92 protein-coding genes and 1 pseudogene are annotated in these 109,080 nt (G+C 43.5%); 46 read left to right on the forward strand and 47 right to left on the reverse strand.

Annotated elements, in window-relative coordinates:
• Nucleotides 1–127 precede the first annotated feature (127 nt).
• Entirely contained in the window at nucleotides 128–655 is a 528-nt protein-coding gene (locus GVO62_RS15960; protein ID WP_159120087.1) for a galactosyltransferase-related protein, read from the forward strand.
• A gap of 243 nt (nucleotides 656–898) precedes the next feature.
• On the opposite strand, the gene GVO62_RS15965 is transcribed toward GVO62_RS15960, so the two are convergent.
• The 6 genes from GVO62_RS15965 to GVO62_RS15990 all read right to left on the reverse strand — a co-directional run bounded on the left by GVO62_RS15965 (nucleotide 899) and on the right by GVO62_RS15990 (nucleotide 8,312).
• Nucleotides 899–2,005, reverse strand: a complete 1,107-nt coding sequence (locus GVO62_RS15965; RefSeq protein WP_159120088.1) for a glycosyltransferase — start codon at nucleotides 2,003–2,005, stop codon at nucleotides 899–901.
• Complete coding sequence (locus tag GVO62_RS15970) at nucleotides 2,002–3,156, reverse strand: glycosyltransferase family 4 protein (protein WP_159120089.1); 1,155 nt, start codon at nucleotides 3,154–3,156, stop codon at nucleotides 2,002–2,004. Before GVO62_RS15970 ends, GVO62_RS15965 begins: the two co-directional genes overlap by 4 nt.
• 8 nt (nucleotides 3,157–3,164) lie before the next feature.
• Nucleotides 3,165–4,448 carry a right-handed parallel beta-helix repeat-containing protein gene (locus GVO62_RS15975; protein ID WP_159120090.1) on the reverse strand — a complete coding sequence of 428 codons (1,284 nt, stop codon included), beginning with the start codon at nucleotides 4,446–4,448 and terminating at the stop codon, nucleotides 3,165–3,167.
• Between the two features lie 68 nt (nucleotides 4,449–4,516).
• Nucleotides 4,517–6,004 carry an exosortase A gene (gene xrtA, locus GVO62_RS15980; RefSeq protein WP_159120091.1) on the reverse strand — a complete coding sequence of 496 codons (1,488 nt, stop codon included), beginning with the start codon at nucleotides 6,002–6,004 and terminating at the stop codon, nucleotides 4,517–4,519.
• Nucleotides 6,005–6,057: 53 nt separating this feature from the next.
• On the reverse strand, nucleotides 6,058–6,897 hold the full coding sequence (locus tag GVO62_RS15985) for an XrtA system polysaccharide deacetylase (RefSeq protein ID WP_159120092.1): 840 nt from the start codon (nucleotides 6,895–6,897) through the stop codon (nucleotides 6,058–6,060).
• Nucleotides 6,898–6,899: 2 nt separating this feature from the next.
• Complete coding sequence (locus tag GVO62_RS15990; protein WP_159120093.1) at nucleotides 6,900–8,312, reverse strand: TIGR03013 family XrtA/PEP-CTERM system glycosyltransferase; 1,413 nt, start codon at nucleotides 8,310–8,312, stop codon at nucleotides 6,900–6,902.
• Between the two features lie 149 nt (nucleotides 8,313–8,461).
• On the opposite strand from GVO62_RS15990, the gene GVO62_RS15995 reads away from it, so the two are divergent.
• Genes GVO62_RS15995 through GVO62_RS16010 form a run of 4 tightly spaced genes read left to right on the forward strand, consistent with a single transcriptional unit; the run spans nucleotide 8,462 to nucleotide 13,286 of the window.
• Nucleotides 8,462–9,094: an XrtA/PEP-CTERM system exopolysaccharide export protein gene (locus GVO62_RS15995; protein ID WP_159120094.1), complete on the forward strand. Its 633-nt coding sequence runs from the start codon at nucleotides 8,462–8,464 to the stop codon at nucleotides 9,092–9,094.
• Between the two features lie 31 nt (nucleotides 9,095–9,125).
• Nucleotides 9,126–10,694, forward strand: coding sequence for an XrtA system polysaccharide chain length determinant (locus tag GVO62_RS16000; protein ID WP_159120095.1), 1,569 nt, complete (start codon nucleotides 9,126–9,128; stop codon nucleotides 10,692–10,694).
• Complete coding sequence (locus tag GVO62_RS16005) at nucleotides 10,694–11,644, forward strand: XrtA-associated tyrosine autokinase (protein WP_159120096.1); 951 nt, start codon at nucleotides 10,694–10,696, stop codon at nucleotides 11,642–11,644. The genes GVO62_RS16000 and GVO62_RS16005 overlap by 1 nt, the downstream gene beginning before the upstream one ends.
• 10 nt (nucleotides 11,645–11,654) lie before the next feature.
• Nucleotides 11,655–13,286, forward strand: coding sequence for a TIGR03016 family PEP-CTERM system-associated outer membrane protein (locus tag GVO62_RS16010; protein WP_236547205.1), 1,632 nt, complete (start codon nucleotides 11,655–11,657; stop codon nucleotides 13,284–13,286).
• A gap of 199 nt (nucleotides 13,287–13,485) precedes the next feature.
• Here the strand turns inward: GVO62_RS16010 and GVO62_RS16015 are convergent, their stop codons facing one another.
• Entirely contained in the window at nucleotides 13,486–14,550 is a 1,065-nt protein-coding gene (locus tag GVO62_RS16015) for an XrtA/PEP-CTERM system-associated ATPase (RefSeq protein ID WP_159120098.1), read from the reverse strand.
• A gap of 149 nt (nucleotides 14,551–14,699) precedes the next feature.
• Entirely contained in the window at nucleotides 14,700–16,130 is a 1,431-nt protein-coding gene (gene hldE, locus GVO62_RS16020) for a bifunctional D-glycero-beta-D-manno-heptose-7-phosphate kinase/D-glycero-beta-D-manno-heptose 1-phosphate adenylyltransferase HldE (RefSeq protein WP_159120099.1), read from the reverse strand.
• Nucleotides 16,131–16,161: 31 nt separating this feature from the next.
• Between hldE and GVO62_RS16025 the strand changes: the two genes are divergently transcribed.
• Nucleotides 16,162–16,509, forward strand: a complete 348-nt coding sequence (locus GVO62_RS16025) for a GIY-YIG nuclease family protein (RefSeq protein ID WP_105931577.1) — start codon at nucleotides 16,162–16,164, stop codon at nucleotides 16,507–16,509.
• A gap of 88 nt (nucleotides 16,510–16,597) precedes the next feature.
• Here GVO62_RS16025 and GVO62_RS16030 read toward each other — a convergent pair whose 3' ends face one another.
• A complete protein-coding gene (locus GVO62_RS16030; RefSeq protein ID WP_159120100.1) occupies nucleotides 16,598–17,503 on the reverse strand; it encodes a DUF350 domain-containing protein in 906 nt (301 codons plus the stop codon).
• Nucleotides 17,504–17,791: 288 nt separating this feature from the next.
• On the opposite strand from GVO62_RS16030, the gene glnE reads away from it, so the two are divergent.
• On the forward strand, nucleotides 17,792–20,815 hold the full coding sequence (gene glnE, locus GVO62_RS16035; protein ID WP_159120101.1) for a bifunctional [glutamate--ammonia ligase]-adenylyl-L-tyrosine phosphorylase/[glutamate--ammonia-ligase] adenylyltransferase: 3,024 nt from the start codon (nucleotides 17,792–17,794) through the stop codon (nucleotides 20,813–20,815).
• Nucleotides 20,816–20,984: 169 nt separating this feature from the next.
• Here glnE and GVO62_RS16040 read toward each other — a convergent pair whose 3' ends face one another.
• From GVO62_RS16040 to GVO62_RS16055, 4 genes are all read right to left on the reverse strand, one after another.
• On the reverse strand, nucleotides 20,985–21,602 hold the full coding sequence (locus GVO62_RS16040) for a TcpQ domain-containing protein (protein WP_105931574.1): 618 nt from the start codon (nucleotides 21,600–21,602) through the stop codon (nucleotides 20,985–20,987).
• Between the two features lie 183 nt (nucleotides 21,603–21,785).
• Nucleotides 21,786–22,721, reverse strand: a complete 936-nt coding sequence (gene lpxL, locus GVO62_RS16045; RefSeq protein WP_159120102.1) for an LpxL/LpxP family Kdo(2)-lipid IV(A) lauroyl/palmitoleoyl acyltransferase — start codon at nucleotides 22,719–22,721, stop codon at nucleotides 21,786–21,788.
• A gap of 161 nt (nucleotides 22,722–22,882) precedes the next feature.
• Complete coding sequence (locus tag GVO62_RS16050; protein WP_105931572.1) at nucleotides 22,883–23,140, reverse strand: DUF3081 family protein; 258 nt, start codon at nucleotides 23,138–23,140, stop codon at nucleotides 22,883–22,885.
• Nucleotides 23,141–23,360: 220 nt separating this feature from the next.
• Nucleotides 23,361–23,921: an outer membrane beta-barrel protein gene (locus GVO62_RS16055; protein WP_159120103.1), complete on the reverse strand. Its 561-nt coding sequence runs from the start codon at nucleotides 23,919–23,921 to the stop codon at nucleotides 23,361–23,363.
• A 315-nt stretch (nucleotides 23,922–24,236) separates the two neighbouring features.
• Between GVO62_RS16055 and GVO62_RS16060 the strand changes: the two genes are divergently transcribed.
• Nucleotides 24,237–26,486 (forward strand): acyl-CoA dehydrogenase, encoded by a 2,250-nt coding sequence (locus GVO62_RS16060; RefSeq protein ID WP_159120104.1) that lies wholly within the window; start codon nucleotides 24,237–24,239, stop codon nucleotides 26,484–26,486.
• Between the two features lie 137 nt (nucleotides 26,487–26,623).
• On the forward strand, nucleotides 26,624–27,352 hold the full coding sequence (locus tag GVO62_RS16065) for a hypothetical protein (RefSeq protein WP_236547206.1): 729 nt from the start codon (nucleotides 26,624–26,626) through the stop codon (nucleotides 27,350–27,352).
• Between the two features lie 78 nt (nucleotides 27,353–27,430).
• On the opposite strand, the gene GVO62_RS16070 is transcribed toward GVO62_RS16065, so the two are convergent.
• A complete protein-coding gene (locus GVO62_RS16070) occupies nucleotides 27,431–29,941 on the reverse strand; it encodes a TonB-dependent receptor domain-containing protein (RefSeq protein WP_159120105.1) in 2,511 nt (836 codons plus the stop codon).
• A 458-nt stretch (nucleotides 29,942–30,399) separates the two neighbouring features.
• On the opposite strand from GVO62_RS16070, the gene GVO62_RS16075 reads away from it, so the two are divergent.
• Together GVO62_RS16075 and GVO62_RS16080 are read left to right on the forward strand one after the other, a co-directional pair.
• Nucleotides 30,400–32,418 carry a putative bifunctional diguanylate cyclase/phosphodiesterase gene (locus tag GVO62_RS16075; protein WP_159120106.1) on the forward strand — a complete coding sequence of 673 codons (2,019 nt, stop codon included), beginning with the start codon at nucleotides 30,400–30,402 and terminating at the stop codon, nucleotides 32,416–32,418.
• 5 nt (nucleotides 32,419–32,423) lie between these two features.
• Nucleotides 32,424–33,011, forward strand: coding sequence for a thymidine kinase (locus tag GVO62_RS16080; protein WP_105931565.1), 588 nt, complete (start codon nucleotides 32,424–32,426; stop codon nucleotides 33,009–33,011).
• A gap of 404 nt (nucleotides 33,012–33,415) precedes the next feature.
• Here the strand turns inward: GVO62_RS16080 and GVO62_RS16085 are convergent, their stop codons facing one another.
• Both GVO62_RS16085 and upp read right to left on the reverse strand, forming a co-directional pair.
• Nucleotides 33,416–34,441 carry a LacI family DNA-binding transcriptional regulator gene (locus GVO62_RS16085; RefSeq protein ID WP_159120107.1) on the reverse strand — a complete coding sequence of 342 codons (1,026 nt, stop codon included), beginning with the start codon at nucleotides 34,439–34,441 and terminating at the stop codon, nucleotides 33,416–33,418.
• 185 nt (nucleotides 34,442–34,626) lie between these two features.
• Nucleotides 34,627–35,256, reverse strand: a complete 630-nt coding sequence (gene upp / locus GVO62_RS16090; RefSeq protein WP_105931563.1) for a uracil phosphoribosyltransferase — start codon at nucleotides 35,254–35,256, stop codon at nucleotides 34,627–34,629.
• Between the two features lie 347 nt (nucleotides 35,257–35,603).
• On the opposite strand from upp, the gene GVO62_RS16095 reads away from it, so the two are divergent.
• Complete coding sequence (locus GVO62_RS16095; protein WP_159120108.1) at nucleotides 35,604–36,887, forward strand: pectin acetylesterase-family hydrolase; 1,284 nt, start codon at nucleotides 35,604–35,606, stop codon at nucleotides 36,885–36,887.
• 82 nt (nucleotides 36,888–36,969) lie between these two features.
• On the opposite strand, the gene GVO62_RS16100 is transcribed toward GVO62_RS16095, so the two are convergent.
• From GVO62_RS16100 to GVO62_RS16140, 9 genes are all read right to left on the reverse strand, one after another.
• Nucleotides 36,970–37,191: an XRE family transcriptional regulator gene (locus GVO62_RS16100; protein WP_159120109.1), complete on the reverse strand. Its 222-nt coding sequence runs from the start codon at nucleotides 37,189–37,191 to the stop codon at nucleotides 36,970–36,972.
• Nucleotides 37,192–37,575: 384 nt separating this feature from the next.
• Entirely contained in the window at nucleotides 37,576–38,106 is a 531-nt protein-coding gene (locus tag GVO62_RS16105; protein ID WP_159120167.1) for a WbuC family cupin fold metalloprotein, read from the reverse strand.
• A gap of 124 nt (nucleotides 38,107–38,230) precedes the next feature.
• Nucleotides 38,231–39,136, reverse strand: coding sequence for a hypothetical protein (locus GVO62_RS16110; protein WP_159120110.1), 906 nt, complete (start codon nucleotides 39,134–39,136; stop codon nucleotides 38,231–38,233).
• Nucleotides 39,137–39,147: 11 nt separating this feature from the next.
• Nucleotides 39,148–41,421 carry a galactose oxidase early set domain-containing protein gene (locus tag GVO62_RS16115; RefSeq protein ID WP_159120111.1) on the reverse strand — a complete coding sequence of 758 codons (2,274 nt, stop codon included), beginning with the start codon at nucleotides 41,419–41,421 and terminating at the stop codon, nucleotides 39,148–39,150.
• Between the two features lie 145 nt (nucleotides 41,422–41,566).
• Nucleotides 41,567–42,574 (reverse strand): ribosome biogenesis GTPase YlqF, encoded by a 1,008-nt coding sequence (gene ylqF / locus GVO62_RS16120; RefSeq protein WP_159120112.1) that lies wholly within the window; start codon nucleotides 42,572–42,574, stop codon nucleotides 41,567–41,569.
• Between the two features lie 32 nt (nucleotides 42,575–42,606).
• Nucleotides 42,607–43,395, reverse strand: coding sequence for a TrmH family RNA methyltransferase (locus tag GVO62_RS16125; RefSeq protein WP_159120113.1), 789 nt, complete (start codon nucleotides 43,393–43,395; stop codon nucleotides 42,607–42,609).
• A 173-nt stretch (nucleotides 43,396–43,568) separates the two neighbouring features.
• Nucleotides 43,569–43,886 (reverse strand): hypothetical protein, encoded by a 318-nt coding sequence (locus tag GVO62_RS16130; protein ID WP_236547207.1) that lies wholly within the window; start codon nucleotides 43,884–43,886, stop codon nucleotides 43,569–43,571.
• Nucleotides 43,879–44,160 (reverse strand): hypothetical protein, encoded by a 282-nt coding sequence (locus GVO62_RS16135; RefSeq protein ID WP_159120114.1) that lies wholly within the window; start codon nucleotides 44,158–44,160, stop codon nucleotides 43,879–43,881. Before GVO62_RS16135 ends, GVO62_RS16130 begins: the two co-directional genes overlap by 8 nt.
• Before the next feature lie 143 nt (nucleotides 44,161–44,303).
• On the reverse strand, nucleotides 44,304–46,337 hold the full coding sequence (locus tag GVO62_RS16140) for an aminotransferase class I/II-fold pyridoxal phosphate-dependent enzyme (RefSeq protein WP_159120115.1): 2,034 nt from the start codon (nucleotides 46,335–46,337) through the stop codon (nucleotides 44,304–44,306).
• A gap of 195 nt (nucleotides 46,338–46,532) precedes the next feature.
• On the opposite strand from GVO62_RS16140, the gene GVO62_RS16145 reads away from it, so the two are divergent.
• From GVO62_RS16145 to GVO62_RS16155, 3 genes are all read left to right on the forward strand, one after another.
• Nucleotides 46,533–46,874 (forward strand): hypothetical protein, encoded by a 342-nt coding sequence (locus tag GVO62_RS16145; protein WP_159120116.1) that lies wholly within the window; start codon nucleotides 46,533–46,535, stop codon nucleotides 46,872–46,874.
• Between the two features lies 1 nt (nucleotide 46,875).
• Nucleotides 46,876–47,082 carry a hypothetical protein gene (locus GVO62_RS16150; protein WP_120961544.1) on the forward strand — a complete coding sequence of 69 codons (207 nt, stop codon included), beginning with the start codon at nucleotides 46,876–46,878 and terminating at the stop codon, nucleotides 47,080–47,082.
• 106 nt (nucleotides 47,083–47,188) lie between these two features.
• The gene (locus GVO62_RS16155) at nucleotides 47,189–47,845 is read left to right on the forward strand and encodes a crotonase/enoyl-CoA hydratase family protein (RefSeq protein ID WP_159120117.1); all 657 of its coding nucleotides are present in this window, start codon (nucleotides 47,189–47,191) and stop codon (nucleotides 47,843–47,845) included.
• 72 nt (nucleotides 47,846–47,917) lie between these two features.
• Here GVO62_RS16155 and GVO62_RS16160 read toward each other — a convergent pair whose 3' ends face one another.
• Nucleotides 47,918–48,082, reverse strand: coding sequence for a hypothetical protein (locus GVO62_RS16160; protein WP_373996026.1), 165 nt, complete (start codon nucleotides 48,080–48,082; stop codon nucleotides 47,918–47,920).
• A 97-nt stretch (nucleotides 48,083–48,179) separates the two neighbouring features.
• On the opposite strand from GVO62_RS16160, the gene GVO62_RS16165 reads away from it, so the two are divergent.
• From GVO62_RS16165 to GVO62_RS16185, 5 genes are all read left to right on the forward strand, one after another.
• A complete protein-coding gene (locus GVO62_RS16165) occupies nucleotides 48,180–49,001 on the forward strand; it encodes an META domain-containing protein (protein WP_159120118.1) in 822 nt (273 codons plus the stop codon).
• A gap of 640 nt (nucleotides 49,002–49,641) precedes the next feature.
• Nucleotides 49,642–51,108, forward strand: a complete 1,467-nt coding sequence (gene betB / locus GVO62_RS16170) for a betaine-aldehyde dehydrogenase (RefSeq protein WP_159120119.1) — start codon at nucleotides 49,642–49,644, stop codon at nucleotides 51,106–51,108.
• A 21-nt stretch (nucleotides 51,109–51,129) separates the two neighbouring features.
• On the forward strand, nucleotides 51,130–52,782 hold the full coding sequence (gene betA, locus GVO62_RS16175) for a choline dehydrogenase (RefSeq protein ID WP_159120120.1): 1,653 nt from the start codon (nucleotides 51,130–51,132) through the stop codon (nucleotides 52,780–52,782).
• 158 nt (nucleotides 52,783–52,940) lie between these two features.
• Nucleotides 52,941–54,158 carry a choline transporter gene (locus GVO62_RS16180; RefSeq protein ID WP_105931547.1) on the forward strand — a complete coding sequence of 406 codons (1,218 nt, stop codon included), beginning with the start codon at nucleotides 52,941–52,943 and terminating at the stop codon, nucleotides 54,156–54,158.
• 193 nt (nucleotides 54,159–54,351) lie between these two features.
• Nucleotides 54,352–55,074, forward strand: a complete 723-nt coding sequence (locus GVO62_RS16185) for a TorF family putative porin (RefSeq protein WP_159120121.1) — start codon at nucleotides 54,352–54,354, stop codon at nucleotides 55,072–55,074.
• Between the two features lie 25 nt (nucleotides 55,075–55,099).
• Here the strand turns inward: GVO62_RS16185 and GVO62_RS16190 are convergent, their stop codons facing one another.
• From GVO62_RS16190 to soxR, 3 genes are all read right to left on the reverse strand, one after another.
• The gene (locus GVO62_RS16190; RefSeq protein WP_159120122.1) at nucleotides 55,100–58,045 is read right to left on the reverse strand and encodes a ligand-binding sensor domain-containing diguanylate cyclase; all 2,946 of its coding nucleotides are present in this window, start codon (nucleotides 58,043–58,045) and stop codon (nucleotides 55,100–55,102) included.
• A 232-nt stretch (nucleotides 58,046–58,277) separates the two neighbouring features.
• Nucleotides 58,278–59,243, reverse strand: coding sequence for a 23S rRNA (adenine(1618)-N(6))-methyltransferase RlmF (gene rlmF, locus GVO62_RS16195; protein WP_159120123.1), 966 nt, complete (start codon nucleotides 59,241–59,243; stop codon nucleotides 58,278–58,280).
• 6 nt (nucleotides 59,244–59,249) lie between these two features.
• Nucleotides 59,250–59,726, reverse strand: coding sequence for a redox-sensitive transcriptional activator SoxR (gene soxR / locus GVO62_RS16200; RefSeq protein WP_159120124.1), 477 nt, complete (start codon nucleotides 59,724–59,726; stop codon nucleotides 59,250–59,252).
• A gap of 117 nt (nucleotides 59,727–59,843) precedes the next feature.
• On the opposite strand from soxR, the gene GVO62_RS16205 reads away from it, so the two are divergent.
• Nucleotides 59,844–60,224 (forward strand): VOC family protein, encoded by a 381-nt coding sequence (locus tag GVO62_RS16205; protein WP_159120125.1) that lies wholly within the window; start codon nucleotides 59,844–59,846, stop codon nucleotides 60,222–60,224.
• A gap of 33 nt (nucleotides 60,225–60,257) precedes the next feature.
• On the opposite strand, the gene GVO62_RS16210 is transcribed toward GVO62_RS16205, so the two are convergent.
• Complete coding sequence (locus GVO62_RS16210; protein WP_159120126.1) at nucleotides 60,258–60,971, reverse strand: substrate-binding periplasmic protein; 714 nt, start codon at nucleotides 60,969–60,971, stop codon at nucleotides 60,258–60,260.
• A 107-nt stretch (nucleotides 60,972–61,078) separates the two neighbouring features.
• Between GVO62_RS16210 and GVO62_RS16215 the strand changes: the two genes are divergently transcribed.
• On the forward strand, nucleotides 61,079–62,410 hold the full coding sequence (locus GVO62_RS16215; protein WP_159120127.1) for a M24 family metallopeptidase: 1,332 nt from the start codon (nucleotides 61,079–61,081) through the stop codon (nucleotides 62,408–62,410).
• A 204-nt stretch (nucleotides 62,411–62,614) separates the two neighbouring features.
• Here the strand turns inward: GVO62_RS16215 and GVO62_RS16220 are convergent, their stop codons facing one another.
• The 3 genes from GVO62_RS16220 to GVO62_RS16230 form a co-directional block, all read right to left on the reverse strand.
• Nucleotides 62,615–63,082 (reverse strand): DUF3718 domain-containing protein, encoded by a 468-nt coding sequence (locus GVO62_RS16220; protein WP_159120128.1) that lies wholly within the window; start codon nucleotides 63,080–63,082, stop codon nucleotides 62,615–62,617.
• Nucleotides 63,083–63,402: 320 nt separating this feature from the next.
• Nucleotides 63,403–64,515, reverse strand: a complete 1,113-nt coding sequence (locus GVO62_RS16225; protein WP_159120129.1) for a hypothetical protein — start codon at nucleotides 64,513–64,515, stop codon at nucleotides 63,403–63,405.
• A gap of 48 nt (nucleotides 64,516–64,563) precedes the next feature.
• Complete coding sequence (locus tag GVO62_RS16230; RefSeq protein WP_159120130.1) at nucleotides 64,564–65,364, reverse strand: PaaX family transcriptional regulator; 801 nt, start codon at nucleotides 65,362–65,364, stop codon at nucleotides 64,564–64,566.
• A gap of 235 nt (nucleotides 65,365–65,599) precedes the next feature.
• Here GVO62_RS16230 and GVO62_RS16235 point away from each other — a divergent pair, with 235 nt between their 5' ends.
• The 3 genes from GVO62_RS16235 to GVO62_RS16245 all read left to right on the forward strand — a co-directional run bounded on the left by GVO62_RS16235 (nucleotide 65,600) and on the right by GVO62_RS16245 (nucleotide 68,078).
• Nucleotides 65,600–67,276 carry an acyl-CoA dehydrogenase family protein gene (locus GVO62_RS16235; protein ID WP_159120131.1) on the forward strand — a complete coding sequence of 559 codons (1,677 nt, stop codon included), beginning with the start codon at nucleotides 65,600–65,602 and terminating at the stop codon, nucleotides 67,274–67,276.
• A 278-nt stretch (nucleotides 67,277–67,554) separates the two neighbouring features.
• Nucleotides 67,555–67,785 (forward strand): type II toxin-antitoxin system ParD family antitoxin, encoded by a 231-nt coding sequence (locus GVO62_RS16240; protein ID WP_159120132.1) that lies wholly within the window; start codon nucleotides 67,555–67,557, stop codon nucleotides 67,783–67,785.
• On the forward strand, nucleotides 67,782–68,078 hold the full coding sequence (locus tag GVO62_RS16245; RefSeq protein ID WP_159120133.1) for a type II toxin-antitoxin system RelE/ParE family toxin: 297 nt from the start codon (nucleotides 67,782–67,784) through the stop codon (nucleotides 68,076–68,078). Before GVO62_RS16240 ends, GVO62_RS16245 begins: the two co-directional genes overlap by 4 nt.
• 146 nt (nucleotides 68,079–68,224) lie before the next feature.
• On the opposite strand, the gene GVO62_RS16250 is transcribed toward GVO62_RS16245, so the two are convergent.
• Together GVO62_RS16250 and GVO62_RS16255 are read right to left on the reverse strand one after the other, a co-directional pair.
• The gene (locus tag GVO62_RS16250) at nucleotides 68,225–68,776 is read right to left on the reverse strand and encodes a DsrE family protein (RefSeq protein WP_159120134.1); all 552 of its coding nucleotides are present in this window, start codon (nucleotides 68,774–68,776) and stop codon (nucleotides 68,225–68,227) included.
• A 28-nt stretch (nucleotides 68,777–68,804) separates the two neighbouring features.
• Complete coding sequence (locus GVO62_RS16255; RefSeq protein WP_159120135.1) at nucleotides 68,805–69,866, reverse strand: L-dopachrome tautomerase-related protein; 1,062 nt, start codon at nucleotides 69,864–69,866, stop codon at nucleotides 68,805–68,807.
• 423 nt (nucleotides 69,867–70,289) lie between these two features.
• Here GVO62_RS16255 and GVO62_RS16260 point away from each other — a divergent pair, with 423 nt between their 5' ends.
• The 6 genes from GVO62_RS16260 to GVO62_RS16285 all read left to right on the forward strand — a co-directional run bounded on the left by GVO62_RS16260 (nucleotide 70,290) and on the right by GVO62_RS16285 (nucleotide 79,596).
• Nucleotides 70,290–70,880, forward strand: coding sequence for a DUF4136 domain-containing protein (locus tag GVO62_RS16260; protein WP_159120136.1), 591 nt, complete (start codon nucleotides 70,290–70,292; stop codon nucleotides 70,878–70,880).
• Between the two features lie 213 nt (nucleotides 70,881–71,093).
• The gene (locus tag GVO62_RS16265; RefSeq protein ID WP_159120137.1) at nucleotides 71,094–73,079 is read left to right on the forward strand and encodes a class I adenylate cyclase; all 1,986 of its coding nucleotides are present in this window, start codon (nucleotides 71,094–71,096) and stop codon (nucleotides 73,077–73,079) included.
• 258 nt (nucleotides 73,080–73,337) lie between these two features.
• Entirely contained in the window at nucleotides 73,338–73,730 is a 393-nt protein-coding gene (locus tag GVO62_RS16270) for a BlaI/MecI/CopY family transcriptional regulator (RefSeq protein WP_159120138.1), read from the forward strand.
• Entirely contained in the window at nucleotides 73,723–74,964 is a 1,242-nt protein-coding gene (locus GVO62_RS16275) for a M56 family metallopeptidase (protein WP_159120139.1), read from the forward strand. The genes GVO62_RS16270 and GVO62_RS16275 overlap by 8 nt, the downstream gene beginning before the upstream one ends.
• Before the next feature lie 314 nt (nucleotides 74,965–75,278).
• A complete protein-coding gene (locus GVO62_RS16280; protein WP_159120140.1) occupies nucleotides 75,279–75,869 on the forward strand; it encodes a DUF2780 domain-containing protein in 591 nt (196 codons plus the stop codon).
• A 130-nt stretch (nucleotides 75,870–75,999) separates the two neighbouring features.
• Nucleotides 76,000–79,596: a DUF748 domain-containing protein gene (locus tag GVO62_RS16285; protein WP_159120141.1), complete on the forward strand. Its 3,597-nt coding sequence runs from the start codon at nucleotides 76,000–76,002 to the stop codon at nucleotides 79,594–79,596.
• A 115-nt stretch (nucleotides 79,597–79,711) separates the two neighbouring features.
• Here the strand turns inward: GVO62_RS16285 and gloA are convergent, their stop codons facing one another.
• On the reverse strand, nucleotides 79,712–80,260 hold the full coding sequence (gene gloA / locus GVO62_RS16290; RefSeq protein WP_159120142.1) for a lactoylglutathione lyase: 549 nt from the start codon (nucleotides 80,258–80,260) through the stop codon (nucleotides 79,712–79,714).
• A 266-nt stretch (nucleotides 80,261–80,526) separates the two neighbouring features.
• Complete coding sequence (locus GVO62_RS16295) at nucleotides 80,527–81,273, reverse strand: DUF1456 family protein (RefSeq protein WP_159120143.1); 747 nt, start codon at nucleotides 81,271–81,273, stop codon at nucleotides 80,527–80,529.
• 258 nt (nucleotides 81,274–81,531) lie between these two features.
• Here GVO62_RS16295 and GVO62_RS16300 point away from each other — a divergent pair, with 258 nt between their 5' ends.
• Genes GVO62_RS16300 through GVO62_RS16310 form a run of 3 tightly spaced genes read left to right on the forward strand, consistent with a single transcriptional unit; the run spans nucleotide 81,532 to nucleotide 85,239 of the window.
• Entirely contained in the window at nucleotides 81,532–82,029 is a 498-nt protein-coding gene (locus tag GVO62_RS16300; RefSeq protein ID WP_159120144.1) for a (2Fe-2S)-binding protein, read from the forward strand.
• Nucleotides 82,029–83,054: an FAD binding domain-containing protein gene (locus GVO62_RS16305; RefSeq protein WP_159120145.1), complete on the forward strand. Its 1,026-nt coding sequence runs from the start codon at nucleotides 82,029–82,031 to the stop codon at nucleotides 83,052–83,054. The genes GVO62_RS16300 and GVO62_RS16305 overlap by 1 nt, the downstream gene beginning before the upstream one ends.
• Nucleotides 83,041–85,239, forward strand: a complete 2,199-nt coding sequence (locus GVO62_RS16310) for a xanthine dehydrogenase family protein molybdopterin-binding subunit (protein ID WP_159120146.1) — start codon at nucleotides 83,041–83,043, stop codon at nucleotides 85,237–85,239. Before GVO62_RS16305 ends, GVO62_RS16310 begins: the two co-directional genes overlap by 14 nt.
• Before the next feature lie 105 nt (nucleotides 85,240–85,344).
• Here the strand turns inward: GVO62_RS16310 and GVO62_RS16315 are convergent.
• Nucleotides 85,345–85,458 (reverse strand): annotated as a pseudogene (locus tag GVO62_RS16315) (dienelactone hydrolase family protein); the annotation flags it as partial.
• A 114-nt stretch (nucleotides 85,459–85,572) separates the two neighbouring features.
• Between GVO62_RS16315 and GVO62_RS16320 the strand changes: the two are divergent.
• Entirely contained in the window at nucleotides 85,573–86,130 is a 558-nt protein-coding gene (locus GVO62_RS16320; RefSeq protein ID WP_159120147.1) for a PepSY domain-containing protein, read from the forward strand.
• Here GVO62_RS16320 and GVO62_RS16325 read toward each other — a convergent pair.
• The 5 genes from GVO62_RS16325 to GVO62_RS16345 all read right to left on the reverse strand — a co-directional run bounded on the left by GVO62_RS16325 (nucleotide 86,125) and on the right by GVO62_RS16345 (nucleotide 94,455).
• Nucleotides 86,125–88,014: a TonB-dependent receptor gene (locus tag GVO62_RS16325; protein WP_236547208.1), complete on the reverse strand. Its 1,890-nt coding sequence runs from the start codon at nucleotides 88,012–88,014 to the stop codon at nucleotides 86,125–86,127. The two genes, GVO62_RS16320 and GVO62_RS16325, sit on opposite strands and share 6 nt — an antisense overlap.
• 295 nt (nucleotides 88,015–88,309) lie before the next feature.
• Complete coding sequence (locus GVO62_RS16330; protein ID WP_159120149.1) at nucleotides 88,310–91,564, reverse strand: VPS10 domain-containing protein; 3,255 nt, start codon at nucleotides 91,562–91,564, stop codon at nucleotides 88,310–88,312.
• Nucleotides 91,565–91,814: 250 nt separating this feature from the next.
• Nucleotides 91,815–92,702, reverse strand: coding sequence for an SDR family NAD(P)-dependent oxidoreductase (locus tag GVO62_RS16335; protein WP_159120150.1), 888 nt, complete (start codon nucleotides 92,700–92,702; stop codon nucleotides 91,815–91,817).
• A 343-nt stretch (nucleotides 92,703–93,045) separates the two neighbouring features.
• Nucleotides 93,046–93,738, reverse strand: coding sequence for an SDR family oxidoreductase (locus GVO62_RS16340; protein WP_159120151.1), 693 nt, complete (start codon nucleotides 93,736–93,738; stop codon nucleotides 93,046–93,048).
• A gap of 162 nt (nucleotides 93,739–93,900) precedes the next feature.
• Complete coding sequence (locus GVO62_RS16345) at nucleotides 93,901–94,455, reverse strand: type 1 glutamine amidotransferase domain-containing protein (RefSeq protein WP_159120152.1); 555 nt, start codon at nucleotides 94,453–94,455, stop codon at nucleotides 93,901–93,903.
• A 441-nt stretch (nucleotides 94,456–94,896) separates the two neighbouring features.
• Between GVO62_RS16345 and GVO62_RS16350 the strand changes: the two genes are divergently transcribed.
• From GVO62_RS16350 to GVO62_RS16365, 4 genes are all read left to right on the forward strand, one after another.
• Nucleotides 94,897–95,847, forward strand: a complete 951-nt coding sequence (locus tag GVO62_RS16350) for a YihY/virulence factor BrkB family protein (protein WP_159120153.1) — start codon at nucleotides 94,897–94,899, stop codon at nucleotides 95,845–95,847.
• Nucleotides 95,848–96,011: 164 nt separating this feature from the next.
• Entirely contained in the window at nucleotides 96,012–97,172 is a 1,161-nt protein-coding gene (locus tag GVO62_RS16355) for an MFS transporter (RefSeq protein WP_159120154.1), read from the forward strand.
• 132 nt (nucleotides 97,173–97,304) lie between these two features.
• The gene (locus tag GVO62_RS16360; protein WP_159120155.1) at nucleotides 97,305–99,743 is read left to right on the forward strand and encodes a marine proteobacterial sortase target protein; all 2,439 of its coding nucleotides are present in this window, start codon (nucleotides 97,305–97,307) and stop codon (nucleotides 99,741–99,743) included.
• Nucleotides 99,736–100,299 carry a class GN sortase gene (locus tag GVO62_RS16365; protein ID WP_159120156.1) on the forward strand — a complete coding sequence of 188 codons (564 nt, stop codon included), beginning with the start codon at nucleotides 99,736–99,738 and terminating at the stop codon, nucleotides 100,297–100,299. The genes GVO62_RS16360 and GVO62_RS16365 overlap by 8 nt, the downstream gene beginning before the upstream one ends.
• Nucleotides 100,300–100,425: 126 nt before the next feature.
• Here the strand turns inward: GVO62_RS16365 and add are convergent, their stop codons facing one another.
• Complete coding sequence (gene add / locus GVO62_RS16370) at nucleotides 100,426–101,430, reverse strand: adenosine deaminase (RefSeq protein ID WP_159120157.1); 1,005 nt, start codon at nucleotides 101,428–101,430, stop codon at nucleotides 100,426–100,428.
• A 103-nt stretch (nucleotides 101,431–101,533) separates the two neighbouring features.
• Here add and GVO62_RS16375 point away from each other — a divergent pair, with 103 nt between their 5' ends.
• The 4 genes from GVO62_RS16375 to GVO62_RS16390 all read left to right on the forward strand — a co-directional run bounded on the left by GVO62_RS16375 (nucleotide 101,534) and on the right by GVO62_RS16390 (nucleotide 103,355).
• Nucleotides 101,534–101,761: a hypothetical protein gene (locus tag GVO62_RS16375; protein ID WP_159120158.1), complete on the forward strand. Its 228-nt coding sequence runs from the start codon at nucleotides 101,534–101,536 to the stop codon at nucleotides 101,759–101,761.
• 141 nt (nucleotides 101,762–101,902) lie between these two features.
• Nucleotides 101,903–102,451, forward strand: a complete 549-nt coding sequence (locus tag GVO62_RS16380) for a YaeQ family protein (protein ID WP_159120159.1) — start codon at nucleotides 101,903–101,905, stop codon at nucleotides 102,449–102,451.
• Nucleotides 102,451–102,759 carry a hypothetical protein gene (locus GVO62_RS16385; protein WP_159120160.1) on the forward strand — a complete coding sequence of 103 codons (309 nt, stop codon included), beginning with the start codon at nucleotides 102,451–102,453 and terminating at the stop codon, nucleotides 102,757–102,759. Before GVO62_RS16380 ends, GVO62_RS16385 begins: the two co-directional genes overlap by 1 nt.
• Nucleotides 102,760–102,944: 185 nt before the next feature.
• Nucleotides 102,945–103,355, forward strand: a complete 411-nt coding sequence (locus GVO62_RS16390) for a hypothetical protein (RefSeq protein WP_159120161.1) — start codon at nucleotides 102,945–102,947, stop codon at nucleotides 103,353–103,355.
• Between the two features lie 80 nt (nucleotides 103,356–103,435).
• Here GVO62_RS16390 and GVO62_RS16395 read toward each other — a convergent pair whose 3' ends face one another.
• A complete protein-coding gene (locus tag GVO62_RS16395; protein WP_236547209.1) occupies nucleotides 103,436–103,906 on the reverse strand; it encodes a retropepsin-like aspartic protease in 471 nt (156 codons plus the stop codon).
• A gap of 326 nt (nucleotides 103,907–104,232) precedes the next feature.
• Here GVO62_RS16395 and GVO62_RS16400 point away from each other — a divergent pair, with 326 nt between their 5' ends.
• The 3 genes from GVO62_RS16400 (at nucleotide 104,233) to GVO62_RS16410 (ending at nucleotide 106,778) form a co-directional block, all read left to right on the forward strand.
• On the forward strand, nucleotides 104,233–104,592 hold the full coding sequence (locus tag GVO62_RS16400) for a hypothetical protein (protein WP_105931507.1): 360 nt from the start codon (nucleotides 104,233–104,235) through the stop codon (nucleotides 104,590–104,592).
• Nucleotides 104,593–104,729: 137 nt separating this feature from the next.
• Nucleotides 104,730–105,404 (forward strand): nitroreductase family protein, encoded by a 675-nt coding sequence (locus tag GVO62_RS16405; RefSeq protein WP_159120162.1) that lies wholly within the window; start codon nucleotides 104,730–104,732, stop codon nucleotides 105,402–105,404.
• A gap of 201 nt (nucleotides 105,405–105,605) precedes the next feature.
• Nucleotides 105,606–106,778: a sugar efflux transporter gene (locus tag GVO62_RS16410; protein WP_159120163.1), complete on the forward strand. Its 1,173-nt coding sequence runs from the start codon at nucleotides 105,606–105,608 to the stop codon at nucleotides 106,776–106,778.
• Between the two features lie 9 nt (nucleotides 106,779–106,787).
• Here the strand turns inward: GVO62_RS16410 and nei are convergent, their stop codons facing one another.
• Together nei and GVO62_RS16420 are read right to left on the reverse strand one after the other, a co-directional pair.
• Nucleotides 106,788–107,609, reverse strand: a complete 822-nt coding sequence (gene nei / locus GVO62_RS16415; protein ID WP_159120164.1) for an endonuclease VIII — start codon at nucleotides 107,607–107,609, stop codon at nucleotides 106,788–106,790.
• Between the two features lie 210 nt (nucleotides 107,610–107,819).
• Nucleotides 107,820–108,941, reverse strand: a complete 1,122-nt coding sequence (locus GVO62_RS16420; protein WP_159120165.1) for a zinc-binding dehydrogenase — start codon at nucleotides 108,939–108,941, stop codon at nucleotides 107,820–107,822.
• Nucleotides 108,942–109,080: the final 139 nt, after the last annotated feature.

Consider the following 109,080-nt stretch of genomic DNA (forward strand, 5'->3'; position numbering starts at 1 on the left):
AAAAACCTAAAGACAGTTTGAAGTTATTGTCGTATCCAATAGTGGAGCAATAGCTTCTGAAGCAATACTACGAACTTGCCAAGTATTATATTGTGACGTGAATTGTGGATACGCTCGGGCATGTAACTTGGGCGCAAAAAGTGCACAATCTGAAATGTTAGTCTTTTGCAATCCAGACATACATTCTACCTTTGAGCAAATCAAATATTTAGTTGACGTAACTAAAAGTTCTGAAACCATAGGGTTATTGTTTATTGACACTTCCAATAACCTAGGAAACTCACAAGACATAACTATTTTAGATGTATCGAATAAAGCTATTAGTTGTCTCTACATAATTAGAAAAAGAATATTTGAGCGCCTATCTGGCTGGGATGAGAATTTTTTCCTTTGGGGTGAAGACACTGACTTATGTTTGAGGGTTAGACAATTAGGGTTGACTACCTCTTTTGCACGTAACTTGGGAATAAAACACGATGCGGGAGTAACGTGGAGAAGTAATGACCTCGAAAAAAACATCTTTTACACGAAAGTATGGTTGAGCAGTCAGACCTATTTACACTTAAAACAAACTGGTATATTCGCAGCACGGAAATACTTAGCTAAGCAAATAATCATTGAATTAATGCGGATTGTATCACGAAAAAAACCCTAGGTCGGTCCCACAATTCCCTAACCCAACCTCAAATTTTGCACATTTTTACTCACGAAAGGAAACACAGTAGAGGACTGGGTTAAGTTTGATGGAAATTATTTTAAGTGGCAATCCATTTAGTACCATTTATCAATACTCGTTACGCAGCTTTATGATTGATGACCCAGAACTTATCGGTCTAACGTCTTCCTAACGGCGAAATAACTCTCTATCCCGCATCTAAATTTAGATGAAATATATTATTTATATACTTTCATAAACGCTTAAAACAAGTCCTTTGAAGTTATCACTGGAGAATTCTCTTTTTACTTTTTCTCGGGCGTTTTTCTCAAACTGTACTTTTTCACTTTCATTTTCCAATAAGAATCGAACACCATCGGCTAAGCCATTGGCGTTGTGAGCTTCGGTAAGAATACCGCAGTGCTGATCGACCGCTTCAGTGATGCCATTTACATTGGTTGTAACTATAGCTTTTCCCGCTGCCATGGCTTCCAATAGTGTGACGGGAAATGCTTCTTGATGACTTGCACATACGACGATATCCAAATCACTTAAGAGATCAAAAACGTTGTCTACTTGGCCATGAAACGTTGTGCAGTGGTGTACTTCTAACCTTGCAGCCTCTTTTTCAAGAAAAGGTTGCCTCGGCTCTTGAAGAATATCTCCACCTATCACATCAAACTGCGCTTTCACGCCGCTCTTCGTGAGTATTCTAGCCATTTGCAAAAATTCTTCATGCCCTTTTCTTTTCTGCAGATTTCCTATGATTCCGATTCGTGGCACAAAGTTGCTAAGCGGTTTATCCTTGGGTTTAAACTTTTGAATATCAACGCCATTATGAATAACAATGTGATTGGCTAGGGGCACCTTCCCCCTTAATTTAGGACTTAGATTTGTCTTTAGTTCATGACTACAGTATATGAAGGTGTGCACCAGAGGGCGTTTGGAAAAAACCCAATCAATAAAGCTAGTTTCGTATGGAAAATGCACGTGACAAATAATAGGAATATTTAGCACTTTACACGCGGGCGCGAGGCTTCTGAGAGCTAATATATCACCAGTATGAATAAGCTTGGGTGCTAATCTTTTGAGTAAAAGTAAGGAGTTGTACAGATACTTTAAAGATGAAAAGGGTTTGCGAAAACTATACTGAAAAAAAGTCCACTCTATGTGTGTCGTTTTACTCTCTTCTGCAAAGCGAGGTAAATCCCCTTCGGGACAAACTAAACTGACAGTATACTTTTCCTTTATGGAATCTATTACTGACAACGTGACTCTTTCTGCACCGCCCATCGCAGAGCTACTGTGTGCAAAAAGCACTTGGTTTTTTTTACTATCAATAGCTGTCATTTATTTGTGTCCATTAGCTCAATAAAGGCTTCAGCATGCTTGTCCCAATTAAACAATTGTGCCGCACTTCCAGAAATATTTTCACGATCCAGCGTTTTGCATTTTTTTAAAATACTAGGCAACGCTGTCTCAATAGCATGTGGTGATGAGCAGTCGACAATAAACCCTGTCTCACCTTCTTTGAATGTTTCGGAAGTCCCTCCTGAGTTTCCAGCGATCACTGGCTTACCGCAAGCTTGAGCCTCAACTAGAACCATACCAAAGCCCTCAATGTCATTCTGAATAGTTCGATTGGGAAGAATAAATACATCGCATTGTTGGTAAGCACTTATTAAGTCGTTATCGTCGAAGTTTGTATGGATGAATACATTATCTTGCAACTTATGTTTGTATATGAGGTTGCGTAGATTTTCTAGCTCTTCGCCCCTTCCGACAATAGCATACTGCAGGTTTGGCACCTGTTGAAGCAGCCGAGGCATGGCTTCAATGAGAAAATCTTGCCCTTTTCTTTTTTGCAAGCGACCTACCGTCAACAGCAACAGTGAATCTTTGGCCCAACCGAAGCGTTTCCTTATTTCTTGATTTTCTGAAGCTGGTTGAAACGTACTAATATCTACACCAGGATGAAGTACCTCGCACTTATTTACATTAGAAAACCCTAATGATTCAACAAGTTTTTGAGAGTTGTGGCTATTGCATATTAATGAAAAGGCATGCTTACAAACTTGTTTAACTAATATACTCTGCTCTCTGCTTGTTGCAGCTGTTTCAACATCTTCTCCATGTACAAAGCAGCTATATCGAGTGCCAGTTAACATGCTAACAATCCATGCCGTCACGCCTTCATGAATAACTCTGCCGCAATGAATTTCCTCTATTTCATGTTCTTTTATGATTTTTAAAAGCTTTTTTACGCAGGAGAAGTAAAACTGCAAACCAAAAATGCTTTTCACTCCCCACTCAGGAGAGTGAAGTGGTATACGGATAATCGGAATGTTGTGTGTTTTATCGAACGTAAAACCTTTTTCAAAGTGATGAGTACAAACGAGCACTTTGTCTCTAGGGAGTCTAGAGTATAACTCCCAAAACCAGCGCCCACTACCTCCCTCAATAGGAGGAAAGTTTTCTGTCAGCAACAAAACTTTCTTCATTCTAATTACTACTGCCCCTGAATAACTTTTTTATAATCGACGACATTTAATAGAGTAGATTGTTTTTGAAACTTAATAAGAAAATCATCGAGTTCCAGTTCATCATTTAGTTCTAAAGAAGCCTCTGCGCCATCTCTTGATTGGATTTTTTTGTTGGTACTGTTTCTTTTAATAAGTACGCCTGTAGAGTCTTCCCAGCGATACTCTATGGCGTTATCGTAAGGGTGCATTTGGTAGATTAGGTTGTCTTCGATTAGTACTCCTAAGTTACCTTCTGCGACTATACCTACGTCCGCAAAGGGGTCTCCATTATCCGTATGATAAATGACATTACCCTTTGCTACACCATTTCGGTGCGCGAAACGCACTCCCCTGTCTCGCAGTCTCATACCAAAACCTATGGCTCGGTCGTTATCAACGAAAATATTACTAATTACAGAGTTATTTTCAGCATTATCCCAAAGGTGCACCGCATGTTGAGCGATTCTCCCTTTTGGGCTTGCAATGTCTCGAAAGATACTATTTTTGATAGTCCAGTTGACTGCGCCTAAAGCATCAACACCACCAATATAGTAGTTAGGACCAATACCTTTTGTGTATTGAAATATGCAACCTTCTACAACCCCACCGAAAGATCTATTATTCTGTGATTCTTCAGTTTTATAGTTGTACGAAACTTTAAGCATCTGTTCATAAGAATCCTGAAAAATAACGTTTCGAAAGTGTGGATAACTAGCATTTATTTCACCAGCAACTTGAACTAAGTGATTTGGCACATCTGTAAGTGTCACGCCATCCAGCGTGAAGTAGTTTTTATTTACTCGAAATATTCCTTTAACGCGGCCGCCCTTAGCCATGCCCGTTCCTTTAAGAACAACATCATACGGGTTTCCAGTTGCAGACTTCACCATGACATGATCTGCTGTTACGTATATCGTATTGTTTATTTCATACAAGCCCTGTTCAAGAATTACTGCAGTGTGCCCCTGTTCATTAGCCCTTTTCATAGCTCTCCCGAATTCTTCGGTACTACTTACCCAGATCTCCTCGTATCCCTTTGGAGTATCGATAGGGCGCGACAAATAAACTCTTTCCACTGTAGAACGCACGCTATCAGGCTCTTGCACTACTTCCTCGATAAACCCTTTATCTTCAAGCTTTGCTCGAATACTCGCTTTCGTTTTGAAGTCAGCGAAAAAATAAAAGATAACTCCACCGACAACCAAACAAAATATAGTGAAGCCCAGGCCCATGACCATTCCGTCCAACAACTTCTTTATAAACTTTTTCATATCTAACAAGGTTCTCTAGTGCAGAGCGAGGTTTAAGAGTTTTTCTAAAAAAGAAATACAGACCTAATTTAATGATAAAGGGTACTAATAGCTTCAGGTACATACTCCTGATTTTCGCTTGAAACAAAAATCAGACTTCCGGATACAGGTTGACCTAAGAACACCAAATAAATTTGATACAGTTTCGCTTTTAAATCACTACTGAAAATCTTTTCATTTATAACAAACCACTTAGTTACAAATCGCGTTTTACCAGACGGTGATGCCAATTTAGTAACTTCAATGGATGTGTTAGCAATTTTTATATGGTTAAAAGAGTTTACGCTTTCACGCGACCACATGTCAGGTGAGTAAGAGCGATTTAGTGAACTAACTAGTTCATTATCAATACCGTCATACCAAGCGTAAACAACTGTAACGCACTCATCACTAGTTTGAATCCCTTTGGTAGCTTGATATGTTGGTTCGTTTAAGATGGGTTGCCATTCTTTGCTGGGCGCACATAAGTGCTCATTCGATAGATGAGAAAATATAGGGTCGCCCTGCTGAGATTCTTTCATAGTGTTGTGCATCAACCAATTAGTCCAAATTATTGACGCGACCAATATAAAAAATACAGTCAATAGAACACTATTTCGGTTTTCTACTTTTTTATAAAACGCTGTATCATCATTAACTTTGGACTGCGCATTTCTCATAAACTCACCAATGCAAAGCAAACAAATAATCACAAACGCAAAAAAGAACCACCCATATATAAGGTGATCGGCACCAGCTGCGTACTCCATATCAGTTGAGTAAGCAATAAGAATAATCCCGTATACACGAACCACATTTGCCACTATAGGAAAAATTAAAGAAATGAAAACAAAGATAATCTTTCTTTTAAATGAGTGTAGGTTCAGATAAGCGTAAAGGCTTCCTATAACGAAACTCGCTATGAAAAAGCTTACGCCCGAGCAAGCTTCTGCTACTAAAAAACGCCCTTGCGGTATTTCAATGTACAAACCGCTTCTAAACAAAGGAATACCAGTTAAATTTAGCAATGCTACTGAACCTGTCGCAGCAATTTCTTGAAGATACGGTATAAGTTGCTCACCAACAGGGATGCTAAATAGCATGAAGCATAGAGGAAAAAAGATTTTTTTTGCAGCAACATCACCGATTAGCAACCAGATAAGCGCGGGAAGAAGAGTGAACGTCGCAGTATGAGTAAAGAGCTGTACATCACCTGCTATACCGATCGCGTATAACAGAATTGCAGGTATAATAAGAGCTAAAGACATACTTGATGTCAACTTTGGAGACGCTAGTAACGCCTCTTTCTTTAAGTAAATAAGGTAGAGTGCGCCGGGAACAATAAAGAATCCATGATTGAATATTTCGTTTCCGTACCAGATATCAATTACGGATACTAATCCTTCCCAACACAGCCAAATCCATAAAAAAAGAAAGCATGCACTCGATAAATAAAATTGCTTATCGAACGCTAAAGAAAGTGACTGTTCTTGGCTTCCTGTTTTTTCTTCTTGTGTCACTTTATCACCTTTGTCCATGTTACAGCATCCTATCTCACTAGCTTCCTAAGTTCATTTAGAAGGTGTCGGGTTTACTCAATGCCGTAGGCTTTAGCCATAGTCACCCAATTAAAGTCACCAAGTAGTTTTTCTACCTTCCCTTCCATTCTAGAAAGGTTGATATAATGACGAGCCTTAGACTTCCATGGTGCAGAATTAAATTTTGGTTGATCAGCATCTATCTCCCAAGGATGAAAATAGAAACTGTATGGCGCACTTTCAGATTGCATGAACTCAGTAATACGACGTTTAGATAACCAATAAGGATAAAGACGAAAATAACCACCACCGCCAATTCCCACATTGTTTCCTTTTTTACGAACTGTAGGAATAGGTATTTCAATAAGGCCATTATCACGCTCGTACTTAAAGCGAGGCCATTCTGGCACACCATAAAGGTCATGATTAATTGGGTAAGTACTGGATGAATAAACAAACCCAAGGTCTTTGAGAATGTCGTACGCCCAAGTATTAGAATCGTTGATAGAAAAACTCGGCGCTCTATATCCTTTTAACGCCACACCGCCTATATCTTCGAGGATATCTTTACTTTGCTTAATATCATTGAAAAGTTCCTGCTCGCTCATAGTGGTAGCGCGCTGGTGTGCTAGGCCATGACTGGCTAGCTCGTGCCCTTCGCTCACTATTCGTTTTATTACATCAGGACAGCGCTGTGCTACCCAGCCAAGCGTGAAAAATGTGGATTTAACATTATTCTCTGAGAATAAATCCAATAGCCTATGGGTGTTGTCACCCACTCGAAGGCTGATGTTATCCCAATCTTTTTTATCGATTACGCCTTCAAAAGCAGAAACTTGAAAGTAGTCTTCCACATCTACCGTCATTGCATTAAGACGATTATCTAATTTCATAATTATCGCCCTTTACCAAACAGCACAACTTCAACGGTACGAATTAAAATAAGAATGTCTAACAATAGACTCTGGTGCTTAACGTAATAAAGGTCGAACTTTAGCTTTTCCATGGAATCTTCAACACTTGCGCCATAGGGGTAATTTAGCTGCGCCCAACCAGCCAAACCTGGCTTAACATTGTGGCGCTGATTGTAATAAGGCACCTCACGAACAAGCTGCTCTACAAATTGTGGCCTTTCTGGGCGAGGGCCGATAAATGCCATTTCGCCTTTAAATACATTTAAAAGCTGGGGTAATTCATCTACTCGGTATTTTCGAATGAAGTGACCTATGCGGGTGACACGATCATCGTTTTTACTTGCCCACTTTGCACCGTCTTTCTCTGCATCAGGTCGCATGCTCCTAAACTTAATGATTTTGAAAAGCTTACCGTTTAAACCCACGCGCTCCTGTTTGTAAAACACAGAGACACCTGTTTTGCGACCATCATCAAGATAGATTATTAATGCTGTTGTCAGCATGATTGGCCAAACAAAGAGAAATATGAAAAATGCTAATATCGCATTAAGCGTGTAATCTAACGCATCTCTTAAATAGTTCTGACTTTGGAAACCGTTCGAATAGATGACCCAACTTGGATACATCAGATTAACTACAATTTGCCCTGTCTCGCGCTCCATGAAATCTAAAAGTTCTGTTACTTCTATACCACGCAATCTGCAATCAAACAGAACTTCTACCGGTAACGTTCCTCGCCTTTGGTCACAAGCAATAACTATTTCTTCAATTTCATTGTCTACAATAAACTGCTGGAAGCTCTCATCAACTTTTAGATGGATTATTTTTTCTTTTTTAATGCCATCTTCGCGATTGTCACCTGGAATAGGGATAAAACCCACTAACTCAAACCCTATTCGGTCAACATCTCTTCGCATCCGTTTTTCAATAATTGATGCCCTTTCTCCGGCACCAAGCACTAAAATACGCACTTTACCTAGGCCCAACAGCCCTAGTCGATTAGTGAAGTATCTAAATACAACCAAAGTAATAATTATTGAACACACCGAAGCAGGTAAAAAATACGAATCCATGACCAAGTCGTCGAAAAACGCACGACTCAATACTTCTACTAAAAAATAGCTAAGGCCAACACTTACAAAAATACGGCGAATTATGCCTCGAAACGTTTCTCTAAGTTTGGCTTCATACAAGCCGACAGATAACGAGCAAAGTAATATGGAAACGGTAAGCATTCCCACATTTATAACAAGTTTTTCAACCGAAACATTTGGCGACATTCCGATTTGCGTGAGTATAAAATGAGAAATATAGCCCATGTAAGCTATGAGCAACGCTTCTGTTATTACTAGTATGTTTGAGCGTTTATTTTGATTGCGCTTGTTTACTGCCACCCCTGGCCCCCTAAAACTGCGGCGTTTTTCCCATCATAAAGGGATTTATTCCAATAGACTACAATTGTTATTGGCATTATAGTGGCATTTACCGTAGGGTAAACGACAAAAGCCATATATTAACCATAATGAGTGTAGGATGATCTCTTATGTTCCGCTTTAGAACGCTAATTACATGCTGTGCCCCTATTTTATTTATTGGTCTTAACGGTTGTAGTAATACCGCGGCATTGCCCGAAGCGACCACGCGACCTTCGCTGACCACCGACGTGAACGATTACCAGTACCTGATAGGCCCAGGCGACTCGTTAACTATTTTTGTTTGGCGTAACCCAGAAGTGTCAGGAAACTTCATTGTTCGTCCCGATGGCAAGGTTACTACCTCATTAGTCGAAGATATCGATGTGGCCGGCCGCACGCCAACAATGCTAGCCAGAGAAATTGAAGAGCAACTCTCGACTTATATCAACAATCCTAGAGTTACTGTAAGTGTAAATAACTTCACAGGCCCATTGAGTGAGCAAGTTAGAGTAATTGGCGAGGCCACGAACCCCAGCGCAGTCAGTTATTCGGAACACATGACCCTTCTTGATTTAATGATAGCCGTTGGCGGTCTTACTGAATTTGCTGACGGAAACAACGCAAAACTTGTAAGGGTTATTGAAGGAAGACAAAAGACCTTCGAAATCGATATCGACGACCTGATACGAGATGGCGACATCTCTAAAAATGTCGATATGCTACCTGGCGATATCGTAATTATTCCAGAAGCTTGGTTCTAGTTGTTAAGTAGTAAACGGAACAAATAATAAAATGCAGGACTTACAACAAACGCTAACCCAGATCCTTGATTATGTAAAAGGAGTTTGGATTAAAAAGCGTTACGTTATTATCTTTTCATGGTTAATCTGCCCTGTTGGCTTTTTGTATGTAGCCAGCCTTCCTGATGTCTATTCGTCGAAAGCCCAAGTGTTCGTAGACACGCGTTCTGTATTACAGCCGTTATTACGTGGGCTCGCTATACAGACAAATCCTGACCAAGAAATTCAAATGATGGCCAAAACATTACTTAGTAGAAGTAACGTAGAGAAAATAGCCAGAGAAAGCGATCTTGATATTACCACGACTACAGAAAACGAATTTGAATCTCTTGTAACGTCACTTACGAAGGAAATTAAACTATCGTCGACTGGACGAGATAACATTTACAATATTTCGTTTTCTAATAAAGAGCCTTTGGTTGCTCAAAGAGTAGTTCAAGAAACATTAGATCTGTTCGTTGAGGGTGCTTTAGGCAATAACCGCAAAGATACAGATACTGCCGGACGCTTTTTAGACGAGCAGATTGCCGAATATGAATCACGCCTTACAGAAGCAGAGCAACGTTTGGCTAACTTCAAACGTCAGTACAACGACATTCTGCCGCTGGCGGGCTCGTATTATTCTAGCTTGCAAAGCTTGAATGATGAGCTAGAAGCTACGCGCCTTCAGATAAAGCAAACACAGCAGCAAGCTGAAACGCTTACTAAACAAATAAGCGGTGTGAAACGCAACGATAGTTTTGGTGTAACAAACCAAGACGAACCGGTCCTTCGCACCCGCTACGATGAACGTATACGTGCGTTAGAAGAAGAGCTCGACAGACTTACGCTTCGCTTTACGGATTTGCACCCTGATGTGGTAGAAACTAAAGCACTACTAGAAAGTTTAGAAGACTCTAGAGACAAAGAAATTGAGGCTTTCCTAAGCGCTGACGAAGGCGATAACAATCAACCCCTGTCTGAACTTAACCGCGAAATTAAACTAGAAGCAAGCCGTTTAGAGAGTCAGATTGCCTCACTTCAAGTTAAGGAAACAGATTTATTACGCAAAATTTCTGAACTCGAAAGTAAAGTTGATTTAATCCCTCAAATTGAAGCTGAGTCATCTTCTTTAAACCGAGAATACGGTGTCACCAAACAGAAATACGAAGAGCTACTTTCTCGCCGTGAATCAGCGGACCTATCTCGAAGAGCAGATGTATCAGCGGAAGACCTTCAATTTAGAATAATAGAACCACCTTTATTACCTAAACGCCCTTCGGGCCCTAACCGTCTTATTTTTTATACCGCAGTTTTGGTGGTAGGTTTTGGCGCGGGAATAGCTGTCGCATTTCTAATTAGTCAGCTTAATCCAATTTTAATACGACCTAAGCAGTTACTAAATGTGTCAGATTACCCTATCTGGGGTACGGTCACGCACTTGAACATTGAGCAGATTAACAAAACCAATAGAACTCGACTTATCGTGTTTTTACTCTCTAGTGGTACTATTTTGGCTATGTATGGAGCGCTAGTCGCGGCTGAAATTATGAATATAGATTTATTTGGGGGGCTTCTTTAATGAAAAACACCATTGAAAAAGCGCTTCAAAAGCAAAAAGAAGCTAAAGCTGCAAAGCAGAATAATTTACCAGAAGACAAACTTGAAGAAGCCAGCTCTTCAAGCAAAGTAAAAGAATCGGAAGTTTCCATTGAAACCTCATCTACTAAAGAGCTGCCTGCTGTAGAGATAGTAGCGGAAGAGAAAGAGTTCGTTAATCAGCGGCCGCCGCTTGATGAGTTCACCATAAATTTTGATAGGCTCGATAAGAACGGGCATATCTCTTTGAATGGTGAGCGCAAGCAAATAAACGAAGAGTATCGAGAAATTAAGCGTAAGCTTTTAGCTAACGCTTTCGGCTCACTTTCAAAAACGTTACATAACCCTAATATTATCATGGTTACAAGTAGTCGACCTTCTGAAGGGAAAACCTTCACGGCGACGAATTTGGCAATGAGTATAGCCTCAGAGCAGGATAAAACGGTGCTTCTTGTTGACGCCGATGTGCTTAAACCAAATGTTTTGAATACCTTAGGACTAGAGCGTCGTAAAGGGCTAATGGAATATTTAACTGGTGATGTTGACGACATTTCAGATGTGCTGTACCCCACGAACATCGACAAACTAAAAATAATTCCTGCCGGAAAGTCGCACCACTTATCTACAGAGTTGCTTGCTAGCCAAAAGATGCACGAAACCGTAGATGAATTTGCTAACCGATATCCTGATCGAATAGTAATTTTCGACACTCCACCACTCATTGGTATCAATGAAAGTGCGATACTCGCAAATTTCGCCGGTCAAGCGGTGGTTGTAGTGGAAGAAGGTAAGGCAAAAATAAGCGATATAAAGATGTCTGTAGAACGTCTAAACCCAGACATGGCCATAGGATTTGTGGTTAACAAATCTGTTCATAATGACACCGATGGAAGCGGATATTATGGGTACTACTACTCAGAGCGTAACGATTAGGCGTTATTTGATGCCCAAAAATAGAATTATGAAGCTTTCGCTTGTTGCTATGTCTGTAGCAACAAGCTTCGTTGCACAAGCCAAGCTCGAAGTTAATGCTCTGGCTACTGCCGACACCATTCACCAGAACGTGAAAACTGAGGAAAACGGTACCCGTTCTCTGACTACGTTGACAGTTGCCCCAAAAGTTAATGCCACCTATCAAACTAGAACATTTCAAGGATTGTGGTCTGGCACTTATACCCACCTTGAACGGGACAATGACGATGCAAATCAGCGGCAGGATTATGCAGAGTACAGCTATTCAGCGCAGTGGGTACCATTTGAAAACCTGTTATCTTTTCAAGCCGCTGGCGCTTTAAATTATCAAAACACTAATTCTGCGAACTTTTTAGTTAGCGACTTTATTGCTAATTCTGACAGTCTCGCGAAAACAAGGTCCAATCGCCTTTCATCAACGCTCACCCTTGATCAAGGTGACTGGGTCAGAGGCCAAGGCACAGCGGCATATTCAGACACAGCGTCTGAACGGTCGATAACAAACAATAATGCTCTTAACAATGACAGTTACCAACTTACTGGTAACTTAATTAATGGTGATGAAGCCAAATATTTTCTCTGGTCAGTGACCGGTACTTATCAGAATACCGAGCGCGGACAAGCAAATACGGGCGACTTTGAATCGAGAACTGGTGACGGCTTTATAGACACGCGAGTTTATGGCGACTGGGCCATCCGCCTAACAGCGCGCCATGAAGCGAACCAAATATCAGATAGAGACGATACAAACAGCTTAGTAAGAGAGTTTAATTCGTACGGTGTAGGTTTAACTTATCGTCGGGCTGAAAATCGTTATATATCAATTACGGCAAATAAGAGCGATTCTGATCTCGAAGAAGACGATGGCGAAACCTTTATTGGTTTAGACATGCAATGGGCATTAAGCACCCGCACTCGCATAGCTGCGACTTATGGACGTCGTTTTTATGGTGAATCTGCTTCAGCAAGTATCGGCTATAACTCTAAATATTTGCGAACATCGTTCAGTTATACGGAGGACGTGACTAATACCTCAAGGCTTCTTGCCGACCCAGAGAATTTAGGCGTATTCGTTTGCCCTACGGCAACAACATCTATCGCCGATTGTTTTCAGCCCAATAGCTTAAACTACACACCCAGTGCCGGTGAGCAGTTAGTACAGATTACGTCTCAAAACGTAGAGTTCGACGACAATATTATTTTGCGTAAAAGTGCCAATTTTCAAGCTGGCTATGACTTTTCTCGCGTAACTCTCGCTTTTTCATGGCGCTACTCTGAAGATGATTACTTAGATGAAGATAGACTAAGGCGCACCTATTCTTTTGGTACCAACCTAGCCTATAAAATTGGTAGTTATACCAACTTAACGAGCAGTATTAATTACGCCAACATTACGGGTCTGGGAGCAGAAGAAACTTTCAGTGGAGAAAGTGATAATTGGAATGCATCTATCGGTCTAGAAAGAGAGTTCGGTCGCCGATTAAAGGCAAGTATTGACGCACGGTATCTTGAGCAAGAAGGTGATTTGAACGCCGGTGGTCAATTCGGAAATAACTATACCGATCGACGTATTAGCGCATCTATCACCTATACATACGACTAAGTTTCGAAGCGTCGCTCAACGCTAAAACAACTTCAATTTTGTATGCATAGGGGAGCCCTAGAGGGCATTGGCTGATAGAATGTGCTGCAAGAAACGCCCTACTTAGGGCGTTTGTTAAATGGCTTGGCTGAACATGATTAGCGTTTGAAATCATTTACGAAGGTTTGTAACAAATACTCTTTAGTAACTATGCTAACCCTCACTCTCGCTTATCATCACTCTTCAACCGCACATAGGTCTTAAACTTTTTCTTCATAAGTTTATCAACGTATTGCGTCATTTTCACTTTCTGTGAAATAGCGTCATCTAATGCGTCTACTAGCTCTGCCAGCATATCCAAATAGTACTTGGTATCGCGTATAACATTTCCCTTAGGGGTCATGATAGTTTGACTTTCTGGGTGGTCAGCAAAGCCCATATGTTCGGTCACTTCCGCGCCCGTTTTATCAGGCTCAAACATCTCAGCTTTTACTTCTTCAATTACTTCGTTTACCGCATTAGCATCAAAGCTTTCAAGCTCTTCCAGAAAACCGTAGAGCATTACCCTATCCATAAGGGTGTTAATTTTACGTGGAATACCGCGAGAGAACATGTGAATGCGCTCTAACGCTTCATCGCTAAATAATGCAGAGCCGTTCCAACCGGCATGGTGTAGGCGATACTCGATATACTCTTTGCACTCTTCTAACGATAGCGGTGCCAAATGACAAGATGCCACTATACGCTGCCTAAACTGTTCCATGTTCGGCGCACGCAAAATTGGCTGCAACTCTTCCTGACCGAGTAAGAAACTTTGAATTAGCGGCTTGCCGTTTAGCTGGAAGTTACTCAGCATTCTTAGTTCTTCAATGCTTTCCAGAGGAAGGTTCTGCGCTTCATCCACTAAAAGCAAAGCGCGACGTCCCGCTCTATTTAGGTCATACAAGAATATTTCAAGAGCCTTGAGAATGTCCGCTTTCGAACGCCCTTCCGTAGGAACATCAAATTTAGACGCTACCATCTTTACCAGCTCATCTGGCGACAGCTTTGGCGTTACAATTTGGGCCGCGGCTATATCGTCTTCAATTTCTTCAAGCAGACTGTTGGCAACGGTCGTTTTTCCCGTGCCTATTCCACCGGTAATCACAATAAACCCTTCAGCTTGAGACAGGCCATACTGCAAATAAGACATAGCTCGCTTGTGCCATTTACTCGCGAAGAAAAATTGAGGGTCGGGGGTTAACTGAAACGGTTTCGAGTTAAGTCCGTAGTAACTTTCGTACATGCAATTTACCGTTATTCCATTAAAGAATGTGCGTTCAAAAAAAACGTAATAGTTTTGGTGCTAGACGCGGCGCGTAACTTTTGATTATATGGTAACCAACAACGCGCCATTCTCGAAGTGTTATCTCTTTATTTGTTAAACCTTGAATGCTATCGCAGCTTATTTTGCGTGATGCGTTCTATAATACCCGTGGTAGACACACCATCTTCAAAGGTAAGCACCTTAACTTCACCGCCATTAGCCACAACTTCTTTGCCACCCGCAATGTCTTCAACCTTGTAGTCACCGCCTTTAACGAGCACATCGGGTAACAATCGGGCGATAACGCGCTGTGGCGTATCTTCTTCAAAAGGTACAACCCAGTCGACAGCGCTTAGGCCTGCTAGTACTGCCATACGTCGGCTTACGTTATTTACCGGGCGGCCAGGTCCCTTTAATTTAGTGACAGACGCATCGGTATTGACCGCTACAATTAATCGGTCGCCAAGCTGCGCAGCCTCTTCTAAATAGGCAACGTGGCCAGAGTGCAGAATATCAAAACAGCCGTTTGTCATTACCACTTTCTCGCCTCGTGATTTCGCTGCTTTTAGCGCAATCTCCAGCTGGTCTTCTGTCATTACACCGCCGTCCAGATGAACTGACTGTTCGCCTAACGCTAATGCTAGCTCGGTGTTAGTGACGGTAGAGGTACCTAACTTTCCAACCACGACACTTGCGGCTAAGTTAGCAAGCACACAAGCAGCTTGAAGTGGCAAGTTACAAGCCAAGGCAACAGCGAGCGTTGAGACAACTGTATCCCCTGCCCCAGTTACGTCGTACACCTCTTTCGCTTTTGCCGGTAAATGAAACTCGGTGTTGTCGCCGTCAAACAACGTCATACCATCTTCCGAGCGAGTTACCAAAAGCGCGCTTAAATTCAATGTTTCTTTTAATGATTGTGCTTTTTCCACTAGCACCTGTTCACTGCCTATCTCGCCGACAATGCCGCGAAGCTCGTCCATATTTGGGGTAACTAGCGCAGCACCAGCGTATTTTCCAAAGTCACTGCCTTTAGGGTCGACTACCACACGTTTATTTTTGCTGCGTGCCTTTTCAATAAGCTTGGCGGGGTTGCTCAAACACCCTTTAGCATAATCGCTCAAAATGACGATATCAGCTTCGTCTAGCGCTTTATCAAAAGCCAATTCCAATTCTGATTTATCAGCGTGTTCAAAGCTTTTTTCAAAATCCAAACGCAGAAGCTGTTGATTTCTGCTCATAACGCGAAGCTTGGTGATGGTATCGAAACCCTCTACCTCAAAAAACTGACACTGTATGTTGTGAGTTTCTAAACGCTCTCTGAGAATATTCGCATTTTCGTCTTTACCGCACATGCCCAGCAAAGTTACTTCAGCCCCAAGAGTTGCCACGTTTACTGCAACGTTTGCAGCACCACCAGCTCGGTCTTCAGAACTATTAACGTTCACCACTGGCACTGGTGCTTCGGGAGATATACGCCCTGTACCACCGCTCCAATAGCGGTCTAACATTAGGTCGCCAACAATAAGCACTTTCGCTTTGCTAAAATCTGGTAATATCATGCTGAGAATAACTTTGTAGATTTTAAAAACATTGGCACAGAGTATAACAGCCAAGAACGGCAATACCCACCAAGGATGTACAAATAACCCGTGGTATCTTTACCTTATAGAGAACAAGCTAGGGCAAATTTATACGGGGATCACGACCGACCCCAAGCGACGCATCGCACAACACAGGGGCGAACTTAAAGGTGGCGCCAAGGCGCTTAAAGGTAAGTCGCCGCTGAGCTTTAAAGCGGTATTTGAAGTAGCAGATAAAATACATGCAGCCCAGCTTGAATATGCCGTGAAGCAAATGAGCCGCCCACAAAAAGACGGCATTATCAAAAAAGGGCAGCTCAACGATTTAGCGTGCGTAAAGGCAAAGTTCGAAGATTGAAATGTGCCGTCAAGTTGAGCCCTACACGTTCTGAGTTGTTTAAAAACGATACGCGCACAACTCTGGCCGATGAGAACTTAAAAGCCTTCTACCCGCCTAAAACACCGTTTATGATCATGGCGTTACCAATACTTAGCGTGAAACCAAGCGCAGCCACACCCACATTGTGCTGATGGTCCACCTCTTGCCGGATATTCATGCCAAAAAGAATTATTTTCTTACTCGCCAGTACCAGCAAATGAAGTGCTATCGCTAGCCCTACACTTACAATCAACCAGCCTGTTACATTGCTCACATAACCCGATGGATTGTAAATAAGCAGGTTCTTTGCTGCCGACACTATCATAGCAGTACCAAGAAGGTTGCCGCTATGCTCGATAGCGAGTGCTAACTGCCCTTTTTCAAGCGCGCCTTGAAACGAGTCATTTTGATTATCGCGGGCATACCTGAATTCTAAAATTCGCGTCATCACCAGCAGCATGGTAAGCACCACGGTAAAACCAGTAACAATCGCAATCAGTGCATTCATATCACTGCCATCAACCCAAATCATAATATTGCGCAACACAATGGCACTTGCCACCAAGCTCGCCGCATCAACGAGTGCTACACTTACACTTCGTTCGGCAATCATTGCATGGGTGTCTACCTTATTAAGCACCAGCTTGTCGTGAGCAAAGCGCCCGAATTTTACGAGTATGATCCCCACTATACCGAACGTAACCATACCTATTGCAGCTTCCTGGTATCCCATACCAATATGACGCCCAACCACTGAACTTAACACAATACATAAAGACAGCATGCCACCCGCGATACTGATACCGAAAGCAAAGTTATCTTTAACGCCTAACTCTTCTGTGACTGAATATTTTCTAAATGCACCAGTTAACCACTTCATGATCATTAGAAGTACTAACGCTATCGCCACATCCATGGCCAAATAAATGAGTAGCTCTTGTGTCAGGGGTACTAGTTTTACTAAGGCTTCCACGTTATCTTTGCTCCTTGTACATAGAAGGTTCTATATTTATGTATTCAATTAGTGTTGTAAAAACAATAACATCTAAATGAGCCACTTCCATCTATTACAAACTTGTACAATGATGGGAAAGAACTTGTTCAGATTTATTTTAATGGGGACTTGGTTGAATCAGGTGTTGACGCTAGCAACTTCAATTACGCCCAAGCCTTTAATACTTGCGCTATCGAATGAGTTTCAACACCAAAACGCGAGCTTTTTTCTAAAGACCGGAATATTATCAATAAAGATGCGAGCATTATGCCAACAGATAAAGAAAATAGCATGACAAACGTAGAACAAGCAGAGAAATTCTGGCAGCAATTGTTAACAGCACCATCGTTAACGGCAGATGATAAAAAACTTGCAGCACAATACAGTGAATTATTAAAACTCGCGTTTTCTCGCTCTGCATTTTTGGCAGAAACGCTTATCCAGAAACCAAGCTTCTTATCACATGTCATTGGTTTCCAATCCCTAAAACCCAAAACACCTCAAAAAAACCAAACACAAAATACAAGTGAACAAGATGACGCGCTGCCAGTAGACCTTAATGAAGTGCAGCAAAACGCTCCGCCAAAACCTTATGTAGATAGCGATGCACAACATATCTCATCTGAATATGAATCGGTGTTGAAAGGCAAACTCTCCGATGTTTCAAACGAAGACGATTTGCTCAACGTGCTTCGCGAGTATCGCAACCAAGAAATGGCGCGTATTACGTTTCTCGATACGTTAAATAAACAGACTATTGAAAGTTCGCTAATACAAGTCTCAGCATTGGCTGATGTGTTGATCACCCAAGCATACCTGTGGATTTATCACCATTTAGCCATTCGCTATGGAAAGCCACAAAGCGGTAACCAAGATATGCACATGTATATCTTGGGCATGGGTAAATTAGGCGGGAAGGAGCTGAACTTTTCTTCTGATATCGACCTAATTTTTGCTTATCCTGAGAAAGGTGAAACGCAAGGCGGCCGTAAGAGCTTAGAGAACCAGCAATTTTTTACCAAGGTTGCGCAGAAACTTATCCAGGCGCTCAATAAGGTAACCAACGACGGTCAAGTATACCGTGTGGACATGCGCCTTCGCCCCTTTGGTGATTCCGGCCCGCTGGTTATGCACTTTGCTGCTTTTGAAGATTACTATCAAGATCAAGGCCGTCACTGGGAACGTTTTGCCATGGTGAAAGCACGAATTATCAACGATGACAATTCACAAAACGCAGTGTGGCTGCAAAGTATTCTTCACCCTTTCACTTTCAGACGCTACCTTGATTTCACTACGCTTGACGCGCTTCGCAACATGAAGAAGTTGATTGCCACCGAAATTCGTCGCCGCCGTTTAAATAACAACATTAAGCTAGGTGCAGGTGGTATCAGAGAAGTTGAGTTTTTCGCGCAAAGCTTTCAGCTTATTCACGGTGGAAGAGAACCTGCCCTACAGAGTAAATCACTGCTTCGCACTTTAACTGCCTTAAGTGAACTCGGCATTGTAGAAAGTAACGTTACCGAACAGTTGAAACACGATTATCTTTTTTTGAGAAAAGTGGAGCATACACTTCAGCAAAGCCAGGACCGTCAAACTCAAACCTTACCAGAAGCACCATGGCAGCAGAGCGCCCTTACCGAGGTAATGGGATATAATACATACGCTGAATTTCTTAAGCAGCTCGACGCTACTATGGCACGTATACATGGCCACTTTAATGAGCTGGTGGAAGAATCTCACGAAACCCACTCAGATGAAGACCAGTTATTTACCGCCTGCCAAGACGCCTGGCGCCTTCCTCTACAAGAAGACGAGTTTGCAGAGACGTTTAGCGATTATTTATCGGCGGCGGACAGCAGCGGTATTTACATCGCGCTTAAGACCTTTAAAGACAAGCAGCGAAACTATCGTATAGGTCAAAAAGGGGAAGATACGTTAAACAAATTGCTTCCTGAGATTCTATACGTACTTATTAATCAACACCCGAATCATGCAGCGCAAGTTCTCAACCGGTTACTGGGCGTTATTGAAGCTATCACTGGGCGCACAACCTACCTCGACCTTCTTCTCGAAAATCCTGATGTGCTTAAACAACTGGTTAAACTATGTGAGCGCAGTGACTGGATTGCGCAAGAAATTAAACGTTTTCCGCTGCTGCTAGATGAATTACTTACCCCTCTATATTTAGGGCAACAGAATACCGACATTCATACCAGTAAGAAGGAATATCAGCTTGAGCTTCGAGAGACCATGCTCCGCATAGAGCAAGACGATGTGGAAATGCTAATGGACGGTCTTCGCCAGTTTAAGCTCTGTCAACAGCTTCGCATTGCAGCCAGCGACATTAGCGACTCGCTCCCTATAAATAATGTAAGTGATAAGCTTACCGTTTTAGCCGAAGTTATCCTTGAGCACGCCGTAAATGCAGCTTGGATGCAGATGCGTGAGCGCTACGGCGTTCCTTCACATTTGGAAGGTAACGAGAAAGGCTTTGCTGTTATAGGATATGGCAAGCTCGGCGGTTATGAATTGGGCTATGGTTCTGACTTAGACTTGGTGTTTTTGCATAACGCACCTCGTGGTATCAGTACCGACGGTAAAAAATCTCTGGAAGCTCAGCAGTTTTATATAAAGCTAGCTCAACGCATTATGCACCTGCTCAACACAAAGACATTATTTGGGCAGCTTTATGAAACCGATTTACGCTTGCGACCATCTGGAAATGCAGGGCTGCTTTGCTGTCATGTTGACGGATTTGAAAAATATCAGACAGAAGAAGCATGGACTTGGGAGCACCAAGCATTGGTTCGCGCTCGCGCTATTTGCGGTGACGTTGAACTATTAGAAGATTTCAATCGCGTAAGAAGCACGATATTAACCCAAAAAAGAGACAAACAAGCGCTGGCGACAGATGTGTGTAAGATGCGCCTAAAAATGCGTGAACATTTACTTGCTAAAAACAACGAAAAAGTTGACTTAAAACAGTGCGTAGGCGGAATTACTGACATCGAATTTATGGCGCAATACTTCGTACTTGCGAATGCGCAGTCGGTGGAAAGTATGACAACGTATCCAGATAATCTGCGTATTTTTGATAGCGCAGTCCAAGGCAATATTATTTCTGCTGAGACTGCTACGAAGCTGCAACGGGCGTACTTAAAACTGCGGGAGCAATATCATCACCTCACGCTTGCAGATACAAAATATGCAGACCAAAGCGAAGAGTTAGACGCAATACGCGAGGAAGTAACACGCCATTGGGACAACCTTTTCGGCAAATGCAGTGAGTAAGTCAGTGAATAAAAGGTTTGGCGACTAACCGGTATTGTAAGAGCGGCGTTTATTAAGCTACGTTATAAACGCCGAATCAATTGACCCTAGATCACTTCTACAGGTCCTAGCTCAAGAGCGGTTAAGGTTAGAGTAACTATACGTCGTATTAACCTCTTACCCTAGAATCTTAGGCCCTCAGCAGTCGACAATTCTTAGAAAGAAAATCCGTTTCTTCTGCAGTAACAACCAGAGAGCGCTGTTCAGCACATAAGTAAGCTTTCACTTCGCCTTCAAAGCTACTGTCGATAGCACTAGCGATTTTTGCTAACGAGCCGGAAACCGTATTATCGAGCTGAAACTGATATTTAATAACAAAATCTTGCTCTAAATTCCAAATTACCTGCATGCCTTCAGCCTGGGCATATTGGGAAATAGCTTCGCGTAGAGTATTGCCTTCTCTAAACGCACGATTTTTGTATTCGCCTGTCCAGTTTTTCTCCACCGGACGGGTTTGACTAGACATTTTGGCTAACTTGCTATCTAAATTCGCATCCACACCGGCGATATCAATAACGAAATCGCCCTGCTCTTCTTCTTTAGGATCGGTGGCAGACATACGAAAATCGCGATAGAACTCGCTTAGCCCTTTTGACACAGATTTCTCTTCTTTCTGCGAAGCGGGCGCCGGCGCTTGTTCATTCGTTTGTAAAATGTATATAAGAACACCTGCAGCAATAACGAGGACCACCGCAATACCGATTTGTTTAGCCCAAAATGACGAGCTTGAATAACTTGTTTGTCCCATAACCTACCAATCTGTTCCCGCAAAGCCCTCTAGCGCATTAGAACATGCGCATAAACTCACACCTTCTTATTATTAGTTTAGTCTACCAACAACGAGTAATCCCATTATCCTATTTATCTATTTTTACCAGCTTTTGTTAACCTTTGAGCGCTCGGGGCGCGTCAACGTTCGCTTTCAAACAATCTACAGTGATTTATACAGAGATTCAGGATTATTTTCGGGCCTAGTTTTAAAACGCTTATGCATCCAAAGGTAACTCTCTGGCTGCTCTTTTACTGCGGCGTCAACGTGCTGGTTAAGCAAGGTTAATGCTTCTGTATCATTCATCTCACCCAGTTGAGATAGCGGTGGATAAATTTTTATTTTATAGCCGCGCTTGGTGTATTGAGACGTTATGATCATAGGCTCTGAATGACTGCGCCTAATAAACATAAGCGTTGCTGTGGTGGTTGCCGTGTCTTTTACCCCACCAAAAGGCACAAAAATGCTTTGTTTTGGGCCGTAGTCTTGGTCCGGCAGGTATAAACACAGTTCTTTATCGTCCAGTGCTGCAAGCAGAGCTTTCGCATTGCGTTTATCAATCATGTATTTGTTCGAACGGTTCCGCCCGTGATACTGAAGATAATCAACCAGAGGATTATTGTGTTTACGATAAAACGCGATACTCGGGTGAAAAAAACCAATGCCCCGACAAGCAAACTCCAAGTTCATGTTGTGAAGCGCCATGCCAAAAACCCCTTTCCCATTGGCAAAGGCAGCTTCTACGTGTTCGGTTCCTTCTATTTCGATTGCGCGCTTTACGCGCCAGCTCGGCCACCACCATCCCATGGCCGTTTCGAATAAAGCCATACCGGTACGACGAATATTTTCTCTGTATAGCTTTTCAACTTCACGTTCAGACAATGACGGGTTCCAAAGGGCAAGATTTCGTTTCGCAACTTTGGCGCGTTTAGGCACGATTAACGCAATAAGCCTACCCGTAACACCGCCAATAACGCGGATGACAGGAAGCGGTAACCACGTTATCGCATATAAAATGAATACGCCTAGCCACACAGGCCAAAACTTTGGACCTAAAAATGCCAGTTTGAACTTAGGTGCTTTGATTGCCGCCGCCAATGTTTATTTTCCTTGAAATGAATTGGTCGGCATTGTAGCAGAAGGTTTTTTCCGGGGCTAATAACGGTATACAGCCAGTGAAGGCAATATGAAAGGGCAGTCTGAGAATATAATGGCGATGCACTGGTCATCGCCTTTATTTACTGTTCGGCTGTATGCACTTAATACTCTTTATCGATTTCTTTCAGCTTTTTCTCAAATGACTCATATTGGTCTTTTGAGTCATAGTCGAAGTGATACTGGTTATGAAAACCAAACTGCAACTTAACATGCACGTCTTCGATATAAAGCGTGTAGCCATCGTGGTCTGTAAAAGCAGTAATACCGTTGAGCTTATACTGCTCATTTTCTTTAGCGCCGTGTTGACGAATTTTATCGAAAACCTGAAGTAAGAACTTGCTGTCTAATTCGTTTTTCATTGTAAATCCATAGTGGTGAATTTACTTGTTTTTACACGAGCTAGCGGTTTTTGGATTTGTCTGATTATTACAGTCACCGAAACAGCAATCACTCTCTGGGAGAGTAAACGTTAATTTAACGGTTATTTATCCCTCAATTTACCTTAGAGGTCGTGTTGAAACACAGACGACAGCAAGTTCTTATTAAGCATGTATTCTAGAATAGTAGATGTGACAGTATTTAAAAATTATATCTAAATCCTAGGTTTACTATGTGCGCTGAGAAATCATCTTTTCCGCCAAAATAGGTATACTCGACGCGAACCATAGATTGAAGTCCAACATAATAATCAAACCCTAACCCAGCCAGACCAGCAACAATACTGTCGTCGTACCCACAAATAACGTCGTCTGCACCACAGGCCGAACCATTTATCGAAACATGTTCTATATCTATGTTTGCCACACCTAACTTGTAATAAAGTTCACCCTTTTGGCTACTAGCTTTGCCTAACAAAGCAACGTAAGGGCCTCTGCTAGATATCGATTGCTCGTCGTTATCAGCATCAATTAAAGAGATATACCCACCTTCTATATACCATTGACGGTGGAAGCGATAGCCTATAGCAGCTGAATAGCTAATGTCTGCTTCATTGTCTATTTCTGTATCAACGTTTCCGTACCCAATGTTCGCCACAGCGTAACCCGTAACGTCTGCACTCGCTAAATTCGAATACATTAAGGCTGCAATTGCTGCGCTTCCAAAAAAGAGTTTAACGAATGGTTGTGAAAATCTGCGCATTTTTATGACATCTCCTTGTTAAAGTGGGCTAACTATAAAAGACAATGCACTGAAATAAAATGCGCAACAGCAACTAAAATAGGCGTGCAAGGCTACCGACGTTAGTGAAAACACAGATGCCAACATTGCCATGCGCTCATTTTTTAAACATTAAAAACACGCAATGTTAATAGATTTTACATCTCATTCGTAAAAAAGACGTCTCAAAATTACGCCAAAACATTGAAATTTAGATGTTTTTAACAATATTTGATCTTTTTCAAATAAGGTGTAGTATAAAATCATACAACTGGTCAGATGAGCGGATGAGTTACTATGAGTATCAGAACTAGCTTAAAAAAAGTTTTACCCCCAATTTCAGTTACAGAACAAGAAGCCCTAGATGCGGGTGATGTTTGGATTGAATCGTCTATCTATCAAGGCAAGCCTGACATGCAGGCATTGCGCGACATTCCTCAGGCTAAACTGAGTGCTGAAGAGCAAGCGTTTATGGATGGGCCAGTAGCAGAGCTATTGGCTATGATTGACGACTTCGACTTAGGCAACGGTAAGCACATCCCTCAGGAAATGTTAGATTTCTTGGGCAAAAACCGTTTCTTCTCTATGATCATTCCAAAGAAATTTGGTGGTCTTGAATTTAGCCCATATGCAAACTCGACTATTGTTGCAACAATTGCAGCGAAAAGTGGTGCGATTGCTGTAACTGTTATGGTTCCTAACTCGTTAGGCCCTGGCGAGTTACTCATGCATTACGGTACTAGCGAGCAACAAGATTATTGGCTACCTCGCTTGGCTGACGGCCGCGATATCCCTTGTTTCGCGCTTACTAGCCCAGAGGCAGGTTCAGATGCAGGTGCAATCCCTGACGCAGCGATCGTTACCAAAGGCGAGTACAACGGTGAAGAAGTGCTTGGTCTACGCGTAAGCTGGGACAAGCGTTACATTACACTTGCACCAATTGCGACAGTACTTGGTCTTGCATTTAAAGTATTCGATCCAGACCAACTACTTGGCGACAAGTTAGAACTAGGTATTACTTGTGCCTTGTTACCTAAGTCACACCCTGGCGTTGAGCTTGGAAATCGTCACGACCCAATGGGCGTGCGTTTCTATAACGGTACTACCCGTGGCCAAGACGTATTTATCCCAATGGACTTCATCATTGGTGGCCAAAAGAACATCGGTCGCGGCTGGCAGATGCTTGTTAGCTGTCTAGGTGCGGGACGTGGTATCTCACTTCCAGCTATGGGTGTTGCGACAGCACAATCTGCGTTTAAAGGTACGGTTGAGTATTCATTTGTTCGGGAGCAATTTGGTCTTCCAATTGGTCGCTTCGAAGGTATTCAAGAGAAAATGGCAGACATCGCTGGAAAGACGTTCTTACTAGAAGCGATGCGCGTATTAACTACCGAAGGTTTAGGTTTAGGTGTTAAGCCATCAGTAGTAACAGCTATTGCTAAGTATCACATGACCGAGCTAGGCCGTGATGTAATGAACTCTGCTATGGATATCCAAGCGGGTAAAGCAATTCAGCGCGGACCTCAGAATACACTTGCGGGTGGTTATGCTGCACTTCCTATTGCAATTACGGTAGAAGGTGCAAACATCCTTACTCGTAACCTGATGATTTTCGGTCAAGGTGCAATGCGTTGCCACCCTTACCTTAAAGATATGGTTGACTTAATTCACAGCAACGAAAGTTCAGCGGATGCAGAATTCAACAAAGTTCTTCGTAAGACTGTGGGCTTCAGCGTTAAAAATGCATTCCGCAGCTTGGGTAAAGGCTACCTTCCTTTCCTACGTGAAAGTGAGTCTGCACTACCTGAAGTACGTAAATATGAGAAGCGTGTTAACAGCATCTCTGCAAAACTAGCGCCGCTTGCCGACCTTTCACTTGCGGTTCTGGGTGGAGACCTGAAGAAGGCCGAACTTCTTTCAGCGCGCCTTGGCGACGTAATGAGCTACCTATATGGCGCAATGGCAGCAATTCGTTTCTACGAGCAGCGCATTGAAGACAGAAAACTAGCTCTACCGTATTTCGAGTACGCGATGCAGTGGTCTTTACAGCAAGCGGATCAGGCAATTGTCAACTTTATTAACAATTTCCCGAACACTGCTACACGCGGTCTGATGCGCCTGCTTACTAATACCTACACAAACAGTGTCGCAGGTATTAGTGACGACTTGGTGCGCGAGCTTTCAATTGCGTCAATGCAGGATAATAGCGTTAAAGAGCAGCTTACCCATCTTGTACGTGTTATCCCTGGTGATGGCAACGACATCAACGAGCAAGCATTTAAAGCTAAGCACGCTGTTGCACACCTGTTAGGCAAAGTGCAAAAAGCACTGCGCAAGGAGCCTGTAGTGCCGTTTATTTCTTTTGAGCATGCACTTAACAAGCTACAAGAAAAAGGCGTAGTAACAGCTGACGAAGCAGCGAAGCTTCATGATTACAATGAGAAGCGCAAGTTAGCAGTTCGTGTAGACGAATACACATTCGATTTAGAATTGCTACCAGCTTCACAAACGCTAAAAGCGATTGACGGTGGTCAAAACGCCGCATAAGTATTGAGTTTTTTAGCTTACTAAATTAAAGCCCTGTCAGTCGATGGGGCTTTTTTGTGTTATTTGCCATTTCTTTTCATTGTTCATTTTGTGCTCTACCATTAAGGGATTAGGGTAATCGCTGAAAGGATCGCGCAGTGAAAAGAACGTGTAAGTTTCTCGCTTCAAGCGCTAAGAAGATCTTTCCTATTTTTATTACACTTCTAGTTATTACGCTTCTAGTCTCACCATTAAAAGTCGTTGCGGAACACGATGATTCGCATTTTGTAATTGGTGAATTAAATCATCCGCGCGTAAACAATTTTTATAAACCTCTTATTGAGCGCGCATATCGCAGTATTGGAATTGAAGTGACCTTCGAAAAGGTTGGAGGGGAGCGCGGCCTGCGGCTTTTAAATCAAGGTATGACGGATGCAGACGTCGTTCGTTTTGACGTTGTTGCTCAGCCTGATAACAATATCGTGATTGTTCCTCCCGCGCTTTCTCATGGCGCATCTTTTCTGCTGTGCATCAGGGGAGCGAAATGTAGTAAGGATGTTATTGAAGATCCTGACAACGCCATAGCAGCTACTACACGTTTTTTCTTTAATATGGGTAAGCAATCCCGTGCGTTAAAAGCCAATATCTTTGAATTTGACGACTTTCATCATGTTATTGATCTGCTGCTCGGCGGACGCTTTGATTACGCGATTATGCCAAGCGATCATACTGAGGAAGACTTTTTCAGACGTTCAGGAATAGAGTTTATTCCCCTCGTCGAACATGATGTCGTGCATGTAATACACAAAAAGCATAGTCACTTAGTTGACGATTTATCAGAAGCTATTGCAAAGCAGCTCGCACTTTTAGACCAGCAACAAAACTAAAAAAAACGCCCACTTCGAAAAGTGGGCGTTTCAATACTGTGTATACTCTAACGTGCTTCCACGTTAAAACACTCGTTATTAGTCAAACATATACTTTAGAGAAAGTACTGTTGTACGACCGTTCAGAGGACGTGCACGTACATAGCTACCTACTGCAGCAGAACCTTCTTCTGATTCAGTAATGATAAACTCATCAGTCGCATTGTTCATGTTAAGTGACACTGAGAACTGGTCGTTTACCCAATAGGTAGCAAATAAGTTTACAAGCGTGTAGCCATCTTGCTTCAGGTCATTATTGTCTTGTACGAAGTACTCAGTAGAGCCTTGTAGTGAAGCACCAACAGACCATGTGTCGGTAACGTACTCTGGGGTAATAGTCCAGATCCAATCCGCTTGACGGCGAGGCGTGTTACCAACCAATGCAGCGTTGTTAACGTCATCGCTAATTTCGGCATCTGTCCACGTTAAGTTACCAGACATGACGAAGTTATCCGTTGCATTCCAGCGACCTTCAAGTTCAAGACCTGTCGCTTCGTACTCACGCATAAACGTAAGACCGCTAGTTACCTCTGCTTGTGTATCTTCAGTAACGGTGTCGAACAAAGTTGCGTTAACCATTAGGTCTTTTGTACCGTACTTATAACCGATTTCAAACTGCTTAGTAGTGTCATAACCTGAGGTAGTGCTTGTTAAGCTACCGTCAGCATTCAACGTACCACCGATCTGAAGTAGACGGTCAGCAATGGCACGGCCACCTTTTGAGTAGCGGGCAAAAAACGTTTGGCTATCAGTAAGCAGGTATGAACCACCGATAGAGTAAGACGTGTTGTTAGCGCTGTAATCTACGATTTGAGACGCTGCACCGGCACGGTTTAGATTAATCACACCACCTCTGATGAAACCACTGTTTGTAGCAGACGCATCTTCGATTTGCTCGATAACGCCGTTACCGTTTAAGTCAAAATCAGTATTACCGCCACAGCAAGAGCTGATTAGTTCACCAGACGCTTCAGTAGTGTCATGACGTACAGACGCATCAATAAGAATGTTGTCAGACAGTTCAAAACCGATGTTCATGTATGGCGCTTTAGTAACGTAGTTAAGATCCCATTCCCAAGAAAGGAAGCTTGGAGAAAGCAAGCCATTCGACACTAGCTCAACACCGTCACCATCTGTGATAGTTAATAGCTGAGAGTTGTCGCCATCAAGCGTTTGAATAAATGTCTGCCAGCTAGACCAGCTTGTTGCGATGTCTTGGTTTGAGTAGTAGTAACCTACTGTTAGGTCGATACCGTTATCAAACTCTTTACGCAAGCTGAAATCGTTGATCATGTTGCCAAGGTCATTGATTCGCGTATCAAATTGTAAGTTAGTGAACGCTTGACCTGTATAAACTTCACCAGCACCTGGACCATTGGCTAAAGTAACCGTTGTACTGTCACAGTTTAGTGCATTGCCATCACCGTCTGTTGCGCCAGCGCAAAGTGCTGAAGCAAAGTTTGAAACATCACCTGGGCCTGCTGGGAAACCATCCGTGAATGGTGCGATAAAACCGCCAGAAATGTCTGAGATCCGGAACTTGTTAAGTAAAAACAGGTTTTCTGCTACTTCTAAATCAACTTCTACACCGAAAGAGCTAACTTTAGACTCGATACCGTCACGTACGTCGCGGTTTTCAGGGTTTCCGAAGCTGTCAAAAGTAGAAATGTTTGTGTTATACGCAGAATTCAGCGCTTGTGAACTTGCATCATAGCCAGGTACCGGGCCGTACTCACCATCACCTTTTACAAGCACTGGTGAAGGAAGATATGTTGATACCTTGTCATCCAAATTTTTGTAGTGGAAACGGATGTGGCCGTTATCTAGCATTTTAGTAATGTTAAATTTAACCTGACCGCCTTGATCGCCATTGTAACCAGTTTCACGAGGACCTTCACCGCCACGAGCGAAACCTGCAATGTGATAAAAAAGGTCATCAGTGATTTCGCCACCGTAGCGGAAATCTAAACGGAACTCTTCATAGTCAACACCGAATGATGTACCGATAGCACCACCACCCACTTCACCCGTGTTGCTGATCATGTTGATAACACCGCCAGGCGAGTTACTTGCAAACGTTGATGCTGAACCACCACGTACTGCTTCTACATTCGCCACTGACCAATCGTAACGTAGGAAGTTATCTGCGTTACCAAAGTTAATGTCACCATATTCTAGTACTGGTAAACCGTCTTCATGAAGCTGAAGAAACTTAGAGCCGCCTGTCGCTAGCGGAATACCACGAATTGTAATGTTTGCGTTACCGCCACCACCTGATGATTCAGCACGAATACCCGGCAAAGCTCGGAATACTTCAGCTGTTGAGCGAGGCGCTAGCTTAAGAATATCTTCTTCATCAAAAGCGCTAACTGAAACACTCGCTTCCTGCATTGTTGCGCCACCTGGCGCTGCAGTAACAACGATTTGCTCAAACTTCTCTTTAGATTTTGCTTCAGTCTCTGGTGTCGCAGATTCTTGAGCGAAAGCCGTGCCAGAAAGTGCTGTACAAACGGCTAGTGTTAGTGCGTTGAGTGTGTGATGTTTTTTCATATTTTCTCCGGTAATGTGTTGGAGTTGTTAAATCCTAAGTAGCCGCTACCCTAACTACTAGGGTTGGTGGCAACACAAACATACTTAATCGATTAAGAATGTATAACAAAAAATCAACATTGTAAACAACCTGTGAAAAAAATTACTTCGAAAGTATTACCTGACCTTTCAAAAGTGTTAATACTTAGGTTCCTTGTCGTTAAACACAAAGGACAAATACGACTGTAAAAAACTAAATATCGATTAAGAAAGGCAAAGCAATTTGAACAGCAAGAAAAGCAAATTGATTAATGATTTCATTCAAAATCTACCAAACCGATAGCATGATTATTGTTCTTTGCTAAATTAAAATGTAGTGTAAAAATTCGAAAAACACCCAGGAAGAAACAATATAGTTTGTTAGTTTGGGTTTCATCGGACGCGCTTAACGGCATCAAATTATTAGAAGGTTTTTCTCGTTGAATATAGATCAAGAGTCAATATCGCAAATTGAGATAGAGCGAGATACAACTGATATGCTCATTGGCAACAGTTTCATTGGTTTTCTGATGACTATGTTTGCTTTTTCTGGTTTATTGTTTTTCTTCGAAAATGACTCTCCTTCAATATTTGCTCAGAAATTTCAGGTTTGGATGGTAATGATGGGCGTGTTGATAGCACGTCTTTTGGATGCCATTTACTGGCGTATTAAACTTGTAAGCACTAACTACAACCCTAGACCAGTTTTGATAAGGTTCTCAATTGGCTTGTTTACAACAGGGAGTATTTGGGGGCTTTACTCTATTTTGTTCTATCCAACCATGGCAACCGTTGAGCTTGCAGCAACCATGGTGGTGCTTTCAGCCATGTCTGGAGGAGCTGGAACCGTTCTATCACCCAATAAATACCTTGTTGGCTTTTACACGACTGCGCTTCTTATTCCTATGTCTTTATGCGCTATCTTAGATGAAAGTGGCGAGTTTTTTGTTTTAGGTGTGCTCGGGGTTGTATTTTGGTTTGGTATGTTTACTAGTGCATTTCGCTACCACAAGTTTTTTATCAACACCTTATACATCAAGGCTAAAAATAATAAGCTAGTGGAGCAAATGAAAATAGAGAGAAATGAAACAGAGAAAGTAAACCAACTGCTTATCGCTTCAAACCAAAAGCTAGATGCTTCTAATTTAAATCTGGAAGCAGAGGTCGAGCGAAGAACCGCTGAATTATATCGTCTTTCGAACAGAGATCCTCTTACAGATCTGCCCAACAGAAATGGCTTCTTAAAGCATTTAAACAATCTTTTAGATACAACGCGCGCCCTTGATAACTCCCTTGCGGTTCTGTTTATCGACTTGGACGGCTTCAAACAAGTGAATGACAGCCTTGGACATAAGATTGGCGATATTGTACTGGCCGAAATTGCTAAAAGACTTCGTAACTACACAGAAGATAATCACTTGGGCCGCTGGGGGGGAGATGAGTTCGTCGCTGTCATACCCTACGCGAATATTGATACGGCCAAAGCCGTCGCGCACGCCATGCGAAGTGGGGTCACTATTCCTATCCTTGCGGATGACAACCAAATTACCCTAGATGCCACCATAGGTATTGCAATGTTTCCTTCGCACGGTGATGCTGCTCTTGACCTAATTCAACACGCCGATCTAACCATGTACGACCAGAAGCGTAAACAGCGTGGGTCAGTCAGCGTCTTCAATGAAGCCCTCCATGCTGAAATAAAGATTGAGCAAAAACAATGTGAAAGGCTTCGCACAGCCATCGAAAACGGTGAATTGAGCGTTTTCTATCAGCCAATTATTGATGTGAATACGAATACCGTGTTCACTGTTGAAGCGCTGTTAAGGTGGAAGTGTGAAGACGACTATATTTCCCCCGCCGTGTTTATTCCACTTGCAGAAAGAAGTGGCTTAATGCCTGAAATCGGAGCATGGGTATTAAACAGAGCCCTAATTGACCTGTCTCACTGGTCGTTTGGTAACGAAATATCCATGTCAGTAAACGTGTCAGTAGCGCAAATGTTAGACGACGGTTTCTCCAAAATTTTAGACAGTGCGCTTAAATCGACACAAATAGCCCCAACGCAACTGCACCTAGAAATTACTGAAAGTGTATTTGCGATAGATAAAAAACTTATAGGCGAAAGAGTAAGTGAACTGGTTGATAGAAACGTGAAAATATCTATTGATGACTTCGGAACCGGCTACTCCTCACTAAGCAGACTCCAGTCGATCCCGTTCGACTTTATCAAGATTGACCGCTCTTTTATACAGAATAGAACTGAGGAGAGTGATACCATAATAAGGGCAACCATATTAATGGCAAAAGAGTTTGGCTGTAAAACTATTGCAGAAGGCATTGAAACTGCAGAACAAAAAGCACATGTTTCAGCGCTCGGTGCAGACTACTTGCAAGGTTTTTATTATGCGAAACCTATGGATGCTAATAACCTTATTTCTTGGTACAACGAAAATTATTAATCACCATGGCTCAACTTTATTTTTACTATTCTGCGATGAATGCAGGAAAATCAACCTCTCTTCTTCAATCAGCCTATAATTATCGCGAGCGAGGCATGCACTCTATTATTTACACTGCGGCCCTTGATGACCGCTATGGTGTGGGTAAAGTTACCTCAAGAATTGGATTGCAAGCAGACGCTAAGCTCTACAACAAAGAAGATGATTTATTCTTATCAATACGCCAAGACTGCGAAGAACGAAAGCCTGACTGTGTATTCATCGACGAAGCCCAATTTCTTACTAAAACGCAGGCTCGGCAGCTGGTTGAAGTGGTAGACGAATTGGACGTTCCGGTGCTTGCCTATGGCTTACGAACGGACTTTCTGGGAGAAACCTTTGAAGGCAGTCACTATCTGCTCGCATGGGCCGACAAGCTTTTCGAGCTTAAAACAGTGTGCCACTGCGGCAGGAAAGCTAACTTCGTAGTTAGGCTCGATGAAAATGGAAACGCGGTTAAAAATGGAGACCAGGTACAGATTGGCGGAAATGACCGTTATGAATCAATGTGCCGAAAACACTTCAAAGCGCTTGTTTGGGATGAACAGGCTTAATTGGCCTAATGGGTTCTTAAAGTAAATTCACTGCAATTCAGGATCCGTCCATTAGCTCATTTAATAGCCTTTACACTCTCAATCTAAACCGTTTTGGTAATAGCAGCTTACCACTAGGTTTCTTGCGATACTGTTAACATTTTTTTTGAAACTCTATATCTTGATGTTTCTAAACACAGCTAAAAAAGAAGCATCTTAAATAATTAAGATGCTTTTACTTCTGAATTCACCCGCATCAATGTTGCATAGTTGTAAACAGAAAACCTTTAGCGATAAAAGGCAGGGAGCCTAGTCGACACAAATACTTATTTAAATTGTAATCGCTGTCTGGTCCTTCGTTTACTCAACACATTTGAAAATGCAGGCCCTTTCAAAGCACATTTTTTCACAGGCAAAGCGTTTTTCTAGACCGTTTCACCCAAACGTACTTCAAACGGCAGCGTATTTTTAGATTTAACATGGTCTAAAAGCGATTTTGCAGCTTCTACGCCCTTTTGAGAGCTAGATTGACATACCGTTGTTAAGCTTGGACGCGCCCTCTCGGCTTCTTCAATGCCGTCGAAACCGGTAATTTTTAATTCTTGTGGAACCTTGATGTCCATTTCAAGTGCCATATGCAACAGCTCTAACGCTATGATGTCACTCATGCAAAGGACAACGTTAGGTCTAGGAGAGCTAGTAAGCACTTCTTTTGCAGCTTGCCGCGCGAAGTGTCTATCACTTTCTGGTAGATGCCAAATGGCTTCGTTCGTTACGACCACATTTTTATCTTCAGCAGCCCTTAAATAGCCATCTAAACGTCGGTGAGCAATAGAGGTTTCAACATCAATAAGAGGGCTATCATAAATACGGCAGGTTGCAGGAGAGTCAATAAGTCGTAACCCTAGAATTGCGACTGCGTCGCCTTTACTTAAAGCATGACTCGCCACCTGATAAGCTGCTTCCTCATTATCAATATTGATTGAGGGCTTATTATCAATATCAAAATCGACCGTAACTACAGGCTTAGGTGAGGCAGCCAGTTCTCTAATAAGATTTACATTACGAGGTTGACCATAGCAGATAAATCCATCAACAAAGTCTACAACGTCAGCAATACTATTCGAGTCGCCTGCATAGAGAAGCAAGTGTTTACCACTTTCCTGTAACGCAGAGGAGGCACCCTTTATAAAGGTACTTGCTACAGGATCACTAACCATATAGGAAATGCTGTCTGCCAGTACTAAAGCCACAATATTTGAAGTACCTTTTCTAAGAATTTGGGCGGCTTTGTTTGGTCCGCTGTATCCAATTTTTTTGCATTGCGCCAGGATTTCTTCGCGCTTTGACTTAGATAATTGATCGGGACGATTGAAAGCATTTGAAATTGTCGCTGTCGAGACACCTATTTGCTCAGCAACGTCTTTAAGGGTTAGTTTTGTTTTGTTCATTAATTTTTAACTCATTTAACGAAGCTGAGTGCCCTACGCTAAAACAATGAAGGGCAGTCAGCGCGCACTTTGACTACCCTTCGATTGTAACACCTTCTTAAACGTTTAACTCAATAATTTTAACGTTTAAAAGATACCTGATTTAACAAACCTTTGAACAACTTAATGTTAAGTTCTTAATAATGTTATCGAGTTCCGAAGATTTTATCACCCGCGTCGCCTAGTCCCGGCAATATATAGCCCTTTTCATTTAATCGCTCATCGATAGCAGCGGTAAAAATATCAACGTCAGGGTGTGCTTCAACAACAGCCTTTATGCCCTCAGGAGCTGCAACAAGAAAAAGCCCCATAATTTTAGTGCAGCCTTTTTCCTTCAGCAGGTCAATAGTGGCAATGAGGGTTCCGCCGGTGGCAAGCATGGGATCAACAATAAGTGCAGTGCGCTCATCAATGTTTTTTACTACCTTGTCAAAATAAGCCACCGGTTGCAGCGTTTCTTCATCACGATAAAGCCCTACTACACTAATCTTGGCGTTCGGAATAAGTTTGAGTACACCTTCAAGCATTCCCAGACCTGCGCGAAGAATTGGCACAACCGTTATTTTCTTGCCTTTAATCTGTCTTACTTCAACATCGTCACCGGACCAACTCTTTATCGTTGCTCTTTCAGTAGGTAAGGTTCGTGTCGCTTCATAGGTCAGCAAGTTGCCTACTTCTGAAGCTAATTCGCGAAAATCTTTGCTGCTTATTTTAGCGTATCGCATAAGCCCGATTTTATGTGCGATAAGCGGGTGAGTAATTTCGTGAACGGCCATGTAAGACTCCTTGTAATCGATTTAACTATATTTTACCCCATGCGTATTTTAGTTAAAGCGATTGGTCATAAAAATATAGTGATTCTATACGTTAAAACGCCTTATGAAAGCTGGACAGCGACTGCAAATGCTTTAATCTTAGACTTCCCCAAAGGCCATTGTGCGACACCCAGCACTGTGCAAATGGTATTCTTGTATAACTTGCGCCGATTTATTTTGTTTATCACGGTGCGAATTGCCCCAACAAGAACTAGTGGAAGAGTTTAAGGAAGTTCATAACTCTTATCATGGCCTTGGGTAAGTTCTTTACTTTCACTCATATATTTTAATCACAAAAGGAATTGTTTATGCATTTTTACGCTAAACGTATTCGTTACTTTGCCGCACTTGCACTATGTTTCTTTGCGCATAATGCGCTTGCTCAATGGGAAAAAATTACGCCTGATAACGAGGTAGCTGTATCAATACCCGGTGGAGGTGAAAAAATTGCCTACCCATCATGCTCCCTTCCCGCTTTACCTGGGCCTGAAGGATTAGCGCCAAACCCATTTTCCTTTTACTTTGAGCAAGGTGAGAGCGAAAATATACTTATTTACTTTAATGGCGGGGGTGCCTGTTGGGATGATGCGACCTGTCTTGCTTCCATGCAGCTAGAATTTGACGATAATCCCATGTCGCGAGCGGCATACAATCCGTCTGCTGTAATTGAAAATACACCGTTTATTTCCGGCGGTATATTTGAAGATACCGAAGAAAATCCATTTCAATCGTGGTCAAAAGTTTTCATTCCATACTGCACCGGCGACTTACACCTAGGTTCTAAAGATACGCAATATGTTGACGAGCTTGGTATTGTTACTGGTGTACCTGGCGCTGAAGTCACTTTAAAACACCGTGGTCACGACAACGCTTTAGTTGTTATGCAGTGGATCAAAGATAAAATACGTAGTGCTGACCTTAAACCGAACAAGGTATTGCTCAGCGGTAGCAGCGCCGGTGGCTATGGTGCAATCTTCAATTTTCCTTACTTCCAATCATTGTTTGGCCGCACCAAAGTTGCACTCTTTGCGGATGCATCTCTTGGAGTCATTTCAAAGGGCTTTACGCAAACCGTATTAAATTATCAGGGTCCTTGGGGAATTGAAGATACGCTGCCAAGAAACTTTCAGTCGTTAATCGGAAACTTCAACCACCTAACCCTTAATAAGCAGGTGATGTTGCGTTTAGCGTATCAATATCCGTGGAATCGTTTCGCACAGTACTCTACAGGAACTGATATTGTTCAAATTCAGTTTTCTAAGATCTCCGATCAAGTATCACGAGGCAACTTAGATCCAACTACTTGGGGCGTAACAGAATCGGATTTAGGTTATATTCTTGGGTGGCAGATTCAAGCAAACGCTTCGATACACGCGCTGTCGGCACTTACTTGGAACTATCAGTTTTACCTAGGAGAAGGTACGTGTCATATGGTGCTTAACGATTTCTGTGAAGACAATGCTTTCCCAGTGTCCTCACCAAGCCCATTTTACAATGAACAAAGTGCGCGAGGTATTTCATTTAAGGAATGGCTCCACACGTTCGCCATGTCACGCCGCTTTAGAGAAAACAGCGTAGCCTATTACCAGTAGCTTTTTAACTGAAAATTTGCACTTAAATAAAAATGGCGGCTTCAACCAAACACAGGTAAACAGCGTCACTAATGAACTATCGCTACCCTACATGTAGGGTAGCGCCATCTGGCATAGTCACTTCAATCTTCATAGTACCGCCAACCGCTGCTAAATAAGCCGCAGCCCTCTGCAATGACACGTCTTGAATTCTCTTCGATTCTAATTTGCTTACGCCCGAAGCGGTCACTGATAACGCCATAGCTACCACCTCTTGTTTAACTCTATGTTGCTTTCTAATGTCACCTAATGTGATTTCTTTCATTGTTTTTTACCGAGAATTACGGGCATTAAAAAAGCCCAGATGGTGATACCTTCTGGGCTTTTGCAAAACGTTCTACCTGCAGTGCCCAGAAGCCAATACTTGCCCCTGAACACCGACGGTCAGGTGCAATCAGTAATTAAAATTATAAAAATAACCAGTTGAAACGTTTTGCATAATAATTCTCTTGTACAATGTGCTTATAACTGCGGTCTTTTGCCGCAACTATACGAAAACTGAGGCGTAGGTGTTTTTAACAAAAACAGTAGCCGCCCCTTGTGACTTATCCTTAACCATACCATGTCGTTAAGCAATAGCAACGACTTTCCAAAAAGGAAAGTATTTGTGTGCGTCGTTCACGCCTTTCATATTAATCTTAAAAAACATCTAAAGAACACCGACAAAGTCCCCTTCCTCGGCACGCTTTAGCGCATTCAAAAACTGTGGAACTAAATGACTTCCTTCCTCGGGCGACCAGGGTGCAAACCCCTTATCGTCTGTAGCCTTATAGGGGCCTTGTTTTACTTCCATAAAAACGACCGGGCTATGGCAGACTGTTGCATGCCAAACATTTGGAGGTATTTCCACACCGCTAGTTTCTCCGCCTGCTTTTAAGGTAATTCTTTCAACCAACTGTCCTTCACTCTCGTCATCAAAAAAGAGAATATCCAGCTCACCTTCAAGCACCATGAAAAACTCCCATTTGTGTGGTTGTATGTGCCGGTGAGGACGTACATAAGAGTCAGGCATCATGGCAATAAAAAGACGCTGGACGACATCTTGATATGTTTTGTGAACATTAAAGTGGGCACGGCGGCGTTCGTTAGTCTCAGCTTGGAATTTTAGCGTTTCAAACAGTGTTTTATCAAAGCGGGTTGCATTTGCATGGTGAGCATTGCTCTGATTTTTATTACTCATGATTATGTCTGACAATATCTTCCCCTTTGACTGCTTAAAAAAGCGAAAAGTGTTTGCGCAAAACCACTGCGCAAACACCAAAAACTATCGCCTAAGTTACTTTTGCAAAAAGAAAGTTGCAAGCTTAAAGGCGAGCTATCTCTACCCACCCTCCCTGAATAAACTTCACTTTTTTATCTTGGTGACAGAACACAGGAATTTTCCATTTTTCTTGTTCATCGTTGTCTAAACGACTATCTGGCCATGTATAAGCTGCTTGTGTAGAAAGCTTCACCCATTTAGCGTTAGAATCCACTGGCGAGCGACCAAGTTGTTTCCAGCCTTTACTTTGCGTGTTTGCCTCTACGCCCTTTGGACTAAATCTCAACATGGGCTCGTCGTATTCATCAAGCACTACCATGTGATGGTCGCCCTGATAACTTACCCTTATCGCTCGTTCAGGACCAGGAATTACCATAGCTGTCAGGTCTGCAATAGGCGCCGCGTTATTGTCTACCGTAACTAATGTGCGCTTACTCGGTGGCGTCAGTGATTTGAAATACCCAGAAAGGTCTTGGCGCTGGCCGTTTACCGCTAGCGCGATACTCCAGCGTTCTGCGTGTTCATCAGTTTTTTCCAACCGTTTGTCATACCAACCATAGTAATTTCGCTCACTAACTTGGGTCCATTTTGATTCGAGCTTTTGATCTGTTACCCACTCTGGCAAAGGTCTGGGCCCTGCGGTTTGCACTTTAAACCACATAGGGTGATCCCAGTTGGCATAAACTCCGCTTTTTGTGATGCGAATGAAAGGCTCATTGTCATCGCCAAGCACTTCTAATTTTCCCTCGCCCTCATATTGCACAAGTATTTCGTTTCCCAAAGGCGAACTTTGTATTTGAGACAAAATAGCGGCTTCGCTTTTACCCCGCTCATCAATAACAGGGAGCCACTCTCCGGCGACAACTGATGCTCCATGCGCGTAAACGTTTGAGGATATAACACAAGATGCTAGAAAAAATGCTAACACGGTAGTTAATGTCTTAATCATGATCACTTCCCCTAGTTACACATTGCAGAAAGTTCGCCCGTCACCGTGATGGTCTTTGACGCCGATGGAACTAATTCACCATTTTCATCGCGAGCGTTAACAAAAAGCATGTAATCGCCAGGTGGCACTACTGCTTGCTGCGATGGCATTTGCACGACAATCCTATCTGTATTGTGACGCACTATGGGAAGCACTACACTGCGCTGGTCACCATCAATAAGATGGGTAATGTTTGTTCTTCGTATCAGCACCACTGACTCGATATTGGCATTCATTTTGGCGGTTGCTGCATCTGTGTTTTTCAAGCCAATTCTAAGACGTTCGCCCACACCAACAGCCTTGTTTTGTCTTCCTATAGCGGGTCTATCGCCAAACATATAGGCAGGTTTATAGATTTCAAAAGAAGGATCTCTGCCATCGTTTGGTGAAAAGCCCGGTAACGTAACGCTGTATGCATAAGCGGTGTTAATGGGGGCATGTCCACCTATTAAGACACTACCATCTGGCAACAATGCAGCAGAGTTGTGATATGTACGCGGTCGATTTTGCTCGGCAACCTGCCTAAATGTTTCTGTTTCAGGGTCGAAAATTTCGGCTTTCAGAATAGGTTTCCCAGCGCCAGGTAGCACCACCTCATCCCTGTCAGCCCCTGATACGACTAAAACTTCTCCGGTGGGGAGCAATACACCTGTACCGTACCAACGACCTTGTTGAAGGCTTCCCGTTGAACGTGAGTCATAAAGCATTTTTTCCCCATCAATGGTCACCGAATCAATACGGGCCAAGTTTGTACCAACATACAAACCAGGGCTTGTTGCAGCAACACCTGTTAATACACCACCGGCTGTGAGAAACTCAGCTTTACTGTAAACCCCATTATCGTCTGGCGTTAGTGGCATCATCATAGAGAATGTGGAACCTCTAAAACCGGCCCCTAACAGAGCCTGCACATCAGCAAGTCTGTAAGGGTCGTCAATGATAGGGGCTAGCGCGTCAAATGGATTAGCAATAAATTCTTCCGTTAAACCGGTAAGCAACCCATTTAACGATGTGCTTGATTCGGTATTGGTTATACTAAGAAAACTTGTAAGATCTCCTATCCCAGCTTCGCTTAGGTGAAGCGGTAGCCCCGCAAACCCAAGGTCAGCCCACGTTTTAGATTGAGGATCGTAAGCCGCTACTATATTCCAAAGCGCTTGGTCGTAACTCTGCCCAAATGGATTAAACGCCTGCCCGCCCCCGTTGTAGAAGACGTGGCCATTAGGTAGCAAGTGTAATCTTGGATACAAGGGTAATGAACGTTCTGCTAAAGGTCCGTTGTCCTTCCACTCGCCGCAAGATGTGTCGTAGGTTTCGGTAACCGTAACATTTCGACCTGAGGTTTCTGGTCGGGTTAAATAAACTGGCTTCACGAGCTTAGTGACACCGCTAGCAACTAAGACGTTACCGTTAGCCAACGATAAAGCGCTTGGATACCAGCGCCCAAAGTTCATATCTCCTGTTTTTCGCCAGCTATTATCTTCAGGGTTAAAAATACGACTGTTTTTCAACCCTTCTAATTCAGACAGTCCAAAATTAATGGGCTCGCCAAGCAAGCTCGTACTGACTCCTGGTTCATGATAGTAATCAGTGCCGCCTACCGCCATAAGTTCCCCGTTGGGCAAGCCCACTAAATCAGCACAGAAAAGTGCGCCGTCGTTATTGGTTCTCTCATCATCTGTGTTTAAATCAAGTGGCAGGGATGTACCTAAAAAACCGGTGATGTCGCCAATGATGGTTTCAGAATCATTTCCGTCAGGGTTGGCGCCAGCGTCTACGGGAGAAGGTGCAATCCAGCTCGCACTGTCATTTTTCATGGTCAATACGCGAGTTTGATCGTTTATAATGGCAGAGCCTATTTCTAGTAACGCGTTGTACTCAACGTTCTCAGTGCCTTCCAATGCATTAAAATAAAGAATACGGCCATCGTTCAATAGTGCCAAGCTGCCTGCTGCAGGTTTGCATTTAAGCACACCATCTTCATTCTCTTCGCACTTACCGTTATCTGGGTAATTGTTGAGAGGATTAGTTATGTTGGTGTTGTCTTGATCGGGAAACTCACCCGTAACCAGCGGCTCTTCGAATGGGTCAGTGAAGATACCCTGCTGTTTACACACAGCAATATTTGAGCATTCTGGAGTGACTATTGGCACTTTACCTTTGTTGCGATCAGCAAGAGCAAAGTGAGGAGTGATACTAAGAGTAAGTAGTGTAAGTGTGGGTACTAACAGTGGACGTTTGTGCATTGTGGCATCCTATTATCGTTGAGTTCACATGCCGTTTAATTTGAACGCACCCTGTTCAGGAAACGCTCAAATGTAAACAACATGTAAACCAAACGACTAAGACGAATGCTTGGATGCAGTTTTTTTAAAATTAGTTTTTAATTTTTTATTTTTTGTTACCCGCGCGCATTCTACGGCTCTGTTCTTGGCGCTTCTCTTCTCGCTTCTCTTTTCGGTCCTTTTTATCTGGCGTCAGCGAGCCTGTTTTAAATTTTGCTTTACGTTTAGCTTTTGCTTCAGCCTTCTTAATCGCTTCCAACTCCATTTCTTTTTTCTCAACTTCAAGCATTTCAGGGGTTTCTAAAGTAATTCGCCCTAGCTTGCCTGACTGCAGTTCTTTAAGCAGAATTTCACAAATTTTATGTAGGTTTACACGGCCGCCTGCCTGTATTGCTCCGCGGTTTCTCGCGGCGGCCTCTAAAAACTCAATCTCTGTATCCGGCAGCTCTTCAAGCTTATAACGCTCTTTCATAACGTCGGGATACGCTTTAATGAGATAATCAGCAGCAAAAAAACCAACATCATCGTATTCCATTGCTGTATTTTTTACGGCTCCCGATGAAGCCAAGCGGTAAATAGAATGCGGATTTTCTAATTTCGGCCATAGCACCCCTGGCGTATCAAATAAGATAATGCCACTGCCCAAATTGATACGCTGCTGACTTTTAGTAACAGCAGGCTCATTGCCGGTTTTTGCGATGATACGCTCTGCCAATATATTGATGAGCGTTGACTTACCCACATTAGGAATACCGGTAATCATTGCTTTTATCGCTTTGGGTTGGCCCTCTTTATAAGCACAAATACTCTTAACAAGCTGCATTATCTGCTTACTGTTACCAGGGTTGTCACTTGATGTGGTAATCGTTTTTACGCCGCGCTCTTTTTCCAAGCTTTCCTGCCAGCGGGCAGTTATCTCAGGGTCGGCTAAGTCATATTTATTCAGAATTTTAATACAGGGTTTATCACCGCGTATTTTTGCAATTTCTGGGTTTTCACTAGAATACGGAATACGTGCATCAAGTACTTCAATAAGAATGTCCACTTGACTAAGCGACTCTTTAATTTCTTTCAGGGCCTTGTGCATGTGCCCAGGGAACCATTGTAATGCCATGGTTAATTCCTATCGTGATCGAGTTGTAAACGCTAAGCTGAACGGGTTAGTTCATATGCGCAGACATTGACAGCGCTAGCTAAATTTAATGAGTCTATTTTGCCACTTCCGGCAATGGTATATGCCGTTGCGTTAAGCGCTGAAAGCGCATTCGACGGCACTCCACGCGCTTCGTTGCCAAAAAGATAGCACTGATAATTGCCGAAGGTCTCTGAGGTGATACTTCTACCATCCATGTCTAAAAAAGCGAAGCGTTCAAACCGTTCTGCCAAACTTTCAAGCGGTACATTTAATTCCATTTTGACGTGGAAAATAGCCCCCATGCTAGAGCGCACGACTTTTGAATTGTATGGGTCTACGCTGTTTGGGCTAAGCAGTAACGTGAAATTACCAAACCAAGCTAGGGTTCTTAGTATGGTGCCTAAATTGCCCGGGTCTTGAACCTCATAAAGGTAGATGTACTTTTCGGTGCTGAAACTGTGCGCATTATTGCTAGTTGTTGACTGCTCTGTAATTAACGTAGCGTTGGGAAGCGGAACACGAGCAATAATACCTTGTGGTGACTTCGTATCGCTTAGTTGCTGCATTTGTTGCGACGATACCGTTTCAACGTTCATCTGAACATTAGATGGAATTACGTATTCTTTCACCCACGGCTCATACTCAGCCGTAATATAAAGCGTGATATTGCCTGTACTTTGCGCCTTGTTTCGAGCAACGTTAATTAACTCTAGAACTAAGTGCTCCCCTTCAACTAAATAAAATCCAAACTGCGTTCTAAATTTCTTTTGATGAAGCTTTTTCACGTCACTTAGTTTCATTTGCATCGCCTTTTTATAACTTTCGGCGCAAGTGTAAGGTATGAAACCAAAAACGCAAAGCTGCAAGTCTTAATAGTGAAACAAATAATGACAGTAAAAGATTGTAGTGGTCAGATACTAGACAAAGGAGATTATTGAAAAGGCGTTTCAAATAACTTGTAAACGCCTTTTAATTACCGAGGTACCAATAGACCTGCAGCATTCCAACGCTTGCGCTTCTCTCCAATTGGAATACAAAAGCAGGCCTCTTTTTTATCACTTGGTGAGATCTGACACACAACATTTGCACTTTCAAACTCTTGTGCAAGCTCTGCTGCAAATTCATATGTAACACCTTCTACAAGTACATACTCGTTTTGCTTTTCCAATGCTGCTGCCAATTTCTCTACCGCTTTTAATGAAAGCGGCCATAGAGTACGCAAGACCCGTAGAGATGCGATTGAGGTGATGTCACCACCGCGGATTTGTACCCCGTACATTGGTCTATTCATCTAATGTTGTTGATTCTTTCTTGTCATCACTCGTTGACGTTAGCGACGAGCCAGCAGCAAAACCACCTGCGCCAGCCAAACCAACACCAACAGCACCAATGCCAATTTCACCAAGTGTTGCAGCGCCCGCGAGTGCTATAGGCACAGTTGCTAGCCCTGCCGTCCCGACAATTGCAATTCCCAAACCAATCATGGCAATCCCAATGCCTAGTTGCTCCCAACCATCAAAGCCGCCGGACACCATTTCGATTTCTTTCGTATCTAATTCTTTCATTTTCATATCCTTGTTTCGATTAGCTTCCATTCGAAGCCCTAACAAAATAAGAAATAAACGTTTAGATAGAAACTGTTCAACGGACGAGTTTTGTAACACTTGAGAGCTTTAGCATCGTTCAGACTATTTTGGCTAGCCCTTTTCTATTCTTGGTCATCAACAACATAAATTTCACCGTCATAAATTCCTTGCACGGTAAGCTTCTGACTTGCCAATGCCTGAAGATAATCAATGTGCGCCTGCTCTACTTTCTGCCCTGGAACAATAAGTGGAATGCCCGGCGGGTAAGGTGTAATTAAGCCAGCTGCCGTGCGACCGATACTGTTCTGCCATGCGATAGCCTCTCGCTTACTAAAAAACGCTTTTGATGGTAGATCATCTAACTGAATGGGTGGAATATCTGCTGGCAGCGGGCTTTTATTTTTGCGCTTGCTTAAATTAACCGCACCATCGTCCAGACGCTTTAAAGCGTTATATAGTCTAACGATTTTAGAACGCATTCCGCCGAGTGTGAGTAAAACTAGTATCGTGCTATGAGTAAACTTCTCTATTTCTAACCCGACCTCATCCATCAGAAATCGATGTATTTCTTGATTTGAATACTCAAGCGCAGACACATCGATAAGTATTTTAAGCGGGTCGTGTCCTATGTTGTCACTTTCAAAATGAGAAAACATTTTTGCGAAGTCGTCCGGTGACAATACTTTCAGGCGCTTGAACTTAGCCATTTGGGATTTAAGTTCGGCTACATTACTTAATAACTCATTCAGTATTTTGTAGCCTTCCATTTCCAGCTGCTGACGGCACACATCAAGAGACGCAATTAACTGATATTTAGGTGACGTACTGGTGTGAATGGCAAACACTTCTTTAAAGAAGTCCTTATCAAAATCAGGATCGTTAACGTGGATAAACGATGCTTGAGAAAACGCCGACACCACCTTGTGAGCGGAATGCGTAATATAGTCTGCGCCAGCGGCAATTGCTGAGTAGTTTCGTAGCGCAGGATGAAATAGCGAGTAGGCAAACCAGGCTTCGTCAATGAAGACTTTGATATCATGTTCATGGGCAAGTTTAACCACTTGCTTCAAATCGGTTAGCAAGCCGTCATAGGTACAACCGGTCAGCACGATTAGCTTAGCGTCGGTATTCTCTTCAATTAACGCCTTAATTTGTGACATTTTAGGCGGTGAAAAAATCCCATATTCTGGGTTGAACACACTATCTAAATAAACTGGCATGGCGCGCGCTTGAATAATGCCGTAGTGCACTGATTTATGGCAATTTCTATCGGCAATGACTTTGTCGCCCTCACGTAACAGCGTTTGCAGAATAATCTTGTTAGAGGTCGACGAACCGTTCGTTACGAAATAAGAATGCCGTACTTCAAATGTATTCGCGACAGCAGCTTGCGCCTTGCCGATAGCGTGAGTGCCATCAGATAACGACCCCAAAGAATCAACGCTTACCGATAAATCGCTTACGAATACATTGCGTCCGAAGAAGCGGTAAAAGTCGCTGATATAAGGTGAATTTCTGAAGCTTGCACCGCCGCTATGCCCTGGTGTGTGCCACGAATCATTCGCTTCTACAACGTAATCTTTGTATTCCGTCCAAAATGGTGTCTCGTTTCTGTCATCAAAATCGTTAATGATGTAACCGAGGATTGATTCCGGATCTGAAATTATATCGTTGCGATAGAAAAACGACTCAATACCGTTAGCTTGGTTTACGATATCCAAGCCCTTAACCGCATCGCCTAACACATAAACGGGCAGTTCTGGTCTAATACGTTTGATAGCATCAATGACTTTGGCGTTATTTTCAACGGTAGCGCCAGTGCTTGATTGCAGATCTTCACCTGGTTTCTGACCATCAACCGTATCGTTTGCCTTACTACCTTCAGATTGCTGACTTCCTTGCGTTGCAAGGTTGAGTTGGCTAGTTTCTGAAAGTTCACTGACTCTTGCGACTACATCCCAACTAAAAACTACCGCCTGAATATCACCGTCTTCACGAACAAGCTGCAGCGCCTTTGCTACTGAGCTTGCCTCTAACAAACTTATTTCAACATCGCTCCTATCAAAGTAGTTGATAGTATTACCTATGCTTGAGGTAATTTGTTCGAGCAGGTCAACAGCATCTTCTATAACGAGTATTTTCAAATGAGGGCGCATTAAACAACCATGTAGTAAAAAAGAGCAAATAGCTCTGAAACCAAAAAACTAAAATTAGTGTAACGCTGAAATTCCCCGTTGTCGTGTAAACTCTTAATAAAGCTAACGGTATATTTTACCGACTCTTTTAATTAGAGCCGCAAACGACACACTTTTTAATTAAACGGTGTTTTACAGAACCTACTTTCAAACGCTATGAAAACAACCCCCAGGCCTTTTGAATCTAAAGAACATGAGGTAAGCCTCAATCAGTTTTTGCATTACGCAAAAAATGTGTTGCCTTCTATTGCGGCTACGAAGAAAAATACCTGGCCAATACACAATGACCACTGCTTCATGCGGATCATTTTGGACAATGTTTGCGGATGCGCGTGGTACGACGTTATTCCCTCCCCCGCTTATCAAAACCTATCAGAGGAACATGCAATTGCTGCGGCGCAGCTTGCTAAGCGCATAGCTTGTGAAAGTGTATCACTTCACACGCTAAACGAACGCTCTAAACTTTGGCGGAAAAAGCAATACCGTTTGGATTTTTGATATGCCAAGAAGAACGTCTCTTTTTGATGCAAGTAGAATTGAAGATGCGCAAGACTTAGAGGATGTTGTGCAAGATAAGCGCGCTTCCTGGCGAGCTAATAATGCAAAGGCACGTCGCAGGCAGCGCCGATATAAAAAGAAGCTTATTGCAGAACTTCCCCGAATAATCTCCGATAATCAGGGCACGTACCTCGAAGATGATACATAAAGCACTATCATAATAGATATCAATTACCTACAATCACTGTTAGAAAGTTGCGCTTAAAAAAGTGTAACGTACATTTATCCCTACCTTGAAAGTTACAGGACATACCATGGCGTTTAATTTAGCTATTAATAACGATATTGCAGTGATCACCTTTGACGACGGAAAAGTTAACGCCGTGGACTTTACACTTATTCAACAGTTCAACGACGCGCTTGATGAAGCCGAGAAAAATGCAAAGGCAGTTGTGCTTCATGGGGGTGAAGGTAAATTTTGCGGTGGATTCGATTTATCGGTTATGAAAGCCGACGACAAAGAAAAGCAGCATGAGTTAGTCTCAAAAGGGGCTGAACTTATTGTCAGACTCTACAGTTTTCCTCTGCCGGTTATCGTTGCGGCTGAAGGTCATAGCATTGCAATGGGTGCAATTATGCTGATGGCGGCCGATTTACGTATCGGTAAAGATGCAGATACTAAATATGGACTAAACGAAACTGCAATTGGCATGGTACTTCCGCCGTTTGGCATGGAGTTGGCAAAAGCAAGGCTAGCGAATACGAGCCAAACAGAAGCGTTGCTTTTCTCTCGAATTTATCAAGGTGCTGAAGCTGTTAAAGCAGGGTTTCTCGATGCAGCCGTACCACAGGATAAGGTTTTGGCAACGGCAATGGGTTATGCGGAAAAGCTTAAAATGTTGCCCAGGCAGTCGTTCGCTGAGTCAAAGCTACAGCTGCGCAACGAGACTATAGAAAGAATGAAAGCCTAGGGCTAATGATTGGGTGTTCGAAGCAACGCGTTAACGTTTAAAGGGTTAACGCGCTTTTTCCGAAATACGCCACTAATTTACTGGGCCAGAGCGGCGCTCTATTTCTTCTTTGAGTGCCTTTCTCAAACCTAAATCAAAGCTCAGTTCCGCAAGAACAAACAACGGCCCTATCGCTAGCCCCATAATGTCGTCGACAAAGGCCGGTTTTTTGCCCTCAAAATGATGGCCGACGTTCATGGTCTTCTTTAGTCCCTTAAAGATATAAATGGATACTAAGGAACTAAGAGGCATAACGAGACTCATATCGCTAGTAGAACAACTAAATGGAGTCTTGATGACTAATAAGATGTACTTTGGGGCACTGTTTTGCACAGGTTTACTATCGCTGGCTGGGTGTAGCTCAAGCTCTTTTTCTGACTCGGTAGCGCCTTCAAGTTCCGAAAAACCTTCACACGCCGCCTCTGTTATTACAATGAACGACAGCTATTGGCAGGTAGAGAGCATTCAACAAGGCGGAACAATAGACTATAGCTATGTAACCATGAGCATTGACGATGGTCAGATAAGCGGAAGCACGGGTTGTAACCGTTACACGGGGGCGGTTACCTTAGATGCAGTAAACGAAGGGCTCTCAGCATTTACCGTCGACAATATTGCGTTGACCAGAAAGATGTGTGCACCAGCCCTTATGAAGCAAGAGCAAAAATTCGTTGAAGCACTTAACGAAACACAATTGTATTCCATAGACAGCGGTACGTGGCTAGTTCTTCTCAACGGCGATAAATCAGAAACCATCAAAGCAATTTCAACGTCTAACAGCACAAAAACTACTGCTCCTCGAGCTTCACATAGTGAAAAGCAACCAACGGCACCTGTTAGCCAAAAGCAAGACGTTATCGATACAAAGCAGACAAACAATACGAAACGCTATACATGCGAGACCCCTAGCGCGAACATTACCCCCCTTGAAGTAAGTTCACTTGGCCCGGATACGTTAGGGCTATCGCTAAACAATAGTCTTCACATTGTTCAATTATCCCGTTCTGCTTCTGGGGCGAAATACACAAATAACAAGAATGTTGTGTTTTGGAACAAAGGTGATGACGCGATCCTTTCAATAAACTCTGGACGCTATCACTGTAATCTTCTTAAGTAATCAAACCCATCCTGTAATAAGCAATATCGATTACGTATGAAGGTGCTTTTTAAAACGCGCCTTCGTTTATTTTTGCGTTGCAATTCGCGTTCATATACTCAGTACAATCTTTTGTATTAACACATTTCATTATACTACTTCGTTACTATCAGCTTTCTCTTTATTTAGTTTCAGCTAAACATTTCTATCAAGGTATCGACTACTGCCTTACCACTCCTCATATAATCGTTAATATTCTATATTTTTTAATGTTTACAATTTTATGCATATAAATCTGCAACTTATAAACCAAACCCCACTACCAAACATGCTCTAAAACACGATATTTACCTGAACCCAAGTTGAAATAATAGTTAGAGCACTATACAATTTATTTTTATTGAACAACCAATTAAAATAAATTCACTGTCGACAAGCGTTAATCTTAACGTCGGAAATGGCCGTCAAGGGCTCGAAAAGACGTTAAAAGTAATGGTGATTTTAATATTGCGTGAACCGTTTGATACTAGTTAAGCGTCTTTCGTATAAAGAAATAGTTTCAACACTATTCATTGTTTTGAAACGAAGTTCGTGTGTCAGTTTTTTCTCGCAATCTATTGGTGAGTATATTCAGCACCTTTTTTAAAGTAGGAGTTTATGCATGTCATTACCGACTTATCAGAATTTCATTCACGGCAAGCCGATGGCAAACAAAAGCAAAGAAACCTTTGCAGTAACCAACCCCGCAACCGGTGAAGTAATTTACCACGTAGAAGTGGCTGATGAGTTCATTCAACAAGAAGCAATCAAGAGCGCTAAAGAGGGATTTGCGGTGTGGTCGGCAATGATGCCGATAGAGAGAACCCGCATTCTGAATAAAGCGGTTGCTCTGCTTCGTGAGCGTAATGACGAGTTAGCTGAACTTGAAGTCCTCGATACAGGGAAACCCATTCAAGAAGCGGACTGTGTTGACATTGAAACTGGCGCTGATGTTATTGAGTATTATGCAGGACTTGCCCCTACTCAGTTAGGAACTCAGCAGCCTGTGGGCGGCGACTTTTTCTATACCCGTAAAGAAGCCTTAGGTATTTGCGCTGGCATTGGCGCATGGAACTACCCTATTCAAATCGCCTGTTGGAAGTCAGGTCCAGCACTTGCTGCTGGTAATGCCTTTATTTTTAAGCCGTCTGAAGAAACCCCAATGGGTGCTCTTAAGTTGGCGGAAGTCTTTATTGATGCAGGCGTACCTGCTGGCGTATTCAATGTAGTACAAGGCGCCGCAGAGGTTGGTCAGTGGCTGACAACAAGCCCGGACATTGAAAAAGTGTCGTTCACCGGCGAAGTAGGCACAGGCAAAAAGGTAATGCAAAGCGCAGCTGCATCTAATTTGAAAGACGTTACGATGGAGCTTGGTGGTAAATCACCGCTACTAGTGTTTGAAGACGCTGATATAAGCCAGGCTGTAAGTGCAGCTATGTTAGGAAACTTCTATACACAGGGTGAGATTTGTACAAATTGCACCCGTGTTTTTGTTCAGCGTTCTGTGTATCAAGCCTTCATTGATGAGCTTAAGACACGTACTGAAAACAACATCATCATGGGCGATCCATTAGATCCTAATGTAAACCTTGGCGCTCTTATCTCTAAGAAACATCAAGAGTTAGTGCTTGGCTATATAGCTAAAGGTAAAGAAGAAGGTGCAACACTGCTAACCGGTGGTAACGCGGCGTCTCCTGAATCCGCATCCAATGGTTTCTTTGTAGAGCCCACCATTTTCACAGACTGCACTGACGATATGACCATTGTTAAAGAAGAGATCTTTGGCCCGGTAATGAGTGTGTTGGTTTTCGATGATGAAGATGAGGTGATAGAACGCGCCAACGGCACCGAGCTAGGTTTAGCCGCCGGTGTGTTTAGCAAAGACATTCAGCGCGCGCACCGCGTAATCCACCAGCTACAAGCTGGTATTTGCTGGATTAATGCATATGGTAACTCTCCTGCTGAAATGCCCGTAGGCGGTTATAAACAGTCTGGTATTGGGCGGGAAAATGGCGTCGAAACGCTTAATAGCTACACACAAACCAAGTCGGTTTACGTGGGTATGAGCCAAATCGAAAGCCCGTTTTAAGAAGCCACTGTAGGAGTATATATGCAGACATTTGATTACATTATCGTAGGTGCAGGTTCAGCTGGCTGTGTGCTGGCTAATCGCCTGTCAGAAAATCCGAAACACAAGGTGTTGCTACTGGAAACCGGTGGCTCAGATAAAAGCATTTTCATTAAGATGCCAACAGCGCTGTCTATTCCTATGAATACCGACAAGTACGCGTGGCAATTTAACACTGAAAAAGAGCCGTATTTAAACAATCGTGAAATGCACTGTCCACGTGGAAAAGTGCTGGGCGGTTCATCATCAATTAATGGAATGGTATACGTTCGCGGCCACGCGAAAGACTTTGATGAATGGGAAGCTCACGGCGCAGAGGGCTGGAATTATCAGGCCTGCCTACCTTATTTTCAAAAAGCGGAAACCTGGTATAAGGGCAACGACGCTTATCGTGGTGGCAATGGTGAACTCGGCGTTAACAACGGCAACGAAATGAAGAATCCGCTTTACACGGCCTTCATTAAAGCTGGCGAACAGGCCGGATACGACATCACTAGCGATTATAACGGCAAGCAGCAAGAAGGCTTTGGGCCGATGCATATGACCGTGAAAGACGGCGTGCGCAGTTCAGCAAGCCGTGAGTATCTTGACCCGGTTAAATCGCGCAAGAATTTAACGATAGTTACCGGCGCGCTAGTTACTAAGGTAGTGCTAGAAGATAAGGTCGCGAAAGGTGTTGAGTATGTGGTTAATGGTAAAACCGAAACTGCAGCTACATCGAATGAAGTGATCTTGAGCGCAGGCTCTATCGGCTCGCCGCACATCCTGCAACTTTCCGGTATCGGCGATAAAGATATTCTAGAAAAAGCAGGGATTGAGGTTATGCATCATCTGCCGGGTGTGGGCCAAAACCTGCAGGATCACTTGGAATTCTATTTCCAGTACAAGTGCAAGCAACGTATTACGTTAAATCGCAAGCTGGGCCTAATCTCAAAAGGGCTTATCGGCGCGCGCTGGCTATTAAACCGTTCTGGTTTAGGTGCAACGAATCATTTTGAATCTTGCGCGTTTATTCGCTCGAAAGCAGACGTGGAATGGCCTGATATCCAGTACCACTTTTTACCCGCGGCTATCCGTTATGACGGGAAATCAGCATTCGACGGTGATGGCTTTCAAGTGCACGTAGGTCATAACAAACCCAAAAGTAGAGGTAGCGTCACCATCCAGTCGGCCGACCCGACGGTTCCGCCTAAAATCCTGTTTAACTACTTGCAGCATCAAGATGATATTGAAGGGTTTAGAGCATGCGTAAGACTTACAAGAGAAATCATCGCACAGTCAGCATTCGACGACTTCAGAGACGGCGAAATTCAGCCTGGCGAGCACATTCAGACGGATGAAGAAATAGACTCCTTCGTGCGTGAAGCCGTTGAAAGTGCTTACCATCCATCATGTTCATGCAAAATGGGCGAAGATGACATGGCGGTAGTAGATTCTAAAACCAATGTGCATGGCATTGAAGGTTTGCGCGTAGTGGATTCATCTATTTTTCCGACGATCCCTAATGGAAATCTAAATGCGCCAACCATCATGGTAGCGGAAAAGGCCGCGGATATGATTTTAGGCAAACCTGCTTTGCCACCACAGAATGTAGCGGTTGATATTCACCCAAAGAGGCAAACCGAGCAACGCTAGGATTTAAATAATTTTGCACCAGTGTGTTTGATTGCACACCTTCCACAGTGCTTTTACGCTGCTGCCTTAAGGCAGTAACGTTTAATTGGGTGGACAGTTTAATAACGAAAAAAAAGGAAAAAACATGTTTTATTTTTATCAATACTGGGAGGGTGATAATGACAGTATGGCTTAGTGCAGGCATTATTTTCACTCTGCTTTCTGTAGCTTACATTTTATATAAATGGGGCAATATGAAAGTGGTTGGCGTAACGCCAGTCAGAACCTTTACCTTTATCGCTATCCTTTTTACCTCGGGTTTAGACGTGGGCCTTATCATGTTCCCGCTTACTGAATTTGCGGGTTATGCTGACATAAGCGCAAGTCCTGAATACGCATTCACCAATCCACTGGCTATCGAGTTTGGTTTCTGGGGTTTCTTAATTTGGGGGTTTTACTTTCTTACTTGTTTTTATTTCTGCGTAATCGAGCCAAAAGTTAAGTTTTTTGAGCTACCGCTAGTTAAATTCGTCAACAATGTGGTGATCATCGGAACCTGTGCGTTCACAGCGTTCTTACTCCTGTCAAATCTACCGTGGTATTTACCATCGATGGGAGACGGAGAATCAGTAGTCCCCGCGTTTTATTTGATTGTATTTGCAGCTATCGCCTTTGCCGTTTATTCAAGTACCAGCATTAAATATGTTCGTATTTTAAGCCTTACCACCACATGGGTATTTATCGCCTTAATTGTCGGCATGTGGGCGGCGGCCTTTGTATTTGGTGAAAGTGAGATGTCGGCGTACTTTGCTAATCTAGGTTTGATTGGCGGTTATTTTGCCAACATCGACAACTTTGTATTACCTATTAACGAATACCACGAGTTTTACTTATTCTGGTGGTTTAGTTGGAGCATTATGATAGGCCAATTTACGTCGCGCTTTGTGGGTGGTCTCAAAACCTATCAAGTCATGTTAGCAATGATGGTCATTCCATCTATACCAATCGCAGCGTGGTTCTCGGTCCTTTACCACTACCATAGTGCAGGTATCCCAACTGAAGGAATAACGAACATGGCGATGGTATTTGTCGGTATTGTCTTTGTGATCAACTCTCTCGATTCACTCATAAGGCTCTACACTGATAATCTCAATATGACCGTTGAGCGCATAGGTAAAGGTAACTACATTGCGTTAAATATTGTCGCACTTTCGCTGCTTACTCTTTTATTTAAGCTAGACTTCTTACAAATACAATGGGTAGGTGCGCTGGTTATCGCCGTCTTCTTTAGCTGCTTTGGTTTTATTTTGAGTCAGAAGTTTAAATCAGTGACGACTATCAAAACCTCGCCAAAAGAAAACAAAATCGACTTCACAAAAATAGAAAACTTAAATTAGTGAAATAGCGTCTACTGACCTTTGCAATGCGGTAAAGGTCAGTTACGCGAAAGAACAGCACGGTTCCTTATCTTATATTGAGTAGTTTACCTTCTAGATAAACGAGCGTAGTTGCGCCTATAGCTTGGGTATAAGCGCAATTGAAATAAGGGATCGTGGACAACACAATAACGAAAAAAACAGGTGTTTAATAATGAAAAAACGCAATGCTTTTCAAGCATCTATCCGCATCGTTACTACTGCTATTGTTGCAGTGCTATACTCATCAGCGTCGCTCGCTGACTGGAGCGCAAATATTTCTGCTGTCTCTGATTACACCTTTAATGGCTTAAGCCAAACTCAAAATGATCCTGCACTTCAAGGTGGTATCGATAAGGCTTTTGAAAACGGCATGTATGCTGGCACATGGGCATCTAACGTAGATTTTGGTGGCGACACCAACCTTGAGTGGGATGCCTACGTGGGGCGCTATCAAATGCTTACTGACGCTATCAGCATTGACTATGGTATCGCTTATTATTCTTACCACGGTGGTGACGACTCAAGCGACGGTAATTATCCAGAAGTTTATACTAAGTTTGGCTATGCAAGCGACTACGGTAATACAGAGCTTAATGTCTGGTACACGTGGGATTACTTTGGGACAGGCTCAAGACATACCGTTGCCATGGTTGCCCATACGTTCGAACTTGCGCCAAACCATAACTTACGCGCAAGCTTTGATGTGTCTAACTCGCTAGATAGCGACACTTGGGTATGGCGTGATGACAATACATCGTTTTATCACTACCGTTTAGCGTACCAAACAAGCTATAAAGGTTTAGATTTCGAAATTGCCGCAGAAAATACGAACCTTGATATAGATACCGCTGACGAACGAATTGTGTTCGGCGTAACCAAAACGTTTAGCTTCTAGAACAAAGTAAGCAGTCTAAGGTCATTTAAAAACGGCTATTACCACCTAACAAGGTCAACTGTAATAGCCCTCTTTCTTTTGCTGTGGAGAGCCCCTCCACACCCCAGTCAGGCCACAAAACCATTTCTTGAGATGCAGTCACTAAAGACGTTCCATCTCTACCGTTGTTCTTGACTTGGTATAAAGCCCAATCAGCAATTAATACTGCATGTTCCCATAATCTTGCATCGACAGCACTGTCATCCCAAGGAAGCGTTGTTACCCCTATCGACATAGTAATTGAAGTCGGTAATTCGAGCGCAATATGAAGGTTTTCAATTGACTCATGCAAACGCTTATTGAATTTGCTTATATCACCTTTATTTATTGATGGGACTACCAATAAGAACTCTTCACCGCCCCACCTAACGAGCTTATCACTGCTTCGGCACACCAGTTGTAATGCTTTAGACACGTTGTATAGAACCGCGTCTCCTTTATCGTGACCAAAAGTATCATTAAGCTGTTTAAAATTATCTAGGTCGATGAGAAAAATGGCGCAGGTTTCACTATTTTCGTTAGTGTGAGCATGCTGTTCGGCCCTTTCATTGACTATGCTTAAAAGGTTTGGCAAGAAGCTATTGACCGCTCTACGGTTGTATAAACCAGTGAGTGGATCAGTTAACGCCGCTTCTTCAAGCGCTTTATTTTTTATCTTCAGTTCACTATTGACTCGCTCGAAAGCAAGGGTTCGCTCTTTTACCCGGGCTTCCAACAATTCGTTTCGGCGCCTAAATCTGGCTATTCTGTGAAGATATAACGCATACAACATTGCAACAGTAGCAAGCAAACCAAGCGCTTTTGCCAACGACGATTCCCACCAATGAGGCTCTACGTAAAAAATAACGCTGTCTGGTGTTGACCAGCCTGCCCCGTTAATTTTTGATGACACTTCGAAGCGCGTCTCACCCGCGGGTAGTTTTGCTAAAAAAGCCTCTTCTCGATGCCCAGCATAGACCCAATCGCTGCTATCTAATCTGTATCGGTATTCTGGGATTGTCTCGCTTGAAAATGTCGCTACAGAGAAATCAACCTCAGCGTTTTGCTTTCTTCCTAGATTGAGTTTTTCATATTTTTGATTAAGCCTCACGCCCTCGACATAAACACCAGTGATGGTCGTTTGACCGTTGTGCATAGGGGCTATTGTATCCCCCACTGAAAGAACGCCTTCGAGGGTAGGTAAATATAACTTATCTTTAAATACGATTGTTCTGTGGTTTCCTGCTCCATTGCAGCACCGGAGATCCGAACGGGCGCTAAATGTCCCGTCATCACGCAAGATTACATCGCTAGTCAATTGCTTGTTGCCAAGTTCACTAAGCGGTATAGAAGCAATACCGCTCGCGCCGCTAAGCCACAGTTTGTTATCGCGTATTTGTATAGCAAAGAGGTCTTGAAAAGGCAGACCGTTTTTAACGTTAAATGCCTGCCAACTATTATTATCAAGCAAAAATAATCCTTTGCCATAGGTGGCGACTAACAGCTGCCCATCGCCATATTCAAGCAGTGACGACACGAAGATATTTCCGCTATTTAGAACATCAACTTCTGCCCAAACGCCATTCTCTTTTTTAAATAACCCCGCTTCTGTGCCTACCCATAAAACCTCGTTTTTAGTTTTAAGAATACTGCGCACAGATTGACTTTCAAACGTTGGTATCGAACTTACATCCATGCCATCAAAAGAGAAAAGCCCTTTCGTTGTAGCGACATAAACTACGTTTTCATCTGCATAGAGCGTATTAATTTGCAACCCTTCCAGCTGAACATCTGAACGAGAAAAGGCATCCTCCGTTGACCTTATATAAAGGCCATTTCGAGTACCAACCCAGTAATCATTACTATCAGTAAAGAAACTATATGCACTGTTTCCCTCTAACTCATCTGCTGAAATCAATAAACGCCACTGTTCTCCGTCATTAGTGACGAAAACGCCACTATCTGTAGCCGCATACAAATTGCCTTCAGTTGCGAAAAAAGACCACACACGAGATTGAGATATGTCTTGGCTTTGGCCCACCCGCTTTACACTGGTAGGCCAATACAGGTGAAGACCTTTTGTTTTGCTTCCTAAAAACCACGTTCCATTATCATCAAAAAGTACGCCGTCATCCATCAGCGCTGCTTTATCTAAATAATCCGTCAACGCTTTGCGAACGCCGCTGCCACTTGTATCTACGTCAAACAATGCACCCTTGTTGGTAACAGCAACGATGCCATCCGAGTGACTGTTATGAATACTTGCGATTTCTAAGTCATCTAAACGCTCGATTTTTTCGATACCGCAGTTTGCTGATGAAACTTCATAACGGTGTAGCGACGTTTTACTTAAAATAAATGCTGCATTCTGTTTTACGATAAGTCCATCAACGGGTGTTTTCAGCCCGAGTTGATATCGGCAATCAATATCTATTGACGCGCCGACTGACGCTTGTAACAAATTATTTGCTTCATCAATAAACCAAAGATGTCGATTATGATAAACAGGATGATAGATTTGCTCTGCAATAGCTTTAGTTTTCTGAAGTGTGTTTTTTTGTATTTTCCACAAAGATGTCGTTATCGCCCACGCTCTGTCTTTCTTGCTTGAAACAATTAGCTGAACAGGCTCGCCATTCAAATCACTAGCAATAGCGGAAAATTCGCCGTTAGAGTAACGGACAAGTCCAATGCGGGTAGCGATCCAAACATCACCTATATCGTCAAGGAAAAGACCCTCTATCCAATTTGAGCCAAGCTCAGGCGTGTTAACCGTATTAAAAAATTCAAAATTTCGCCCATCAAAACGCGCCAGACCATTTTCGGTCCCAATCCATATGAAATTCTGGCTATCACGGACGATGGTTTTAACAGAAATTTGCGGCAAACCTTTGGCGCTAACACGTTGCCCAATATCATAAGTTGGCGCGCCAGACACAGACCATTGCTCCACCCGATAACTTTCACTGGCCGAAACAGTAGATGCAAAAAAAACACAGAGGCAAAAAGCGAATCGAATAAAATAAAAAGACAATTTCCTAGTGCCTTTTATTCTGAAGGTATAAAACGAAGCGTAGAATTAAGAATACAACAACAGAATTCATGAACACCGGTAAGTAAGTATTTAAAATATTATAAAGCTTTGACCATTCATACTTATCTGTCAAACATACAATAGTATAACCTTAGTTAGAATACGACCAGGCTATAAACCTACTAATTTTACTACCCTGCTCCATTTCTATAACCTCACACGAAGTGGCGCCATAGTAATTTATACTCGTTCTAATTGGCTTTACGTGTGCACTTTTAGACACTAAACAAGTGAACCACTCCACATTAGCTTTTACCGAAACGCTTTCTTGCACCATTCGCTGAATGAAGGCAAGCTCTCCACCTTCGCACCACAATTCATTGGCCTGACCCGCAAAATTTAAGTTAACGGCCTGTCCTCTGGCAGCATTATTCTTGAGTTCTGCTGATGACAAGCGACGTTCAACACTTTGCGCCTGACTACCAGCAAACTTGGCTCCGCTTCGCTTTTCTTTATTTCGGCTCAAATTAGATGTTTTTCGACGGGTGCCAGACAGCGCCTCTTGCGGGGATTTATGAAACGGCGGGTTACACATGGTAAAGGTAAAGCGATCAGATTCTTCGATCACGCCCTTAAAAATATGCGCACTGTTAGTTTGTTGGCGAACGCTGAATTTACTGGCTAACACACTATTTTTACCGGCAATGGCTTTCGCACTTTTGATTGCGGCATCGTCCACGTCACTTCCTACGAACGACCAATTATAAGATGAGGCACCAATAATTGGATAGATAGCATTAGCTCCAACGCCAATATCCAATCCAAAAACCGGTTGTTGGTCTCTGCCTGATGTTTTTAGTAAGTCTGCAATGCCGTGGATGTAATCTGCTCTGCCAGGTACAGGCGGACACAAGTAACCATCGGGGATATCCCAATATTCTAGATTGTAATAGTGGTGAAGCAAGGCAGCATTGAGCTTTTTCACCGCTTCGGGGTTAGTAAAATCGATACTTATATTGCCGCTTTTGGCACGCACGAGAAACGGCTTAAGCGCCGGATATGAATGGCACAGCGCATCCATAGGATAGCCGTTCTTATGAAGGTTTTTTGGGTGCATGACGCGCTACTTTTTATGAGAAACTAAAAACTGAGATTGCACGTTTTCATCGAGCAACTGGGCGCCACTACCTTGGGCTGCCACTTTATCGTCGGTATTGTAAAGCCTACAGCGTTCTAATGACAAACACCCACATCCAATACATCCTTCTAATGACGTTTTCAGACTGTTCAGTGCTGTAATTTTTTCCTCAATATGCTGATTAAACACCCTGCTTAATTGCGCCCAATCAGATTGGGTCGGCGTCCTGTTGTCAGGAAGTGTAGACAACAGGTTCTTTATTTGAGCAAGGGAGTACCCCAGGTTTTGCGCAATTAAAATAAAAGACACCCTGCGAATGACAGAACGAGGGAATACTCTATTTCCTCCACTAGTGCGAACAGAAGGAATTAACTCTTCATTAGCATAGTAGCGGATCAATGAAACGGCATTGCCAGTGCGCTTCGCAATAAATCCAATGCTCACCATGGGTTCTGTTGCCATAGCGCCCTCTTTTTTGACAAAAACTAATTACAAAGCACCAATCAAAAAATGCTTGATCTAAAGTTAGCTTTAGATATTAAGCTGTTTTTCGTTGATAATCTACTCAAGGAAAAACACATGACTACCGCATACTTAGAACACGCGAATATCACCGTTCAAGACCCAGATAAATTAGCTAACTTGCTTTGTACACTATTTGATTGGAAAGTACGATGGAGCGGCGGCGCGAAAAATGATGGCTACACCGTGCACGTAGGAAACTATAAGGACTATCTAGCGCTGTACAGACCAAAAACTATCAATGAGATAGAAAGCGATTATAAAACGCTGGCCAATATCAATCATATTGGTATTGTAGTGCAGAATTTAGACGAAACAGAACAACGAGTTCTGGCACTAAATTTTAAAACCTACAGCCATGGTGATTATGAGCCAGGTAGGCGCTTCTATTTCATGGCTCAGCAAAATATAGAAGTTGAGGTCGTTTCATACAGCTAATTGATGAGGCTAATTTACCCCTCAGTGGGCTAGTCAGAAAGGCATGATCAGACCATATTTTCGATAAAGCGCCGCGAGCACACCTTGCTCGCGCAAAGTGTCCAATCGTTCATCAAATGCGGTTTTGAGCGCCAAACCATGTTTATTGAGAGCGAAAGACCAATATAATTTAAAACTGCCTAATTTCGAGATCTCATATTCTGAGCGATCGTCTCGCTCATTTAAAGCGAGCCGCACCAAACTCTCAGCTCCAACGTAAAAGTCGATTTTGTTCATTGCCAACAAAGTTAACCCCTTATATGAATCTTCAACTTCCATTCCCATCGTCGCTTCTTTTAAATAGGGATAAAACACCATATCTTCATAACCTGAACGGTAAGCGCCGAGTTTATTATCAAGAGAATCTAGCGTTAAAGCATCGTCTACGCGGCTTACCATAACTACGGTGTCAATAAGCACAGGCCGCTCAGAATGGTAAAGCCTTTCGGTCTTGTGCATAGCGCCTGTCATATCAATACTACCTTGCAACACGTTCTTTACACTACGCTTCCAGGGATAATAGTGAACCTCTACTATGTACTCTGGCTCTGAAAAAATTTTGTGTATTAGCTCGTTATAAAAGCCGCTTCCGTCATAGTTTGTATAGTCCTGCCAATAGTCAGTGCCCCACTTAATCGACGTTTGCGCAACCGAGTGAAAACTTATGCACGCAAAAAATAGCAAACAAGAACAAAAAGAAAATTTCATCAAGATATCCTTTAAGCTGATATATATGTACAAACCGTAATTTACATGTTAACGGTATAAAGAGTAGCCAATAATACAAAAATAACTGCCAAAACAACGGAATGCATATGAAAAAAACGTTATTTCTTCTACTCACCCTTGTTGGTTTCAGTGTACAAGCCAGTTCGGTGCTGTCGATGAAAGAAAGAAGTGTCTTAATTGATAATATTCTTGAACAGCGCTTTAGTGATGTACTGCCCCACATTATGGAACGCGAGGGCATCGATATGTGGGTGTTAATGTCTCGCGAGTACAACGAAGATCCCGTCTTAAAAACTATGCTGCCCTCTACTTGGATTTCCGCAAGGCGTCACACCATGTTAGTTATTTACAATCCCGGAAATGGCCAACCGCTTGAACGTTTGGCTGTTGCAAGGTATGCGGTAGGATCGCTATTTAAAAAAGCGTGGGATAAGGAAGCGCAACCCGACCAGTGGGAAGCATTGAAGCACATTATCGAAGCGGGAAACCCTTCAAAAATTGCAATTAATACATCTGATTCATTTGCACTCGCTGATGGCATGACCTCTACCGAACACGACAAATTTATGGCCGTACTTCCTGAAGCGCTGAAAAGCCGCGTCGTAAGTGGAGAAAGACTCTCAATCGGTTGGCTGGAAACGCGCAGTGACCTTGAAATGCAATATTATCCGGTACTTACTCAAATTGGTCATTCACTGATAGCAACGGCATTTTCAAATGAAGTTATAACCCCTAACGTGACAACTACAGACGATGTGGTGTGGTGGCTGCGAGATCAAACGCGCGCTTTAGGGCTGACCAACTGGTTTCATCCTACTGTCTCAATTCAACGCCAAGACAATGAAGTGTTCGATCAAATCAGCGCATTTAGCAAACGCCCTGGCGAAAATATAATTCGACCGGGTGATCTCATTCATGTCGATTTCGGCATTACTTACCTTCGACTTAATACTGATCAACAGCAGCATGCTTACGTGTTAAAGCCTGGTGAAAAAGACGCGCCAGCTTCACTTAAGGAAGCACTTAAATCTGGAAACCAGTTGCAGGACATTCTGACCGGTAATTTTAAAGTAGGCAGAACAGGTAACACTATTTTGAGTATGTCGCGACAGCAGGCTATCGAACAAGGCATTACGCCCGCTATTTACACCCACCCGCTTGGTTTTCATGGGCACGCGGCTGGTCCAACGATAGGAATGTGGGATGCACAGGAAGGAGTACCAGTTCAAGGTGACTATCCAGTGTTTGCACAGACGGCTTATTCGATAGAACTCAATGCAGCAAGCTTTATTAAAGAGTGGAACAAAGAAATTAGAATTATGCTGGAAGAAGATGCATTTTTTGACGGTCAGACAGTAACCTATTTAGATGGTAGGCAAACTGAGTTTCATTTGATTCATTCAGACAAAAACCAATAACTATAGGTGGAGCGCTACGCCTATTTTAAGGCCTAAACTTAATGAAAAAACTGAACGGTGCGGCTAAAGGTTGGCCGATGCGAGAAGACTTACGTAGAATTAAATCAAGCGAAGCGTAAAGTGTCAGGCCTTTCGCCCTTTCAAGCGAAAGGCCATGAAACTGTACTAAATATAAGCAGTAGGTTGCTATCCTAAAACGCAGTCTTATTCAGCAGCAGTGCGAACAACTACGTTCTCTACACTGTATTCGCGAACAAAATCAGACATTGTTTTGTTGTTACAAATAATGTTCTCACCTTCCAAACCAAACTTCGCTAGTGCCGCTTCTTTACCTACTGAAAGCGCTTCTAGACAAGCCTGTGACGCAACATCTTGGTTCTTAGCAACAAGTGCTACAGTTTTCGCGTTCTCAGTCGCCTTGTTGTTTTTGTACATGTAAGCAAAAGTGCGAAGTGATTCGCCGTTGCAACGTACAGATGCACTGAACTCTTCTGCATTAAAACCTTTTGAACGGATAAGACGCAATGCAGGACCAAAACCATCTTCAGCAGCAGTTAAACATGCTTGTGTTTCGATGTTGTCGTTAATTGGCTTTAGTACGACATCTTTTGCGAAAGATTGAGTGGCAGCAACAGATAATGTTAGAGCAATAGCGAAAGTAGACAGTTTCATTTTTGAATTCCTATTTTGTAACTAAATTAGATATCACCTGAGTGATGAATACATTATGAACAATACTTTCAAAAAATAAAGCATTTTTCGTAATTTAATTACAGAAATAACAAAATAAACAGACAGATCACGATAAAAATGAAAGTTATTTACAAAAACCAACATATTTTATATAAAATTTTACATATAAGTCTTTTTAGTTACAGAATGACTTCAGAAGGAATATAAAAAAGCGCGCATGAAATTGCTCTCAGCGCGCTTGGTTCAAAAAATCACAACGGGGTAATAGCCGTTTCCAGCGTAACCTTTACAGTCTCGACCTATAAAATGAGATCGTGCATCCAGTTAAGTGATGGCAACTGCTGTTCTGGCTGGTAGAAGAGTCGATTTAGCCTACCCAACAAGTTAACCGAGCGACTTGGATCGTGCGCTTTAACCCTATGCTCACTCTCGGTAAGCATGAATTCCCATGGCTGAAGATTGAGGTCGTCTACTTCTTCTTGCCTAACGCCCAGTGACTGCAGCGTTGACAGAATTCGTTCGGTTTTGCTTTCAGCAATAGGAATAATCTCGTTGCCGTATAAATTATCAAGCGGCTCGTTTATAGCTTCTAACGTGTGATTTATTGCTGCCCACACCTCGTCGTGATCAAACGCCCATCCTCTAGGTGCATAGTACCCTTCAATCTCCCATTCAAATTCAGCATTGCTAACAGCAATAGAACTTTCCGCTTCAGGAGAATAGGCTAAGTCGGGTTTCGCCCCAATATTGTAGGCATCTACGCTCATAGCAACGCAAATAATCAAATCACCACAATGTTGTTTGTTTGTGTAAAGGGCTTCAAATGCCGCTCGCTTAACACCCATCCAACCGTGAACTTTAGATGGTTGTTCAACAAAGTGCCTTACATCATTAGGCAAATCCTCGCCATAGGCATTGATAAGAAGAGGTAACGGATTTTGATCTGGCGCTTCATCAGGCATCCACACTTCGTATTCTTGTCTGTTATCGGCTTTACCACGACTTTTAATGCCGTAGGACAAATTCACAGGGCGGCAAATACTTCTGTCTTCATCTATTTTGTGAAAATATTCAGAACGCATTCGCTTTATGAATGGCGCGTCTAGACCAGCCAACGCTGCCGTTGGGTAGCGATAGCCTATTTCACTATGCTCAACCATGTGTAACGTGGGAATAGCCTGTGTCAGCTTATTTTTCAAGCCCGATAACGCATTAACTCTGGGTAGAACAATACTTCTCTCTGGCTCTATAGTGAGCCTGCTTCCATCTTCGGTTACGAACTTAGGTGTTTTGTGAAACTCATAACCTGCGAACCCTAAGGTGCTCACCGCGGCGTTTCGGTATTGAGACAACTCACTGAAAAGCGCGGTGTGATTGCGTATATGCTTAAACAAAGGTCTCGATGCGGTCATATTTACTTCCATTTCGGCTACTTCCGTTTTAATTCCAAGGCTACTAACCTATTTTAGGTTCAAAAAGCGATGCCATATCTCTGCGCCCATATCATCATAATGCTTTACCAAATTACGATAACGCTCGCGCATCGTCACATCAACTAGCGGCGCAGGCAATAGAGGGTCAAACACCAAGTGATATAACGCTCTATCTCCTATCACATAGGATTCTTTGGTTGCATCTTCAAGGGATAAAGACGGTAATCGAGCAAGAGATTCCTCTATTTCACGGCATCCGTCTTTATACAGCGACGCTAGGTTTAGTTGGCGCCATAGTCCCATCGCCTTAGTTTGTGTTTTATTGTCAAAGTCGCTGGCCCTAAACACTAGCGCTTTACCCGACAAGCCAAGCGTGTGAAGCCTTTCTCGAACTTCGCCAACGCCGCCTGAAAAGTTGTTCGGTCTAAGATAAACGTCGTTTGCCAGCTTTTTCATTCCCAAAAGCTTGAGTGCACGTTCATTATTTCTGTACTGCTTTTTATCACTTTTAGGAAGGGGGCTGGTTTGAGCAACAACCCAATCGTTTTGCCAAGGTACCAGGCCGTTCTCATCTTCTCGCCACTGATGTATTTCTTTAGCAAAACGAATGCCTTTGTCGCCCAGTCTGTAATAGCCTCGCTCAACCAAGGTGATGAGCTGCGCAGACTGTAAACGCGTGAGCGTAACGCGAATATTGTTTTCAGAAATCCCAAACAGCGCCCCCACGCGAACCGCTGCACTGGCATTCATCTGAATATTGTCACGGGATCCCAATAGCTTTAGCAAAAGCTTTCGTGCTACGGGCTTTCTCTCATTTTCTACTATCAAATTCTTATTACTTCTTTATCTCAGATAGGGACAAGGTTTTTTCGCAAAATCTCAGGTGGCATCAGGCCAAATACATATTCATTCATCATCATACAAACATGCGTCAGGCACAAACATTACATTAATTGTTATTTCGTAAATATTAATGTAATGTTTTGGCGGAGTGTTTTAAGATTGCGCTCTAAAGTAAAAGCACAAAAAAGATGCACCCTTTCTATTTATAAGTGGAAATGCCATGACCTCATCAAATCGATTTGTAACGCACGTTGTAGAAAACCAGCCCACCATACCCGCCCCCTACAATTTGTGGCGCAATGATGCGTTGTTACGTCTATTGGTAAACCACCATTTACCTTCATCACACCAGCACGACGAAGGTTTATTAGATCAATATGGCCAACTTGCGGGTGATACACTTATGGGTCACGGGGAGCTTGCTAATAAGAACAAGCCAACGCTTCATACATTCGATCGTTATGGCCGCCGCACAGATAATGTAGAGTTTCACCCGAGCTATCACGCACTAATGGAAAGTGCGATGCAGCACAATGTTCACAACTATTCGTGGACACACGAGGGAGTTAAAGGAGCCCATACTGTTCGCGCAGCGCTGATGTATATGCATTATCAAGCTGAGTCTGGTACATCTTGCCCGCTAACCATGACCCACGCTGCAATCCCAGCTATGCGTTATGGAGCAAACTTACCGCCCTACTACCTGGATAAAACCATTAACGGCGTATACGATCCTCGTTCTCTTCCCGCAAGTCAGAAACACGGGCTCACCATAGGCATGGGTATGACCGAGAAACAAGGCGGGTCGGACGTTAGACGAAACACCACGACAGCAGTGAAACAGGCTGATGGCAGTTACCATATTGTAGGGCATAAATTCTTTTTCTCAGCCCCCATGTGCGACGCCCATCTTATACTTGCACAGGCAGAAGGCGGACTAAGCTGTTTTTTACTACCAAGAATGCTTGAAAACGGTGAACTTAATAACGTGCGCATTCAGCGTTTGAAAGACAAGTTAGGCGACTGGAGCAATGCGTCATCTGAAGTTGAATTCCAGGAAGCCACCGCATATTTGATTGGCGAAGAAGGCCGCGGCGTGCCAGTTATCATAGATATGGTTTCGCTTACCCGATTAGACTGCATGATTGGATCATCTGCTCTTATGCGGCAGTCACTGGTTCACGCATTACATCACGTGAGTCATCGCGACGCCTTCGGCAAAACGTTAGTCAATCAGCCCCTAATGCAAAACGTTCTGGCAGACCTTACCATTGAATGCGCAGCCGCCACCGCACTAACTATGCGAGTAGCAAAAGCAGTTGATAGTGCATCGAGTAACAACCATGAAGCCGCATTAGCAAGGCTTGCCACGGCAATTGGAAAATACTGGATTTGTAAACGCACGCCTATGTTTGTTAACGAAGCCCAAGAATGTTTAGGCGGCATTGGTTACGTTGAAGAAAACCCCATGCCCCGTTACTACCGTCAGGCCCCACTTAACTCTATTTGGGAAGGCAGTGGAAACGTGCAATGCTTAGATGTGCTGCGCGCACTTGCCAAAGAGCCCAATGTGAAAGAGGCCTTATTTTCCGAGCTTAAGACCCAAACTGGCAAAAATAAGCACTACGATATTCATCTTAGTAAGCTATTTGAAGAGCTATCAAATACGCAGAACATGGAAATGCGAAGCCGCTATTTAACAGAGCAGATGGCGCTAGCGCTTCAGGCTTGTACTTTACTTGCTACGGCACTCGACAACAATGATGCCATTATCGATATTGCTCATACTTTTTGTGAATCTAGGCTTGGCAACGCTAGTGGTTTTGCCTTAGGTACGTTGCCCGACACCACACCATTTGAGAAGATTGTTTCGCTTGGGCAGGTTTCAACTAGCTAGTCGATTTTAGGAAATTACGCCAAAGGCTCTGTGCACTAGGGGGAATTAACTTAAAGCTGCAGCTATGTACCTTAAGGTGCCTATGGACTCGTAGGTCTTCTGTTTACTTAAAGCAAAAGGTCGAATTTTGATTAAGCGCAGTGTTTCGAGTGACGCTAAACTGGACGTTTAACACAGTGCTCCGGGACTATCAGTTAAACCAAACATCCATCACTCAATTGGCAATCTTTGTCAATATTTGCCATAATTTGCGAATGGTGGACATTCGGAATTAGACAATGGCAACTTTAAATGTATCACTTCCTGACGAAATGCGTTCGTGGATTGATGAACAAGTAAAAACTGGCAAATTTGCTAATGCTAGTGATTATATTCGCGATTTAGTACGTCGCAATCAGAGTGAGCGAGAGGCAATTAGCTTAGCTCTCATAGAAGGTGAATTGAGTGGAAAAAGTGAAAAGAATGTTTTGGATATTATTCAAGCTAAGAAAGTTCGAGCCTTAAAATGAATAAATACACCCTCTCTAATAAAGCAGAGGAAGATATCTCCGGGATTTACGATTATTCAGCCAATATTCATGGCGTAACTCAAGCTGAAGCCTATCTTGTTGCCCTACACGAAGCTCTAGTTATTCTGGCGGAAACCCCTAATGTAGGTACTTCAGCGGAGGACATTAGAAAGAATTACCTACAATTCCCAGTTCATAGACACATGGTCTTCTATAAAAAAGTCGATGACGGCATTTTCGTCATTAGGGTGCTTCATCAACAAATGAAATACGCTATGCATCTATCGGATTGAAACACACAGGAAAGATCCAGTAATGTGGCGAAAGTGCCAAGTCAAATAGAGAAACAAACTACTCATTAAATGTCTGCTTTTTGTCTTAGGTGTCCGCATAAGTACATATACACTTCACAGCACGAACCTCGTACATTTCAACCAACCTAAAAAGGATTCACCGAATACCCTTTTTGCGCTAAGCGCGCATGCGCTGTCATGGCTGACAAGTCCATTTTCACTCCGTCTATCAATGCACTTTTTTCAACGCCATGGGCAACAGCAGACTGTCCGCATACTATTACTTCAACACCTTGTTCCATAAGTGCTGAAAGCAGTGTTTCATTGCCATTAGGCTGGTCTTTGCGCTGTTTGAAGTTTGCCGTCTTGAGCATTTCTTCGGTAGCAGAGCCGTGCACCACAAGCGCGAGCGAGAGGTTTTCCTGTTTTACGCCGTTAGCTACGTGCATGTTAATAAACCGCGCCAGCGACTCAAACTTGCGGTTAACCTCACCGGGGTTTGCCGCTTTGGCAACATCAAATGCAATCTTGAATGTTTGATTTTCAGGAAAGCTTACGCCCTCGACTGACGCATGTTTCCCAAAAGTGCTAAACACTGGGCCATATTCAAAATCTGATTTTGCTGAGGCCGGCCCTGCGAAGAAGAGTAAAGCCGACAAACCGAGTGATGCCTTACCTCTTTTTTTAATCATGCTCATGTTCTGTTCCTTAACTATTACCCGAACTTTAACGGGCAGGTAGCGCTGTTTTGTACACTTCAAACGTCATATTGCTTACATCACTACCCGCATCTTGTATTTTGCTGTTCGTATAGTAAAGCGAACCGTTATAAATGCTAAAAGTGTCGGCCCAGTTAACCACATCGCCTTTCACGAGGGTACGAAGGTCTAGACTTGGCGTAAGGTATTGCACTTCTTGCTTTTCTAAATCAGCTAAATAAACGTTACCTTGATGATAAATCATGCCATCTGGCGCACCTGTTGTTGCGACTTTTCGCACTTTTTTAGCCAGTACATCACTTGAAGCCCTCTTGATATCAGCGGTATTAACGGCATATAACGAATAGCCAGATAATGCATGAAAATATACGGTGTCATTAAGCGTATCTAGCGCTAAACCGTCTGACTGAACCGTCATTTTGAAAGGTTTACCCTGAATACTTAAGGCGTCAACCTCAGCTTTTGTAGTTTCATGATTATCTAAAATACGGTAGCTGCTATCATCTTCAAGGTTATACACGACTAATCCAGCATGTGCTGAGTCTGTCATGTAGATACGATTCATTTTCTCGTCTAGGCGCAAGTCATTGATATATGAGTCAGGGTGATAGGCTTCTTCACTGAGAATTAATGCGCCCTCTACTTTGTTTGTCGCCAAATTAACAACAAACACACGAGGAGCATCTATCACACCCTGAAACTTTGGATTTCGGGTATCCAATACGTAAAGTTTGTCTTTGTGTGCAACTACCGACTGCACGGCTAAAAAACAATCTTTACGCACTTTACTTTGCGCCACGCACGCGTTTGTCGCTGCATTAGGGTAAGCAGTGAAATCCCCATTGTCGGAAACTAGCGCAACCGAGAAAGGCACGCCATCACGCCAATTTGGCGCGCTGACAAATACTCGCCCGTTATTACTAACGGTAACACCAGTTATCTGAGTCCCTTTAATTTTACCAACTAGCTCAACTTGGGCCTCTTCTGAACTGTGTGCAGTTGCGCTGAATGAAAAAAATGAGGCCACTACCGCTGCTAGTGCACCGTGTTTTAGTAACGTTGGTTTCATGTTCACTTTTCCTTGATTGATTGCCGCAATCTTTCAGTCTGAGTAAAAATACAGACGTAAAAGATTATATAGAAACGAGTTATAAGTTACTGCATACGGCTCATCGTTCTATGTGGAGCACCTAGCTGCAATGAACTTAAGTTGACTGGCTAGCAAGTGAAAAAGTCAACCAAGGTTTATGGCCAAAAAAACGATAAGTCTATGATAATGCCGAGCTCTCAAACTTGTAGGATTATACAGCGAGTAAAGACAGAACGTCTTTTTCTTGAACATTAGAGACAGCAACGATTTTGCCAAGTTTTGCTAAAACAGTCTGTTTTATGCGATCCAAAGTAAGTAATAGCGACGTTTAAGATATTTATAGTCGAACTTTGCTTTACAGCAGATGTCTTTAAAAAAGCAATACTTTACAGTGAGTAGGTTATGTATAGCGGTACCTTAACAGGTTTTATCAATGAGACAGCACTTTCAGTGAATAAAATAAAGGCGGTTTTATTAGTAGCAATGTGTGTGCTTGTTTTAAGTGCCTGCAGTAGCAATAAGCCGCAGGTAAGTGTCGATGAGACACAGAATTTTGCTGATATCAAAACCTTTCACATTCCCGCCCCGGTTAAACCAATAAATGCAACGCTGGCCAATCATCTATCCTCTAACATTACACAGCATTTAATAGCGAAAGGGCTGGCACCTGCCTCAGAGGATAACGCTGATATTACGGTAGTATACTTACCATCTAACTCGACAAAAGAAGATGGCACCACGTTAAATCTTGGGTTGGGAACCGGGAGCTTCGGGCGCTCGGGTGGTATCTCTCTCGGCAGTATTTTCAGTATTCCCGTTGGAGAGCAAACCACATTACAGCAAGGCCTTCAGATTGATATGGTTAAAGACGGCAAATTCATATACAGCGCATCTGGTGCGGTAGAACTTGAATCAAAAGACAGTCTAAGCATTCAAAATAAATTGGATGAGCTTGTAATTAGATTACTTGAGCAGTATCCGCCGAAAAAATAAATCGCGTTATTTTACAATTGAAAATAGTGCCACACGTAAAATATTTAAACGTTATGGTGATTTCTCTCGAACGTCTTCAAAACCGATTACTTTTGCCTGTATTGCCCTTTTCACTCGCTGTTGGGAAAGATGCTCACTTTGCGATGAAAATTTGAGGAAGTTGGAGCAAAATAGCGTTATGCTTGGCACCATGATGAAGTGTAGATTGACATAATGGCAGCGCCACAGACGCTCTCAGTTAAGCAAAACCTTACAATACGGTTGTTGCGAGTTCTCAGGTATAATAAGTCGCGTATCGAACGTGCACTTACCCTTATGCCTGAAAAGCACAAGCCACTTTTTCACGTTTTACCTTTTCTAGTGCACGTTAATCACGAAGCGCTTCCTGGCTATGTAGCGCCGCTTCCATCAGGTGAGAGTGTTCCTTTCGGGATAAATAATTACTCGTTCCGAAATGATATAGAAAAAGCTTTATTACGTTGTTTTCCCGCGCAAAGCCACTTGTTTACCGAAGTAAAACAGATTTGGCCACGGCAACGCGCTATCGATGCACTGTTATTGATGGGCAGTGTGGGAACCATTGCACAAACCGACGACTCAGACTTTGACTTTTGGGTCTGCATTGATGGTAAGCAATTCACGGCAACGGAACTCTCGTTATTACAGCAAAAACTTACCGCAATTGAAGAATGGGCAGATGAACGCTTCGGTATCGAAGTACACTTCTTTTTGTCTGAAATTGATAAAGTAAAAGAAAATGATTTTGGAATTGCAGAGGGTGAAAGTGCCGGTTCAGCCCAAGCATTATTATTAAAGTCTGAGTTTTACAGCACAAGCATTGTGGTAGCTGGTCGAGCGCCTTTCTGGTGGCTAACCCCGGATAAAACGTCTGACAAGCAGTATGGAGCGATTTATAGCAGTTTAGAAAAAGGGGGTTCGCCCGACCTAGACTGGTTTATGGATTTAGGTAACGTAGAAAAGTTAGACGCCAGCGAGCTATTCGGTGCTGCGATTTGGCAGCTTGGAAAAGCCATGGACTCCCCTTTTAAATCCGTTCTCAAAATGGCGAAGCTTGAGGTTTATCTGGCCAATATTAACGAAGGTCAGCCCTTATGCAACATCTTAAAAAGGCACGTTCACAGGGCTAGTGAAGCACCAGGGCATGTCTCTGAAATTGATCCCTACTCATTGATGTTTGACGAGCTCATCGCTCACTACAAAGCTCATGGGCAAGCCGAAGACGTTGCCGTTTTACAGCAGTGTTTATACTTAAAGTGTGGCTGTGCACTAAGCGAGCCGCTTTTTGAAGACGAAAAACCTAATTTTAAGCGCAAAATTATGGCGTCTTACGCCAGGCAGTGGGGCTGGAGTCGCAAGGATCTTGCACATTTTGATAATCAGCAAACGTGGAATTTCAGTGAGCGAGTACAGCTAAGCCGACGAATTCATCGGTTTTTGTTGAAGTGTTATCGCCGTATTTCAAAAGAATTAGGCCACTATCAACAGGTCATGGACGAAAAAGACATGACGGTTTTGGGTAGACGGCTGAGCACATACTACGCTAAAAGGCCCGACAAAATTGAGTTTTTAAGGCGAGCTTTTGACGAAAGCTTGTATTGCGATACCGTGACGATTGCCATGCGTCAGCTCAAAAACGGTGACGAGGTGTGGTCGGCCTATGCAGGAGACCTTCTTAGCAAATCAGGCATTATCGACGAGTCGCAGAAAATTTATCAAGCGCCCAGCGCTATCGCGCTAATGGTGTGGTGCGTTTCAAGTAAGATTATCGACACAAATACGAAGGTGTTGCTCGACTATAATTATGGCGAAGTCAGTGAGCTAGATTTAAACGACCTACTTAAACATTTGTGTAAGTACTTGCCACCTGTCAAAGTGGCCTCATTACCTCGAAATGACTTACTCGCTCCCGAAAGGATTACGGCATGTTTTGCCGTGGTTAACTTTCCTACGCTTAGACAAAAGGCAACAGTCGAGGACGTGTCTATTCTTTACGCTACGTCTTGGGGCGAAACCTTCCTTAAAAACGGTCAAGATGTACTTGATACCCTGTGGTACGAGTTACAGGAGGTCACCCCAACTCCGCCCTGCTATGTCATGGTCCCACGAGGAAACCAACAAGCCCGAATTTTGGGTGAGTTTCTGGAAGCCAATGAACTTAGCTTTACCGTTCTGTACTGAAAAATTAAAGGTACCTTAGGCTTCAACTGCCTCTATTTACTTCTGGTCTTGCTTGTTACTCTCATTCATTTTGTCTAACTACTTTCTTATTTGCACCATTGTGTAATTTAAAGGCCCCAAGTCTATACGAAAAGGCAAGGTGCCCCACTCTTTGAGACAGCTCTAAAAACACGCAAAAAATTCTTGCACTTTAAAATTACAAGTGTAATCTAAACATATCGACTACAAATGTAATCAAACAAAAAAGATGTTACTACTATGAGCAACATGCAGGAAAAACCTGAAATTTCGAACGCTGAATTTGAAGTGTTAGACGTACTGTGGGACGACCATCCTGCAACCTCAAATGACGTTGTAGTACGGCTTAACGATAAAAAAGATTGGCATGAAAAAACAGTAAAGACGCTGCTTGGCCGGCTGGTAAAAAAAGGCGTGTTAGGGTTTGAAAAGCAGCAACGCCAATATCTCTATTACCCGCTCATTGCGCGCGAGGATTATACAAGGAAAGAAACGACAAACTTTGTTAGTCGCTTATTTAAGGGCAAAATCGCCCCTATGGTTGCCGGTTTTGCCAATCAAAACGCGCTTTCTAAACAAGATGTGAGTGAACTGAAAGCCCTTATAAAGGAATGGGAACAGAAAAATGATTGATTGGCTCATTGCTCAACAAGGCGTTTTATCGCTAGCGCTTGGCTTACTGATTATATGCGAGCACTTTTTTACTAATAAGATTGGCGTTTCTCTTTCATATAAATTGTGGGCGTTAGTGCCTGCGTGCTTGATTGTTAACAACCTTCCCATGTCGTTAGTGAGTATTCCATCGAGTGCCTTCACTCGATATGTGGTTGGTGTAAAGCCCACGCTTGGCGCTGACAACTTTGCAACCTGGTTTACTCTTTGGGCGATAGGTGTGACCATTATTACTACCTATGTGTTGGTCCATCACATCGCAACGTGGACTTCTATTTCAAAGCGCCACGCATTACACACCAATGCGTACTATTCTAGCAAAGCGCCCATGCCCATGTTGTTTGGTTTTATCAAACCCAAAGTACTTATCCCCTTCTCATTTAAAAGCACGTTTTCAGTAAAGCAACAAGCCTTGGTGTTAGAACATGAAAACGTACATCGCAAACACTATGACCATCTTTGGAATACCTTAGCGCTTATTCTCGCCATTCTATTTTGGTTTAATCCCCTCGTTTGGCTAGCACTGAAATCCTTCAGAATAAATCAAGAGCTGGCATGCGATAACGCGGTACTGAAACACAAAACAGACAAAGAAAAACTCACCTATGCAAAAGCACTTGTGCAGTGTGCTGAGCATTGTTCAAACGCCCTGCACCGTACTATGGGGCTATACCCAACCTTTGGAGAAAAAAGGACTATGATCAAACGATTAAACGCCATCAAACAACCTATTCAGAGCAGTAAAGTACTGGCAGCAGGGATGCTTTCCATTGCCGCGCTACTGACTGTAAATACAGCATTGGCAAATTCACCTGTACCGTCAGCTAAAGCTGAAAATAACATTAACATGGCGTCACCTGTAAAACGTGTTCCACCCGCTTACCCGGAAAAAGCGGCACAAAACAATGTAGAAGGCTTGGTTGTGCTTTCTTTCGATATCACTGAAACCGGCGCGACCGATAACATAAACGTGGTCAAATCGAAGCCAGCAGGTGTATTTGATGAGAGCGCTAAAGTTGCCCTCAAACAATGGGAATACAAACCGCGTATTCAGGGCGGAAAAGGAGTAAGGCAAACGGGGCTTCTCGTTCAGTTAGACTACCAACTTAGCGCCAGCCTTGATACCGCGAGTATTGAGAAGAATGCCCTCCCAGACGCAGAGCGCATAATTATTCCACCCAAACAAAGCAAGTAAGCACGAGACTTGTCAGAATACTAAAAGGAGCGCACCGCTCCTTTTAGTGTTTTGTCTAATTAACTTAATTGCTGTCTGATTTACACTTATTTTAGTATCACTACTTTCTAGCTATGCGAGGTTTAGTGAAAGCGTAAAGTGCCTTTACATTTCATCTAAAGAAAATACCTCTGCACTACGGTAGAATACGAGTACTCATTTATCTTCTTTATTCTAATTTATGGACGGCTTAGATAATCGATAGCTAATTATCGGCCATCACATTGCGCTAAGAGGGGCTTTTACTCCCTCGGTGTACAACAAGGAAATTTATTATGAACCGCTTCACTCTAGCTCCCGCAATTCTTGCCCTTGCGTTTGTTACACCAAACGCAAATGCCAACATCGAGCAGCTCAAAGGTCTTTTAGGCGACAAGAAAGCTGACTCGACTGTTACTTCTAGTAGCCTGACTGAAATGGCGACAAGTGCTGCGTCTGCTATCGACTTATCCAGCCTAGTAGACACAGTCTCTAACACTCTAAATGTATCTGAAACGCAATCAGAAGGCGGTATTGCATCTATCATGAACTATGTTCAAAGTAACCTTTCTAGTGGTGACTACGCGCAGCTGGCGAACAGTATTCCTGGTATTGATGGGCTTCTTGAGAACGTGCCTTCACTTAGCAGCGATACGGCAGCAAGTTCTAGCTCGTCATTATCAGGCTTACTTAATAAGGCATCTGAATATAGCTCTACACTTAAATCTGTAAATGATTTGAAGCAACAGTTTGAGGCGCTAGGCCTATCAACGGATATGATTGCCAGTTTTGCCACGCAAATCAGCTCATACTTAAATGTAAATGCCGATGAAGAAACACAAGCGCTCTTTAAATCTGGCCTAGATAATTTGCTAACGGCTCTGTAATCTGTTGAAAGCGTATTGAGATGTGCTGTGTGGCATAAATCAATACGCTCTAAATTTTTTGCAAGGTTGTACTTTTGCTAATAGCGACTTTGCTCATCTTTTCATACTCAATTACGCAGCCTAATCGTCTATGCAAAACGCAATATCTTGGTTTTCAGCGAAACCAAAGTGGTTTCGAGTTTCTACCTACCTTGTCCTTTTCTATCTTACCTATGCCCTTTTTTTAGGTGTAGTGGCTCCTGCGGTGTTAGAGGCAAAGTTACCTTATCTAGTAAAAGAAAATACAGGGCGAAGTGCTGCTGTAGAAGATATTGCTATAAACCCCTTTCTGTTGAAATTAGACATTACTGACTTTGTCGTCTATCCAGAATCTAAGCCATCAGCGCCCAGTATTAGTAACAAGGAGAGTAAAAAGAGCAATGAAAGTGATACCAATAATACAGCGGTAAACAATCGTTTTTTTAGTGTAAATAGTATTTCGCTAGATATTGGCTTTTGGAAAACACTGTTTACTCTCACACCTGCGATTGAGTCATTAAGCATCAATGCGCCATACGCAAAAGTAGCACGTTTAAGTACCGATAAAGACACGCAGACGTTCAACTTTTCTGACATCCTTGCTCACCTTGAGAAGCGCAGTACGCAAGATAAAAATGATAAGGAAGACGTATCTCAACGACAGGTCCCTCGAATAACACTAGGTCAGTTTTTACTAAGCGACGGACATATTGTTTTAGAAGACAAAGTTACCGATACCTTGCTGGATTACCCAGAATTGAACGTGGCACTGCAAGACCTAGATACGCATGCTGTGATCAGCGTTAACGATAGCGGATCAATCGACATCAACGAGCAGGATGTAAGCACAGCTTCTTCGGGTAAAAACGCAAATACCGAGAAAAACAACTCGCGAGACAAAAGCCAAGCCGCGTTTAATCAATATCAGTTTGATTTGCTCACCACCGATAGAGGCAAAATTTCCATCAAGGGTGAGTTCCAACTATCTCCGTTTAAAGTTACCACCGACGTTGCAATAAGTGACGTAGCGCTTACACCGCTTTGGTCGCTATCAAAACATTTGATAGAAGCGACACTGGTAGACGGTAGGGTTAGTCTAAGCCTTCAGGCAAAAGCCTTTGAAGAGGGAGATGCGTTTCAGTTTTTACTAGAACGGGGTGAATTTGCCGTCAACGACTTGGTGTTTAATGCAACCACATCATCGAGTGCGCCAGATAGCGCTAGTACCTCGAAAGAGATCCTCGCCATACCTGCATTTGCTATTCACGACATAAGCGTCAACGGTGCAGAGCAGCAAGTAAATATTGCTGAAGTTTCGCTGAACGATATAAGGGTGTCTGGTTTATTTAATGAAACCGGGCTAGATCTACAACGCCTGTTTTCACCTAAAGGCCTCGCTTCCTCTACATCGCAAACGAGCACCAATACAAACACCGATGTCCCTTCTGGGTCTCAAATAGAGGGAGAAAGTGCTGAGCAAGTAGGTGTAAGTGAATCACCTGAGGCAAACAACAGCATTCATGCAGAGACCGTCTTACCTGCACCAACAGGCGAGGGAATGCATACAAAAACACAAACTAACAATAGCTCTACGGCGTTGACCAAAGAGTCCACGTGGCAGGTTGCGTTACAAAAGTTCGCGTTCAATAACGGCACCATTGATATGCTAGAACGAAGTGTAAGTGATGGCACCTATTACAGAGTTAGTCACTTCAATATTGAAAGCGGTGAAATCACCACTGACTACTCTAAGCCCATTTCTTATACCACAAGCCTGGAAGTTTCTGCCGATACCCAGTCCTTTAGCAATACGTCAAAAGGCACTATAACAAGTAGCGGAAGCCTAGTTATTGCAGAACAAGCGGTGACAGGCAAAGCTGACATTGAGCAACTTGTGCTTAATCAATTCCAACAATATGTTTTCCCCTACGCCAATGTCACCCTTGAAAAAGGACTACTTAATCTGAATGTTGAATTTGACGCTGTAATGGGTGATGAGGGAACTGATACATTAAACGTTAAGGCTAGTACGAAGGTGACCGACTTAAGCATTCTGGATGATGCGAAAGAGCCGTTGTTGCAATGGCAGTCGTTAATGGTGGACGATATCAATTTTAACCACGCTTTAAACCAGCTAAGCGTAGACAATATTCAGTTACAGTCCCCCTTCGCTCGACTCATTATCGATGAGGCTAAGCAGACCAATGTGAGCAAGCTAGTTGTTACTTCGAAAGACAGCAGCAATGCAAAAAAGCCTAAAGGTAATAACACTGATAGAAAACCTGCCGACGTACACTCAACAAATTTACGAGCACCCGCACCTAGTGAAGAAGTGCCTTCAAACGCAGAAAAGCTCGCTATTGCCGTTAATGCAATATCAATTGAGAACGGTAAAGCCTATTTTGCTGACCACTCACTAACACCAAAATTCGCGTCGGCCATAGAAAGCCTAAATGGGAAAGTATCGGGCATCGACTCCCGCTCAGACACGCCAGCTAATGTGGATATCACTGGAAAAATAGATAACTACGCACCAGTAAAACTAGCGGGTACCATTCACCCGTTAAAAAGTGACCTAGACCTAGATTTAAACTTCTCAGTAAAAGGCGCTGAACTTACTTCTGTTAACCCCTATTCTGGCACTTACATGGGCTATTACATTGACAAAGGCTTGTTGTCATTAGCCGTGCAATACAAGCTTAACGGGAAAGCACTGGAAGGTAAGAATCAAGTAGTTATCGACCAGCTAACCCTAGGCAAAAAATCTAATTCTGACCAAGCGCTAAGTTTGCCACTTGGGCTCGCTATCGCGCTTTTAGAAGATAGTAACGGCGTTATAGATTTAGGTTTAGATGTATCTGGAAACGTAGACAGCCCAGATTTTAGCTTTGGTTCTATTATCCTCAATGCTATAGGCAATATTATTACCAAGGCTGTAACCGCACCGTTTTCGCTACTAGCAAATCTGGTTGGCAGTGACGATGAGCTTGACAGTGTTGCATTTACGTTTGGGGAACACAAGCTAGATGCCCAAGCTAAGGAAAAGCTTAACACTCTAGCTGAGGCCTTAAAAAAACGCCCTGGGCTTAGAGTAAACATCGAAGGTACGGTTAATGCGGTATCAGATGCAAGTGCGCTGGCACAACGTCAGCTAAACACCACGCTTTTAACAAAAAGCGGACATATTGAACCATCTGCTATTTCAGACAATGAGAGTATGACCGCGAATACTTCTGCTGGCGGAAAAAATGAAAGTCTCAGCAAAAGTGCTGGCTCTCAGGATGAACTATTAACTGGCAGTCGCATTCCACTGGAAGGCCCATTAGCCGACGCCCTTTTATCACACTATGTTGAGGTGTTTACACCTGACCTTAATCAAGAATTTGAAAACATGATGGTGCAGCTTTACCCTGAACTCGCAAATTCAGGTGATAAAGATAGCCCAAAAAGTGCTGATGACATCAAGGAAATTGTCAACGAAGATAGTGTAAATCGCGCATTAAGCATTGCGCGATACAACAAACTACGCAACAGCATCGATATTTCAGAAAGTGAATTAATTCAACTGGCTGATGCGCGGAGCAAAGCAGTAAAGCGTTATTTAGCTAACGAAGCTAACGTTGAAGCGAACCGTTTATTCTTATTAAATACTCAGCACGACTTACATACTGAATTTAGCGGTGTAGAGTTAACCCTTGAGGCGAATTGATAAACAAAAAGGGTAGCCGACTTCCATGGGCTACCCTCGTCTAGTGATGCTTTATTGAAATTTTCGACTAGCTAAGCTCTGCGAGCAGCACGCGAGAACCTTCGAAATCTCTAAGCTACTTTTTCAAATGCGGCGCACAAGATTCAGCAACTTTTGATGCGTCGAAAATCTCAATCCAGTAGCCGTCCGGGTCTTTAATAAACGCTATACCTTTCATAGAGCCATCATTAAGGCCTTTTTGAAAAGGAACGTCTAGAGATTCGAATCTGGCGCAGGCTGATTCAGCATCGGGTACATGAAAACCAATGTGACCAAAGCCCTTAGGTTCAGTATTGCCATTGTGGTAGCTAACCGTTTCTGGCGTATCGCCCCAGTTATGGGTTAATTCAAGCATTGCTGGGCGACCAAAAGTTTGCTGGGTACGCTCATCGGTATCGTCGGAAATATCAGAAAAATCGTCACCTGCAGCCAAAAAATAAAGGCTAAACTTCATTTCTTCAAAATCCAACCGCTTAATGAGTGTCATCCCCATTACGCGAGTGTAAAAGTCCAGCGAGCGCTTAGGGTCTGCAATGCGCAGCATAGTTTGATTGAACACAAAGCCTTGGGTAGCAGCATCTTTCTCTTCATACAGGCCTTCGGCTTTATCGAAATGTCGGCTCATAATTTTTCCCTTTTACTCTATTGAAATGAAATTAGTTATTTTCGTTTTTGACTTCTTTTGCAAAGCTAATTACTTTCAACACAAACTCGTCGGTATCAAATACCGGATCGCCGTGGCGCTTACCTTTAACGAGGAACAACGCGTTTGGCACGCCAAATTGGTCTAAATGGCGACTTAATAATTCGCTTTGCGAAGCGGGTACTACACCATCATCAAGTCCGTGGAAAATAATAAAAGAATGAAGATCATCTAACGGTTAACTTTATTCACCGCTTTTTAGCAGGTAGCTCGCCCCACACAGATGTATTGGTTTGCTTTTTGCCTTTCTGAGACTCATCGTTAACACTTCGGCTAACTGCGCTCTCAACCTTTTTAGGAGGTGATGCCACAACGCCTTGTTTATTTGTATGAGGTTTGCTGTCGTTTGGTTTACCGTTTTTTGGCGTAATCTCTTTCGGTTTGATCTCTTTAGGCTTATTAGCACCCGGCGCACTAGTGGTTGGCTTTTTAAGGCTTGTTTGCGCGCTGCGACCAGCGCCAGTTGAGTCAGGTCGATATTTTTTCACCATGCCCTGCAGCAGGTTGCGAACGACTTGGTCGCCGGCAGGTTTGAAATTTCGGTGGTCAGGCTTTCTGAAAAACGCAGATAGCTCACCCTTGCTCATCCTAAAGTCTGCGAGTTTAAGCACGGCAATCATATCTTCATCTTTATAACTCATTGCAATGCGAATTTTGCGCAGTACTTCATTATTGCTCAGACGCTCTTTAGGCCCCAATTCTTGAGGATCCTGTCCTTCTTGTCGACCGCGATTTTTAATTATTAGCCCGTCAAGAAATAAGGAGATAATTTTATCGCGACACGGAAGGTACCCTTCTTCGCCCTCTCGCTTCATCACAGCATGTAAATAACCTATCTCCATGTCGTAATTAACCAGTTTAAAAATACTAATAGCGGCAGTGTCATTTATGGCTAAAGCGTAACGAAGGCGACGTAAAACATCGTTGTGGATCATGTATATAGGCCTGATGTGAAATTGTGAAAAAGGGATGTGGCAGTAATAAAGCGCAGAACAAAATGCTTTGAGTACTTATTTTACACCACTTAGCGCGAAGCATCTATCGCCGCTTTCTTCGTTTTGAAGGTAAAAACAAAGATTAAATTACGTTCGAACTTAAAACTAAATTAATGTTCGCGGCGTAACGATTGGTAATTTCTTCTCGCTTAATTCACTGGAGTACCGAATTGAGCTCATTGGTAAAAGGACACATCCATGGCAACACTGAACTTAAACGGGAACGATGTTAGTCTTCCCGACGACCCTCGAACAACGCTTCTCGACTTTCTTCATCAACATCTTTCTCTATTTGGTACAAAAAAAGGATGCGATCATGGCCAGTGTGGTGCATGCACTGTTCTTGTCGATGGAGAGCGCGTCAATGCATGCTTAGTTTTCGCTTTTCAACTAGAAGACTGTGAAGTTACAACTATTGAAGGTATTGGACAAAACGATAACCTTCACCCTCTTCAGCAAGCGTTTATTGAAAGAGATGCTTTCCAATGTGGATACTGTACTTCTGGGCAAATCTGCTCGGGCGTCTCTTTGCTGCAAGAATTAAGAAATGGCGATCCGAGCGCCGTGTCTTATAGCAGTAAAGTTTCATTAAAAGAAGACATCAGCGAGCGTATGAGTGGCAATCTATGCCGATGCGGCGCTTATCCCAATATTGTCGACGCTATAACAGACGTGATTGCACTGGAGAGACAATAATGCAGCCCTTCGATGTCCATCATTTTAACGACAGCACCCCACTAAATACGTTTCCAACAGCAAAAACATCACGTTTTTTAGCCGGAGGCACAAACTTAATCGACCTTATGAAGCTGCAGGTAGAAACACCTAAAACGCTTATTAGCTTGGCTAAATGGAAAAGTGCGAACGCTATTTCCCAAGATGATGCGCACTACCATATTGGTGCCATGGTAAGCAATTCTGACTTGGCTAAGTTTGCCCATTCAGAGCCTTCGTTGTCAGTATTGTCTCAAGCGCTTTTAAGTGGCGCCACAGTTCAGTTGCGCAACAAAGCAACAACCGCTGGAAATTTGCTTCAGCGCACACGCTGCTATTACTTTTACGATACAACCAAAGCGTGCAACAAACGCGAGCCCGGTTCAGGTTGCACAGCATTAAACAGCATGAACCGGATACACGCGATATTTGGAACAAGTGACAAATGCATTGCCACGCACCCTTCGGATATGGCTGTTGCGATGATAGCGCTAAATGCCGTCGTGAACACACAGCTACCAGATGGCACTGAACGGAAAATCGCGCTGCGAGAATTCTATCAGGCGCCCGGCGATTCACCTCATATCGAAAACGTTCTTCAAGACGGTGAACTCATTACGCACGTTAGTATTGAGAAGAAAGAAAGAGGAACGCAGTATTATCATAAAGTTCGAGACCGCTCATCGTATGCCTTCGCACTCGTGTCTGTGGCAGCGGGACTGACAGTAAAGGACGGAAGAGCTTACAATGTGAATCTTGCCTTTGGTGGCGTGGGCACTACACCTTGGCATCCAGAAAAAGCAATTCGTGTTTTAGAAGGCGCAGAAATTTCACCCGAGGTTATATCGCAAGCAGCAGACGCTGAGCTTGCTAGCGCCAAAGTATTCGGTAGTAACGACTTCAAACCGTTGCTGTTGCGCCGCACTTTAGAAAAAGTGCTTATGGAAATATTTACTCATCAATCGGACCACCCACACCACGAAGGAGCATTACATGACAACGCCTAATTCGAAGATAGTGGGTTCAGCGGTCAATCGTATTGATGGCGTTCAAAAGGTCACCGGACAGGCAAGATACGCTGCGGAACAAATGAGCGAACATAAACCACTGGTAGGCTGGATTGTTGCAAGCGATAAGGCCGTAGGTAAAATTATCTCGCTTGAAACTGGCCTTGCTGAACAGTCTGAAGGGGTTCACGCCGTTGTTACCTATAGAAATGCGGGGCCAATGAAGCCTTTTAGTAAGCCTCAAGATGAAGGCCGGTTTACTCAAAGCCGAGCGGTATTGAATGAACCGTATATTCGACATTTTGGAGCACCAGTCGCCCTGGTGATTGCTGATACGCTAGAGCAGGCTCGCTACGCGGCAAGCTTAGTTGACTATACCATTGAAGGTCAAACACCTGAGCTTCTCACACACTTTGAGGGCGCAACCCAAGTACCGGATTCATTAGACGGTGGGTTCGAGCCTGATGCCACCAGCGGGAATAAGCCTGACAATAGTGACGTGAAAACCTCGGTAGACAGTACCTACACCACACCGTCTCAAATATCAGCGGCGATGGAACCCCATGCTACTGTGGCAGAATTCAAAAACGGTAAGCTAGAAGTATTTACCAGTGTGCAAATAATTGCCCCTGCGGTTCAAGCACTTGCTGTTACCCTCGAAATGGACCCAGATGATATTGTGGTTCAAAGCCCTTTTATTGGTGGAGGATTCGGCTCCAAATTGGGTTTACATTACGATGCAACCTTAGCCTGCATTGGCGCAAGGTACGTAAAGCAAGCCGTTAAAGTGGTGCTGAGTCGACGCCAAGTGTTTTACAACACGCCCCATCGAGGTCATAGCACGCAACAAATGACCCTTTCCGCGAATTCAGACGGCGCGTTAGTAAGTATTGTGCACAAAAGCGCAATGCCCAAAGCAAAAGGCTACGAATTTGCAGAAGCAACGGGCGCTGGTGCCCGAGTCACTTATCAATCTCAATATATTGAAAGCACGCATAGAGTAAAAGACGTTGATCTACCGCTTATTGACTCAACACGTTCACCTGGTGATGCTATTGGCTCCCTTGCCTTTGAATCGGCTATTGATGAGCTTGCACACGAAGCTGGTGTCGACCCCCTTACCTTTCGCTTAAATAATTTACCGATAGTTCACCCGATGAAAGGAACCCCATTTACCAGCCACAATCTGGGTGAGTGTCTTCGTCAGGGCGCGCAACAGTTTAAGTGGCAACACAAGCCTCAGCCTAGCAATGGCAAAGTAATTGGCCACGGTGTGGCCAGTGCAATGCGTATGAATGTATTTGTCGAGAGTTCAGCGCAAGTTGAAATAGATGATCAAGGCAAGGTGACCGTGCGCACCGATATGACCGACATAGGCACTGGTACCTATACCATCCTTGCGCAGATTGCCGCCGATGCGCTACAAACATCGGTAAACAATGTAACCGTGCAACTTGGCGATAGCCGTTATCCGGCCTCTTGCGGTTCGGGCGGTTCTTTTGGTGCAGCAAGTACAGGTTCTGCGGTTAAAAGAGCCTGTGAGGCCCTTATTGACTCAATACAAAGCCAACTCCCGGCCGAGTTATCTAACGCCAAACTTTTTGTGGAAGAAGGTAAGATTAAGGCAGCAAAGCCCAACGCAGAAGATTCGGCAACACCATTTCTTATCACAGATTATATTCCTACGAATACATTTCCAATTTCGGCGACAGGTAAAGTGTCTGAGGATGATACTAGCGACGATGAGCAATACTCATGTGGCGCGCACTTTGCCGAGGTAGAAGTAGACACCTATACCGGCGAAGTAAGGCTTCTTCGTCAATACGGCATGTTTAGCGCAGGGCAAATTTTAAACATCAAAACAGCCTCTTCTCAAATTAAAGGCGGTATGGTGTGGGGAGCAGGCTACGCCCTCACTGAAGGTATTCATCACCATGAAGATAGTGCTAGCTTCGTTAACCCAGATTTTGGTGAATATCACATTGCTGTGAATCGAGATGTTGCTGAGGTGAACTTAGATTTTCTTGAGGAGCCGGATTACGCCGCATCACCTGTAGGGGCAAAAGGTATTGGAGAGCTAGGCATAACCGGTGCAGGCGCTGCCATCGCTAACGCAATATTCGATGCAACAAAAGTAAGGGTGCGAGACTTTCCTATTACCATGGACAAAATTATAAGCGGATAGCCATTGGCGTTTTGAAATTTGTAGGCGTTTTAGCAAGAAATGCCGAAAGCAGTAATATCAAAGCGGCCTTAGCGGGCCGCTTTTTTATGAACTATTAAACAGTAGCTAAGCCAAATGCTGCTTAAAGAAGGCTATCGTACGTTGCCAAGCTAACTCTGCATCATTCGGGCTATAACGGCTAGTTGAATCATTGTGAAAGCCATGCTGAACCTTCGCATAACCTGCTCTGTTATCCGTTTAAATGCGCAAACCTAGCGCTGGAGTGTTTTTACTGACAGCGCCGTTTCCCGTATAGTTGTGTGTGTTTTCACTCTTTGTTTTAAGTGTTGGTTGATGTCGGGTTCCTTTCGCAAATACGGTCGTAAATACAGTCGCAGTATTCATTTGTGGCTCTCGCTTGTTATATTTATCCCCGTTATCATTGTTATCGCGAGTGGCCTTTTACTTCAGGTTAAAAAGGAATTTGACTGGATCCAGCCACCTACGCAAAAAGCGCAGCACGCAGATCGTGGCATTCCGACTATCTCGTTTGAAACCCTACTAACCTCAGTGCAGCAAGTCTCCGAGGCAAACTTAAAAACATGGGAAGACATTGACCGGCTAGACGTGCGTCCCGATAAGGGCATCATAAAGGTCCGAGGTAAAAACCATTGGGAAGTACAGCTTGATGCTCAGACCGGTGCAGTGCTTCAAGTGGCGTACAGACGAACAGACACCATTGAAGCTATTCACGATGGAAGTTGGTTTTTTGAAGGCGCAAAGCTCTGGCTCTTCTTGCCAGCGGCCATTTTACTTTTTGTACTTTGGATAACTGGGCTTGTGATGCTAATCACCACGTTGAAAAGCAAATACCGCAAAAAGAAACACAGACGAACGCTCAGTAATCTATAGCAAATAGGTTATGGCTAGCTGAAGGCTATCGCCTTGTGCAAACGCTGCTCTGTCATCTGCACTGGTAAAATATTGCTGGTTCGTGAGATTGGTCCAACTGGCTTGAAGTTGTACGCGCTCACTCACTTGCCAATGGGCGCCAAAATCTACTGTAAATACGCTATCAAGCGCCCGTTCTCCGTTTGCTACATCTGTTTTACTTGCACGATAAGCTAGCACTGTAAAAAAGCGCACATCGCTCCAATTTAGGCCAATATCGACTCGCTGATTATGGGGAGGAATATCGGCAACCGTGTTCCCTAGGTTATCTTCGCCCGCTATCCATGCACCACTTATCCTTGCGTCAAACCTTGCATCTTTCGATTGCCAGTTAAGCTGATAGCTCGCCCCTTTGATCGTAGCAGTATCAAGGTTCACGTATTGAAGAATCTCTTCAGAAACCGTGAGGCGTTCAATGTAGTTATCAATTTGCTGATAAAAAAGCTCCACCGAACCCTGAAGTTGTTCGCTACGATAGGCCAGCGTAGCTTGCGTATTAAGCGCTTGTTCTGTATCCAGCGACATATTTCCTAGTACAGTACCGCGAGGTGTTTCCCCTGCGAAAAAACGCTCCGTAAGCGTTGGATTTCTAAATGCACTAGAGAAGTACAAGCTTGCGTTCCAGTAAGCCGACAACTGATAGTTAGCGCCCGCATAGGCACTTATATTTTTTGCAGTTACGCTGCTTTTTACACCCGCATCATCCGACTGGCGCTGCCAGTCTATCCTTGAGCCTACTGCAAACGAGGTCTTTGTGTACTGTCGCGATGCATCGAAAATACCTGCTATGTTTATTTCGCTGGCATCCAGTGTTCGAACCTCATAGGCTAGCTTGGCTATTGGCGAGCCCCCATTAAACGCAAATGGAAGGGCGGTAAGACCAAACTCCCTTTCGTCAGCCACCACGCCTTCACGGCCAGAAACTTGGAGTTGAAAGTTTACCAACCAGCGCTGCCATGCCATATCACTTTTTACATCAAAGCCATAATCGAATGCGTTATTTTCGCTGTTATTAATTCTGCTTGAGGGGCGCAATACTGAAGTTTCTAAGCGTGACTGATGCCACCATACGTTGCCTGAAAAATCGCCGCCTGCAAATGCGAGTTTACCCAACCAGTGACGGTTATCTGGGTAGGCTGTTATCCTGTTTTCTGGATAATCACTGCTCGACTTTCCAATATCGTTGTTATCAGAATAAAGCGTCCACGCTTCTTTGACTATTCCACTTGAAGGACTGTGGCGTAGATAAAATGCGGTTTGCTCGAACTGATCGAATAATGAATTTTCCTTACCATCACTGCCATTATTTGCATTGCGATGGGCAATATTCCAATCGGTGTTCTCAACATTACCTGCATAACTCACCGTCTTCATTTGTTGGTTACTACTATAACCACCTTGTACATAGGAATGTTGAGGAGCATCCATATGCAGGTTCACCGCACCGCCTAATGCACCCGAGCCAAAATAAGTAGAGGCAGCGCCGGGTAAAACAGAAACAGAAGAGACAAAACTTGGAGGAATAAAACCTATGCTTGAGCCCGCCCGTCTGTCACTCACAATTGGTACACCATCTAACAGAGTTTGTATACGCCAGCGAGAATAACCGCGAATACTGATACTTTGTATTTGCCCGCCCTGGCCATTTAAAGAGATGGATGGAGATTGCAATAAGACGTCATTGGTATGCAGTGGTGTTACTAGACTACGTTTATCGAACTCGTACTGCGGAAAAATGTTTGACAGCGTTTCGTCATAATACGGTCGCACAGCTGTAACGGTATAGCGCTCTAGCGTCTGAGGTTCATTACTTTGCGCGTAGCCTAGAGGTGAGGCGATAAGCAAAATAAAGCCTAAACCAAAAAAGTAAGATGACAACGGCGAACTGTAAGATGTAGAAAATTTAAACGCGTGGATAGTAAGCCCTGTAAAGAATAACGAAAAAAACGTTGAGAAAAACAAAAGCACTCTCATCAAGTAGCAAAAAGAAAAAGTAAAATCATGCGGCAGACAAAGAACTACCGCATGTCATTTAAAATAATGAGAAGCGCTTGTTTCCTTTTCAGCTTTATAAATCGGCATAAAAAAGAGAACGCGCTTCTCTAAAGGGCATAGAAACTATGCCCTGACGGCGAATCAGCTATTGAGATACAACGGGTAAGCCCGGCGTCCACGGGCCACCGGCGTCGACAACAGCTTGCTGTAAGGCTGGCACCGAGCGGCTTTGAAGCGCGCTAATTCGTGTTACCGCATCGTTCAGGCTATCGTTGGCGTAACCAAGCTGGTCTTTATGCTGTGCTGTAGGGCCATATGATGAACCCAGTGCAGAACGTGCATAGCCTAGCCGGCTCATCACGTTTGCCGGCTTGATACCCATTTTGTCGCGAGACTTAAGACCGAAGAACACCTTATTCAAGGCGTTTAGCTCGTCTTGGATTGCCGCATACTGAGACTCAAGATTGCTTACGTCATTAGGCGTACGTTCAATGGCCGTGCGCAGCAGCGCCATTGTATCTGTCAGCGTTTTAAGTACCGTAGTTGACGAAATAGCACGTTTTTGCGCGTCGCTTACCGCTTTACCATAAGACTCAATTTCACTTTGGGTTGCACCTTTAAGCGCTCCCTCATATATAGGCGTTAATTCAAACGACACTGGCTCAGAAAGTGGCGTCACCTTCGCACCTACGCGTTTAAACAGGGTAGCAGTGTACTGACCAGGCAATGCCATTAATCCCCTGTCCTTACTGTCTTTGTCGGTAAGGGGGTTAGTCGATGAAAACTTCATGTCCCATGTTAAACGATGCAGGCCTTTCTTTGTCTTGCCTTCAACGCGTTTAACTACGTCACCTTCGCTATCGCGAACCTCAACGTAGACAGCAGGTGCAGCCTCTTGGCTTTCAGCTTCAACCGCTTCCCAACTTGGATATTTAGGGTACTTCTTATCTTCTATTAACTTCTTCTCTGCTTCTTGGCGTTTTTCTTTTGCCGTGAGCAAGCTGTCTTTCAGATAATAGGTAAAAGTTGCACCGTGCTCGGGGTTTTTGGCAACAAAGCGGTCGTCGCCATCAGAGTCGGTGTGATTATCATCTAGCTGGAACCACTTAACCGGGCGGCTCGGCCCAAATAAAATGGCGTCTTGCTGCATCGATTTTTCAGTTAATGAACGAAGTGGAGCATAATCGTCAAGTATGTAAATACCTCGACCAAAGGTTCCAGCTACCAAGTCGTTTTCTCGGCGCTGAATTTTTACGTCACGGGTTGAAATGGTTGGCATGCCGCCATCTAATTCTACCCAATCTTTACCACCGTCTACCGAGAAGAACACACCAAATTCAGTACCAATAAACAGCAAGTCTTTGTTTACATGATCTTGCACAATACGCCAAACCAGATGCTTTTCAGGTAAATCTTCAGCCAGCGAAGTCCAGCTTTTACCCAAGTTTGTCGATTTAATTAAATACGGCTTGTAGTCGCCATATTTGTGGTTATCAAGCGCCACATAGACGGTATTAGGGTCGAACAAGTCAGCGCGGATATCATTGACGTATGAGTTAGCTGGAATGCCTTTGATGTCGTCTAGTTCAATCTTCTTCCAAGACTTACCGCCGTTGGTGGTGACCTGAATAATGCCGTCGTCAGTCCCTGCCCATAAAATGTTCTCATCCACTGGGCTTTCGGCGAAGTTTGCAATGGTGTGGAACTCGGTCATGGCATACAAATCCCATCCCGCTTCTACCGACCAGGTACGTCCCATCAGTGGCGAGTGCATTCTATTGCCATTTTTTGTGAGGTCACCAGATACAGGGGTCCAGCTGTCGCCGCGATCGTCGCTTCGCCATACGCGCTGTGAAGCAAAGTAAATACGTGCCGGGTCGTGCGCTGACACATTGATCGGCGCGTCCCAGTTATAACGCTCCGCTGGATCGCCAGGAAGAGGCTGCGGTTTAATATAAACCCCTTCTCGGGTTTTCATATCAATACGGGTTAAATTACCCTGCTGCCACTGAGAGTACATAATATCTGGGTTGCCTGGCTCTGTAGCAGGGCCATGTCCGTCACCACCAAGGGTTAAAAACCAATCTTTGTTCTTAATACCCTCTTCTCGTCGAGTACGCGACGGGCCGCCCTGGGTAGAGTTATCCTGTGCACCCGCGTAAATCTTATAAAAAGGTTTCGAGTCGTCAGGCGCTACCTTGTAGAATTGCGTTAGTGGTAAGTTGGCCATGAAGCGCCAGTTCGCCATTCTGTCGTGTGACATATAAATGCCACCGTCAGACCCCATTAAAACAAAGTCTGGATCAGTGGGATGAAACGACATGGCGTGGTCGTCTACGTGTTTGCGTTTAGTATTAATCGGCGTCCAAGTTTTTCCGCCATCGTCCGACACTTTACTGTAGTTACTGGCGATATAGACACGGTCAAACTGATGTTGATCTGCAAAAATTTCTTGATAGTAATGAGGGCCGGTTCCGCCGCCCACTTCGTCAGACATTTTAGTCCAGCTAGCGCCTTGATCCGCCGAACGATAAAAACCACCGCCGCGGTTGTCCGTTTCAATAGTGGCATAAATAACATCTGGGTTCATGGGCGATATGGCCATACCAATTTTACCCATATTGCCTTGTGGCAAGCCGGTTTTAAGCTCTGTCCAGGTTTCGCCACCATCGTTTGACGTATGAATACCTGCCCCTTCATTGGTGCCGACATAGGCGCCAATTGAGCGTTGGCGAGCCCAGGTAGCCGCATAAAGTTTATCCGGGTTGCGCGGGTCAATTAGAAGAGACGTTACCCCAGTCCACTCATCAGCGGGCTTAAGTACTTGCTTCCAGGTTTCACCACCATCAGTCGTTTTATATAAGCCGCGTTCGCCGCCACCGCTCCACAACGGACCTTGCGCAGATACCCAAACAATATCAGGGTTGGTTGGATGGATAATAATGTCTGAAACGTGTTCTGACTTCGACAGCCCCATATTTTTCCATGTTTGACCGCCATCTAATGACTTATAAACACCGTCGCCGAAACTGATGTGTCTACCACCATTATTTTCACCGGTGCCCACCCAAATAATATTCGAGTTACTTGGCGCTATGGTGACATCGCCCATTGAATAAACGGGTTGGTCATCGAAGATAGGCTCCCAGGTTGTACCAGCGTTGGTGGTTTTCCAAACCCCACCCGAGCCAACCGCGGTGTACCATGTAGAGGGATTATTCTGATCAATAGCGATATCAGCGATACGCCCAGACATATAAGCAGGCCCAATGTTTCTAAGCTCCATAGCTTTAAACGTTGAACTGTTGAAGATTTCATTTTTGTCGTTTTTATCTGCGTAGGTGGGAGTGCACGCAAGTGCAACTGATACAGCAACTGCCGCTCTTAGAAGCTTTCTCATTATTATTGTCCAGTGTGTTTATTCGGGCAAAGCCCGTTGTGAATTTGTAGTATTACCACTGTATAGCATTACTAATAAATGCTTAAAGTTACAATGTAGCACACGACCAACTGCCCATTACAAAAGTTAAAAACTAAGAGATGTGATAGGCGGACGTCACCACCTTTCACCGACAATAAAAGATGGCGACAATTTATGAAGTTTAACTTTTACTGTTCTCAGTCAAATCCCACTGAGTTGTTGTTAGGTGTTAAAACGTGACAATCTCATCATTGATTAGATGACCTACCACTGCGCTTTGTTCTGCATCCTCAAATGCGCTATCAATCGCCTTAAATCGCCCACTCGTGACCTTACGATAATTTGGGTGAGTGTAAATATAAGTTTGCTCAGACTGAAGGGCCTCAACTACCCGTTCAGCAAGCATGGTTGCCGGGATACCGGACTCAACGGCCTTAGTGGCAGCTTGTGCTCCAGCTTTAAGTTTTTCTTTATCGATGCGCTTGTCAGCCGCCACAGCATACTTTTGCTGTCTATTTCTGTACGACTCATGAATACGGGTTTTCACAAATGCAGGGCACAACACAGAGGTATGAATACCAAAGGGTTTTAGCTCAGCCACCCAACTTTCGGTCATCGAAACTACTGCGGCTTTCGACGCGCAATACGCACCGGCATATGGCATGCCCATCATCCCAGCCATAGACGCTACATTTAACACCCAGCCTCCTTCACCGTGCTCTTTTATAGCAGGTACACATGCCTGCGCACCGTAAAGTACGCCCATCACGTTGACATCCATAACCCAACGCCACGTTTCATGCTCAGCATCTTCTACTTTACCTGGTGAGCCTCCCACGCCGGCGTTATTAACCACCATGTGCACTTTGCCAAACTTCTCTTTTGCACTAGCAACAATATCTTCCCATTGGGAATAGTTGGTAACATCGAGAGCGCAAGTCAGAACATCAAAACCTTGCTCTCGCAACGCGCCACCAGATTCCGTTAGCGCCATATTATCAATATCACCCATGACGATATTCATGCCCTGTTTTGCCAATGCTTCAGCCAGCGCAAAACCAATTCCACCTGCGGCACCTGAAATGATGGCGGTTTTACCCGCAAACTCATTAGACATTCTACTCTCCTGTTATTGTTGTAGCGCCAACAAGGCTTAGTGCTTTAAACCATTCATAACAAGGCTCTGAGACTTTAACGCTGTTTTGTCGGCAATGGCCTGTGTGATTTTTGTGACGCTTTATTAGACACAATCAGATTAGGAGCAATACAGCGAGAAAAATACTTTATTTGGCTAATTTACATAGCTTCATGAAATTAATAGGGAAGGCGCAGGAAAGACAACTGAAAGGAATAACGATATGGTCAATTATAATATTCGGTAAACAAAAGACAAAAAAGGGGCGGTTTCTATCCCAGCCCCTCCTTTTTTTTCAATTTTTTCGTTTGCGTAAAAAACCTGACTAGTTGGCAGGCATTACATAGACTTCACGCACACATGCCGAATCTTCAGCGCTTAGTGCAAACAGTACCGATTTCGCAATATCTGCTGGCTGCAATTTATCTTCTTTCGGCTCGTCGAAAAATGGCGTATTGACCATGCCAGGACATATTGTTGTGCATCGCCCGCCCCACTCTCTCATTTCTTCAGCTAAATTCTGCCCAAAGCCATAGGCGAACCATTTACTTGCACCATACACAGAACCTTTTAGTGCTATACGTCCGGCTACAGAACTTGTAATAATAAAGTGGCCTTTGGTGTCGCGAAGATAGGGAAGGCCAGCTTTTGCAGTGTAAAGCAGGCCATTAACGTTAGCGCCTAACATGCCGTCCCAATCTTCTACCTCACCCTTTTCAATACCTGCGGCTTTTGCCCCGCGTCCAGCATTTGCGAAAATACCATCAATGCGGTCAAAGTGTTCGTTAACATCTTTAAATGCCTTTTCCACTTCGTCAAAATTGCTCACATCGGCTTTAACGGCATATGCGTTGTCTTCGCCAAGCTCATCTACGAGTGCTTTTAGCTTATCTTCGCTTCGCGCCAACAGCGCAACCTTAAAGCCTTTGCCCACAAGTTGCCTCGCGGTTTCTTCACCAATACCACTAGATGCTCCGGTAATAGCGATAACTTTGTCATTAGTTTTTTCGTTCGACATAAATCCTCCTAACTTACTTAGCAACAGTAACGAACCCTAGATGGCAGTGTTACGAATACCATCGCTTATTGCCTTTCCCACCTAGAGTTAATTCAAAACAGTTCGCTAACGTCGATTTATCGTTAATTTGCTTGATTAATAACTACTGCAGTCTTTCAAACGCTACTGGGTGAGCATTTCGCTAATCTTGTTAACAAAAGCGGGGATGTCGTTTGGGTTTCTGCTAGTCACCAATTTTTCGTGAACTACCACTTGCTCATCAACCCATGTGGCACCAGCGTTTTTTAAGTCGGTTTGAATACTTGGGAAAGATGTTAATTTAGCGCCTTTCGCTAAGCCTGATTCCACCAGCATCCATGGCCCATGGCAGATTGCCCCTATCGCCTTAATGTTTGAAGTGTCATTCGCTTGCTTAATTAACGTCACAGCATCCTTGTTCGTACGCAGTACATCGGGATTTATTTGCCCGCCCGGTAACACAAGAGCATCGTAGTCTTGCAAGTTCGCTGATGTAACTTGAACATCAACCTCGACGTCCTTTCCCCAATTATCTTCGTCCCACGCTTTTATCGTAGACTGGTCATCAATGGATAAAATGTCGACCTGAGCGCCTTGCTCAGTCAACATGTCTCTAGGCTGAATAAGCTCACTTTGCTCAAAACCGTTAGTTGCAAGAATAGCGACCTTTTTACCTTTAAGATTATAGGTATTGCTCATTGATTTACTCCTTTTCAAAACTGAACTCAGAACGGCAAATCAGACACTTCAAACCCTAAATGAAAATCTAATTAAAAGTTTGGAACGATTTGCTACATATTATTTGTCGCTGCAATTAGCAAACCACCAACAAGAAAAAAGTCTAGCCAACTGTTTTAATTGAATATTTAAAAGAGTTAAATAACGAAAACCTAACTTACTGTTACGCAGAAATGCAGGGGTTATGAATGATTTACAGAGTAGATGCCTGTTATCTAATAGAGATCAACACGTCTAAGAAGCACCGCTTTTCGCCACACGTTGTAACAAGTGAAAGCACTATATAAAGAGCGCTGCTCTAATAATCTTTTTAAGCCGAGTTCTCACATTTTGTGTATTAATACCAGTTCGCATAGATAATTACTTATAAGCAGTAAGCTGCGTAAGAAAAACCGAGGAAATATGAACACGGAACGATTAGACCACGCAAAGTCAGCTTTTGAGATTTCTCTTAAACATTGGTGGAGTATCTTAAAACGTATTTTCACGAGCCTTCAAAAAGACAATATTCCTCTTATCGCAGCTGGCGTAGCTTTTTACTGTTTGCTTGCCATTTTTCCGCTATTAGGTTCGATTATCGCACTATACGGGCTTATGGTTTCTCCTTCTGAACTGCAAAATCACATGGCACTTCTTGTTAACGTCGTACCCAATGAAAGCCGATATATCATTGAAGAGCAGCTTACCAATTTAACTGAAAAGTCGAACTCGGCATTAGGATGGGGTTTCTTATTTACGCTTTCTTTGTCTTTATGGAGCAGCAGCAAAGGTGCAAATGCACTTATCAAGGCGTGCAATATTACCTATAGCGAAGCGGAAGGTAGAAGTTTTTTAAAGGGTATTTTGGCACGCATCACTTGCACCATATTTATGATCCTGACCGTCATTGTAGCCCTTGCCTGCATTACTATTTTACCCGAAGCAATAAACTGGATGACGTCTAACGCAATAAGTACCGAGCAAGCCATGTGGGTGACGTGGCCGGTAATGTTAGCGTTATTTAATATTGCGCTGTCGGCACTCTATCGCTACGCCCCGCATAGAAGAGAAGCCCAATGGCGCTGGGTCACGCCAGGCTCGATATTTGCCACAATATTGTGGGTGTTAGCATCGTACGGTTTTTCGGTATATCTCAATGAATTTGGAAACTACAATAAAACCTACGGTTCTGTAGGGGGCATTATTATTTTGCTTATGTGGCTGTACTTAACGGCATATATCATTCTTATTGGAGCGGAAGTAAACTCGTCTATAGAGCTTCAAACCACGGCCGACAGTACAAAAGGTGAAGAAAAACCCATGGGTGAAAGAAACGCTTTCGTGGCCGATCATACGCCAAATGACATAAAGTAATTGCGCAATCTATCTTGTGGTGCTGACACCAAGGGTCAGCACCGTTTTCACAATTAATTTTTAGCATCTTTACGAGCATTTCTTTTCATTTTACCTGCATCAAAAATTACCTCATATTCGCGCCGCGAAATTATCTTCTCTTTCTTTTGATGTAAGGCAGTACCTTGGACAATCACCTTATTACACCGGCCAAAGCGCGCGTTTCTGTTCCCGTTATCGCGCTCGGATTTTACGCGGTTGCGTCTGGCTACTTAATGAGCCTAATACCCCTCATGCTTAGCCACTATGGCCTAGACACCACTATTGCAAGTTGGCTGGCCAGTAGCTTTTATGCAGGTTTACTCGTGGGCGCGTTAAGTATAGAGCCGCTTGTTACCCGTATTGGTTACAAGCACGGGTTTGCACTGTGTTTAGGTGTATTGGTACTGACTGTTGCAATAATGCCTTTATTTGCTCACGCCACGGTATGGCTTGTTGCTCGATTAGTGGCAGGGATAGCGGTAGCAGGTGTATTTGTTATTGTCGAGTCGTGGCTCCTACATGGAGATGAGGGCGACAGAGCAAAACGTTTAGGCCTCTATATGGGGGCATTGTACGGCGGAAGTTCTCTAGGGCAATTAGGTATCGGCGCTATCGGCGTAAGCGGCACGCTACCCTTTGCGACCATTTTTACTATGTTGATTTTAGCCATTGGCGTACTTTTGTTTGCCAAGAGCGAACAGCCTGAAACAACACAGAGTACCTCTCTGACGTTTAAACAAATATCAAAACTAAATCATGCTGCAATTATAGGCTGTATAGTGTCGGGTTTAACCCTTGGTGCGATCTACGGTCTTATGCCCCTTGAGCTGTCGAGCCGAGGTATCGCTCATGACGATTTGGGAAGTTTAATGGCGCTTATCATTTTGGGTGCGATGGCTGTCCAACCTTTAATTCCGTTTTTATCAAAGTATTTAGGGCGCACATTACTCATGGCGCTGTTTTGCCTGTTCGGTGTTGCTGCAATTACACTTACCGCAGCATTCAGCAACATTTATGCTTTGGGGGCAGGCCTGTTCCTGCTGGGTATGGCCATATTTGCTCTTTATCCGGTGGCGATAAATTTGGCCTGCGACAATTTAGACGCCAATTTTATAATAAGCGCAACGCAGGTCATGCTGTTTAGCTACAGCGTAGGTTCGGTACTCGGCCCCCTCGTTGCCGACAACTTTTTAGCAGGCCCACAAGGGCTGATGGGCTATTTGTTTTCTTGCCTACTTGCCACCAGCATTTATATGCTCATCGCCAGTGTAAAAACCAAGGGCCGCGCCATGGCTGGCGAATAATATCTAGCCTTAGATACAGTCTCTGTGCGCTTTCGCCATCTTTCTTCACCAGTTCGCCATAATCACTGTTCATAATTCGCCCTATTCAGGGCGTTTAATAATAAGCATCGTCATCTATAACGAGCTTATCCTATGCTATTTTCTAAAACACCTAAGCGCGACTACTTCAACCCTCCGAGCACGCATAAACCGTGGTTTCGAGACCGGCAGCGTGCGGCCCAACCGCGCAAACATAGGCTGCTTATTCTTGTCTCTTTTCTGTGCTTTTTACTTGGGTTGATGATAAGCCCACTAAGTCGCGCTGAGTCTGGCGAATTAATATTGCAAAGCGAGGACGGCGAGCCTTCACACGCCCTTTTGCATTCAACTGACGTAGATTTACAGGTGAATGGCATGATTGCGCACGTTACCTATTCTCAAAAATTCACCAATAACAGCAATGAATGGAAGCATGCCGTTTACACCTTCCCCCTTAATGACAACGCAGCGATTAACAGCATGGAAATGCTTATCGGCAAAAGAATAATCCGAGGCAAAATCAAGCAAAAAGCAGAAGCTAAAAAAGCTTTTGAAACAGCTAAAAAAGCAGGAAAGAAAGCCAGTTTAACTGAACAACAACGCCCGAACTTATTCACTCAGCACATTGCGAATATAGCGCCAGGCGAAGATATAACGGTAACGCTTCAGTATATTCAGCAAGTGGCATATGAAAATGGCGAATTTAGCTTTCATCTTCCTACTACCCTTACCCCTCGATACATTCCAGGCATACTCACAAAGGATTTGAGCGATACCGAGTTAGTTGAACACGCATACGCTGGCGGCAGCGAAACAAACAACGCAAACGAGGAGCATAGACATAGTGAAAATAAAAGTGAGCGAGGCTCTCATAGCCATAGCCATATAACTACCGACAACGGCTTTATCTCGGGCTGGGCTCTACCCACAAATGAAGTCAGTGACGCTGATAAAATTACCCCATTTATGATAGATACGCTGCCTCAAAACAACCTCACCAACCAGCTTACGTTTAAGGCAACAATTAACGCAGGATTGGCTATAAATTCCATTTACAGCAAAGGCCATCAAGTACAATGGCATTCTATTGACGACACCAAGTATCAATACCGAGTTTTACTTGATGACACACAAATAACCATGGATAGAGATTTGTGGTTGCACTGGAGCCCACTTAACACCGCGACTCCACAAGCAGCCTATTTTGCAGAGAATATAGATAACAACCACTATGCGTTAGTTATGCTAACACCACCACAAGTAAACCCTAAGGATCTGCAAGACTTTCCACGAGATGTCACTTTTGTAATAGACACGTCAGGATCTATGGGAGGTCGCCCAATTGAAGATGCTAAAGCCGCGTTGAAACTGGCTATCGAAAGACTAGACACTAAAGACAGATTTAACATCGTGGCCTTTAGTTCTAACTACACAAAGTTGTTCAGCCAGCCCACAAATACTCAGCCACACAATATAAACACGGCCCTATCTTTTATATCTGAGCTACACGCCAATGGCGGCACTGAAATGGCGGGCGCGCTTCATGAGGCTTTAAAAGCCAAGCCAAAGGAAAACTTCATTAAACAAGTGGTGTTTATTACCGATGGCGCGGTTGGAAATGAAGCGGCACTTTTCTCGCTGATTAAACAGGAGCTAGGGAGCGCACGGCTTTTTACTGTGGGGATTGGCAGCGCACCAAACAGCTATTTCATGACCCGCGCTGCGCAATTTGGTCGAGGTAGCTATGTCTTTATTAACGACACAAATAATATACAAAAAGAAATGGAGCGTTTGTTCACTAAGCTTGAAAGCCCCGTTTTAAGCAACCTTTCACTGATCCTGCCTAAAAGTATGCGGCTTAATAAAAGCGTTGAGGTGTTCCCCAAACGTTTGCCTGATTTATATGCTGGTGAACCTTTACTCATCAACGTTAAAGTGCCTGACTTTGCTAGCATAAAACACATCGACAATGCTAGAGGGGATGGAAACAACCTAGACAACCAAGTGGTGCTTTCAGGCACATTAACTGACACAAACGGTAATCTCCACAAGTGGCAGCGCAGTGTGCAGGTGCAATATTTCACGGCTGCCCCCCCAAATAACGCAAACAATAACGAAGTGAATAGCCCCCCTGCTCACTCCTCTCAAACTACAGGTATCGCTACCGCCTGGGCTCGTAAAAAAGTTGCAGCGTTAATGGATGAAAAGGCCCTAGGAAGGAATGAAGAAGACGTTGAAAAAGACATACTCAAGGTAGCTATACCCCATAAACTCATTACGGCTTATACCAGCTTTGTTGCCATCGAAGAAACGAAATCAAGGCCTGAATCGACAAATGCTAGCCCACAGCATATTAAAAACCTCATGCCGCAAGGCATGCAAATGCGCGCCATTAGCTATCCACAAACCTCTGCCGGCATTAACCAGTACCTTGTGATTAGCGCACTTTCGCTATTTTTATTAATGCTGCTCAATATGGGAGAAGCTCGACGTTATCTCTTCGCGCAATATCGCATTTTTAAAGAAGATAAAGGCATAACTCACAATGGCTAAACCCAAATTACTAGTAAGTTTATTACTCCTTGTTATTGCGGCTATTGGGTTTGGTAATGCCGCTTGGTTGTCAGTAAAAGCAGAGTTAGCACAGGTATTAATTAAGCGAGCATGGACCGAGACCTTGCAAACGGGGGATCAGGTTAGGCCTTGGCAATGGGCAGACACGTGGCCAGTAGGGCGAATGGTGCACCCAAACAGCAATACAGACTTGTATATCCTGGAAGGCGCTCAGGGGAATGCACTTGCCTTCGGCCCGGGTAGGCATGCTAACGCTGGCGAATTAGGCAGTGAAAGTAGCGTTATTGGAGGCCACAAAGACACACACTTCGCTTTTCTCGAGAAGGTAAATGTAAGCGACGCGCTACAGCTTCAAACACTAGATGGAATTTGGCATCCCTATCGAGTTTCGGCCAAACGAATTGTCGACATACAAGACCAAGATCTGCATGTTCAACTCAATCAGAAAAGGTTGTATTTAGTCACGTGCTATCCATTTCATACAATCCCCCAAAACAATCACTTAAGGCTGGTTGTAGAGCTTGAGCCATCATAAAACCGTAGTTATGGGGTCAGAGTCGTTACACTGACCCCACTTTTTTCGTATTTGTTACACTAAGGTAATAAAAGCTGGTGTAACACTTTTAACTTTTTGGATTTCAATACTTAGATTAGGGTTGCCTTAATTACGCTGACGCCGCTGGTCTTTTAATGCGGCTTTTTCGCTTTCACTTAGAAATGCTATTGCTAAGGCATTTTCTTGCGCTTGTTTAATATGCGAAGGGGTTAGGCCTGCTTGCTTAGCGGCAACAGAGAATTCATGATCGAGTTCTACACCTTGAACTGCGGGGTCATCGGTATTTAGACAGGCGAGTATTCCGTGCTCCAAAAAGGTTTTTAACGGGTGCTCTGATAGTGTGGCTACCGTATTCGTCAATATGTTGCTTGTTAAACAACTTTCAATACCAATGCGATTGTCACGCAAATAATCCATAAGATTTTCATCGTGAATGGCATTAACGCCGTGCCCTATTCGGGTAGCCCCCAAGTGCTTTATAGCTTGCCAAATACTTTCTGGGCCTACAGCCTCGCCAGCATGTACTGTGACATGCAACCCTTCTCGCTGCACTTGCCTAAAATGTTCAACGAACAAGCTTCCAGGGAATCCCTTTTCATCGCCCGCCAAGTCAATTGCAGTGATGTGTTCTTTATAAGCCAAGATTGAATCTAACTCATGCTGACACGCTTTTTCGCCATAAGAACGTGACAGAATACCAATCAGATTCACTTTGATATTGTGTTTTTTTGTTGCGCTTTTTACTCCATCGATAACAGCCTCAACCACACCTTGTGATGGCAGCCCGTGACTTTCAGCCATGAAGTAAGGACTAAAACGCAGTTCTGCATAGTCAATCCCTTGCTTAGCCGCGTCCTCAACATTTTCAATCGCTACACGTTTGCAGGCTTCAAGGTCGCCTAACACCTTAACACCCCATGTAAGTTTGTCTAAAAACGATACAAGATCTGGTGCAATTCTCATTACCTGAGCGTGTGGGCGCAATCCTTCCAACGAATAGTCAGGTAAGTCGATGTTGAATTGCTGACCAAGTTCCAGAATTGTGCGCAGGCGCACATTCCCATCTAAGTGACGATGTAAATCTAGCAGCGGTAAATCTTCAATAGGCATGGCAATACTTCTTTATAAAGCGCGAACTTAACTATAACACTTAGCGTTTGAAACCTCCCTTTGTTAGCAAAAATAACTTTTTTATGGCGGGACAAAACAGCGCTTGCGTCGCTATGTTGCCAACCGCATTTTTGGCAAACTAACTAATGATGAGCAGCTTGCCTTTGGCAGTACATTGCCTCTTAATACAATACGCGCCATTTGCCAACGCTATGCCAACGACAAGCCCTTACTTAGACAAATGCTCGCCATAGTAAAAAAATGCAAAGGCGATGAACAAATCATACCGGAGCAATTGGTTGAGCACATAAAAGCGCTACTATTGAAATAGCCATTACTGCACATGACAGTGCGCTCAACTAAGGCGTAACTATTTATTTGCTGGTACTATATCGCCAAATTTTGCTATGTCAGTGTTGCCATAGCACGAGAGGATAAAAAATATACCTCATTTAAATTAAGCAGGAACATCATGGCTCTCAAAGCGACCATTTTTAAAGCTGACATATCCATAACCGATATGGACCGCAATTACTATAACGACCACAACCTTACTATTGCTCGTCACCCATCAGAAAACGACGAGCGCATGATGTTGCGAATTATCGCATTTATCGTAAATGCGCATGAGCGTCTGCAGTTTACCAAAGGGCTATCTGACGACGACGTTCCAGATTTGTGGCAGAAGAGTTTCAGCGATGAAATTGAACTGTGGATTGAGTTGGGCCAACCATCTGAGCAGCGCATCAAGAAAGGGTGTAATCAAAGCCAAAAGATGATGATTTATTCTTACGCCGATAACAGCTTCGACGCGTGGTGGAATAAAGAACAAAATAAACTGCAAACAAGAAAAAACTTGTCAGTGTTTACTTTACCGGAATCGTTATCTACTACACTTGCTCACGCTGTGCAGCGCTCTATGCAAATTCAGGTCACCATACAAGATGGACAAATGTGGCTGACTATTGAAGGCGCTGAAGTTACTGAAAGTGTTGAAATTGCAATTGAGAAAAAGATGTAATGAAAAAGCTATCTGCTGTTCAGCTAAAACAACAAGCGTTGGTACTCGATATTGCTAACGCTCTGGAAGCGCAAGGCCGCGATGAACTTGAAGGAATGCTGCAGTGCTGGTTTGACGTTCAATATCACCAGTTTCCGGGGTCCCTTCTATTACGCTTTCAATTCGACACAGAAGAAGCCGTGCTGGGAGCAGAACCAGAGCTGAAAAAATGGCAACGTCGTTTGAGTTCCGCCCTTTTAAAAAAAGGTGTAGTTTTAAAAGACATGCGCCGACATTTAATTTTTACTACAAATTCCCCAGAAGAATAAGCGTTTCCGCATAAAGTCTACTTACATATTCAAAGGTAAGTAGGCTAGACTGGGCGTGTTCAATATTTAGCTAGTCGAATTTCTAAAATAGAGACACGCGCTATATACCAAAACACTAAAAAATTGAACACACCATGTTGACCGGCTTTTAATTAGGCCACTATCCCAGTAAAAGGAGCTTCACAATGAAAACTAAAGCAATCGCGTTAGCACTACTACTGTCTTTAATGGGCTGCACAGAATCTAGCGAAGAAACGAAAAGTGATGTAAAAAAAGAGATGGAAAAAGCAGGCGAAACAACGTCTAAAGCGTATGAAGAAGCAAAAGAAGATGCTGCTGATTCTTGGGATGAAACAAAAGATGCGACCTCAGACGCCTTAGATGATGGCAAAGAGATGGCTTCAGACGCCTACGAAGATGGTAAAAAAATGGCTTCTGATGCCTACGAAGATGGCAAAGACATGGCATCTGACGCTTACGACGCAAGCGCCGAGAAAGCGGGTGAATGGAAAGACGCAGCCGCGAAGAAAGCATACGAAGCCTGCGTAAAAATGAAAGAACAAATGGGCGGAGATGTAAGCGAGTGTGACGATTAAGTCGTAGCCCGCTACCCCAGCCTTTAAAGCGAACCTCTCGGTTCGCTTTTTTGTATCTTATTTTTTAACGAAGGGCTACTTTACTCGCATCCTGCAAGTATTACTGAGTTTGCCGTAATCGTTAATGGTGCCACCCTCAGCAGTGTGTTTATGCCAAGGATATTATTCCCCTTTGGAAGCACGGCGACCTCTACTGGCCCTACTTCACACGTATTGCCAATACGCACTGAATTGAGTTGGTACTGTGATACCTTAAGAATTTTTCCGTTCGCCATTCTCGCTGCCGACGTTCTGGTAGCAAGTAGCGGTTGATTTTGAGTAAGAGCGTTAAAAGTGGCTTGATTAAGCGTTAACAAACTCGATCCCGTATCCAGCAAAAACGATGCTCTCACATTAGATTCAAGCGTAGCTTCCAGGTATAAGGTTCCGCCTTTACTTTGCGATAGTGGAATACTTTGCTCTATGGCCAATGTTGGTGAGACAAAACCTACATATGCCATCAACAGCACTGAGAGTGATAACGTCACTGCTTTTTTTGCCGTTCTGTTCATTTTATCTACACCACACGCTTTAAAAGAAGACGTAGGAGAACAGCAAGATAAAGACCATATGTTAATTGTTTGATTTTCTTCGATCTGCTCGAAATGACCACACGTTTAAGCACCTTATTGGTGCACTAGCGCTGGGTATTATGCACCATACATAGGCATGCATTGGTGCATATTGTGCTTCTCAGCGAGCATATTAGTCCCTCTGATTTAGCGCATACTACTAATAACCAAAACTGATAGTTTATGACTATCACCAATCAGTATTGTTTGAACCAAATTCGTTCATACAATATACAAAAGTAGTAAGTTTAATATAAGGACACGATATGAAATTACGCTATGTTTTGGGAACGCTTATCACTGCCGTTTCGCTTGGATTTACCGCGCAAGCAATGCCAGTTTCATCTGATGATACTGTAGAAGTGCAAGTGGTAGATTATTCTGGTAAACCACCGTTTAAACGCAAAGTAGTGACTATGTCGGTTAACGACGTTGCACAGTTGGAGTCAGTAGGTCAGGAAGCTATCGAGTACGTTGAGGTTAAGGAGGTGATTATGCGTGGAAAGCCTCCTTATCGCAGAACAACTACCATGATGCCTGTTTATGACGTTGCTCAACTTGAAATGCTAGAAGAGGAAGACGACAAGCAAAGACGTGGCACGCGCCCGCCGTTCAAACGTAATTAACCCGCTTGCACTTTTAGTTAAGCGTTTAATCGAAGCGATTCACTTTTGCCTGAGTGAGTCGCTTTTTTGTAGCGTTTTATTTTGAAAACGATGGCCAAAAAGATAAAGTGAGGAAAACAACAAAAAAGAGAAAACCAATGCAACCTCACGACCACTCTCCTCTTACTGATTTTATTGAATACCCAGAAGACAGTATGCTTGCTCGAAGTGCAGATTTTTTGAAAAACATGCAGCGTCGCCATAGTATTCGACACTTCAGTGACAGACCGGTCGATAAAACCATCATTGAAAACTGCATACTCACTGCCGGTACGGCTCCCAGCGGCGCAAATCATCAACCCTGGCATTTTACCGCTATTCAGTCTGCCCACGTAAAACAACAAATCCGCGAGCAAGCAGAGGCACACGAACAAGGGTTCTACAATGGACGCGCTGGTCAACAGTGGCTCGATGACCTTAAGCCTTTAGGCACAGATGCCAGTAAACCTTATCTTGAAAAAGCACCCTGGCTTATTGCTGTATTTAGTCAAAAATTTGGTGAAACAAAAGCGGGTGAAAAAAGCCAAAACTATTATGTTCATGAGTCGGTAGGTATTTCGGTTGGCATGCTTATTACATCGTTACACAATGCTGGTCTGGCAACCTTGACTCATACTCCAAAACCTATGAATTTTTTAACCGAAATATGCCAGCGCCCAGATAATGAGCGGGCTTACATGCTAATAATTGCAGGCTACCCAGCACCCAATGCCACTATTCCAGCACATGCTCAACAAAAAAAGTCGCTTAGCGAAATTGCGAGCTTTCTCTAGATTTAGAGCGCGCTCTGGGGCTGTGCACTTTTTAAAGAAAAGTGTTAATGCAGCATAATTTTAAAAGATAGCTTATAAAAGCTTCGTCATAGACATGAGATACGCAGCACTTATAATGCGCCCTCGTTATTAAGGGCTGTGACCTTTTCTTTACGAGTTTGGGTCAACCACGTTTAACAGCCCTCGGGAGCTAATAGTCTCATGTCATCGCGTTACGCATTTTCTCCACAACTTCCTTTTCTGTTGCTTAGCCTTTTAACTGGCTTAACCTCCTCGTTTGTTACGCCTCTTATGAGCTATTTTCTCATTGACGAGATTAACGTTGAGCCCATATACATAAGCATTTACATGGTTTCTGTTACGCTATCAGGGTTGGTGATCAGTCAATACCTAGGGCACCTGGCTGATAAAGGCTTTAACGCAAATCGTCTTTATGGGCTAACCATGATTTGTGTAGGCATTGCGATGGTCGCCTTTATCTTTAGTAACCAGTTTTGGCACGTGTTTCTTGCTGGCGTTTTATTTATGTCTGTGGGTGCAGGGGCAGTGTCTCAGATGTTGACCGTTTCAGGGCTATGGGCAAAAAACCAAGACATCGACTTAGCCGCCTTCAACTCAAAAGTTCGCGCTGCCATCTCTCTTGCTTGGGTGGTTGGCCCGCCGCTAGCGTTTACTTTGGTCGCCAATTTTGGCTTTGCAGCATCTTTTTCGGTGGCTATCGCATGTGTGTTAGTTGCAACGCTTTTTGTAGTAAAGGTTGTGCCGCCTCAAAAAGCTAATCAACAGTCACTCAATACTACTTTAAAAGGCTCGCTATCGCTTCCTTTCTGGCTGGTTGGGCTGGCTATACTTGCTGGTATGGCTGGCAATGTTATGTATTTATCATCGATGCCCTTATACGTCATGAATGAACTGGGGTTGGCAGAAAATTTACCCGGGCTGATGATGGGTGTAGTGGCCGCACTTGAGATCCCTACCATGTTACTGGCGGCCAAGCTGGCTCGACGCTTTCCACCCGCAGGTATCATGGCCGTAGCATTCATTTTCGGCTGCTGCTTCTACATCGGCGTGTATTTTTCTCAGTCAAGTTGGGAGTTACTTACCCTTCAAATACTGAACGCCCTTTTCTACGGCTTATATGCAGGCATTGGGTTGACGTTACTGCAACAACAAGCGCCCGACTTAACCGGGTTCACTTCAGCCTTTTATTCAAACGCCACCCGCGTAGGTATGATGCTAGGCACAATAGGCGCGGGTACCGTGGCCCAATTTTTTAGTTTTAGAGATGCCACTATCGGATCGTTATGCATTGCCATATTTGGTTTGAACGTGATGTTAGTGTTTATGTTTGTTAAGAAGCGCGCGCTTCGCTAGAAATCTAGTTCACTTGGCCTGGCATTGGCTGCACCAATAGAGGCGTCGCCCATTGTAGGACTGTCGCTTTATTGGCGTGGCGCAGACTCTACAAGGCTGTTCTTCTCTATCGAACACCATAAACCTCGTGCCCTCAAAGTTAACGCCTTTTGCTTCCAGTACTTCGCGTAGTTCGGTGTACACGGTATAGCCACCGGTTTCATAACTGCGTTTGCATATGGCCAAGGTGTGATGCGCTAAGCCGCGAAGCTGCTCATCATCTAACTGCGAGGGTTTAAGCGAAGGGTGAACGCCAGCTGCAAATAGTATTTCGCTACGGAGATAGTTGCCAAGCCCTGCCATAAAGCGCTGGTCTAGATACAAACCGCTTAGCGCGCGGTTATAAAAAGCTTTTGAACGTAAGCGTTCTAATACCAGCTCCTTTGACACCGAACCGTTTAATACATCAGGCCCTACCCGCTGTAGAAACGGATGTTCGTGAATAGTTTGCGATGGCCAGATACTAATATCAGAGGCGCTATACAAGATAGCGCTATGCGTCTTGGTATGAAGCCCTACTCTCAACTGACGCTTAGTATCGGGCAGTTCGTTACGTTTACAGGTATGCCACACGCCGTAGAGCTGGTTGTGTGAATACATAGAAAGCGCGTTACTGAAATGGGTGATTAACGCCTTGCCACGGGTTTCCATGCCCAACACTTTTTCACCTTCTAACTGCTTAGCGTAGGGTTTAAGCTGAGCTAAGCCAAACTCTACCTTTTCTAAAGGGATATCTTTTATGACCAATTCAACTTTGTCTGCAGCGCGACGAATCTCTGGACCTTCAGGCATGCTATCTTAACTACCTTTTATCTGGGTTACTGTTTACTTCACATTTTCTTGAGCGTATTTCCAGCTCACTGTCAGCTGAATGAGAATGGATACAAAAAGGGTCTGTCGCCCTTCAATGTACTTTAAACCGCAGTTTGTACATCAAAGATCAACAGACCCTTTTATTGATTACATTTAAGCTGAGATTGCCGTAGTTAAACGTCTCGCAGATTAGCCCTTACTCGGCACAATAAGGTATTTTGTGCCGGTCTTTTTCGCATTATACAAAGCCACATTCTCTGGCTGAAGCGCTTCCTCTAGACTTAACTCTTTGCTGTAAGACGACGCAAACGTAGTGTTAATTTCCGTAGCCACTTTCTGGTAGAGCTCGCCTACACGCTTCTTATCAAGCTTGCCTAAGAAACGCATTAGCAACCAACCACCAATACTCCACGTCATGCCATAAGCGCGGTTTAAAATAGTTGGCGAGAAATCTAAGCCGCCGTAGATATACACCTGTTTGTTGCTGTCAGAACCATAGGTGTTGAACCCTTTTGCATCTTTACTGCCCGATGCTTCCATCATAGTAAGAATATCGCTCACTAGCTCACCACCGCCAATGGCGTCGAATGCTAGCGTTGCGCCTGTGCTATCAATGGCTTGATAGAGTTCGGCTTTGAAGTTCTCGCTACTTGAATCAAGTACAATTTTTGCGCCTATGCCTTTGAGAATATCAACCTGCTCTTGGCTACGTACAATATTTACTAACTCTACGCCCTGTTCTAGACAAATCTTGTTCAACATTTGCCCTAAGTTAGAGGCTGCAGCGGTATGTACAAGCGCCTTGTGGCCTTCCATTCGCATGGTTTCAACCATGCCAAGTGCTGTAAGCGGATTTACAAATGAAGATGCAGCTTGCTGCGGTGTTGTACTATCCAGATGTGGCAGGCAAGCCTGTACTGGAACACACGCAAATTCGGTGTAGGCAGCGCCGGTAAGAATAGATACCGTCTTGCCCATTAATGCTTGTGCTTCTGGACTATCACCCGCCTTAACAACCGTACCTGCGCCTTCATTGCCGATAGGCAAGGTTTGATCCAAACGCGATTTAATGCGACTCAGCAACGGCTTGTGTACTGGTGCTACTAGTGCTTTTTTATCTTCATCAAAGATTGCCTTATCAAGGCTTGCAGGGCCGAACATGGGCCACATATCTGATGGGTTTATTGGAGAGGCTTCCATTTGAACTATTACTTCGTGTGACTTAGGTTCTGGAACATCCACTTCTTTTAGCGATACCTGTAACTCACCTTCCGAGGTGATTAGCGTAAATAGTTGTTTTGATTTGTCCATAGTGTTATTTCGCCCTGAAAGTTAAACGCTGAATGTAACAATAAGCTACCACGCACCCACTATCAGTAATATTTATATTTCGAATACATATGCGTTTCGATCATTTATACACCCTCAAAAAATGGGGTCAGAGTCTGAG

It is taken from the genome of Alteromonas sp. KUL150 (assembly GCF_009811475.1).
GTDB classification, from domain to species: Bacteria; Pseudomonadota; Gammaproteobacteria; order Enterobacterales; family Alteromonadaceae; genus Alteromonas; species Alteromonas gracilis.

Coding starts and splice junctions, on each gene's coding strand:
- GVO62_RS15965 (WP_159120088.1), bottom strand. CDS start 2,005: ATGACAGCTATTGATAGTAAAAAAAACCAAGTGCTTTTTGCACACAGT.
- GVO62_RS15970 (WP_159120089.1), bottom strand. CDS start 3,156: ATGAAGAAAGTTTTGTTGCTGACAGAAAACTTTCCTCCTATTGAGGGA.
- GVO62_RS15975 (WP_159120090.1), bottom strand. CDS start 4,448: ATGAAAAAGTTTATAAAGAAGTTGTTGGACGGAATGGTCATGGGCCTG.
- xrtA (WP_159120091.1), bottom strand. CDS start 6,004: ATGGACAAAGGTGATAAAGTGACACAAGAAGAAAAAACAGGAAGCCAA.
- GVO62_RS15985 (WP_159120092.1), bottom strand. CDS start 6,897: ATGAAATTAGATAATCGTCTTAATGCAATGACGGTAGATGTGGAAGAC.
- GVO62_RS15995 (WP_159120094.1), top strand. CDS start 8,462: ATGTTCCGCTTTAGAACGCTAATTACATGCTGTGCCCCTATTTTATTT.
- GVO62_RS16000 (WP_159120095.1), top strand. CDS start 9,126: ATGCAGGACTTACAACAAACGCTAACCCAGATCCTTGATTATGTAAAA.
- GVO62_RS16005 (WP_159120096.1), top strand. CDS start 10,694: ATGAAAAACACCATTGAAAAAGCGCTTCAAAAGCAAAAAGAAGCTAAA.
- GVO62_RS16010 (WP_236547205.1), top strand. CDS start 11,655: ATGCCCAAAAATAGAATTATGAAGCTTTCGCTTGTTGCTATGTCTGTA.
- GVO62_RS16015 (WP_159120098.1), bottom strand. CDS start 14,550: ATGTACGAAAGTTACTACGGACTTAACTCGAAACCGTTTCAGTTAACC.
- hldE (WP_159120099.1), bottom strand. CDS start 16,130: ATGATATTACCAGATTTTAGCAAAGCGAAAGTGCTTATTGTTGGCGAC.
- glnE (WP_159120101.1), top strand. CDS start 17,792: ATGCCAACAGATAAAGAAAATAGCATGACAAACGTAGAACAAGCAGAG.
- GVO62_RS16040 (WP_105931574.1), bottom strand. CDS start 21,602: ATGGGACAAACAAGTTATTCAAGCTCGTCATTTTGGGCTAAACAAATC.
- GVO62_RS16050 (WP_105931572.1), bottom strand. CDS start 23,140: ATGAAAAACGAATTAGACAGCAAGTTCTTACTTCAGGTTTTCGATAAA.
- GVO62_RS16055 (WP_159120103.1), bottom strand. CDS start 23,921: ATGCGCAGATTTTCACAACCATTCGTTAAACTCTTTTTTGGAAGCGCA.
- GVO62_RS16060 (WP_159120104.1), top strand. CDS start 24,237: ATGAGTATCAGAACTAGCTTAAAAAAAGTTTTACCCCCAATTTCAGTT.
- GVO62_RS16070 (WP_159120105.1), bottom strand. CDS start 29,941: ATGAAAAAACATCACACACTCAACGCACTAACACTAGCCGTTTGTACA.
- GVO62_RS16080 (WP_105931565.1), top strand. CDS start 32,424: ATGGCTCAACTTTATTTTTACTATTCTGCGATGAATGCAGGAAAATCA.
- GVO62_RS16085 (WP_159120107.1), bottom strand. CDS start 34,441: ATGAACAAAACAAAACTAACCCTTAAAGACGTTGCTGAGCAAATAGGT.
- upp (WP_105931563.1), bottom strand. CDS start 35,256: ATGGCCGTTCACGAAATTACTCACCCGCTTATCGCACATAAAATCGGG.
- GVO62_RS16095 (WP_159120108.1), top strand. CDS start 35,604: ATGCATTTTTACGCTAAACGTATTCGTTACTTTGCCGCACTTGCACTA.
- GVO62_RS16100 (WP_159120109.1), bottom strand. CDS start 37,191: ATGAAAGAAATCACATTAGGTGACATTAGAAAGCAACATAGAGTTAAA.
- GVO62_RS16105 (WP_159120167.1), bottom strand. CDS start 38,106: ATGAGTAATAAAAATCAGAGCAATGCTCACCATGCAAATGCAACCCGC.
- GVO62_RS16110 (WP_159120110.1), bottom strand. CDS start 39,136: ATGATTAAGACATTAACTACCGTGTTAGCATTTTTTCTAGCATCTTGT.
- GVO62_RS16115 (WP_159120111.1), bottom strand. CDS start 41,421: ATGCACAAACGTCCACTGTTAGTACCCACACTTACACTACTTACTCTT.
- ylqF (WP_159120112.1), bottom strand. CDS start 42,574: ATGGCATTACAATGGTTCCCTGGGCACATGCACAAGGCCCTGAAAGAA.
- GVO62_RS16125 (WP_159120113.1), bottom strand. CDS start 43,395: ATGAAACTAAGTGACGTGAAAAAGCTTCATCAAAAGAAATTTAGAACG.
- GVO62_RS16130 (WP_236547207.1), bottom strand. CDS start 43,886: ATGAATAGACCAATGTACGGGGTACAAATCCGCGGTGGTGACATCACC.
- GVO62_RS16135 (WP_159120114.1), bottom strand. CDS start 44,160: ATGAAAGAATTAGATACGAAAGAAATCGAAATGGTGTCCGGCGGCTTT.
- GVO62_RS16140 (WP_159120115.1), bottom strand. CDS start 46,337: ATGCGCCCTCATTTGAAAATACTCGTTATAGAAGATGCTGTTGACCTG.
- GVO62_RS16145 (WP_159120116.1), top strand. CDS start 46,533: ATGAAAACAACCCCCAGGCCTTTTGAATCTAAAGAACATGAGGTAAGC.
- GVO62_RS16150 (WP_120961544.1), top strand. CDS start 46,876: ATGCCAAGAAGAACGTCTCTTTTTGATGCAAGTAGAATTGAAGATGCG.
- GVO62_RS16155 (WP_159120117.1), top strand. CDS start 47,189: ATGGCGTTTAATTTAGCTATTAATAACGATATTGCAGTGATCACCTTT.
- GVO62_RS16160 (WP_373996026.1), bottom strand. CDS start 48,082: ATGAACGTCGGCCATCATTTTGAGGGCAAAAAACCGGCCTTTGTCGAC.
- GVO62_RS16165 (WP_159120118.1), top strand. CDS start 48,180: ATGACTAATAAGATGTACTTTGGGGCACTGTTTTGCACAGGTTTACTA.
- betB (WP_159120119.1), top strand. CDS start 49,642: ATGTCATTACCGACTTATCAGAATTTCATTCACGGCAAGCCGATGGCA.
- betA (WP_159120120.1), top strand. CDS start 51,130: ATGCAGACATTTGATTACATTATCGTAGGTGCAGGTTCAGCTGGCTGT.
- GVO62_RS16180 (WP_105931547.1), top strand. CDS start 52,941: ATGACAGTATGGCTTAGTGCAGGCATTATTTTCACTCTGCTTTCTGTA.
- GVO62_RS16185 (WP_159120121.1), top strand. CDS start 54,352: ATGAAAAAACGCAATGCTTTTCAAGCATCTATCCGCATCGTTACTACT.
- rlmF (WP_159120123.1), bottom strand. CDS start 59,243: ATGCACCCAAAAAACCTTCATAAGAACGGCTATCCTATGGATGCGCTG.
- soxR (WP_159120124.1), bottom strand. CDS start 59,726: ATGGCAACAGAACCCATGGTGAGCATTGGATTTATTGCGAAGCGCACT.
- GVO62_RS16205 (WP_159120125.1), top strand. CDS start 59,844: ATGACTACCGCATACTTAGAACACGCGAATATCACCGTTCAAGACCCA.
- GVO62_RS16210 (WP_159120126.1), bottom strand. CDS start 60,971: ATGAAATTTTCTTTTTGTTCTTGTTTGCTATTTTTTGCGTGCATAAGT.
- GVO62_RS16215 (WP_159120127.1), top strand. CDS start 61,079: ATGAAAAAAACGTTATTTCTTCTACTCACCCTTGTTGGTTTCAGTGTA.
- GVO62_RS16220 (WP_159120128.1), bottom strand. CDS start 63,082: ATGAAACTGTCTACTTTCGCTATTGCTCTAACATTATCTGTTGCTGCC.
- GVO62_RS16225 (WP_159120129.1), bottom strand. CDS start 64,515: ATGACCGCATCGAGACCTTTGTTTAAGCATATACGCAATCACACCGCG.
- GVO62_RS16235 (WP_159120131.1), top strand. CDS start 65,600: ATGACCTCATCAAATCGATTTGTAACGCACGTTGTAGAAAACCAGCCC.
- GVO62_RS16240 (WP_159120132.1), top strand. CDS start 67,555: ATGGCAACTTTAAATGTATCACTTCCTGACGAAATGCGTTCGTGGATT.
- GVO62_RS16245 (WP_159120133.1), top strand. CDS start 67,782: ATGAATAAATACACCCTCTCTAATAAAGCAGAGGAAGATATCTCCGGG.
- GVO62_RS16250 (WP_159120134.1), bottom strand. CDS start 68,776: ATGAGCATGATTAAAAAAAGAGGTAAGGCATCACTCGGTTTGTCGGCT.
- GVO62_RS16255 (WP_159120135.1), bottom strand. CDS start 69,866: ATGAAACCAACGTTACTAAAACACGGTGCACTAGCAGCGGTAGTGGCC.
- GVO62_RS16260 (WP_159120136.1), top strand. CDS start 70,290: ATGTATAGCGGTACCTTAACAGGTTTTATCAATGAGACAGCACTTTCA.
- GVO62_RS16265 (WP_159120137.1), top strand. CDS start 71,094: ATGGCAGCGCCACAGACGCTCTCAGTTAAGCAAAACCTTACAATACGG.
- GVO62_RS16270 (WP_159120138.1), top strand. CDS start 73,338: ATGAGCAACATGCAGGAAAAACCTGAAATTTCGAACGCTGAATTTGAA.
- GVO62_RS16275 (WP_159120139.1), top strand. CDS start 73,723: ATGATTGATTGGCTCATTGCTCAACAAGGCGTTTTATCGCTAGCGCTT.
- GVO62_RS16280 (WP_159120140.1), top strand. CDS start 75,279: ATGAACCGCTTCACTCTAGCTCCCGCAATTCTTGCCCTTGCGTTTGTT.
- GVO62_RS16285 (WP_159120141.1), top strand. CDS start 76,000: ATGCAAAACGCAATATCTTGGTTTTCAGCGAAACCAAAGTGGTTTCGA.
- gloA (WP_159120142.1), bottom strand. CDS start 80,260: ATGAGCCGACATTTCGATAAAGCCGAAGGCCTGTATGAAGAGAAAGAT.
- GVO62_RS16295 (WP_159120143.1), bottom strand. CDS start 81,273: ATGATCCACAACGATGTTTTACGTCGCCTTCGTTACGCTTTAGCCATA.
- GVO62_RS16300 (WP_159120144.1), top strand. CDS start 81,532: ATGGCAACACTGAACTTAAACGGGAACGATGTTAGTCTTCCCGACGAC.
- GVO62_RS16305 (WP_159120145.1), top strand. CDS start 82,029: ATGCAGCCCTTCGATGTCCATCATTTTAACGACAGCACCCCACTAAAT.
- GVO62_RS16310 (WP_159120146.1), top strand. CDS start 83,041: ATGACAACGCCTAATTCGAAGATAGTGGGTTCAGCGGTCAATCGTATT.
- GVO62_RS16320 (WP_159120147.1), top strand. CDS start 85,573: ATGTCGGGTTCCTTTCGCAAATACGGTCGTAAATACAGTCGCAGTATT.
- GVO62_RS16330 (WP_159120149.1), bottom strand. CDS start 91,564: ATGAGAAAGCTTCTAAGAGCGGCAGTTGCTGTATCAGTTGCACTTGCG.
- GVO62_RS16335 (WP_159120150.1), bottom strand. CDS start 92,702: ATGTCTAATGAGTTTGCGGGTAAAACCGCCATCATTTCAGGTGCCGCA.
- GVO62_RS16340 (WP_159120151.1), bottom strand. CDS start 93,738: ATGTCGAACGAAAAAACTAATGACAAAGTTATCGCTATTACCGGAGCA.
- GVO62_RS16345 (WP_159120152.1), bottom strand. CDS start 94,455: ATGAGCAATACCTATAATCTTAAAGGTAAAAAGGTCGCTATTCTTGCA.
- GVO62_RS16350 (WP_159120153.1), top strand. CDS start 94,897: ATGAACACGGAACGATTAGACCACGCAAAGTCAGCTTTTGAGATTTCT.
- GVO62_RS16360 (WP_159120155.1), top strand. CDS start 97,305: ATGCTATTTTCTAAAACACCTAAGCGCGACTACTTCAACCCTCCGAGC.
- GVO62_RS16365 (WP_159120156.1), top strand. CDS start 99,736: ATGGCTAAACCCAAATTACTAGTAAGTTTATTACTCCTTGTTATTGCG.
- add (WP_159120157.1), bottom strand. CDS start 101,430: ATGCCTATTGAAGATTTACCGCTGCTAGATTTACATCGTCACTTAGAT.
- GVO62_RS16380 (WP_159120159.1), top strand. CDS start 101,903: ATGGCTCTCAAAGCGACCATTTTTAAAGCTGACATATCCATAACCGAT.
- GVO62_RS16385 (WP_159120160.1), top strand. CDS start 102,451: ATGAAAAAGCTATCTGCTGTTCAGCTAAAACAACAAGCGTTGGTACTC.
- GVO62_RS16390 (WP_159120161.1), top strand. CDS start 102,945: ATGAAAACTAAAGCAATCGCGTTAGCACTACTACTGTCTTTAATGGGC.
- GVO62_RS16395 (WP_236547209.1), bottom strand. CDS start 103,906: ATGAACAGAACGGCAAAAAAAGCAGTGACGTTATCACTCTCAGTGCTG.
- GVO62_RS16400 (WP_105931507.1), top strand. CDS start 104,233: ATGAAATTACGCTATGTTTTGGGAACGCTTATCACTGCCGTTTCGCTT.
- GVO62_RS16405 (WP_159120162.1), top strand. CDS start 104,730: ATGCAACCTCACGACCACTCTCCTCTTACTGATTTTATTGAATACCCA.
- GVO62_RS16410 (WP_159120163.1), top strand. CDS start 105,606: ATGTCATCGCGTTACGCATTTTCTCCACAACTTCCTTTTCTGTTGCTT.
- nei (WP_159120164.1), bottom strand. CDS start 107,609: ATGCCTGAAGGTCCAGAGATTCGTCGCGCTGCAGACAAAGTTGAATTG.
- GVO62_RS16420 (WP_159120165.1), bottom strand. CDS start 108,941: ATGGACAAATCAAAACAACTATTTACGCTAATCACCTCGGAAGGTGAG.